Raw genomic sequence first — 114593 nt, forward strand, 5'->3', positions numbered from 1 at the left:
TCGGAGTCGCTCGCATGGACATCCTCAAGGAAGCTGGCTACGACAGCCCGCCCTCCTCATGGGAGGAGCTCATCGAGATCGCAGAAGCGACCACCGTGCGCTCATCCAACGGTTCGCTCGAGCGTGCAGGCTTCGACATGATGTCGTTGGATGCCCGCCAAGCCTTTGAGACGATTCTCTTCTCGGCCGGCGGCGAACTCTTCAATGACGACGCAACGGCACCCGCGTTCAATAGTGATGAAGGTGTTGCGGCTCTTGGCCTCATGGCTGACCTAGTGAACAAGTATGAGGTTGAAGACATTGGCTTCACCTCAACCGATGACATCGTGAACCCGCTCATCAACGGCCGGGCTGCAATGGGTATCGCCCACAACAACCTGTGGACCCAGGCGCAGGAAGCCGACCCGACTGTGCTCGACAACCTTGAGCCTTTCGTTATTCAGGGCGAAGCATCCGGCATGTTCTTCGGTGGAACCTTGGCGACCGTTGCCAACAACTCCAAGAACCCGCAGGCAGCTCGCGCACTTCTCGAGTTCCTGTCGAGCCCTGACGCAGCACTTGCAGCCAACGAACAGCGCGGAAACGTGCCGGCTCTGACCGAACTGCTCGACTCTGACTACGTGCAGTCGAACCGCTTCGTGCAGTTCGCCATGGAGAACTTGGATGTCGCCCAGCGCGAGGGCGGCCCGTCACAGTGGCTTGAGGTGCGTGGCGACTTCGCCCCCGCAGTTCAGGGCGCTCTGCTCGGACAGAAAACTCCCCAGGAAGCGCTTGACGATCTCGCTGCTCTCGTTCAGACAGCAATAGACCGCTAGTTCCTCCCCTGAGTGCCCGGGCGTCCAACCCGCCCGGGCACTACCTCCCCAGACTTCAACCACACGAGGGCGTGATGACCACTACAGAGCGACACCCCATTCGCGGCGCGGAAGCGGCAGCGAAGCAGGTTTCCCCATCCACCGCACCGAAGAAACGCAAGCGGATCAGTACCGCGGAGAAGAAGCGGCGCCGTGCTGGCTGGCTGATGATCACGCCATCCGTGATCCACGTGGGACTGTGGACGCTGATCCCCGTCATCGCGACCTTCTATCTTTCGTTCACTGACTACGGCATCTTCGAAGCGCCGAAGTGGATCTGGTTCGACAACTACGTCGAAATGTTCAACGACGCCGTCTTCATGCAGTCCATCGGCAATACCGTTTGGTACACGTTCTGGACAGTGCCCGTATCAATGGCTGTCGCAGTCGTCGTGGCAGTGCTGCTCAACCAGGGCTTCAAACTACAAAAGTTTTATCGCACCGCCTTCTTCCTGCCGCAGGTCACCGCTACCGTCGCCATCGCGATGGTGTGGCTGTGGATCTTCAACCCGCAGTACGGTCTGCTCAACGCCATGCTCGAAACGCTGGGCATTCCCGGTCAAGCCTGGCTCGTCGACCCGCAGTGGGCGCTCCCGGCAGTGATCTTGGTAGGCGCTTGGCAGGGCATCGGTATCAAGATGCTCATCTACATTGCGGCGCTGCAGAACATTGACGAATCGCTCTATGAGGCAGCATCGCTCGACGGCGCATCCTCCATTCGCAAGTTTTTCAGCATCACCGTTCCCATGCTCAAGCCGGCCACGTTCTTCGTCTTCATCATCTCGATCATCGGCGCCTTCCAAGTGTTCGACCAGATCTACGTGCTCACCGACGGAGGGCCTGCCAACGCCACGACGATGATGACCTACGAGGTATACCGCTCGGCGTTCCAAGAATTCCGCATGGGAATGGCATCCGCTCAGTCGGTCGTGCTCTTTGCCTTCCTTCTCTTTGTCACTCTCATTAGCCGTCGCGTCACCAAAGAAGAGGACTAGTGATGACTCTCCCTACTATCAAGGCCCTCGCGATCAGCGAGCAGGTCACGGTCGTGCCGCGCAAGCGGTGGTTCCACCACGCGAAGGGTCGGCAAGCGGCGCTCATCAATGTGGCGCTCATCCTTGGCTCGGTCACGATGCTCGTGCCGTTCCTGTGGATGGTGCTCACGAGCCTCAAATCGCCGGCCGAGCTGGCACAGTTTCCGCCCACGTTCTTTCCGCAAGAGTGGATGTTCAGCAACTACGCGGCGACTCTGGATGCTGCGCCGTTCGGCCTGTACTTTCGCAACAGCTTTGTGATCGCCACCACTCACACCCTCATCACTGTCGTGTTGGGTTCAATGGCGGGTTATGCGTTGGCCCGCATTTACTTCAAGGGTCGGGAGGCGATCTTCCTCGCTTTTATCGCGATGCTGATGATCCCCACCTACACGAAGATCGTTCCGCAGTTCTTGCTCGTGAAGTTCATGCCGCTGTTCGGGGGCAACGACATTCTCGGTCAGGGCGGTAGCGGTTGGCTGGACACGTGGTGGGCACTCATCATTCCTGGTGGGCTGAGCGCATCCGCCATCTTCCTCTTCCGTCAGTTCTATTTGTCACTGCCGAAGGACTTGGAAGAGGCAGCGCGTATTGATGGCCTGGGCGAGTTCCGCATCTTCGCCCAGATCTACACGCCGCTCATCAAGCCAGCGATCGCGACCGTCGGGCTGCTGACGTTCCAAGAGAGCTGGAACAACTTCTTGTGGCCTTTGCTCGTCACCACCAGCAGCGACCTTCGCGTGATTCAGGTCGGGCTCGCGGTGTTCCAGCAGCTCGACAACACGCAGTGGCAGTACCTGATGGCCGGAACCACGATGGCGACCGTACCGATGGTGGTGCTGTTCATCTTCGCCCAGAAGTACTTCATTCAGGGTTTCACCAACGCTGGCATCAAGTAGCCGCATTGCTCGGCCGCCGCTACCGAGAGCGGCCCAGCACGAACTTTCGATTGATCAACACCCAACCAATAGATAGGCACGGTACATAGACATGAGTATTGACCTCACCGGACGACGCGCACTCGTTACAGGAGCAGGAGCGGGAATCGGCGCGGCCATCGCCAAGGCACTGGCGGCAGCAGGAGCTGACGTCGTGGTGCACTACGCGAACAGTGAAGCGGGAGCCACCGCAGTCAAGGAAGAGATCGAAGCGGGCGGGCATCGTGCGCTCGCTGTGCAGGCTGACCTCACCGACTCGGCGCAGGCAACAAAGTTGGTGGATGCCGCAGTCGAGTTCCTTGGTGGCCTCGACATCCTCGTCAACAACGCCGGTCACTTGGTGGGTCGCGCCACAATCACCGAGACCACGGATGAGCGCTGGAACGAAGTCATGGATGTAAACATCGCGAGCACCTTCTTCACTACTCGCCAGGCCCTCCCGGCGCTCGCCGAGTCGGAGCACGGCCGCATCATCACGATGGCGTCGCTCGCCGCTGAAAACGGTGGCGGTGCTGGATCGGTCGTTTACGCGACCTCGAAGGCTGCCGTTGTCGGCTTCACTCGTGCCCTCGCTAAGGAGATCGCCGGCAAGAAGATCACGGTCAACGCTGTTGCTCCTGGCTTCATCGGCGAGACCGCCTTCCACGAGACCTTCACTCCGGGCGAAGCTCAGAAGAACATCGTCGCGGGCATCCCGCTTGGTCGCGCCGGCACCGCTGGCGACGTTGCTGACGTTGCTCTGTTCCTGGCATCCGACCTCTCGTCGTATGTCACGGGCCAAGTTGTCGACATCAACGGAGGACTCAACTTCCGATGAGTTCAGTTCCGCAGCAGCCGGGCGGGTGGTGGCATGACTATGTCTGCCCCACCCACGGCATCGAGTTGGGTGTCCGCGAGGGCAACGAGTTTCTGTGCAGCTACGGCTGTCGCCTCACGGGCGACAAGGTCGAAGCGGCGTGGCTCGCGCTTGAACATCAAGCCCTGGCTCGGGCCGCCCGGGTTGCTGCGCGACGGTTCGCGTTGCACGGAGACGCCGCCGATCGGGCACGGGCCGTCGAGCTCGTTCTCGACTATTCGGCACTGTATGTGCAGATCTCAGCGGGTGGCTGGAGCGACAAGAGCGAATCGTGGATGCTGCGCGGCAAGCTCTTTGCTCAGGCACTGTCTGAGGCGCAGTGGGCCGTCGGTTTCGCTGATGCCATCATCACGCTCGGACCAATCCCGGAACTTCAGGAGTCGACCGATCTCAGACTCACCCTCGATGGTCTCGGAGAGACGCTGGCCGAGTCGCGCCGCATCCTCGTGGAGGATCGCAACGATCAGCGCAGCAACTACACCGCATGGCTGGATGCCGCCGCTCGGCTCATCGCGCTAGCCCGCGAGTCGCTGGGTGGCGAGCCTGTTGTCGCACACTTCGAGACCGCGATCGTGGATCACCTGCAGCTCGCCGTGCGTTCTGACGGCTGGGAGTGGGAGGCATCCACCTACTATCACGTGTTCGTTTTGCGGGCCTATCTTCTGGGTTTGCGCGGGCTCGACCCGCAGCAGGTTGCGACTGAGGTTGCCGATACTTTGCGCCGCATGATCGACGTGTTGGTGTCGATCGCGGCCCCCGATGGATTTTTGCCCGCGCTGCACGACGGCCCCTACGACCGGGTCGCGATGCACCGCGAAGTGTTGGAGATCTGCACCCTGAGTGCCCAGCTCTTCAGCGACACCGGCCTCGCGACTGTGCAGTCGTGGGTCGTCGAAAGGCTTGGTGCTGACCACGACGGTCTCGAGTGGATGCTCGATGGCTGGTTCGTGGGAGCACCGCTTGACCGCGCACCGGTGGTGGTCGGTTCGCGAGCATTCGAGGATGCCGGGTATGTCGTGTTGCGTGATTCACGCAATCGCATGGTCGGCATCCTCGATGCTGGACCGCACGGCGGAGCCCATGGTCACTTCGACAAGCTCGCGCTCTATCTCTATGGGGATGGCCTGCGTTGGCAGCCAGCCCCGGCAGTTCCTCCGTACGGGCACGCACTGCGTCATTCCTATTACGCGCGCACGATCGCGCATCCGACGGTGCGCGTTGACGGCGCCGACCAGGTCGAATCGACCGCCGAAATCACCGCGTGGGATGCTGCAACTTCCCGCGTCACGGCCGTGACGACGACCGCGATCGAGGGCGTGCGCTTGAGCCGCACGGTGCAGCTCTCCGACGGATTGCTGGTGGATGTCGTGCACGTCACGTGCTATGACGGCGCACCGCACACGATTGCGCTTGGCCTTCGCCCTGCCGTCGATTTCAGCGTCAGAGTTGTCGGCAACTCGTGGAATTCGACTTGGGGTGCTGGTGCGAGAGCAGCTGGTTCGCCCGCGGGTGCGCACGCCAAAACTGGCGAGCAGGCTCAGCCGGCGCTGAGCGGTTGGCACTGGGCCTCCGGCGAAAGCACGCTCGACCTGCATGCGGGTCGCGGACCCTCCGACGATCCGAGCCGGCTCCAAGAAATCGGCGACTGGGTGACGACGGCTCCGGCCGCGACTTTCGTGAGCGTTTACAGCTTCGATCCCGACGCCACCATCGACTCCATTGAGACCCATATTTCCGATACCGCTGTGGTGATTGAGATCGCCGCCGCTGACCACGACACTTCCCGAATAGAGGTAGCACTGTGACCACCCCCATGCTGATTGGTAGCCGCGAAGCTGAGCTGCGGAGCGCGCTCGATGGCCCCTTGAGCGCGCAGTTCCGTCGCCTGCTCGAGGAGTGTGAGCGTGCGAAGTGGATGGAACTTCCGCAGGAACACCCGCTGGCATCCATCACTTATTTCGGGCCAGGCTCGGCGAACCTTGCGCTCGCCTACCGCCTGACCGGGCAAGAGGCCTACCTCGAAGAGTTGCGTCGTTGGCTGGCACCGCCGCTGTCGTTCCCGCACTGGGGCAAGGCGAACCTGCCCGACCATGACCTCGATGCTGGCTGGATTCTGCACGGGCTCTCGCTCGCGTACTCGTGGGCCGGTGACGCGCTGCGCCCCGAAGAGAAGCAGGCGCTCGAAGACAAACTGCTGTTGCAGGGGCAGCGCATGTATGAGTTCGCTGTGGAGAAAGAGGGCGGATGGTGGTCGTCGTCGTACTGGCAGAACCACAACTGGATTTGCTACGCCGGCCTCGCCACCGCCGGGTATGCGCTGCAAGAGAAGTACCCCGAAGCTAAGGCGTGGACCGAGCGCGCGAAAGACAACTTCGGCAAGGTTCTCGACTCACTTCCCGACGACGGTTCCAACAATGAGGGTGTCGTCTACTGGCGCTACGGAGTGCCGTGGATCGCCAGCTACCTTGACGTCCTCCGCGATCAGGAGGGCCTCGACTGGTTCAATCGCGGCACCTACTTGAAGGAGACCTTCTGGTACCGCCTCTACCAAGCGGCTCCCGACATGGAGCGGATCGTCGATCACGGTGACTGCCACGACCGCCGCAGCGGGCATCCGGTCGCTCTGTATTACAAGCTGGCTGCCGAATACCGCATTCCGCAGGCGCAGTGGTTGGCCAACAAGGTGTCGACCGAGTTCTATTGGCGCGAAGCCTACGAGAGTGGAGTGCGGCCCGGCGTTCGCCCCGAGGCGTACCAAGAGCTGCTGTGGTTCGACCCCAGCGTCGAGGCTGCTGGCCCCGAAACGCTTCCGCCGAGCAAGTACTTCGAAGACCTTGGCCTTGTTGTTGGTCGCACGTCGTGGGACGAGCAGGCGGCACTCGTGTCGTTCAAGGCGTCACCCGGCGGCGGCCACAAGGCGTGGAACCAGTCGCACCGTCAGCGCGAGCAGAACGGCTGGGTCACGCTGAACGCGGGACACCACCACCCCGACTCGGGCAGCTTCGTCTTCTTGGGCCACGGCTCGTACCTTGCGATCGACGAAGGGTATTCGTCGCGCAAGCTCACCGAGCACCACAACTCGATCCTTATCGACGGCAACGGTTTTGTGAATGAAGACCGCTACCACGTGTTCGAAGAGCTGGCCGAGGAGTTCACCGCCGAGATCCTCACGACCACGATCAAGGATGGTTGGACGCACGCCGTCAGCGAGTCATCCGCGATGTATGACCGGGACCTCGGTGTCACTCGGGTGCGCCGCCATCTCGTGCTGACGCCCGGCGGCAATCTCGTGATCGCCGACGACCTCGCCGCCGACGAACCCCGCACCTGGACCTGGCTGCTGCAAACCGACAACGCGCCGGTCGCCGTCAGCGACAAGCGGTGGCGAGCGGATGCCGGACACGGTGTGATGCCGATCGCTGCGCTCGACGACAACCCCACCAGCGAAATCGTCGAAACCTTCGTGCATGCCAACCCCACGTCATCCACGCCGAGTTTGGCGATCAGCAAGAAGCAGCACACGCTCAAGCGGCTGAGCGAGCCGACCATGAGCGCTCGGTTCGTGACCGTGCTGGAGTCGCGAAACTGGGATGACACCGCACCCGCGACCATCCGTTACGACGTCGCAGCGGGCGGGGTACGTGTGGAGATCGAGCGCGACGGAGTGACCGAAACCGTATCGTTGGGCTTTGATGGCGACGCTCCCACTCTGGGCGCAACTGCTGTCATTGGCGAAGGATTCCAAGGAAGCACGAACGCGCGACGATGAGCCAGCGACCGCAGCGACCGCAGGGCACGAGGCGGTCTCCCCGCTGGGAGACCACTCTGCTCGGTGCGCTCGCGTACCCGGGAAACATCTTCCTGGGGTCGCTTGCGGTGCTCATTTTGTCGCTCGGGATCATCACGGTGCTGCCGGCCGCGATTGCGCTCGCTCGCGCCTTCGCGGTCTGGAATGTCGCGAACGACGACAAAGTCTTCACGAACACCTTCCGGCAGTTTCGGGAAACGTGGCGGCGCACGCTGGGCCTCGGCGCCATCGCGACCGTCGTCTTCGCGATCTTGGTGGCCGATGGCATCTTCCTCGCGGCGCAACTGACGAGCACCGGCGATCCACTGGCGCTCATGTTCGCCGCCGCCGTGATGCCGATCGCTGCGGCCGTGGGCATGTTCGCCGTCGCGCTCACGGCAGCCGCGACGCTCTCCACCGAAGCGGATGCCCGCACCTGGGCACGGGAGGGATTCGTACTGATGCTGCAGCATCCGCGTCGCTCGCTGCTCGTGTTCTTCACGCTGACGGTCACCATCGTGGCCTCGGTGCTGGTGCCGAGCCTCGCGCCATTCGTGGCGATCGCGCTGCCGGTCTACGTGGGCGTGCGGGCCTGGGGCCCGAAGCCTCCCGTCAACGACGAACAGGATTAGGGGAGTGGCGAAACGCCCGCCGATCTCGTTTGCGCTGAAGGTTCTCTATGGCGACACCTTCACGATGGCCGTCGGCTTCTACATGCTCGTGCCGTTGCTGGCGTACCACTTTTTGCAAGATCTGACCCTAACGATTGCGGTCGTCGCAGCCCTCACCGCGCTGCGCACGGCAGCCCAAAACGGGATGATGCCGATCGCCGGGTGGGTTGCTGACCGCATCAACTTTCGCCGCGCCATCCTGATCGGGGTGCTGGTTCGGGCTTCGGGATTTGCGATGTTGGGCACGGTCGATTCGGTGCCGTTGCTCGTGGTGGCGTCGATTCTGACGGGGCTCGGCGGCGCGCTTTTTCACCCGGCGAGTTACTCGGCCTATGCGGCTCTCACGACGGGCGCCGACCGGGTGCGGGTGTATTCGACGCGCGAGGTCGTGAGCAACGTCGGCTTCATTGTTGGCCCGATCATCGGCGGTTTTCTCGCCGGCGCAGACTTTGCTTTTGTGAGTTTGTCGGCGGCCGGGATGTTCGTGATCGCGTTCATCATCAGCGCCTTCGGGTTGCCGCACCCGAGCGACGAAGAGCGGGCCCGCACGCCTCCGCGCTTGAGGGTGGCCTTCGCGGATGCCGCATTCCTGCGGTACTGCGCGCTCGTTGCGGGTACCGCGGTGCTCATCGCCCAGTTCTATCTCGTGATCCCGTTCCGGGCTGCCGAGTTCACCTCGGGGCCCTCCGACCTCGGCTTCATCTATTCGGGCGCCGCCGTGGTCATGGTGATCACGATGCTGCCGCTCACCGGTGCCGCTAACCGTTTCCTGCCCGACCGCATCACGCTCGCCGGCGCAACCGCATGCTTGGGCGTAGGCGTCGGGCTCATGGGGCTGTCGACGAATCTGGTCGGGATGCTCGTCGGCGTCGCCGTGTTCATCGTCGGTCAAATGTTGGTGCAGCCCGTGCTCAACGCCACCGTGTCGCGCTTCGCCCCCGACGGTTCCGTCGCGAGCTATTTCGGAGTGCAGGGTCTCGCGAACGCGATCGGTGGCGCGGTGGGTAGCGGCTCGGCCGGTGTGATTTACGCGCTCGCCGACTCCGGTGACCCCGGAGCCGAATGGGTGTGGCTGACATATCCCGCCTGGGCGATCCTCGTCGCCATCATGTTCGTCATCTTTGGGCCGCGGGCGGCGCGAATGCCGCTCTGACGCGAACCAGGCGGGGGCGCTTTAGCGGCGGCCGCGCTCCACGAGCTTGCGCTCGCGCATTGCGAGGAACAACGGGAAGGTGAACGCGAAGGCCGTGATGCCTGACAGCACAATGTAGAGCCAGGCCCGCTTCATCCCGAGCCTGCGTGCTTCGATGATGATCAAGATGCTGCCCGCAACAGCCACGACGAGAAGGTCGACGCCGAGTGAGTTCACGGCGGGGCCGCTGCCGAACCAATCGCCCAAGAAGTTGCTCATCTGCATGATGGCGAGGGCGTTGAAGACCCAGGTTCCGACGAGCCCCACGATGGACAGCACCGCAAAGGTGATTGCTGTTGCGTTCCAGTGGCGCAGCAGTGCGGGACGGTCGGCGGATGACGCGGTGGCTTCAGTCATGGAACCAGTGTGCACCCGCGCATCCGTCGTCGACAGTGGGCGTGCCGTTGACAGTGGGCGTGCCGTTGGCAGTGACTACATTCCGTCGCGGCCACACACTCGGCAGACGCTAAGCCCACGCCGCCAGTATGGTCGGATGACGAAGACACCTGCGGCTAACGATTCGACCGGGCACGGCACACGGAGCGGGCAGAGCGAGGAGATCGAGGTCGCATCGGTGCGAGACTCGAACACCCCTGATGAAGTCTCCCGTGCCAGCCGCATCGGCCGCCGAATTGGGCGCATCGCTCTCGGAGCCTCGCTCGTGTTTGCTGGCATCGGCCACCTCACGTTCGCGCGCGAAGACTTTCAGGCGCAAGTGCCGGATTGGCAACCGTTTGACCAAGACTTTGTGGTCGTGGCATCCGGTGTTGTCGAAATTGCGCTCGGCAGTGCGCTGATCTTTGCCAAGAAGTACCGCCCGCACGTGGGCTGGGTTGCCGCTGCGTTCTTCATCGCGATCTACCCCGGCAACATCTCCCAGCTCGTGAATCAGGTCGATTCGCTCGGTCTCGACACCGATCTCAAACGGTGGATTCGGATGCCGTTCCAACCCGTGCTCGTTCTCTGGGCCCTCTGGTCGACCGGAGCGTGGCGCGCGTGGCGTGCCGCCCGCCGCAACGACGGTCGAAACCTCGGTGCGTGATAGCTTCACTCCATGAGCGGAGTCGCCGAATGAGCAGAGTTGCGGCAGTCGCCCCGGTGGTGCCCGAATACAGTTACACGCAAGCCGAAATGACGGGCATGCTCGCGCCGCTGTTGGCCGAGAATTCCCGCCATCAGGCCGTAATCGAGCGGATGCATGGCGCTAGCGGCATCGACCGCCGCCACATGGCCCTTCCGCTCGAGCGGTACCCCGAGCTGGGCAGTTTTCGCGAGACGAACGATGAGTTCATCCGCGTCTCGACCGAGCTGCTGGAGCGTGCACTGACCACGGCGCTCGCGGATGCCGGCCTCGCCCCAAGCGATGTCGACTTCGTCTTCTTCACCTCCGTCACCGGCATCTCGGCGCCGTCGATCGACGCGCTGCTGATCCCGCGGCTGGGGCTACGCCCCGACGTGAAACGGGTTCCTTCGTTCGGCCTCGGCTGTTTGGCGGGGGCCGCGGGCTTGGCCCGCGTGCATGACTATTTGGTCGGGCATCCGGATGAGGTCGGCGTACTGCTGAGCGTCGAACTCTGCTCGCTCACTCTGCAACGCGACGATCACACCATGGCCAATTTCGTCGCCACCGGCCTTTTCGGCGACGGCGCCGCGGCGGTCGTGATGGTGGGGGAGAACCGCAGCGAGCCGGGCCCGCGCGTGATCGACACCCGCAGCACGTTCGTCGCGGACAGTCACGACGTGATCGGCTGGAACGTGGGTGGTACCGGTTTCGAGATCGTACTGAGCGCGGGCGTCGCCGACGTGATTCAGAACAACTTCCCGGGCGAGGTCAGCGGCTTTCTGCGCCGCAACGGTCTGACGATCGCCGACATCGATACTTGGATTGCGCATCCGGGCGGCCCGCGCGTGCTCGAAGCATTCGAGAGTGCGCTCGGGCTTGAGCGCAGCGACCTACAGAGCAGTTGGGATTGCCTCGCTCGCGTCGGCAACCTGTCCTCGGCGGCCGTGCTGCATGTGCTGGCAGATGCTCTGCACGCCGATCCGGCGCCAGCCCCCGGCAGTCACGCTCTTGCCTTCGCTCTCGGCCCGGGAGTGAGCGCCGAATTCGTCCTCTTGGAGTGGTGAGTATGACCGTCATTGCCTACATCGCCCTCATCGTAGGCACGAGCATGGAGCGCCTCTATGAGCTGCGCATCTCCAAGCGCAATGCCGCCGCAGCGTTTGAGCGCGGCGGTCGTGAGTATGGGCAGAAGCATTTTCCGTGGATGGTGGCCCTGCACACCGGGCTGCTGATCGCGTGCGTCGTCGAAGTGATCGTGGCCGATCGCCCCTTCCTGTTGTGGCTCGGAATCCCCATGCTCGTGATCACACTCTTGAGCCAGGCCGCGCGCTACTGGATCATCAACTCGCTCGGCGCCCAGTGGAACACCCGCGTGATCGTGGTGCCCGGAGCCGGCCGCGTGCAGAACCGAGGCCCGTACAAGCTGACGTGGTTGCCGCATCCCAACTATCTGGTTGTCGCGATCGAGGGGATCGCATTGCCGCTCGTGCACACCGCGTGGGTCACCGCGATTGTCTTCACCGTGCTGAATGCGGTGCTGTTGCTGGCGTTCCGCATCCCGACCGAAAACCGGGCCCTGCGCGAACTGACGCCATGAGTGCGGCGGGCGAGGATGCGGTTGCTGCCGGTGCGGCCGATGATGTTGTGGCAGAACCGAGCGCTTCGCCGGTCGTCGACGTCATCGTCGTTGGTGGCGGGCCTATCGGTCTCGCCGCTGCAATCAACGCGCGGATGCACGGCCTCACTGCCCTCGTGATCGAACCCCGCGCTGGCACGATCGACAAAGCCTGCGGCGAGGGAGTCATGCCGGGCGCCGTCACCGAACTCGCCGCCCTCGGGGTCTACCCACACGGGTGCAGGATCGCGGGCATCAGCTATCAGGACGGCACCCGCACAGCCGAACACCGCTTCGCTTCGGATGCCGCGCTCGGCGTTCGTCGCACCGAACTGCACCGGGCACTCACCGAACGTGCGGTTGAGCTCGGCGTCGAGTTCGAGCACGGCAAGGTTGAGGCGATCGAGCAAGAGGATGACGGTGAGTCGGGCGGCGCCAAAGCGAGCGCGGTATCCGCGCACCTCGCTGACGGTCGCACCATCGAGGGCCGGTGGATGCTTGGCTGCGATGGCCTGCACTCCACGGTGCGTGAGCTGGTTGGCCTGGCCGCGCGCCCTCGCCGCGTGAGGCGACGGGATTCTCGGCGGTTCGGCATCCGGCAGCACTTTGAGGTTGCTCCGTGGACTGATCTCGTGGAGGTGCATTGGGCGCGGACCGCTGAGCTGTATGTCACGCCGGTGAGCGATACCGAGGTGGGTGTTGCCGTGTTGGGCCCGCGGGGAACGTCGTTCGAGGAGGCCCTGGCGAGTGTGCCGGCGCTCGCCGAACGACTGCGCGGGGCTACGCCGGCGTCGAGCGTGCGGGGTGCTGGCCCGTTGTTGCAGAACACGACCGGGCAGCGCGCGGGCCGAGTGCTGCTCGTGGGCGACGCCGCTGGCTATGTCGATGCGATCACGGGGGAAGGCATCCGCTTAGGGCTGGCGGAAGCGCGCGCCGCCATCGAGTGCATCGTTGCCGGTGAACCCGAACGCTACGAACGCGAGTGGCGTCGAGTGACCCGCGACTTTCGGATGCTCACCACCGGGCTCGTGGCGGCCGCGAACTCACCGCTGCGCCGAGCCATCGTGCCGTTCGCCGCGCGATTGCCCGGCGTTTACGGCCGCGTTGTGGAGAGCCTCGCCCGCTAGCTAGGAAGAAGCAGCGGCAGCAACTCTTCTGCCTTCGACACCACAGCGAGCGATCCGTCGGATTCGCCAGGGTTGCCATAACCCCAGTCGACATAGATCGTGGGGATGTTGTGCTCGGCTGCGCCCTCGATGTCGTAGAAGCGGTCACCGATCATCACCGGGTTGCTCACGTCGGCACCGATCATCGTCAGGCGCGTAAGCGCTTCGGCCACGATGTCTTTCTTGGCGCTGCGAATCTCATCGATCGAGGCGCCAGCCATCACGCGGAAGTACTGCGTGAGGTTCGCGTGATCCAGAATCACGGATGCCGGAAACTCGGGCTTCGAGGTTGCCAGCGACAGCGGAATGCCGGTCGCGTGCAGCGTCTTCAGCACCTCGGGCATGCCGGGGAAGATGTCGCTCCCACTGGCGTTGTTGCCCTCCATGTAGTGGCGGCGGTAGATCGAGAGTGCCTGCGCTGCTTCAACGGGCGTGAACCCAGCGCGGTCACGGAACGAGTCAACGATCGGCGGGCCAACATACGCGCGCAGCTCGTCAGCGGAGGGCACGGGGTAGCCCATCTCCTCAAACATGTACGCGAGCGACGCCGTGATTCCGGGCGCCGAGTCAGCGATCGTGCCGTCAAGGTCAACGAGAATGCAAGTCCAGTTATTAGCCATTTGTTACCAGCCTAAGGCGTGCGCCTGAAGACTAGAACAATCGCATGTTGGGGTCGTCGAGGCCGCGCATCTCGTCGTAATCCAACAGCACACAGCGGATGCCGCGGTCCTTCGCGAGCGTGCGTGCCTGTGGCTTGATTTCCTGGGCCGCAAAAATGCCGGTCACCGGAGCCAGCAGCGGGTCGCGGTTCATCAGTTCGAGGTAGCGCGTCAGCTGCTCGACGCCGTCAATGTCGCCACGACGCTTGAGCTCCACGGCAACGCTCGCGCCCTTCTCATCGGTCGCGAGGATATCGACAGGCCCGATGGCAGTCATGTATTCGCGGCGTACGAGGCGGTAGCCGTCACCCAAAATATCGATGTGTTCGGCCAGGAGCTTCTGCAGGTGAGCCTCGACGCCATCCTTTTGCAGTCCGGGGTCGACGCCCAGTTCGTGGCTGGAGTCGTGCAGGATTTCGTGAATCGAGACGATGAGCATGTCGGCCGACTTGGTGTGGGCGACTTTCCAGATCTCGGTGACTCCGGCATCCGACTGCTCAGCTTCGGGCTCAAGGGTGGAAAGCACGCAGGGCGGGCTCATCCAGTTGAGCGGCTTGTACGAGAGCGCATCGGAGTGCACGAGCACACTGCCGTCGGCCTTCAGCAACAGCAGTCGCGTCGCGAGGGGCAGGTGGGCACTGAGACGTCCGGCGTAATCAACGGAGCATTTGGCTATGACAAGTCGCACCCGATGAGCCTAACGGTGTGCGGCAGGCGGTGCTATTTGCTGCCGCGTTATTTGCTGGGGCGCTTGCGCTTGCGCTTGAACTTGCCCAAGCCGCGACGATCGTTCTCCCGCTGGGCCTCTTCGATCTGCTCGGGAGTGATCACGAAGTGCATTTCTGTCGTCGCGATACTGACGGCCGCGGATGTTGGACCAGGCGACGAGAAGTCGATGTAGGTGTACGCGTGGCGGCCTGCCAACTCGCGGGCGTACGGCGAAAGCAGCCCGGAAATAATCGCGAGAACGACGATGAGTAGCAGCGCGTTCAGCACACCGACTTGGTCGCTCAGCACACCAATCATGGGCGGTCCGATGAGGGTTGAAGCATACGCAATCGTCGCGACGGCGGTGACTCTGGCGGTGGCGCGCTTGGGGTCGTCGGCGGCGGCCGAGATTCCCACGGGGAAACCGAGCGCAGCACCCGCGCCCCACAGTGCGGTGCCTACAACGGCGAGCCAGACAGCAGGCGAGAAGATGACGAGAAGCAGACCGGCAGCAGCCAGTCCGGCGGATGCCCGCAGCACGGGCACACGGCCAAAGCGGTCAAGGGCGCGAACTCCGAAAAAGCGGGTGGCGGTCATTGCTGTCACGAAGACACCGAAGATGAGGGTGCCGAAGGCGTTGGAAATTTCGTAGCCATCAACCATGGCGAGAGCGAGCCAGTCGATCGCCGAGCCTTCAGCGAAGGCCATGCCCAGCACGATGATCCCGATCAGGATGGTGCGGGGCTCAAGCCACACACTCTTGAGTTTCGGCGCCGTCAGCTCTCCGGCGGCGATCTTTATCTCGACGGTGTTCGGTGGGGGATCCGCCAGGCGCTCCGGAAGGATGAACGCGGAAACGACGAGTGCGGTGATCAGCACGATTATCGACACCACGATCAGGTGGGTGGCGAGAGGAACGTGCAGGGCTTCCGCCGCGGCTCCGAACCCAGCCCCGGCCATCGTTCCGAGACTGTAAAAACCGTGCAGGGTTGGCATGCTCGAGCGACCGAGCAGGCGTTCATTGGCGGTGCCCGACAGGTTGATGGCAACGTCGTACGTGCTGAAAGCTAAGCCGAACACGGCGAGCGAAATTACCGCGCCAAAGAAGCTTCCGACGAGCCCGATGATGATCGCGGTGGCCGCTAGGGACGCGACAAACAGCAGAACGCACGCCCGCACCACGATGCGAGCGCCGAACCGTTCGACGAGCTTGCCGGCAACGACGAGCCCCAAGAGCGACCCGATGGCGAGCCCAAACAGCAGCACGCCGATTTCGGAATGACTGGCATCAAAGGTGTCGCGAACGGTCGGGATGCGACCAACCCAACTGGCAAAGGAAAAGCCAGCGAGAGCGAAGAGTGTTGCAATCGCATTGCGCCACGAAAGCACTTGGTGGGTGGTGAGGCCGTGGGGAAGAGATGGTGGTGTGGCGGCCGAGTCAGAGGCTGTCATCAGTTAAGTGTAGGCCTATCCACTGGTCTTCGATTCGCAGCTAATCCTTGTAAAGAACGCTCTAGGCTGGGGTGCATGAGTGCCGAATCGTCATTGCCTTCCGGAATTGCCGTCAACGATCTTGATGAGAAGGTGCGCCCTCAAGACGATCTCTTTCGCCATGTGAATGGCGCCTGGATTGACCGCACCGAGATCCCCTCAGACAAGGCTCGCTACGGCTCCTTCATGGTCCTCGCGGAAGAAGCCGAAGAGGCTGTGCGCGACATCATCATCGAATCGCAGTCCGCTGAGCCTGGCACCGAAGCACGCAAGGTCGGCGACCTCTACGCCAGCTTCCTTGACGAGGCGCGTGCCGACGAACTCGGCGCCACCCCCATCGCACCGCAGCTCGCAGAAGCCGCCGTCGTCGACTCCATCCCCACTTTGCTGAGCACTCTCGGTCGCCTCGAACGTGGCGGCACGAGCGGGTTCTTCCAACTCTTCGTCGACAACGACCCCGGCAACCCCGAGCGCTACCTCGTCTTCCTCGAGCAGGGCGGCCTCGGCCTTCCCGACGAGTCGTACTACCGCGAAGAAAAGTTCGCCGAAATCCTCGCCAAGTACGAAACCTTTATTGAGCGGATGCTCACGCTCGCCGGTCTCGATGCTCCGGCTGAGCGCGCCGCCCGCATCGTCGCCCTCGAAACCGAGATCGCGTCGAAGCACTGGGATAACGTCGCCAACCGCGACAGCGAAAAGACCTACAACCCGATGACGTGGCAGTCTGCCAATGACCTCACGGGCGCGATCGACTTGAACGTGTGGCTCGACGCCATCGATGTTCCCGCCCACGCCTTCGACGAGGTTGTTGTGCGTCAACCCAGCTTCGCCGAAGGGCTTGAGGCGGTGCTGAGCGACGACCACCTGCAGGCGTGGCGTGACTGGTTGTCGTGGCAGGTTATTCGCACCAACGCCGCCTACCTGTCGAGTGATTTCGTTGAAGCCAACTTCGACTTCTACGGCCGCACGCTATCGGGCACGCCCCAACTTCGTGCCCGCTGGAAGCGGGGCGTCTCGCTGGTCGAAGGAGTGCTGGGCGAAGCCGTCGGCAAGATCTACGTTGAGCGCCACTTCCCGCCGACGGCCAAAGCGGCGATGGATGTACTCGTCGCTAACCTCGTTGAGGCTTACCGTCAGTCGATCACTGAGCTCGAATGGATGAGCCCAACGACGCGTGAGCGTGCTCTCGAGAAGCTTGACAAGTTCACCCCCAAGATTGGTTTCCCCGCCAAGTGGCGTGACTACTCCACGCTCGAGATCAGCGCGGATGATCTCGCGGGCAACGTGCGGGCAGCTAATGAGTTCGAGTTCCAGCGTGAGCTCGGCAAGATTGGCAAAGAGCTCGACCGCGACGAGTGGTTCATGACTCCCCAAACCATCAATGCGTATTACAACCCCGGCTTCAACGAGATCGTGTTCCCCGCCGCCATCCTGCAGTACCCGTTCTTTGACGAGGGAAGGGATGACGCCGCCAACTACGCGGCCATCGGTGCCGTCATCGGGCACGAGATTGGCCACGGTTTCGATGACCAAGGTTCCAAATACGATGGCGACGGTCGCCTCATTGATTGGTGGACTCCCGAAGATAAGGCGGCGTTCGAAGAGCGCACTAAATCGCTCATCGCCCAGTACGACGCTCTCGCTCCGGCGCAGGTTCCCGAGCATCACGTCAATGGTTCACTCACCATTGGTGAGAACATTGGCGACCTTGGTGGGCTCGCAATCGCATGGAAGGCCTACCAAATTTCTCTCGACGGAGCCGAGGCTCCCGTGATCGACGGCCTCACTGGCGCCCAGCGATTCTTCATGTCCTGGGCTCAAGCGTGGCAACAAAAGGGTCGTGACGAAGAGGTGATTCGCTTGCTAGCAATCGACCCTCATTCGCCCAACGAGTTCCGCTGCAACCAAATTGTTCGCAATCTTGACGCGTTCTATGAGACATTTAGTGTTACGAAATCCGATTCGTTGTGGCTGGACCCGAAAGATCGCGTCACTATTTGGTAGAGATCGAGCAAACCCGAGAACGCCGGAATCGCATTCGCACCCCCCGAGTTGCGAAGCATGCCGGAACTGGAGAAGTGCCCAACTTCACCAGTACCTTTGCCGCGCTTGGAAAACTGAAGCTTTCCGACCGCAGCGTGCGAGTGTCCGCCAGCGCTGTTGATATCAACACGGGCAAGACGATCCTCAGCATCGACGATCGGGTAGAGCTCCCCACCGCCAGCATCGGCAAAATTCTGCTGCTCATCGAAGTAGCGGCGCGATTCGATAGCCGAGACTTTGCGCCCTACGGCATCCTCGACAAAGTTCCCGGAGCCTCCGTTGGCGCCGCCGGGCTGTGGCAGCACTTGCAAGCACCATCGCTTCCGGTGGCGGACTTGGCTGCCCTCGTCGGTGCAACCAGCGACAACCTGGCGACCAATATTTTGCTTCGCCAGATCGGTTTGGATGCTGTGCGCGCCCGCACCGAATCCCTTGGCCTCACCAAGACAGCACTCCTCGATCTCGTGCGCGACACTCGCGGTCCCGACGATGCACCCCAGCTTTCCGTCGGATCCGCCATCGAACTCAGCTGGCTATTCGGTGCCCTCGCCCGTGGCGAAATTGTGAACTCGATCGCCAGCCAACGCGTGCTCGGTTGGCTCTCGCTCAACACCGATCTGTCGCTCGTGGCGAGTGCGTTCGGGCTTGATCCCCTGGCTCACCGGGGAGCAGACCACAACACGCTGCTGGTCAACAAGACCGGAATCGACCAGGGAGTGCGAGCGGAAGCGGGCGCCCTCAGAGGCAACAAGCGCGCAGTCGCGTATGCGGCATCCATCCAATTTGATGACGTCAACCTTCGTTCACGCCTGCGCGTGATTGAAGCGATGCGCACCTTCGGCCTCGACCTGCTGGAGTACGTGCACTAAGCAGCACTTCGTGGCTAGCGACTGAAGCGTGCTTTAAGCCGGGAGAAGATTCCCTCTTTCGAAGCTTCAGGCTCAGGCATCCGAATCACATCTGCGGTCGTATCGACGGTGTGAGTCAACAAACCCATTAGTTCAAAGGTGGAGACTAAGCGGCGCGCTTCGTCTTCGGGAACGTGTGCGAGTGACGCGAGCTCGGTGATCGTGAGGTAGGCGGCGCCCAGCATTGCCGTCATGCTCATCTGGTCAGTGGTGTGCGTGAGCGTGGTGAGGTTTGGCCAGCGACGCAGTTTGAAGCGAGCGCCTGAAAGGCTCAGGGGGTCGAACGACTCGGGCTGAGCCTGAGTGCCGATGAGCCAAATCAGAGGCTCCCAGTCGCGGCCAGCTTCATCGTGGTGAATCGCGAGCGGTCGAGCAACGGTCTCGACGTCGCCGTCGGTGGTCGTTTCAGAGAGTTTCTCAAGAGGTTGAGCCCACCAGTACACGCCCCCGCGGGGATCAATGACGAGAGTGGGAGCATCGGCAAAGCGAAGTTCCACGAGCGGTTCCGCGGCAGAGTGAACGGCTTCGGTGATGGCGCGGTTGAGCGCATTCCAGGTGGCTGCGGGCAGAACGATATCAACACTGCTAGCGGGGCCCGTGCGGCGCTTGCCGGCCGCGCGCGCACCGGAGGCGGCATCCGCTGGAGTGTTGTCGTCGTCGATCGGAGTGACGTTGAGGATCTGTGCCGTGGCGCGCTGGGGTCCCGCAGCATTTGCTTCCGTCGTTGAAGCGGCTGAGAACGGGACAGGAGCGGTGGCTGTAGTGGTGGTGGTGGTGCCGGCCATGGCGGGCATCGCCGAGTCCATGGAGGCGCTCGCGTTCGCATGATCGCGGGCGCTCTTGCGTGGGGCCGGGTGAATGATGAGCACGTCGGGGTCCGCGGCAGTGGCGGGAGCGCTGACGTTGAACTGTTCTTCATCGACCGTGACGTTGAGCGGTGTTGGCTCGCTGTCGAGGGCTGAGACGTGCTCGGTCCAGGCGGTGGCATCCCACCAGCGAAGCTGCAGAGCGCCAAGCGGGTCGCGGTACCACCCTGCGGGGATACTGGTGCCGTCGGTCATGATGTTTCTTTCTGAGCGGTGAAGCCTGCTGTGGCGGTCATCGGATGACCGCCACAGCGAGTGGATTTTTAGAGGCCGAGGCTGGAGTCGGCGGTCTTGACGTTGATACGTGCAAGCGCGAGGTTCGACTTCGCCTTGTCGAGCACGAAGTAGATGAAGACCTCGGGGTTCGATGACAGCGGGCGGATGATGTGGTACTGGCTTGAGAGCGTGATGAGGATGTCATCGATGGAGTCCTTGAGGCCGAGAGCCTTCATGGTCTTGAGCTTCGCGCGCACTACCTCGGTGTTACCGGCTGCTGCTGCGTCGAGGTCGATGCCGCTTCCAGCGCTTCCGAGCAGCATGCCCGAGCCGCTGTCGACAACAGCGGCGGCCATGGCGCCATCGGTCTCGAGAAGGGCTGCGAGGGTTTCAGTGATGTTTGACATTATGTTCTCCGTTTGAGGTGTCGGGTTGGTGATACGTCGATGTGATGCTGGTTAAGCAATGAGCTCGGCCATGCGTCGCGCGGCAATGCGTGCGATCGAGAGGCCTTTGCCCAAAGTTTCATGAGTGTCGAACAGTGCGGCGAGCACGATGGGGTGCCCTTGCACGCGCAGCTGGATGACATGGCCGAGTTCGGATGCGATGATCACGTACTCGTTGGTGCCGATTTTCAGTTCGTGGGCGACAGCATCGCTGAGTGCTTGCACTGAGCTGGACATGCTGGCGAAGCGTCCGCCATCCGCGTGGGTTCCATTGAGGTGAACGATCTCGAAGCCATCATCGGTGAGCAGCGAGGCAAAGGTGAGTGAGCTCGCGAGATCTTGCATTTCGGCAAGGGTGCGGTTGCCGGCTTCGATGTGGACGGGGTTCAGGTGCGATGCAATAGCGGCGACGGGCGCAGGGGTGAGGTTCATTAGATGTTCTCGGAGATCGGTGTCGGGGCAGGTGCAAGGAGTTCACGCATTTCGACGCTGGCGACGAGGGTGAGCAGCAGGGTGCGCATCTCTTCGGCATTGCGAGGGTCGACGGTGAATACGGGAATCAATTGGTCGGGAGACGCAGCGGTGAGCGCGGCCGAGTAGTCGGCAACGCTGGGTGTTTCGGAAACATCAGACTTGGTGACACCGATGACAACCGCGCCGCGGGCGTGAAGTTCACGGAAGTCGTTGAGGTATTCCAGAAGCAGCGCGACAGAGTCTGGCGCATCGTTATTGATGAGAAGAAGTAGACCACGTGCGCGGCCGGCCAAAATTGACCACATGAAATCGAAGCGCTTTTGCCCCGGAACTCCGTAGAGGCGAACCTTCGTGACATCGTCGATGGTGATCTCGCCGTAGTCAAGAGCCACCGTAGTGGTCTCTTTATCCGCTGTCTCGCGATCGGTGTTGGTAGCCTCGGTCGACACCACAGCGATTTCGCTCAGACTGCGAATAGCGGTCGTCTTGCCGGAGCCCATGGGGCCAGCAAACAAAACGACGTGCTCAGACATAGATCTCTTTCGGTTGGTTAGTACTTCGGAGCGAACGCCTCATTCGATGGGCGTGCGAATACCGCTAAACGATCAGGCGTCGTGTGCGGCGTTAATAGAATCGGTGCTGCCCAAAATCTTCACGAGTCCCCACTCGGGGGTCGCGAGAACGGAACCCGCAGAAAACTGCACCAGAACGTTCTGTCTGTCCCCATCACTGGGTGTAAGTTTTACCCGAAAAACGGGGTACCCAGCGGGCGGCAGGGTGGTGCGAGGTCTCTACTTGTGCGGGTGGACTGCCCATTCGCGGTCGAGAATCGCGTAAATACCGGTGTCTGCCCACGCGCCCTTGAACCACATATCTTCCACGTGATGTGCTTCATGCCGCATGCCAAGCGCGAGACACAAGCGAACGGAATCGTCGTTTCGGGGATCCAAATTGGCGAAAACCCGGTGCAGCTTCAGGGCGTCGAAAGCGAGATCGAGCAGAGCGGATGCTGCCTCCCGGGCATAGCCCTTGCCCTGGAAGTCGGGATGCAGAGCCCACCCGATCTCGGCATTCGAATCCTCAGCACTCTCGATCTTGAAATACAGGGTTCCGATCATCACGGAGCGGCGCTCGCGGTGGTGAGCTGTGGGCTCAGCGCCCGCCGCAACGGGAGGAACAGCATCCGGTAGTTCAATGGCCAGCTGCACGTAATCGTCAGTCTCCGCGAGCACTTCGTTCGCTGTCCACTCGGTGATCTTCTCGATTATCGTGGCGCGGTCGCGGGGCTCGTAAAGCATGTAGGTAGTGAGCTCGGGGTCTGACTGCTGCGCGTGCAGGTCGTCGATATCGTGCTCGCTGGGCGTGAGGCGGCGCAACACGAGGCGCTCGGTGTGCAGGGGAGCTGTTGACTCATACGGTTTCATGCGAGCCCCTCATCGTTGTGGGTGGTGCCGAAGGCCAGTATCGCGGCCCGACGCTAAGCCGTGTGCGGTCGCGCCTGAGCGTCGCTCGCCCGTGCCGTGCGCTCGACCGGGATGTTGTAGAGCGCCGAGAGGGCAGCATCAAACTCTGCGACGCGGCCGTCAGCCGCGAACTCGCGAGCGCGCACGGACGGGCCGTGGAGGAGGACTCCGCCGAGGTGGCGCAGGGCCGAAATGGTTTCGTCGCCGGCCCCGCGGGCGGTGGCGCGAGCAATTTCCGCCTCAAGGAGGGCGAAGTGGTGCTTGCGAAGAGCAACGATGGCTGGCTCCGCCTGGCTTTCGGCAGCGAATTCGTGGGCGGCCGTGCGAACCAGGTCGCGAGCATCCGCATGCGCGTTCAGTTCTTCGAGCGGTGCGTGCAGGCTGATGGTTTCGAGGTCGAGCAGGTCAACGCCGTCGAGCTGGCCAACCGCGGGGTCAACGTTGCGGGGGAGACCAAGGTCGAGCACGAGGCACTTGCTGGCGGCCGAGAAGCGCTCGGTGCCGAGCACGGCGCTGGCAGTACACGTGACGATGACGTCAACGTCGAAGTCTTCGCTGGGGGTGAGGCCGTGCTTGAGGGCGAAGGCGGCGTCGCGGCCCGAGGGGGAGAAGACGCGCAAGTCGAGTGCACCCTTGTCGCGCAGAGCGTTGACGGTCGTGACGGCGTAGCGGCCGGTGCCGACGACGAGAACACTCGCGGTTGACCAGTCGGCGACGCGGCTCGAGGCGAGTTCGAGCGCGAGGCGCACGAGGGACTTGCCAGCCCCGCCGATGGCCGTGTTGTTCTTGATGCCGCGACTCGTGTGAGTGGCGCGCTGAAAGAGGCGCTCGAGGTCGCGGGTAGTGGTGCCATCTTTGCGCGCCTGATCGAGAGCGCGGCTGACCTGCCCCGAGATTTCGGCTTCACCGATCACGACGGACTCAAGACCCGAGGTCACCGCAAAGAGGTGAGCTGCGGCATCCGCCCCCTCATGAACGGCGATGGAGGAATGAAGAGTGTCGACGCTAAGGCCGGTGCGTTCGCTCAGTGATTCGAGCAGCGAGCAGACCGTGATGGCCGTGGCGGCGGTGAGAGGTTCTTCGACATCGAGGTAGGCCTCGAAGCGATTGCAGGTGGCAACCAGAACGGCTCCGGCCACGAAATCATTGTGCGTAACAAGGTCGACGGTGGCCGCCGGGGCGACCTCAGACAGACTTTCGAGTACGTCTAAGCTCGCGTTGCGATGATTCGAGCTAAGACACAGGAGCACGACCTAATGTTAACCCGTGACTTTGAATTCTGACCACCCACTTCTCGACGGCCGCACAGCTAACTCGCCTATCATCCGGGCCTATCGCGGCGATCGCCCCGAAACCACTCCCGTCTGGTTTATGCGCCAGGCCGGCCGCTCTCTTCCCGAGTACCGCAAGCTGCGTGAGGGCAACGAAATGCTCGAGGCGTGCCTGACGCCCGACCTCGCGAGCGAGATCACGATGCAGCCGGTGCGTCGCCACAATGTCGACGCCGCCATCTTCTTTAGCGACATTGTTATCCCGGCCAAACTTGCCGGTGTTGAGGTCGAGATCGTTCCCGGCCGTGGCCCTGTCTTTGCCAACCCCATTCGTACGGCGGCGGATGTCGCCAAGCTGCACCCGATCGACCCTGCTGCGTTTGCGCCGATCCGTGAGGCTGTCGCGCAAACCGTTGCTCAGCTCGGAACCACCCCGCTCATCGGTTTCGCTGGAGCACCATTCACTCTTGCGTCGTACATGGTCGAGGGTGGCCCGAGCAAAGACCAGCAGCGTGCGCGCACGCTTATGTATTCCGACCCGCAGACCTGGGCAAACTTGCTCAACTGGTGCGCGGATGTCGCTGGCGAATTCTTGATCGCCCAGGTTGAGGCTGGCGCTTCTGCCGTGCAACTCTTCGACTCCTGGGTCGGCTCGCTCTCGGAGCAGCAGTACGTGCGCCGGGTGGCCCCGCACTCCAAGCGTGTTCTCTCGCACTTGCGTGGCTACGACGTGCCGAAGGTTCACTTTGGTGTCGGCAGCGGCGAAGTGTTGCAGGCCATGCACGGCATTGGCGCCGACGTGATGGGTGTTGACTGGCGCATCCCGCTCGATGAGGCCGACCGTCGCCTTGGTGGCGGAGTGCCGCTGCAGGGCAACATCGACCCCGCGCTGCTTGGCGCACCGTGGCATGTGCTCGAAGCGCACGTGCGCGATGTCATGAACCGCGGCCGCGTTGCCCCAGCTCACGTGGTGAACCTCGGCCACGGTGTTGGCCCCGACACTGACCCGGATGTGCTCACCAAAATTGTGGAGCTCGTTCACGAGGAAGGTTAGTGAGCGTGAGCACGACAGAATTCACCGTCGTCGGCGGCGGCATCGCAGGGCTTGTCACTGCGCGCCGCCTCGCGATGGCTGGCCGAACCGTGCGCCTCATTGAGGCAAGCGATCATCTGGGCGGCACCGTGGCATCCCACCTTGTTGGCGGTATCAATTTGGATGCCGGAGCCGAAAGCTTCGCCACCCGCGGCGATACTGTGGCCGACCTCGCTCGCGAGCTGGGCCTTGGCGACGACATCGTTTCGCCGGGCGACGAAGGTGCTTGGCTGCAGCCCGTGGATGGCGCGGCCCTCCCGTTGCCCAGCACCGGCATTTTGGGCATTCCGGCGACACCGCTCGACGCTCAGACGATTGCGGTTCTGGGTATGGGCGGCGCTCTGCGCGCCCAACTCGATTCGTTAATTCCGTGGTTCGGAAAGCGCACCGATGTTTCGCTCGGTGCTCTCGTTCGTCGCCGCATGGGCAAGGCCGTTGTCGAGAAACTGGTCGCCCCTGTCGTGCACGGCGTGTACTCGCTGCACCCCGACGATCTTCCGCTCGACCGCGTTGCAACGCTCAAGGAACGCCTCGCCCTGCACGGGTCGCTGGCGGCAGCGGTGCGTTCGATGCGTGGCGCGATGCCGGCCGGAACAGCGGTTCAGGGCATCCGGGGCGGAATCAATCGCCTCGTCACTGAGTTGGCCGCCGATCTGAAGACCTACGGGGTTGTTGTCGAGCTCGACCGGCGCATTGAGAGTGCCGACGAGCTTGCGGCACTCGACGGCACCGTCATTGTGGCAGCCCCCGGCATCCTTGCCCCGGTTCGTGGCCGCACCGTCACGCTCGCAACCCTCGTGCTTGATGCGCCCGCGTTGGATGCCGAACCCCGCGGTTCAGGAGTGCTCGTCGCCCCCGGCTGCACCGCCGTTTCCGCTCGCGCACTCACCCATGCGACGGCGAAATGGCAGTGGCTGAAAGAGCAGGCGGATGGCCGCCACGTCGTGCGCCTCTCGTACAACGAGGTGCCGGCCGGAGAGTTTGCCGACGTCGCTCGTCGCGATGCCGAAGTGCTGCTCGGGGTTTCGCTGCCGCCAGAGTCCGTTATCGATTTTGCTCGTCGCGAATGGGTTCGCCCGGCCGCGCTCGCCGCCGCTGAGCGCACGGATGGCGTAGTCGTTGTCGGCGAAACCGTCGGCGGAACCGGGTTGGCTGGCATCGTCACGCACGCCAATGCCACGGTCGATCGACTGCTGGCGCTCGCGGCCGAGGAACCTGCCGAGGAGCCCGCCGAGGAGCCTGCCACCGAAGCAGCCACCGAGGCCGATGACGCCACTCAAGAGGTAAGCTAGTTAGGTTCACCTAACTCACGGTATTTTCCCAGTGTGCCCAGAAGGCGCGGGAGAGAATGGAAGACATGACAGACGTCGACGAGTCCACTGAAGTTTTGGGTTACACACTCTGGGCGGTTCTCCGTCGTGATCCGCACCGTCCGGCACTCGCCGGCAACCTCGACAAGGCCGTGGCCGCTGTCGAGGCCCGGGGGGTCACCATCCGTGGTTTCTACGATGTCTCCGGCATGCGCGCCGACGCTGACATCATGATTTGGTTGCACGGCAACAACCCTGAAGACATCCAGTGGGCGTTGCGCGAACTGCGTCGCAGCAACCCGCTCGCCTCACTTCTGCCCACCTGGAACGCGATGGGCGTGCACCGCGACGCGGAGTTCTCCAAGAGCCACATGCCAGCGTTCATGCGCGGCAAGGAGCCCGAAGCGTGGCTCACCATTTATCCCTTCGTGCGCAGCTACGAGTGGTATCTGCTGCCCGACGCCGAGCGCAGCAAGATGTTGCGCGACCACGGCATGAAGGGCTCCGAAATGCCCCAGGTTCTCGCCAACACCGTCGCGAGCTTTGCGCTCGGAGACTACGAGTGGATGCTCGCGCTCGAAGCCCCCGAACTCGTTGACCTCGTAGACCTCATGCGTCACTTGCGCCAAACGGATGCCCGCCTGCACGTACGCGAAGAGGTTCCCTTCTACACGGGCCGTCGCATCACTCTCGACGAGATCTCTGAGGTGCTGGCATGACCCACGTTCTCGGTGCTACGGATGCCGCGGCATCCGGTCCCGAACACGTCGAGGAGCCCGTGGCCTACGACGCCATTCTCCTCGCGAGTTTTGGTGGGCCTGAGGGCCAAGACGATGTCATTCCGTTCCTGCGGAATGTCACGCGCGGACGAGGCATCCCCGAAGAGCGCCTCGAAGAGGTCGCGCATCATTACCGCGCGTTCGGTGGCATCAGCCCGATCAACGACCAGAACCGTGAGCTCAAGGCAGCGCTCGAAGCCGAGCTTGCTCGCCGCGGCATTGACCTGCCCGTGCTGTGGGGAAACCGCAACTGGAACCCCTATTTGAGCGATGCGCTCACCGAGGCCAACGAGCGAGGCTTTAGAAAGCTCATCGCCGTGGGCACGAGCGCGTACAGCTCCTACTCGAGCTGCCGCCAGTACCGCGAAGACTACGCAATTGCGCTCGAGCAGACCGGTCTCGAAGGCACGATCCAGATCGACAAGGTTCGCCAGTTTTTCGACCACCCCGGTTTTGTTCAGCCGTTCATCGATGGCGTTCGTGACGGTCTTGCTCAGATCGCCGCCAAGGGCATTGCGCCCGAGAAGACGCACGTGCTCTTCACGACCCACTCGATCCCGTCGACGGATGCCGCCAAGAGCGGCCCGGAGTCGCGCGGTTTCGGAGAGGGCGGCGCGTACGCGGCGCAGCACCTCGCGGTCTCCGAAGTTGTGATGGCGGCGCAGGCGGAAGACTTTTCCGCCACCACGCTGCCGGCGCACAGTCTCGTGTACCAGTCGCGCAGTGGCCCGCCCTCGATGCCGTGGCTCGAGCCCGACATCAACGATGCGATCGATGCGCTTGCCGCCGCTGGCATCGAAGCGGTTGTCATCGTTCCGGTCGGATTCATCTCCGACCACATGGAAGTGAAATGGGATCTCGACACCGAGGCGCTGGAAACTGCGGGAGGCCACAACATGGTTGCCGTTCGCGTTCCTACGCCCGGCGTACATCCGGCGTTCGTCACGGGTCTTGTTGACCTCGTGTTGGAGCGCCGCGACGGAGTGCCGGTGGCAGACCGCCCCGCACTAACAACAATCGGCCCCTGGTACGACGTCTGTCGTCCCGGATGCTGTGAAAACGTGCGGCTCGGCTTCAAGCCGGCAGCCGCGGGGGTAGCACCGTGACCGTAATTCGTATTGGCACCAGAGGCAGCACGCTCGCCATGGCGCAGACCACCACGGTGGCACGCCAGCTCGAAAGCAAGACCGGCGTCGAAACGGAAATCATTCCGATCTCCACTCAGGGTGACCGTTCAACAGAATCGCTCTCCACGATCGGCGGGCAGGGTGTGTTCGCGAACGCTCTGCGCGAAGCGCTGCTCGCGGGGGAGTGCGACGTTGTCGTGCACTCGCTCAAAGATCTTCCGACTGCTCCCGTGCCCGGTCTCACGATCGCGGCCATCCCCAAGCGTGCCGACGAGCGCGATGTGGTGTGTGCTCGCGATGAACTCACGCTCGCGACGCTTCCCGCCGGCTCCCGTGTTGGCACCGGTTCGCCGCGTCGCCAGGCTCAGCTGCGTTCGCTCTACCCCGACCTTGAGGTCGTAGACATTCGCGGCAACATCGATTCGCGCCTCGACAAAGTCACCAACGGTGAACTGGATGCCGTCATCCTCGCCGCTGCGGGCCTCGCCCGTGCCGGTCGCGCCGCCGCCATCACTGAGTACCTCGGTATTTCGGGTTGGCCTACGGCTCCCGGTCAAGGCGCGCTCGCCATTGAGGTTCGCGACGGCGATGAGAAGCTCGTCAAGGTGCTCGACCACAAACCCAGCCGCACTAAGACGGATGCCGAACGCTACGTTCTCGCCTTCCTCGACGCCGGATGCTCGGCTCCCCTCGGAGCGCACGCCGTGATCGACGACGGCCTCTTGTTCTTGGATGCGCGGGTCTACGCCCTCGATGGCTCCCGCTACCTCACCAGCTCGCACGCGCTGTACGTCAACGATGTAGACGACCCGGCGCGCGAGGCAGCACAGCGGGTCGCCGACGATCTTTTGGCCCAGGGCGCTGGGGAGCTTACCGGGGCACGAGCGTGATCATCCGCCCCCGCCGTTTGCGGTCGAGCCCGGCTATGCGTCGCCTCGTCGCCGAGAACCGCACCCACCCCAACCAGCTGATCCTGCCGATGTTTGTGCGCGAAGGGCTCACGGAGCCTGCCGCGATCAGTTCGATGCCGGGCGTGCAGCAGCATTCGCTCGACTCGATGCGCCGCGCGATTGCCGAAGCCGCCGGACTGGGCGTCGGTGGCGTGATGCTCTTCGGTGTTCCTGAGCATAAGGATGCCGAAGGCTCGGGGGCGATTGACCCGAACGGAATCCTCAACGTCGCCACGCGCGCGGCTGTAGCCGAGGCCGGCGACGCCCTCGTGGTGCAGACCGATCTCTGCCTCGACGAATTCACCGACCACGGTCACTGCGGTGTGCTGCGCGAGCGCACCAACCTCGCGACCGGCGCGACCGAGTTCATCGTCGACAACGACGCCTCGCTCGAGCGCTACCGCGAGATGGGCGTTGCTCAGGCCGAAGCTGGCTCGCAACTGCTTGGGCTCAGCGGCATGATGGACGGTCAAGTTGCCGCCGTGCGCGACGCGCTCGACACCGCTGGCCACACTGACACCCCCTTGCTCGGTTACGCCGCCAAGTACGCCTCGGCGTTCTACGGCCCGTTCCGCGAAGCAGTGCAGTCCTCGCTTCAGGGCGACCGCCGCGCGTACCAACAGAATCCGGCCAACCGCCGCGAGGGTATCCGCGAAGTCGAACTCGACATCGATGAGGGCGCCGACGTGGTGATGGTCAAGCCCGCCATGAGTTTCCTCGACGTGCTCGCCGACGCCAGCGCCGTCAGCAGCGTGCCGGTCTGGGCGTACCAAGTCTCCGGCGAGTACGCGATGATCGAAGCCGCCGCAGCGAACGGCTGGATCGACCGCCGCCGCGCTATCGAAGAATCAGTACTCAGCATCCAGAGGGCCGGCGCCGAAGCGGTGCTCACCTACTACGCAACAGAACTTGCAGAATGGCTACGCCGATGAGCGACACCACGTCCAACACCCCGTCCGCCCCCGCCACCAACCAACAGTCGTTCGACCGCGCCCGCGGCGTCCTGCCGGGCGGCGTCAACTCGCCCGTACGTGCCTTCGGTTCCGTCGGCGGAACACCCCGCTTCTACGTGAAGGCCTCCGGCTCGTACGTGACGGATGTTGAGGGCCGGTCGTACATCGACCTGGTCAACTCCTGGGGCCCCGCCATTCTCGGCCACGCTCATCCCGAAGTGATCGATGCCGTTCAGCAGGCAGCGTCGCGCGGCCTCGGCTTTGGAGCATCCACTCCGGCTGAGACCGAGCTCGCCGAACTCGTGCGCTCGCGCATAAGCGTCGGGGGAGTGAGCCCCATCGAGCGCTTGCGTCTCGTCTCGACCGGCACCGAAGCGACCATGACGGCCATCCGTTTGGCTCGCGGCGCTACTGGTCGTCGCCTGCTCGTGAAATTCGCCGGTCACTACCACGGTCACTCCGACGGGCTTCTGGCTGAAGCCGGTTCTGGTCTCGCCACGCTCTCGATGCCCGGCTCTGCCGGTGTCACCGCCGAGACCGCAGCCCAGACTCTCGTGATCGAGTACAACAACGTTGCCGCCCTCGAGCAGGTCTTCGCCGAGCACGGCCACGACATCGCCGGAATCATCTTCGAGGCCGCCGCTGCCAACATGGGTGTTCTGGCCCCGCAGCCCGGCTTCAACGAAACCATCGTGCGCATCGCCCACGAGCACGGTGCCCTTGCTATCAGCGACGAAGTTCTCACGGGCTTCCGTGTTGACCCCGCCGGCTACTGGGGCTTGGATGCTCGTGCCGCAGCGGCCGCGAACCCCGACGCCCCTGAGGCGCGCTGGGTTCCCGACCTCTTCACCTTTGGCAAAGTCATTGGCGGAGGGATGCCGTTGGCCGCTCTGGGCGGCTCGGCTCGCATCATGGAGTTGCTAGCTCCACTCGGTCCGGTCTACCAAGCAGGCACCCTGAGTGGAAACCCGGTCGCCGTCGCTGCGGGCCTCGCTACGCTTCGGCTCGCCGACGACGCCGTGTATTCGCGGCTCAACCAGGTTGCCGAAACGCTCTCCACCGAAACGTCTGCCGCACTCTCCGCCGAGGGCGTTGAGCACGTTGTGCAGCACGCAGGCAACCTTTTCTCGTTCGTTTTCTCCGGCACCGAACCCCTGAACTTCGCTGACGTGAAGGCTCAGCAGGGTTACCGCTACGCACCCTTCTTCCACTCGATGCTGGAGTCTGGAGTGTCACTGCCGCCGAGTGTGTTCGAGGCGTGGTTCGTCTCGGCAGCCCACGACGATGGCGTGGTGGCGAAGATCGTTGAGGCACTTCCCGCAGCCGCGAAGGCTGCTGCCGCGGCATCCGCCCCGCAATAGTCGACATTGCTCCTGACGGCTGCGACGTGAGCTTCGAAAGCGATGATGACTCGTCTGTAAACTCTGTGTGAGTTCTGGACGCAGCCCTATGCCAATCTGAGAATATGCTCCAGACTAGTTACCTGCGATAACAGAAAAAGCTGACCACCGTCTGCAGTTATCGCGAGTATGTTGGAAGAACCAACCGGCAACGAAATGGAGTTCACCATGAAGGGCAAAATCCTCCTAGTAGTAGGACTCGGCATCGGCTACGTGCTCGGAACCCGCGCTGGCCGCGAGAAGTACGAAAAGATCAAGGCGACAGCGGGCAAGCTGTGGAACGATCCTCGAATCACGCAGCAGCGACACAATGCTGAAGATTTTGTAAAAGACAAGGCTCCGGATGTTGCGGAATTCCTTGCAGACGGCGCCAAGAAGGTCGTCAAGCAGGTCGCGTCAAGCAAGAGCGACAAGACGGCGTCAGAAAAAGTGACGACCACCAGCAGCGCACCTAAAAAGAAGCCTGCCGCCAAGAAGTCTTCGTCATCGGCATCCACGACGAAGTCCACCAACTCGAAGTAGGGCTGCCATGTACGGTGAATCACCGAATACAGACTCGCAGCGCGACCCCAAGCGGTCACTCGCTGCACTAATCGCCGACGTCCCTCGCCTTCTCGGCGACCTCGTCCGCGGAGAGATCGAATCGCTCAAGAGCGAGATGGTCGACAAGCTCAAGCACGCGGGCGTTGGCATCGGGCTGTTTGTGGGCGCCGCGTTTATCGCGCTGTTCGCACTGATGGTTCTCATCGCCGCTGCCGTGCTTGGCTTTGCTGAAGTAGTGCCAGCTTGGGCCGCCGCGCTGATCGTGGCCGGCATCCTGCTGCTCATTGTGGCAATCCTTGTGTTGGCGGGCGTTGCGCTCGTCAAAAAGGGAACCCCACCGGCACCCACCGAAACGATTGAAAGTATTAAGAGCGACGTTCGTGCCATCAAAGGCACCCGAAAGCGGAGGTCATAATGTCTGAAGAGACCAACAACACGATCGAGCAGGCTCGCGCCGAACTCGAAAAAACGCTCGACGCCATCGAAGATAAGTTCAACATTGGCAAGCGTGTAGATGAAGTTGCAACCAACGTGCGCAGCTCCTATGAGAGCAACCCGTTGCCGTGGATTATTGGTGCAGCAGCGGCCGCAGTCTCGGTAGTGGCTGTCGTTGCATGGGCAATTCTCAGCGACGACGACTAGCTCGATTAGCGTCTGACTCCCCAACAGGGGGAGTATAGAGAGCATGGCAAGAAAAGCACTCGATGGTTTGCGCGTGCTCGTCCCGCGCGGAGGCAATTGGGGCGATAGCGTCGCAGCACTTTTGAGGGGTCACGCGGGCATTCCCGTGATTGCGCCCCTCATCAATTTCGCGCCCTCAGAGAATGTCGCCGCGCTCGCCAACGCCTTTCATGAACTCAATGATGGGCAGTTCGACTGGATCGCTGTGACCAGCGCGACCACCATTGATGTATTGATCGCAAGTGGCGTCAAGATCCCCGAAAACACCAAAATCGCTGCCGTCGGCGAAACCACCGCCAGCGCGCTGGCGCTCGCTGGACACCGGGTCGATTTCGTTCCCGAGTTTGATAACTCCGGTCGTGGGCTCGTTAAAGAGTGGCCCGACACGACTCCAGGCCTCCGGGTTTTGGCACCGCAATCGAACCTTGCTGATACGACTCTTGTTGATGGGCTCGGTGCGCTCGGTCACGAGGTATTGAGCGTTTCGGCGTACAGCACCGTCGGGGTGCCTGTGGCGGACAAGGTGCGGGAGGATGTTGCATCCGGTCGTATCTCAGCCGTGCTGATCAGTTCTGGCTCAGTCGCGCGACAAGTGGCCGAGCAGCTCGCGCCGCTGCCCGACGACACCATCGTGGCGTGCATTGGTCCGCGCACAGCATTCGACGCGCGTGCCGCTGGTCTCACCGTGCACGTGATCGCCGAAGACCGCTCGAGCGAATCTCTCGTCGAGACGCTCGTGGAGTACCTGCGCCGCTAGCGGGTGGTGAGGCCCGCCAGCGGGCGAAGGTGGACGATATCGTGGGTGGCGGTTGCCGCCCGATCGTGCCGTCTTAGCCGATGTTGAGGGCCAATACCAATAAGATGATTCCGAGCAGCGGCGGGGTTCCCTGAACGATCGCGGGACGCATCATTGTCTTGGGCTGCGACGTGACGAGCACGATCGCAGCGAGCACCATGCTGAGCGCTCCAAACATGGCGAGCGCAATGCCAGCTGGCCACATGTTGGTGGTGCCCATGAGCACGAGACCCGTTCCGGCGCCGAGAGCCAGGAAGACGTTGTAGAAGCCCTGGTTGTAGGCCCACGGCTTCACGACATCCACTTCGTGAGGCTTCACGCCGAAGATCTGCTGCACGCGAGGCGTGTGAAAGAGCACGCTCTCCATGAAGAAAATCATGAGGTGCACGAGGGCGGCGAGAAAGATAAAAGCTGATCCGAGGATGGCTAAAGCAGTGTTCATGCTCAAAAGTGTGGCACAGCCGGGTTGCTAGCCGTGCACGTCGATGACCGTTCGACCACGGATCCGCCCTGCAATGATGTCTTCTCCGGCCGCGATAGCGTTGCTGAGTCCGATCGTGGACGTCGTGCTCTCGAGCAGGCTGAGGTCGAGATCGCGCTCGAGGCGTTCCCACGCTTCAAGTCGGTGTGCTCGCGGAGTGAAGACCGAATTGATGCCGACGAGGCTCACGCCGCGCAAAATGAAGGGCATCACGCTCGTGTGCAGGTCGCTCGATTGGGCGTTGCCGCACGCGGTGACCGTTCCACCGTATTGGGTGGCGGCGATCGCCGAGGCCAGAGTCGTGCCGCCAACGGCGTCGATGGCGCCAGCCCAGCGCTGCTTCATGAGGGCTTTGGGTTCGGCGCTGAGCTCAGCGCGGTCAATGATGGTGGTGGCGCCTAGCGCGCGCAGGTAGTCGTGTTCGCTTTCGCGACCAGTGGATGCTGTCACGCTGTAGCCGAGCTTGTTGAGCAGGGCGATGGCCACAGACCCCACTCCGCCGGCAGCACCGGTGACGAGAACTTCGCCGGAGACTCCGCCGCGCTCGATCGCGAGGACCGAGAGCATCGCGGTGAAGCCTGCCGTGCCGATGGCGGCGGCCTGATGATTGCTGATGCCGGCGGGCACCGGAACAACCCAATCGCCCGGAACACGTGCCCGTTCCGCGTAACCACCATGATGGGTTTCACTGAGACCGCAGCCGTTCACCAACACACGCTGACCAGCACTAAAGCGGTCATCCGTCGACTCGGCGACGACGCCGACGAGGTCGATACCGGCGATCAGGCGCGGCGCGCGAACGATGCCAGGCCTACCCGTGAGGGCGATGCCATCTTTGTAGTTGAGGCTGGAGAACTCGACATCGATCGTGACGTCTCCGGGCATCAGGATGCTGTCATCCAGTTGCTCAGAGAGCTCGACGTGCGCCAGAGCTTTCGGGTCGGACTCGTTCTTGACTACTTCGATTCCACGCCACATACCGTCAGCCTAGAACCGCAGGCTGGGTTCTGAGTCAGAAATCAGGTTTAGCCGAAGAGAATCGCAGCTTCGTCGTAGCGGGACTGTGGCACCGTGTTGAGCTTGCCGAGGGCATCCTCGAACGCAACGTTGGTGATCTCGGTTCCTCGCAGTGACACCATGCGACCCCAGCGACCGTGGATGACCGCATCGACGGCGGCGAGGCCGTAGCGAGTGGCGAGCACGCGGTCGTAAGCGCTGGGCGTTCCACCGCGCTGGATGTGCCCCAGAGTGGTTGAGCGAGTTTCGAGGCCAGTGAGGGCTTCGATCTCGGGCGCAAGCTGGTCGCCGATGCCGCCGAGGCGGGGGCGACCGAAGGCGTCGAGTCCGCGCTCGGAGTGGGCGTCGTCCATGGTGTCGAGGGTGAAGCCTTCGGCAACAACAACGAGAGGGGCGCGGCCGCGGTCGCGAGCCGAAGTGACCCACTCCACGATCTGCGCCATCGAGGTCTTCTGTTCGGGGATAAGAATCGCGTGCGCGCCGGCAGCCATGCCCGAGTGGAGGGCGATCCAGCCAACGTGGCGGCCCATGACCTCGGCGACCATGCAGCGGCCGTGCGAGTCGCCGGTGGTGCGCAGGCGGTCCATGGCGTCGGTCGCGATCTGCGTGGCAGTGTCGAAGCCGAACGTGTAGTCGGTGGCGGAGAGGTCGTTGTCTACCGTCTTGGGGACTCCGACGATCTTGATGCCGGCATCCGTCAACCGCTTGGCAGCAGCAAGCGTGCCTTCGCCGCCGATGGCGATGAGGGAGTCGACCCCGAGGCGTTCCATGTTTTCGCGCACAGTGTCTGCGCCGTCGGTGCCTTCGAAGGGATTCGTGCGCGAGGTGCCCAGAATGGTGCCACCCTGCTTGGAGATGCCCTGAATGTCTTTGCGAGTGAGGGGCATGGCGTCGCCTTCAACGACTCCACGCCAACCGTCGCGGAAGCCGACGAACTCTTTGTCGTAGACCTGCGTGCCCTTGAGCACGATGCCGCGAATAACTGCGTTCAACCCGGGGCAGTCGCCACCGCTGGTCAGGATTCCGATCTTCATGAACCCATCATGGCGCATTTTTGTGCGCTAGCGAGCCACGATCTGGTTCGCAGCGCCGCATAACTTTAGTGGCTGATTGTTGCTTCGCCGATCGGATGCGCGGCACACGCCACGGAGTCTGCGTGCTCATCGCACACCACGAACTGCTCGCGGCAGGCCTTGTTGTGGCAATTCTCGACCCGTTTGGTTGCCGCACCGCATTGGTAACAGCGGCCGATCGCTTCGGTGTCTGCCGTGAAGTCGATGGCCATGCGCTTGTCGAAGACATAGAGCGAACCGTTCCACAAACCAGAGTCGCCGTACTTTTCGCCGTAGCGAACGATGCCGCCCTCGAGCTGGTAGACCTCGCCGAATCCGCGACTGCGCATAAGAGAGGAGAGCACTTCGCAGCGGATGCCGCCCGTGCAGTACGTGACGACCGGCTTGTTTTTGAGGTGGTCGTACTTGCCGCTGTCGAGTTCGGCGACGAAGTCACGAGTGGTGGCGACATCCGGAACGATCGCATCGGTGAATTTGCCGATCGCAGCCTCGATGGGATTGCGGCCGTCGAAGAAGGTGACCTCTTTGCGCGCAACGAGCTCGTGGAGCTCTTCGGGGCTGAGCTTCGTGCCGCCGCCAACGACGCCGTTCTCGTCGACCTGCAGTTCACCGGGAGCGCCGAAGCTCACGATCTCGTCGCGCACCTTCACGCTGAGCTTCGGGAAGTCATCGCCCTGGCCCTCGCTCCACTTGAAGTCGATGTTCTTGAACGCCGGATACTCCCGCGTCTTGCGTACGTAACGCTTAATGTCTTTGAGCTCGCCGCCGACGGTGCCATTCATGCCGTCTTTAGAGAGGATGATGCGACCGCCGAGCCCGAGGAACTCGCAGAGGTCGCGCTGCCACAGCCGCACAGCCTCCGGATCGGCCAGCGGCGTGAACACGTAGAAGAGAAGGATCTTAGGAACAGCCACAGGGCAAGTTTACGGCTGTTCGCTGGGGGCAGACTCTTCGGCTGCGGCTGCGGCTGCGGTGGCGGCGGCGACCTCGGACCGGAGGAAGAGCATCCACTCGGTGTAGATCTCGTCGGGGCGCAGGAAGACGCGGCCGATGGTGTGGGCGAGAGTGCGGCCCGAGTCGGGGAGCAACCGGTGCCAGAGCATGCCGCGCACAAGTGTCGAGGCCAGCAAGAAGCTGAGGGCATAGGCGACGAGGGTGTTCAACGCCTGCTGCAGCGGGTCGCCTTCAGGCTGCAGAAAGAGCACGCCCATCGCGCCGGCGAAGCTAAGCAGAATCGTGCCGATGCGGGGGAGGCGTTGCGCGGCGGGCACATGCACCCTGGCATAGACGGCCCCGATGAGGAGGCCGCCGACGATCGCGCCCAGAAAGAGAAGCATGAGCGAAGTTTAGCCAGCGGCCGGGTGCTGGTCTGCGCGCTCTCCGAGCATCGCCGCGTACTCCTTGCGCAGGTCGCGGGGGTTGGTGAATTGGCGCGCAACAAGCTGCCAGTAGCTGAAGCCGGATTCGGGGAAAACTCGTAGCCAGATGCGTGGGGCGTAGGCGACTTGGGTAATGATGAGGCCGCCGAGGAAGGCGTAGCCCATCATCCCGTGGCCTCCTGTTGTTGCGATGATGGCGATTACCGCGCCCATGCCCACCAGGAGAATGACGAGGTTGGGGAGGGGCTTATAGGTGGGAGTGCGTGCTTCGCACGACAGAACCCCCGTGATCATTCCGATCACCGCTGCAACAACCAACCACATCATGAGCCAAACTCTACGTCAGGGGTGGCGCGTAATCTAGGGCTCATTGGTTCTGGCTTCGTCGTTCGCTGGTCTGACAGCGCCGCGGCCGTCGTAGTCCCAAGTCGCCCGCAGTTCTTCGCGGTCGGCAAGCATCGCCGCGTACTGCTGCCGTATATAAAAGGAGCCGGTGAAGTCTCGCCACGCGAACTCCCGGTACGTGAGGCCCGCCTCGGGAAAGTAATCCATCCACAGCTTGGCCGAATACAAAGTGGATGCGCTCGCCATAGTGATCACAAAAGCCGCAACACCAGCGAAGTTGAGCCACGCCGGAGCGATAACGTCGTTGGGCGGAATGTTCGGCCACACAATCAGCCCCATTATGAGTACTGCTCCGCCGACGAAAGGCAACACTCGTAGCCGCGGCACCGTCGCGAGTGCCTGATAAATGCCAAGGCTTGCGCCACTGAGAGTCATAATCGCGAGCCAGATCATGAGTGAAACTCTACGTCAGGGGTGCCGCGTAATCTAGGGCTCATGACCGAAGCGCTCGCCGTCGACGAGCCCGTGCGCATGCGTTTTGCGCCCGGGCGGCCCGTCGATGTGCGCGCGACGTTAGCGCCGCTGAAGCGTGGCGCTGGTGACCCCACCATGCGAGTGGATGCCGCGGGCACCTGGCGCACGATGCTCACGCCGCACGGCCCCGCGACTCTGCGTCTCGTGCAGCACCAATCGCATGTGGATTGCACCGCGTGGGGCGCCGGAGCCGACTGGGCAATCGCCAGTGTTCCCGAGTTGCTGGGGGAGGGCGATGACTGGAGCGACTTCGATATATCGGCGCTTCCGTTCGCCGCTGAGGCTCAGCGTCAGAACCCTGGCTTGCGATTGCCGCGCACTCGACTCGTTTTCGAGGCGTTAGTGATGGCGATTCTCGAGCAGAAAGTCACGGGCATTGAAGCGAAACGGGGGTGGCGCATCCTCGTCACGAAGCACGGTTCGCCGGCGCCCGGGCCCGCCCCGGCCGGGATGCGCGTCGTGCCGACACCGCAGGGCTGGGCACGAATTCCGTCGTGGGAGTGGCACCGCGCGGGAGTCGGGCCACAGCGTTCGGCGACCGTGATGCGCGCGACGCAAGTAGCGGCATCCCTCGAGCGCACCGCCGATTGGGGGCGTGGCGGCCCTCGCATCGAAGCCGCCCTGCGATCAGTCGTGGGCGTTGGCGTGTGGACGGCCGCCGAAACTATGCAGCGCTCGCACGCCGATCCCGATAGCCCGAGTGTTGGCGATTACCACCTGGCCGCCGTTGTGGGTTGGGCCCTGATTGGCGCACCCGTCGACGATGAGCGGATGCTCGAACTGCTCGAGCCCTGGCGCGGCCACCGTCAACGTGTCGTGCGGCTCATCACGGCCTCCGGGTTTCGCAAGCCAGCCTTTGGGCCACGGATGACGATTCAGGATCATCGCTCGCATTAGCGCGGCTACGGAGTAATAGGGCTCCGGGCGCGGCTCAGCGCGAATGAAGCAGAGGAAGCGCGGTGGTATTCTTCTGCGAGGCAGTCGAGCGCCCACCGGGCATCAACTGCGTCAGTTCATTCGGCCGGGAGCCGGGATTCGGGGAGCGCATGGCCAACGAGCGCGCGTCGGTAGCCGTCAACGGCGCAGCCACTGCCACGAAGAGTCGCATCGACGCTCTCGACTGGGCGCGGGGTTGGATGCTCGTCGCCAGCTTGGGTGTCAACAGCGCCATCATTTCCATCCCGCTGCTTGATCACGCTCGCTGGGCGAGCGTAATGCCAATCGATTTCATTTTTCCGCTGTTCGTCACCCTTGCCGGTTGCGGAATGGCGTTCGCCTTTCATCGTCGGGTAGAGCCGTGGGGGGTGCTGCGCCGAGCGCTCGTGCTTGTCGTGCTTGGCCTCGCTTTCAACGCCGTTGTCGACCTAACAGCGTCACTGTCAGAACTGCGGTTCACGGGAGTGTTGCAGCTTTACGCTGTCGTGATCGTCGTGATGGCCTTGTTGCACCTCGTCACGCGCAGCTGGCGAGGCTGGGCACTGCTGACAATCGTGCTCGCTATCTCACACACGGTGATGCTCTCGAGCTTCGCGCGCTCGTGTGTCGCGACTCTGCTCACGCCTGAGTGCAACCCGTCCGGCCCGCTCGACTCGCTCCTCTTTGGAGCAACCCACATCTATAGGAACGGTCTCGCCGGGCATGACCCGGAGGGGATCATCGCGATCATGGGTGCTCTCGTTTCTACAGCAGCCGGGGCGACACTGGGGCATCTGATTCTGCGCTTCCGCAAGGACGAGGCGGCAAGTTCAACGCGACTTCCCATCACGACCGTGCCGATTGCTCTCGCCATCGCCGCACTGTTAGGGCTCGCAGCGGCGCTGTGGCTTGGCCCCGACCTGCTGGCCGGTGGGCCGGTGCCGCCAATGAAGCGGTTGTGGACAGCACCCTTCGCCCTGAGCATCGCAGCCATCGCTGCTCTGCTTCTCTGGTTGGGCCAGGTCGCCTTGCCGTCCAGCAAGTTTCGAACCGAACGGCAGCGCCGCTTCTGGACGCCGTGGGTAGCGCTGGGGCGCAATAGCCTGTTGGCATACTTTGGCTCGCACCTGCTGATGCTGTTGCTCAACCGATCGCTCCCCAACGGGACATCGATTACCGGCGCCTTCGCCAGCCTGTTTCCGTCGGCAGTTCTCGCGCAAATCGTGTGGACTGCGTTGTGGCTAACGTCGTGGGTTCTGCTTTGTATAGTGCTTCACCGCCGCGGTTGGTACGTGAAGCCATGAGCCGTCGTCGCACACTCACCTGGCTCCTCGCTCTCACCCTGATCGTGGGGGTGACGGCAAGTCTCGGTGTGGTCGCGCAGGCACGCACCACGATCGAACCCAGCGCGGTCATCTATGTCGGCCCGCATCCGGATGATGAGTTTCAGTACTGGTCGCTATTTGAGAACCGAGCGGACGTCTACAGCGTGGTTGTGTTGCTGACGCGGGGAGAGCAGACTGGATTCTGCGCCCCAGAGGCGTTTGAAGCCGGGTGGCAACCCGACTTGGAGCCCGCTCCGGAGCCCATTCCTGAGGGCAAGTACAGCGAGGCTTGCGCCGAGGCGCGAGTGAATTCATTTGTGCACTATTTCAGCGACATGGCGCAAGAAGATGAAACCGTGCCTGGTCGTTTTGCGGAGCCCGTGACTTCCGCCCCCCTGCCAGACCCCAATGGTGTTGTCTGCCGCATCGACGAGACTGACGAGTGCATCGTGTCGACCACTGTTGACGTCTACCGCGACCTCGATGACCGTGGGGCGCTGCTGGTATTCGACTTAGGCGACGGAGACCTCAGCGAGGGCGAGGTCAGTTGGGCGCTGAGCGCCACAGTCAACACGTTCGTGCCCGAGTTGGTTGGTGACGATGTAGGAATCGCAGGAATTGTCGGGTCGTATTCCACGCCGGAAGGCGGATACACCGGATGCTACGCCTACCCGCATCCTGATCACCTCGAGATCGATAACGTGCTGTGGTCGACCGATTTCGGCGCCGGTTTTCAGGCTGCCGCAACATGCGCAGCGGACCCTCGTCGCCAGTTGTTCAGCCGAGTGTCACACGCCGCGACCGATGCCGCGTTCGCAACCGAGCCCGTCGAAAACTCGGGCGAGGTCTATCGGACCGGCGCGCACTCAGCGAATTTCGGTTGGCTGCACAGAACCTACTATCCCGTCGCAACGTTCGGCGAAGGTGAGCTTTTCCGTCAAGATCAACAGTTCTGGGTTCGCTACTGGTGATGCGCTCGTGCCGATCAGGCGCGAGAGTGTGAACGGCAGGTCGCCCGAGTCGAGTGGGGGCATTGTCGCTGCCGCGGTGGAGAGTTCGAAAGACGCCGAAATGCGGCGTCCGCTACGCTGAGGTTCTTGGCATTTTGCGGCTCACGTCGTCGCGAATAAATGACCAACCCGGGAGAATCGACTGATGAAGCTGAGAATTCTTAGCGCGCTCGCTCTGAGCGGCGCCTTGATTTTCACGAGCATCACACCGGCTGCAGCGGTTGCTCCGGATGGCTGGTCGACTCCGACCGATATTTCAACCACAGCTTCGGATGCGTCTCACCCTCAGGTTGCCGTTGCCTCAGACAACACGCTTGTTGCTGTGTGGACGCGTTCCGATGGCAGCAATGTCATCGTTCAATCGAGCTCCTCGACCGACCGCGGTGTCACTTGGTCGGTTCCCCTCGATCTCTCGGCAGCTGGTCAGGATGCGGAAGATCCGCAGATCGCTGTTGCTCCGAACGACACTTTTACCGCGGTCTGGGATCGCTTCGATGGCAGCAACAGCATTGTGCAATCCAGCAGCTCTACTGACGGCGGTGTTACGTGGTCTGCTCCGATCGATGTTTCTGTCGCGGGCCAGCCTGCCCAGACGGCGCAGGTTAGCGCGGCGACAGACAATTCTCTGACCGCGGTCTGGCGCCGTAACAATGGCAGCCGCAACGTGATTCAGGCGAGTTCTTCTGCCGATGGCGGTGCGACGTGGTCGACTCCGGTGGATGTGTCGGATGACGCGCGCAACTCGACGACCCCACAGGTGACAATTGCTGCTGACAACACGCGCACCGCGGTCTGGCGCCGTAATAGTGGCAGCAATCAGATCATTCAGGCGAGCACGTCGACTGACAACGGGATTACGTGGTCGGTTCCCGCAGATCTCTCTGCTGCAGGCCAAGACTCCGACACTCCGCAGATCTCTGCTGCGCCGGATAATTCGCTGACCGCGCTGTGGGAGCGCAGTGATGGCAGCGACGGGATCGTTCAAGTGAGCACCTCAAACGATAGTGGCGCATCCTGGTCGGTGCCGGTGGATCTGTCCGCGGCTGGCGGCACTGCAGTCCAAGGGCAAATCACTGTCGCAGCGGATGGCTCACGAACAGCCGTGTGGCTGCGTGGCAACGGCAGCGAGCGAATTGCTCAAGTGAGTACTTCCACTGATGGAGGCGCTACGTGGTCTGCAGCGATCGACATTTCAGCGATCGGCGAAAATGCGCGTGAACCGCAGCTTGCCGCTACACCTGACAACACACTGGTTGCGGTGTGGCACCGCCAAGACAGCGGCGACCGGATTCTTCAGGCAAGTTTCTCGACCGACCAGGGCGTGACGTGGTCACCGGCTGCGGATATTTCTGCCGTGGGAAGCGACACCGCTGGACCAGAGATCGTTGCTGCGGCCGATGGCGCTTTCACGATCGTGTGGGCTCTCACTACTGGTGGCACTCAAGTCATTCAGTCGGCATTCGGTCTCGTCGCGCCAGAAATTACGTCGGCTGCCCCGCCGGCCCCAGCGCTTGAGACGGCGTACTCGTTCCAGCTGACGGCAACCGGTATCGCCACTCCGACGTTCGCCGTCAGTAGCGGCACACTCCCCACCGGGCTGACGTTGTCTGCTGACGGATTGCTCTCCGGCACACCCACCGCAGCCGGAGAATTCACCTTCACCGTCACGGCCAGCAACGGCACGCTACCGGATGCCACCGCCACCTACACGCTCACAACTCCCGCCCTCGATCCCGCCGGAGAAGAGCCGCTAGAACTCTTGCCCCCGACAGGGCAGTCGCTCCCGGTTCCGCTCATGATTGTTGGGGGAGTAGTGCTGCTGATCGGTGCGGGGCTCCTCGTCGTGTCTCGGATGCGCAACGCCAAGAAATAGGTGTGCGGGCTTGGGTCCCCTCAGGGGAGTGGCACCGCGCTGGAGCGCGATGGAGTGGGCACAGCTGCAGGCGCACTGATTCGCTCAGAACAACCTACTTTTAACTTTTGCTCAAATTCAGAGTTTCGGTGATAATTGCGACTAGGGCGAACGAATACGGGGTCAAGCGATGAAGTCACGGATTCTTGGGCTGGCGGCAACGCTGGGCGTATTGCTCCTTGCAGGGGCGTCAGCGGCCACCGCTGTGGTGCCGGATGGGTGGTCCCCCGCGTCAACGGTCGCAACGGGAAACAATGACTTTCTGTCGGGGCCTCGGCTCGCTGTAACTCCCGAGAACAACGTCGTTGCCATGTGGGTGAGAGGCTTCGGCCCCTCCGTGGTGGAGTCCAGTGTGTCCAACGATCGCGGGGTCACGTGGTCGCGTCCTCAAGCGCTGTCTGCTGCGGGAGCCGAAGTGTCCACCCCAGAACTCGCAGTCGCCCCCGATGGCACTGTGGTTAGTGTGTGGAGTATCGGCGCCACGGGCGACAGGATGGTGCAGTCGCGTCGTTCAACCGACGGCGGAGTCTCGTGGTCGGAACCCACCTCGCTTTCCTCTCCTGCGGACAACGTTTATGACTGGGACATCATTGCCGGGGCGGATAGTTCCTTCGTTGCCGTGTGGAGCATGGAGAGTGGCAGCGAAAATCGCGCTTACGTGAGCACATCCAACGACCAGGGGGAATCGTGGACAGAGCCAGTAGCTCTCTCTGGTGCTGGTGCTGGTGCTCGCAGCGGAGCGCCAGCAGTGGGCGAGGCCCCTGATGGCTCCCTCACAGCCGTATGGGCTCAAGGGTTTGATCCCAGCGTGGTGCAAGCGAGCACGTCGAGTGATCACGGATTAACGTGGAGCGAGCCGGTGAATCTTTCGGCGGCAGCGGGATCCGCGGCTGACGCGAGAGTGACGATGGCCTCCGACGGCTCGCAGGTAGTGACGTGGAGCCAGGCGGCTCTACTCGGGGCGGAGCTCATTCAGGCGAGTCGTTCGCACGACGGTGGGGCGACGTGGTCTGCGCCAATCAACTTGTCAACGGCAGGGGCACTGAAGCACGACGTTGTTGCGGCATCCGATGGATCCCTCGCTGTGGTGTGGACCTTCCAATTCGATTCGAACCGATTTGTCATTCAGGCGACCACCTCAGTCGATGCTGGAGCATCGTGGGCGACACCCCAAGCGATTTCTTGGGAGTCGGAGTTGGCAGACTGGCCGCGAGTTGTCGTTACGCCCGATGATTCTTTTAGCGCGCTGTGGGGGTCGTCGGAGGCTTTTACCGGCACACAAAGTGAAGAACAATTGAAGAGCGGAGTGCTTTCGAGCACTACTCTCGACCGCGGCGAATCGTGGTCGGATGTTGTGAGCGTTGTCGCGTCGGGTAGCGGCGCCGAAGACGCCCAGATCGCAGTTTCAGCAGACGGGGCGCTCACCAGCCTCTGGTTTGTACAAGACGGGGAGACCTCCAACATTCAGGCTTCCTTCGGTTTTGCGGCCCCACGAATCTCTTCGGACGAACCCCCCGCAGCGCAGGTGGGCGTGCCGTACTCGTTCACGTTCACCGCCGTTGCGGCGCCGACCGCAACATTCGAGGTCACCGACGGAGAGCTTCCCGAAGGCTTAGAACTCTCGACGGATGGAGTGCTGGCTGGCACTCCCGCGCTAGAAGGAAAGACATCCTTCACGATTTCTGCCATCAGCGAGGGCGGACCGAACGACGCAATTCGCTACGACTTCGTGACGGAGCCCGCCGCCAGCGAACCGGCGCCGGCGCCAGACGATGCGGGACTCGGCATCCTTCCCTGGATACTCGGGGCAGGGGCGGCCGTAATGGCGGCACTCGTGGGTGTCATCTTCTGGCTGCGAGCCCGCAAGCGCGCTGCAGGAGCGGCAGAAGATAAACACGAGGGTGTAGCCGAGGCTGAGTCTGGTTCGGGCTCTGAAACCGAAACCGAAGCCGAGCCGGAGGAACTAGACGATCCCCATTCCTGAGATTGCGCTCACGAGTAACTCGTCGAGCACCTCGGTCGTTGTCGTGTTTTCGCCGAGCTGGTTTGGTTTGACCGTGGAGTGGTAGTCGCTGGAGCCGGTCATCCGCAGTCCTAGATCGGCTGCGATCGCGGTGAGCTCGGCGCGCGCTTGATCGCTGTGCTCGCGGTGGTTTACTTCGAGGCCGAAGAGACCGGCATCCCGCAGCTCGGCGATCTCATCGTGGCTCAACCCGGTGCCTCGGCCGCCGTCACGCGGATGCGCGATCACCGTGACGCCGCCGGCCTTGCGCACGAGGTCTACAGCGGTGAGGGGGCTCATCCGTTCGAGCGGAACAAGGTACTTGCTGCCGTCGGCGAGGATTTCGGTGAAAGCATCGCGCGGTGTTGTGACCGCGCCGATTGATACGAGCTCCGCCGCAATGTGCGGTTTGCCGAGCATTGCGCCCTCGCCGGCTCGTTCTGTGATCGATTCGAATGACACCGGGAAAGCCGGTTTCAGCAGCTCGATAGTCGCGCGCACGCGATCCTCTCGCTGCTGCGGAGCCTTCGCGAGTTCAGCGTGCAGCTCGGGTGCGGCCGGGTCGAACAGGTAGGCGAGCATGTGCACGGTGCCGCCGCGAGCATCCGTCGTGGAAAGCTCTGCGCCGCGAAGCAACTGGATGCCGTGCTGCTGGGCGGCAACGGTCGCTTCTGCCCAACCCGCCGTGGTGTCGTGGTCGGTGAGGCCGATCACCGAGAGACCTGCCGCGGCTCCGAGTCGCATGAGCTCCGCGGGCGTATCGCGCCCATCGGAGACTGCGGAGTGAGTATGGAGGTCAATCGTCATGGGGTGAGCCCGTCTGTTGTGAGAGCTGTTCGATGCGTGAGCTGGGGATCCGACAGCGCGTTACGAAAGGCGCGATTGGGACGCGCGTGCGGCAGTGCTGCCGAGACTTCTGCCAGGGCCCGTTCGATCGGGATGTTGAGGTGCCGGGCCGCATAGAGCGCAGCGACGGTAGGCGTGCGGCTCTGCGCCTGCACGCAGTGGAGCAGCACGGTGTGGCCTTCGGCGCGGAGAGTGGCGACGGCATCCGCAGCATCCGCCAGTACGAAGCTGAGGTTGGGGTTCTCGTCGGGCTCGACTCGGTCGATCAGCCGGATCTCGAGGCGCTCGCGGATGCGCGCCGGCACCTGCTTCGAGCCGATGCGGCACAGCGACACCACGGCATCCACCTCGGGGGGAAGGTTGTCGAGTGCGCCGACAGCGCCAAGCCACACGCCGGGATCGTGCGGATGTTGCACGAGCGTCGAGATGTCGCCATACCCGGCGTAATCAACGCGTTCGTCTGCCGGCTTGCCCCGCAGCACTTCGGTGGAGAGGCGCACGAGGTCGAGGCGGCGCAACCCGGGCCAGCCGTGCACGATGCGTTGCCACGCGGCGGGGATCGCAGAGAGTCCGCACCGCGCGCCGGTGAGGCCACCCGCAATTGCGGCGACAGTGTCAGCGTCACGACCGCCGCGCACCGCGCGCTCGAGCGTATCGACGAGACCCTCGCCGTTCACGATCGCCGACCAGGCTGCCTGCAACGCTTCGACGACCCAGCCGTTCTTGGTGAAGTCACGCGGCTGCTTCGTTTCGGCGTCATCGATGCGGGCGGACCAGAGCGCAGCGCGGTCGGGGGAGAGGGCCGAGAGGCCGACCCGAACATCCGCTTCGCCGGTGAGAATAGTGTGACGGATGGCGAGGCACCAGAGCACGCAGGCGTCGCCGGCATCCTCGTCGAAGTGGGTGAGATCGCTGATCGCACGAGCGGCTTCTGCGAGCCCGGTCGGGTCGTTGAGGTAGGCGAGCGCGACCGGCGCAGTGCGCATGAGCGAGCCGTTGCCGCCGCTGCGGCCGCGCGCTTCGTGGATACGTTTGGCTGATGCGCGAGCTGCGGATGCCGTGGGCTCGATGCCGCGGAGCACCCCGCTGGTCTGCACGCCGACATCCGGCGCGGTTTTCGCCCAGTCGATCCACGCGGCGACGATTTCGTTGAGAACTGTTTCGTCGCGCAGGTCACGGCCGGATGCGGCGGCTCGCAGGATCGGGATGGCCATGGAGGTGTCATCCGTCCATTCGCCGGGAGCCCAGTTGAAGCCGTTGCCGCCCTTCATGAGCACCTCGCCCTCGAAGGGTGGGCCGAATTCGTAGCCGGCGCCGAGCGCGTCGCCGCAGGCCATCGCGAGCATGACGCCACTGGCGCGGTCGTTCTGTGCAGAGGTGAGTTTCATGAGTTCTCCGTTTCGTCCGTCGCGGGCCGCAGAAGCTGCCGCGCGTGAAAGTACTTGTTCGACAACCGCACCTGGGTGTCGTAGTCGAGTTTGCGAAAGCGCCAATCGGCGAGGTTGTCATTGATGTCCGCGAGCTTCACCGCGAGAGCAGCAGGGTTCTGGCGGATGCGGTCGTAGTAGTCAGCGTCAGCGACATCCGCCCGTCGGGTCATCAGCTCGACTGCTGTCACGATCTCAGGCAGCATCCCCGCCTTCAGAAGGTCGGCGGCGCTCACGTCGGTGTCTTCGAGCACATCGTGCAGCCACGCGGTGCAGTGCTCGACCGGCTCGTTCAGCCAATCGAAGCTCTCGGCAACCCGCGCCGGGTGATCGATGTAGTCGTAGCCGAGCTTGTCGAGCTGCCCGCGGTGGGCGATCGTCGCAATGCCGACTGCGATGCCGTGCTGCACCATCGCGTCGACCTCGGTCATGAGCATGTCGTCGTCTTCGCCGTCGTCCTCTTCTTCGCCTTCGTCAGTCTCTCCGTCTTGTGCGTCTTTCGCGACGTGGAGGTGTCGCGGGATGCTGTCGACGGCGCCGGGATGAAGCTGCTCGATGTCGCTGCGGGTGCTTTCGGCGAAGTGGGTATCGTCGTCATCCCGATAGTGCTCAAAAAGGTCGAGGTCGATCTCACCCCACGCATCCGTCTGCCACATGAAGTAGCGGCGCTCGCCGTTGAGGGTGATGCCGGTGAAGGTGCCGACGTGCAGAAAGCCGGTGTCGGTGAACCGGGTGTAGAAACGTTGCGGCTCGATGGTGGGGCGTTCTGGGGTGGTGTTCAGCTCGTTCATGCGTTCTCCAATAGCGGGTGCGCGTCGTCAAACGCAGTCAGGTGGATGATGCTCGGTGGTGCTGTGCGTGCGTTTGTGTGCACGATTCCGGATGTCCGCAGTCGGCCCTGTTGTGAACGTACCGCTCGGGCCATCCCGGCGTCGCCTCCGTCTTCGAGGGTCACGGCTTGCAGGTGGCGGGCGAAGACTCGGGCATCGTGGGCGCTGGTGCGACGGTGTGGTGCGAGCCTGGCGTCGAGGCCGGCTGCCTCGAGGATGCCCTGCCACCGGGTTTTCAGGCCGGTGCTGCTGCCGAAGATTTCTGCGCCAACCACGCGACCACCGATGCCGATGATCACGCCGCGCTGCCCTTCGAGCAGGTGGGCATCGATCGAGCCAGAGCGGTCGAGGTGATCGAGCATCGACGAACTGGCGGTAGTGCCGAGGGTGTTTTCGTAACGGCCGATGCGTCGCCACACCTCGCCCTGCTGGTCGACGCCGCGCACGTTTCCGTGGCGCACGCTGAGTGCGCTGCGACGACCGCTGGTTTCGTGGGTGCTCTGGGTCTCTGGGGTTCGTCCGCCCCACCGCCCGTGCTCGACGCAGAGCGCGGCGACGACTCGTGCCTCGAAGGGTTCGAGCAGAAGGCTAGCGGCGAGCATCCGATCTTGCCAACCGCCTTTCAGCAGGTCGCCTTCGAGGGCGACGACCGGGCGGGTGGTGCTGTTGTGCAACACGAGTTCGCCCACGACGGGGGAGCCTTCGCGTTCGGCGGTGCGGATGCTCGTGGCCTTCCAGTCAAGGCCGGTGACTCTGGGCGAGTCGACCCAGACGGGGAAGATGCTGAGGCTGCCGTGGTGGCTGCCGTGCCCCACGTGGAGTTGGGGGATTTGTCTGTTGGGGTGTCTGTTCGTGTGTCCGTTCATGGTGCCTCCGATAGTTAGCGCATTGTTGCGCAAATTCAGAGTATGACACCCCACCGACATTTAGCGCGGATCTGCGATAATTGCATGATGGAGACCTACCGCGACTCGCACGACCGAGCACTCACCGACTACCCGCGGCCCTCCGTCGCCGTCGACACCGCCGTGCTGACCGTCCCGCCGGGTGCTGCCCTCAGCGTGCTGCTCGTGCGCACCGGCGACGAATGGCGCCTCCCCGGAACCTTCCTGCACGAGCGAGAGAGGCTCGCGGATGCCGTGCTCCGGTCGCTGCAGACCAAGGCCGGGGTATCGGGTTTGTCGCCCCGCCAACTTCACGTCTTCGACGACCCCGCCCGCGACAACCGTGGCTGGGTGCTCTCGGTCGCGCACCTCGATGTGGTGCCGTGGTCTCGACTCACGATCGACGAGTCTCTCGCCAAGATCGTGCCCGTGACGGATGCTGGCGCGCTCCCTTATGGGCACAACGAGATCCTCGACCAGGCGGTGGCAAGCATCCGCTCAAGCTACGCGACGACACCCGATCCGGCCGGCCTGCTGGAGCACCCGTTCACCCTGCGCCAACTGCAGCAGCTGCACGAGACCATCGCGGGCGAGCCGCTGATGCGCGATAGCTTCCGTCGCGCGATGGAGCCGCAGCTCGCGGCGACGGGCGAGCTCGCCGCCGGCACCGTGGGGAAGCCGGCGCGGCTATTCGCTCGTGCTTAGGCCGTTCGCTGGCTGGAAGCGTGGCTGCTCTGTGCTGAATCATTGCTCGCAACTCACCGGTCGCATAGCCCCGGATGGAACGCTGAGCTCGGCCGCATCGGCTAATTTGGTTTGAAGATGAGTTCCCTCTCTCAGAATCCAGCCGGCCGCCTCGCGGTAGTTTTATCGAACCCGCCGACTACAAGCGGGTCGCGAACGCTTCAACGCGTTGAGCTCGCCAGACAAGTTTTGGGGTACGAATCTGTGGTCACGGCTAATCTTTTCTCGATCGCTACTTACCGTACGACGGGTATCTCGGAGGCGGGGGCTGACGCTGCGGGATGGTTAGGCGCGCGGCCTGAACTCGCCACGCTGCTCGCTTCAGCGGATGCTGTCGTCCTCGCGTACGGCTGTCGAGAACCCGCAGGCGCGGCGCGGCATCACTTCCGCGATCAACTTTCTTGGCTTCAAGGAGAAATGCGGCGACACAGCATTCCCACTTGGATGCTCGCCGACCGGCCACGTCACCCCTCACGGTGGCATCGCCACACGCATGCTGCTCACCCTGAGCTGCCATTCGCGGAAGCACTCAGCCTCGTCCTTCGCCCGGTCGACCGTGCGGTGGACTAGCGTCGCTCAATCTGTCTTGGCGGCGGGCTGAACCGTCGCGAGGCCTCCAACGTCCCGCCAAATCCAGGCAGAGCGGGCTTCTGGTGCTGCCGCATACGGCACGGTGAAGCTGAATACCGTAGCAACATCTTCCGCAGGAAGTTCGGGCGGTAGAGCAGCCAGCGGCTCCTTGCCCTTATTTCGCCCTGACGGCACCGCGTTACTGTCAACCGGATCGTAAGTGAAGAAGAGAGCGAGCACGCCACGAGTTCCGTCCCCTGCTAGAGCCTGCGCTTCTACGGTGCCTTCCGCCTCTGGGTGCCCTGCGATAGCTTTGAATGGCTCTTCTCTTCGCGTCAGTTTTCCTGAGAATGCAGGCCGGTCGGTGCGGCGGGTGATCGCACGCACTGGCAGTTCGAGTTCCGCCACTTTTCGGAAAGACGCGCCTCCGGTTTCTGGGATCATCACGACGAACTCTGTCAGTTTCTTTTCAGCGATGAGCAAACTCATGAACGCCAGGTGCTCTTCGATGCCGTGTCCGATAGGCATAACGAAATCCACGAGTGCGTCAACAACAAGTTGCGCATCAACAAGCCAACAGGTAGCCGGCCAGATCAGCTTTCCATCCGCGTCGTGGAAAGGAATCTGCTGGCCTGCGCCAGAGAGCAAATGCGTGACGGCAGCGATTCGAGCAGGATTCGGGTCAGTGTCTCGTCTCGGATACCACGTCCGCTCAATGGGTATCCCCCCTTCACCGATGTGCTTGAGGACTGCGTTGTGGCGTTTGTTAGGCGCAACCGGGCGAAGCCAAGGAAGCGCCTGAAAAATCAACGCAGGTATCTGTCGAGGAGTTATCTTCGGCTTACCATCGGCATTGACGCCTTCGAATCTCCGGAGTTGACGGCGAAGAAGGAGCTCGTCTTCCATGCTTCCCTCGAACGCTCGGTACAGGTCGAAAGTCTTGCCCTTCGCATCCACAACGTAGCGATCGATGTATAGCCTCACTAGGTCGCGATATCCCCGCCGATAGCCGAACCATCGCCCCATCTGCATGAGCGTGTCAGCGGCTTCTGACTTTCGGCGGAAATAAGAAATGGTGAGGTCTTCAACGGTGAAGCCTCGACTGAGTTTTGCGCCACCGACAAGAATGCGCCAAGTGTCTTTAGCCTGAAAATCAAGCTTTTCGTAGTCTGAGTCCTTGTCTCCGTTGACAACCACTACCGGCGAGCCCGTATCTTCCATTCGGCCGATCGCTTCGCCAATAAAGGGAACGAGGGCGGCAAAATGATCAGGCATCGGAAGGTCTTCGAAATCACGAGTATTGCGACTTCGCCAAACAGGGAGTATGTCGGTTTCCCACTTCCTCTTTAGGCGCTGTTTTCCTAGGGCCGTTTTGAACCCGGACCTCCCCCAAATTGCGTCGATGCGGGCTGCAAGAAGCGCATGATCTTTTTGGCTAACCGACTCATGGACCAGCATTGTGTGGTGGCGAAACTTGAAAGTTGAGTTTGCTTGTCGCCACAGCTTTATTCCGCCGGTCAGAACCCAAGCGTCAATCGCATCGGCGAGTTCATCATCTTCGTCCAGCTGAGCGTTCAGCCCCAAGTCGCGCACAAACGCAGCTTCGTTCGAAACTGCCGGGTCGGCCTTGTCGAGCGTGGGTTCAGCGTCTAGATCGTGCATTGCTGCGCCGCCCATATATTCTCTTGACGGCTCCAGCGAGAACATGAAGTCTTTCGGGAAAATGTCCTCCTCCACGTCCGGATTCACGAATACGTTAGCGGCGGGAGTCGCGGTGTAGCCAAGGTACTGAGCGCGAGGCATCACCTTTAGAAGCTTGACGATCTCCTTGTTGACCGCCGTGCGCTCGACTTCCTCGGCGCTTCCTTTACCCGGACGAATTGTGTTGATTGATGCAAGGTCGGACTCGTCATCCAGAATCAGCGCGGGGATTTCGTTGAGGTCGATATGCAGTGCTGCCAAATCAGCATTGAGTTTCCTGAGCACTGTGGAATTCTTTTTTACGACAGCTAGACGCACCGCGGTGTCGTGGAGGTTCTGCGAATCCCATAACGGTTTTTGTTTTGCGGCCTTTTCGATCTGAAAATCAAGAACCGTGCTGTTGATAACGCCGAGAAGTTTATAGTCGGTGAGCGATGTGGTGAGCCGCCGAATCGCGGGCACGCCGGGGGCGTTAACCGGGTTGACCCCGAGCTTGGAGAACTTACCAGCGGTCCACTCCTTGTCGCCGGATTTCACATAGTCAATTTGCTGAGCGAGAACGTCATCTTCTAGGGGAATTCCGCCGACAATGTTTTCCCAACCTACTAGCTCCTTGTCGAGCCTTCGCTGCGTCTGCGTGCGGAGGTTGTCGTAGGTTCCGGTCAGGACAATTATGAGTCTGTAGCCTGAATCGATAGCTTTCGCCATCACTCCAGTGAAGTTTGCAGTCTTACCACTCTGAACGTATCCGACGACTAGCCCCTTGCTTTGATACGGGGCCGCAGAAGTCGGATCAGCTAGTCGACCCACGATCCGGTTCGTCATTTCATCAATGCTGGCGATAGCGTGGCCGTCAAAGTTGTTCTCTTCCAGCACCTTCTTGTAATGCTTCCAGTAAAAGTCGTGCGACCCTTGCCGCGCGGTGTTGTACCAAGGCTCCCAATTTGCGTCGACGATCCCGGCACCGAAAGTCTCAATGGGAAACTCCGCGTCAATTTTGAGCCTGGCGGACTCGCTCAGGCCGAGGCGCTCGTGGATGCGCGCTCTACGCTCTGCTGATCCGGCGACTGTTCCCGCAGCCCACTTTGGGTCTTGATCTTGATCCCAGGTGTTTATTGCAATCCAGAATGGTGTTTGCGCGGGCTGGCCGACATCCGTGATTCCCGCGATGACGACATTCTCGCCCACTGTGATCTCTTCGTACTCAAGATTGCGGTTGACCTCGTCTAAGAGAGCGCGTGGCCCCATCGGGGCAACACCTTCAACGGCAGCTTTGACTGCCGCGGCGATTCTGTCGGCGGTCATTGGACTTCCTCCGCAAATTCTTGGACTGGATGAGACAGTGAGAAAAAGGGAAGCTGTGTAACGTCCACTTGATAGCGCACGCTAACTATTAGTTGTGGGCTAGGAACGTTTTCAACCACCGTGGATGGGGTGAGAGCAGGAAATAAATCGTCAACTTGGTAAGCGCGTGGGCGACTTCTATACAGCCATCGCGTGGGATAAAGATCCGCGTCTTCATCGTGCCACCCGGCTTTTGCAAGTTTCTCGTCGATTCCCCGATGCCAACGCTCGTCGGTGGCACGACGGATATCGGCGACGATATCTGTCAACGATCTTCCCTCGGCAGCTGAGCCACCACCAGTCAATTGAATTGACACAAGGCTGAGTGGTCGGCTCGGCGCTGCCTCTAATTGCGTCAGCGAATTGATCGTGTGTACTCGACCCTCGCTTCGAGTCGTTTTCACTTCGAGGTCGAAGTCTCGAAAGACGAAGTCGTGTTCTTCGTTCTCGATTCCCAACCAAGCTTCAAGCGTCTCCTCCGATGCCGTTGCGAGGCCGTGCTCGAGAACCAGCAGTTCTCCGAAGAGGCCAATTTGCTGTTCTTCCGATAGTTTCGTGCGCCGCGCAAGAATTTCTCTGAGAGCCCCAACGGCGACCGGAACTGCATCATGGAATTTCACTCCACTCCGAAGCAGCTCAGCGATCACGGCGAGCACCTGGTAGGAGGCGAAACGATCTTCAAGAGCGTGGACAGTCAGTTCATGCCAGTTCCCGCCGGCGGGATTCTTCACGAGCTCATAACCGATATGGCGCAGTGAGGTGACGTCGGGCGCGGCCGTCGTGACAGCTGTTGTCTGCAAAGTGAGCTGGTCGGTGCCGGGCGTAACAATTAGATAGGTCTCAGGTTCCGCTGCAATCCTCCGCCGCGCTCGCGCCAACGGGGCGTTGAAAAGTGCATCGATGTCGGCTGGGCTGAGCCGTGCACTTGGTTCATTGACGGTCATTCGAACTGTCCTTTCGTCTGCTGACGGTACCGGCGCTCCTCGGAGTGCGCGGCAGCTGTCAGAAGTTGCAGCCAGACTCGTTGGTCGGCCTGCTCCTTGGGGCCCGGTCGGGCCCCAGTGAAATGGGCGCCATAGATGAGGAGCAGCATTGTTTTGAGTAGGGGTGCGTCGTCATTATCATTCGGGCCTGAGCCGTTATTAAGTACGTCCCGGTAGCGCGTGTTAAGCCAGATCGTTCGCGAGCTGAAATCGAAGTGAAGCAGATCGTCACTTGTCATCGCGCGCCAGCGCACGTCGACTTCATCACCATCAATGAACTGGGCGGCATCGCCGGAGGATTCGACGATTCCCGCGATGGCGGCTTGAAGCCCGGCGGCAAAACCCCGATCTGGTTTCGCGAGGCGCGTGGGAACGAGAGCGTGGGTCTTGGATTCCTTGTATTCGTTGGATGCAACGCTCAAGAAGTCGGAGAAGGTTAGCCCATTGTTGCCAGTCGCGGCCAACAGCGCTTGGTTGAGGGTTGAGTCGAGCTCGACACCGCGTTTTTCCGGGTTCATGGTGACGTGCGACTCGAGCGCCTCATCGAGGTCCAGGCTGATGCGGGCAAATCGGTATTTGAGATCTGGGTGCACGAGTCCTTGCCAAGAGCCGTCTGAAAGTAGGCGGTTGTGGCGGTATACGAACACTCCTTGATGCTCGGCGCCTTTTCCTCCGAGAACGTACCCCGGCAGAGTCGCTTGGCCCGCTGGCCAAACATGGAAGCTAGCGAACCGCGACTTGCCATCGACCTTGTAAACGTATTGCTGAGGGAAGCTAAAGTTGCCGGTGACTTCATAGCCGAATGGATCAACGGCGACGACTTCGATAGGGAACCCGCCGTCGTTCAGGTCGAGATCCCACTCGTCCACCGTGATCTTTGTCCGGCGCGCCGAGATTAGGCGGTGGAATGTGATGCCGAGATGAGAGATAAGCAGGCGACTAGCCGTGCTGAACCAAACCTCCCTCTCGCTGGGCGCCGCATCTAGGAGGAAAGTGCGGGGATCCGCCCACTCGACTATCGTGCCTGAATCGAGAGGGAACCCTGCTTGCGCGCCCGCGAGGGCAGCAACTACGTCTTCGGTATCGATTGTGTAGACGGTCGTCGGGCTGGATCTGTTGATTTGACGGCCTGCCGGGACAGCCCCCGCTTCTCTGGAGTACACCCGCAACGTGTCCGCTTGGCTCATCGACGATGCTTTCATGCCAATACCGAAGTGCCCGAGGTCTCCCGTGCCGTAGTCACGCGTTTTTGCGTACTGCATCGCGGAGTCAATGGCAGTGGCGTCCATGCCGCCGCCATCATCGATCACGCGGAGGCCAATGACGACGCCATTTGAGCGCAAGAACCGGATGAGCACGTTCGCCGCTCCGGCGTCGATGCTGTTGTCTACGAGGTCAGCTACAGCGCTCTCAAATGAGTGGCTGCGTCCAACGGCGTGCACGATCGATTTGTCTGGCGCGACGGTGATGGAACCGCCAAGTTTGGGTGCAACGATGCCGCTCATTCGCTGGTGAACCCCTGCCCTTTGAAGCCGAGCGTCGCCCCATTTTCTTTCACCGTGCGCGCTAGATTAGTCTCAAACCCGCCGAGTTTGGATGCGTCGATCTCGATGCGAATCTCTAAGCTGTCTGGGGCTGCTTGCTGTAAGTGAACGAGCACTTCTTCCGCGATGGCCTTAACTTGGGCGGCTAAGTCGCCCGCTGGTCTTAAATCAACGCGCGCTGCATAGTTCACGTTCTGGATTGCTGGGAGACTTGGCGACACAAGCGAAGCAGCAGTCGTGGTTTCAGGTGCGCTCGTAGAATCGTCGATGGACTCGGGCTGCTGCTGAGCGCGCTCCCTCTCCCGCTGTGCGCGGGCTAGTGTCGGGGAGACGAGTAGGGTCTGGTCAGTAATCGCGGGAGCGTGGTCCTCGATCGGGAGTCGAAGGCCATCAAAGTCGCCCGTTGACTCGTCGTACCGTGTGGCCAACGCGAAACCATGCGCATCCCACGCCATGTCATCCATGACAGCCCCAACGGCGTCGGTCAGCACGGACTTGTCACGAAGCCGGGGGAGATAGGGGTAGCGAGAGTGGTACTCCCACAGCTCGCCGACGGTCACTCGCCCGCTATTCCACTTCGCACGGAGATGATTAGTGAGCGCTATGCCAATCGAAGTCGGAGAGTGTTGCACTTGCACGATGTCGTTCCGTCGCAGTCGTTCGGCGACATGACGAGCGATGGAGTCTGTTGCGCCGTCAACCTTAAGCTGGCTAATTGCCCATTGTTGATCCCCAGCGTCCTGCTGGGCGTGCAAGGCCCAAATCCACGTCTCACGGATGCGTTGCTTAACGATTCCGTTGAACTGGTCGATTTTCGACTTTGCCTCGTTGGTTTGACTTTCCGTGAGGTTCAGCGCCGAGCGAGAATCGTAGATTGAGCGCCAGGCAAGGTAGTGCCGCACAGATTGCTCTAGCTCTTTGAGCCGAGCACTGTCAGCAGTCAGCACCACGACCGAGTTAGCGTTAATGCGCCCTCCCGCGCCTCGCTTTGACGTTACCTCGCGCGCCCACAGCCGACCGGTCGTGTCTTTGCCCTTTTGTTCATGCGTGTAGCGGGGGTGGGCGATGACGAGGCGCACGCGATCTTTCTCATCAACATCGCTGGTGTCCTCCGGAGCGATAATTACTTCGGAGATCTCAGTCGTCGATTTCGGTTCTTGACGGAGCCGTGAGGTGATCTCTGCCCAGACATCAGCCGGCTGATAGGAATCGGCACGTTCGGCTACGGTGCGGTTCAGCGACGGCGTGCGGTCAAACCAGAACCGGTCCGAGTCAACGTATAGGTGAGTCGCACGTTCCGTGAGCTGGCTCAAAGCGGAACCGAAGTTGCCGATGGTGTCGCCGGGGAGTGCAACGCTGAGGAAGACCTGCTTGCGAGCTATACCCTTGTGTTCCGTCGTCAGGGTGGCAGCAGATCCCATGAAGATCGAGCGCGCGATCCTCCGCGTGAGGGCGCGCGCTCCGAATAATGGTTTCTCATTGTCGATGTAGACAGCGTTCGACAATTCACCGTCAATGTCCTTGGCGATGATGGGCTGCCACTCGTCAGGAAGGTAACCTGCGATTTCGTCGCGTACTGCGTCGCTGTCGAGTGGGATGGAACCGGGCATGATTAAAGGGGCTCGATCGCCGGCTACCCACAAGGAGTGAACGACTTGGCTCATCAGGCGCAAGACGCCGCGGGTGCGCTGAAAACGTTCGAGCATCGACCAGTCACCGTAGAGCCGATCGAAGAGAGCCGGATGAATGGGGTAAGCCGCGCGAATGCGGTCCTCATAGCCGTAGTCGAGGGACTCTCCCGGCAATTCACCCTTGTGGTCGGTGTAGAACTTAGTAAATCGACGCGCGACCTGCTCGATTGTTGTGAGGGCAGCAGCGTCGGGTTCGCGGAACAACCGACGTTTGACGATCTCGAAGGATTCTATCGGCTTGGCAGGTGCCCAGCGGTATGCATCTCGAGTCATCGTGTGGTCGAGCATGTCGAGCGCATCTCGCCCGCGCGGCCCTCCGATTTCGATGTCATGGGCGGAGACTGTGTCGTCATCTGTTCTAGCTTCGGAGGCCGGCAGTGAGACAAGAAGTACAGTGCCGGGGGTGCCTTTTACTGCCGCGTTGAGGGCTTGAGCAAAACTTCGTTGCTCCCCAAAGTCCCCGCCGGGAAGACCGTCTTTACTAACAAGCCCCCGAGCGTACGCGACCCATTCATCGATAAGGATCACCGCCGGGCCGTATGTTTGAAGCAGCGTGCGCAGGGCATGGCCTGGGTTGGTTCCATTGCGATCGGAGTCCGCGACGAGCGCGTAGCCTGCTGCCCCACCCAACTGCCACGCGAGTTCGCCCCAAATGGTGTGAATTTCGGTTCCGTCGCGCATCCAGGACTGTCCTGGCGAGAGTTCATTGCCGACGATCGCAACGCGACGAACTGGAGCGGTGAAAGTTTCCGCGGGAACAAGATCTTCTAACAGGTCTTGTACAGCCTGAGGAAAATTATTGAGGGGACGGCCGGAAAAAAGGTGCCACGCTGCGAGCATCGCGTGAGTTTTTCCTCCTCCAAAGGTCGTCTGAAGATTGATGATCGGCTCAGCGTTGGTATCTCCAGCGACACGCCGAGCGACGTGCTTGAGTAGCGTTTGGATGCCTTCGGTCAGATATGTTCGGCGGAAAAACTCAATTGGGTCGGCATAGTCTGCGCCAGCGTGGCCGTTGGCCACTTGGTAGAGGTCTGCGGCGAATTCCGCGCTTACGAAGTCGCCGGCAGCGACGTCAGGGTGGGGTTCGAGAACGTCCCGCCAGGCTGGAACATCGCCGGCGTCGAGCGTGGGCATCGCGGCGAGGCGTTTGCTGTCCTTCTTTGCTTCGGCTACTTGGCTCGACTTGACGATTTCACGTCGCTCAGCGTCGACAATATCTGCGGCGCGGGGATCATGGATTTCCCTGAGTAGCAGCACCATTGTGTCAAGCGCGCGCTCTGCTTCCTTGGGCTGCCACGGGCGATTGTGATTGGCTTTGTTGCGCACGTCAAGCAGTTCCGAAGACCAAGCTTTCGTCGCAGTCTTGCTGAGTTCGTCCCAGAAAGGGTTACGGCGGCCGGCGGGCCACGGTAGCGAAATGAGGTACAGCTGGGATTGCGGATCGTAGGGTTCGTAGACGTTGCCGGGGAACCGGGTCTCGACTATTTGGGTCCAGTCGTCGCCGGGGCCGAGCACGGACTCGATGAACGCGCGCAATGCTGGCGCGAAGACATCGTCGAGCGCACGGCGCACCCGATCCTTATTTGAGAACTCTGCCATTGGTCAATCCTCCAGTGAATCAAAATCAAGCATTGTTGGATCGGTGGTGACTGTCGTCGGCGCGTTTACTGAGGCTGCGACAATCTCGGGCCAAGCGGAAGCTAATTGGTTGAACTCAAGCGCGGGTTTGGTAAGGCCGCGTTTTTCGGAGAGTACGAAAAGTAGGTCCGCGAGAGCCTTGCCTTCAGTCATGTCAAAGCCGCGCTCGATAGCAGCCAGCAGAATACGCCCCGCGTCGTCCAAACCGGACTCTGTAACTGCTTTGGCGAGGTGAAGCACGACCTCCCACAAGGAAATATGGTCGTCCTTGCGGGGGTCATAGCCGGTGGCGAGATCGTCGAGGCCGTGCAGTCTGACCTTGCCCCCACCGTTGTTGACTACGCCGCCGCGGGCGAGCCCGTCGACAGTTGTCGCTTTCGCGGTGGCGAGGGTGTGCGCATCTCCGAATGGACCAGAATCAAAGCCGTACTGCTCATACCACGCCACACACCAGCGGGTGTCGGAGTCGAAGTCCCCCTCCTGCTCTCGCCGAACGGTGTCCAAAACTGTGTTGATCTGCACGAGCGCATCGTGCACCGTCATCGCCGAGCCATCTGACTGAACAATTTTGGCGTACTTCGAGAAGATCGCCATACCTGGGCCGATTGCCGCCTGCGCCATATCGACCGGGGCCACCGTGCCTTGATGAAGCTCGCGAAGGGACTCCGCCAGGGAGGACTTCAATTCGGCAAGGAACCCGCGTCGATCTGTGATGGGTGCGTCCTCCGGGCGGGGGCGCAGAGCAAGGACGATAGAAGACGCGAGCGCGTTTGTGCCAGACGCAACCATCCGGTTTCCCATCTCGGATCTGACTGGCCAAGTGGCAGTGATGGTCCAACCCGCGCGCACCATCGAGCTGAGAATGGTTTCCCAACCTGTTGAAGAGGTGCCGTCTACATTCGAGTCAACCTGCTTAAAAGCGTAGTACACGGTTATTGGGAAATCGGGACTCGCAGATGCTCGCGCTCGATCGAAAACTTCTTCGAATCCGTGCTCGAAGAAATCTTTCGCACCAGCTTTTCCACCATGGCGGTAGGGGTTCGCTACCAACTCCTCCGACTTCGGTACAAGCATCGTTCCTAACAGTGAGGGGTGAATTGGACGCAATGAGCGACGAAGCCACACGTAGAAGAAATCGCTGAGATCTGAATATCCGATATTGTCGTAGTACGGCGGGTCTGTTGAAACCAGAAGGCCTTCGTAACTCCGGCTAGCTGCATCCGCCTGGGTAACGTTGGCGACTGGGGGGCGTGCAGGGACCCTTTCGAGCGCCTTCACCAGATTCCCGAGACTAACCCCGAATGAGCCAGCGGCTTTACCGAACGGGGGTGCTTCGCCGAAGTCCCAGATCATCGGAATCGCTTGTCTGCCAAAGAGATTCCGGATCTGCTCCTTCGTATTCTCCCAGCGCGTGAGCGAATTGGCGATGTCCGTCAGTCGGCTCACACCCATGCCCAGATAGGTGGCAACCGCATCAGCATAGGCAGCGCCTTCGGTGCCTCCTTGTTCGAGACGGGCGCCCCCGGACATCCCGGATGCGAGTGCATCTTGGAATACCTCCTCCCGAGCCTCTCCTACGAGGTCGCTGAAGGTTGTCAACGCAGTCAATTGTCGGTTCGTGAATAGGTCCACCCAATCGAGCATCCCGTACGCTTGAACTCGAAAAGACAGAGCTTTTTCGGGTAGTTTCCCATCGGGGAGCGTTCCTGGCCGACCCAGATTGGCGGCATCGACTTGCGCGATCGTCGGTTCGATAAAGACACGAGTACGTTGACTTTCGGCGACCGTTGCAAGGAGTTGGTTGCCGAATCCAACCACGCGGCTCTGTTCGCGGATATAAGCAAGTGGTACTGCTGCGCCGCATGAAACACAGATCGCTCCGGCGCGACCTACTGTCCCGTCGCCCGTCTTGATCGGCGCACTCGCTAGACCGTGTCCAATCGTGTACACAACTTGCTTACCTGCGACGCTCGGCAACAGATAAGCTTCTTTTCCCTTCTTAGTGCTCAACCACCATGACCTAACAAGCGGCATCTCTATTGCGCAAGCCGGGTTGGGGCAGGTGATGGTGCGCGCCCATATCCATGCGACCACGGTCGCCTTGGAGCCATCGGAAAGTATTGCTTTCGGATATAGATGCCCAATCCGTTGTTCAGCTTTATCGCTAATCCACGCCCCATAGCGACGCACGTCCTCAGCTAGACCGCCAGCTCTTGTCCACTCGTTACGTTGCCCCGCTGCATCCGGAAAAACTGGGGGGCGGTCGGCAAATTTTGGCGGAATCTCGATCAATGCCTTGTCGATCAGTACGGCTACCGGATTCAAGTCGCTCGCATGTGCTTCCAAGCCCAGGCGCTGTGCCTCTAAGGGGATAGTGCCACCGCCGGCGAAGGGGTCGAGAATCGCGGGCGGTTTGCCGTTCGTGCTCTTGAGGATCTCGGCTCGCACCTCGTCGAATAGCGCTTCGTCCCCGAGGTTGTTCCAATCCACCATTCGTTCGATCAGCCTGAAGAGTCGTTGGCGTTCCGTCTGAATCGCCCGCTCGGCGTAGGCGGCGACGTCCTCCTCGCCCTTACGAGCTGCTTCTTCGCGGTACTCGAGCTCCCTGTTGCTCGGGTCATCCACGAGTTGCGCGAAGAGCACGGCTCTGGCCGTCGCGAGCGGTCGCCGAGCCCACCACAAGTGGAGGGTTGAAGGATGGCCGTGACGAATCGATTTCTCACGCGCTGACTGCTTGTTGATCTCCTCGAGGGGGAGTGCTACTTCGATCAGTTTGCGCTTCATTAAGCCAGAGTTTCCTTCGTATAGATAACGTGCCTGCATCGAACCTGGGACTCAGTCCCGGCTCCGGCCATCAACGCCATTCTGGCACTATGCGCCGTCAATAACTTAGAGGCTCTCGCGCGCAGAGCGGATCGCCTGAGACCAAGAGCCGAAGACGTTACGAAGCGAAGCGGCGGCGGGACGTTGATGGCCGGCGGCGGCTTGGCCTCTTCGCCATTCCGCGTAGTGATCCACAGAAGTGCTCATCCCCGCACCGTCGGCCCACTCGACGAAATCGAGGGAAGCGTTGTGGTAATCCTCCGCCGAGTATTTGACAAGTCCTTTAGACCGCCCGTGTTTCGACTTTCGAAGGCCCACACGTTCGAGCGTCTCATTCCACCCACCGAACCTGGCCATCGCCGTCTGACGGGTCGGAGGCCAGAAATGAGTACCTCGCGAAGAGTTGACTTCCCATTCCTCGAGCGTTGCCCTTCGGAGTGTTTCGTACCGAGCGCCCGTCAGTGTGACCTTGGGATTCTCTCCCGCGAATCCTCGCGCCGCGGCAATGACGCCGAGAACTCGTGAACGACTAATCTCGTCTACACCCTGCTCGGCGAGAGCGGCAGCGACATCGTGGATCGTTGCCGCATCTAGCGTAGCCACCGCGAGTGCAGTGTCAGGCGGAATCTGGTAGTCGACGCCAAAGATGAACCACACTGCGGCGACCAGCGAATGGTCCGTAATAAAGTCTTCGCTCCAGTCCTGCCGGAAGACGATCCGCGACGCCCGCAGCACAGAACTCGCCAACACCTCGTCGATACTTGGCTCGATGGTTTTCAGTCGCGCAACGACGCTCCGGAGAGACTCTCCTTTAGAGGCGAGTTCGCGCGCGATCGGCAGATACTCGGCCGTGAAAGCATCGCGCTGAAGCTGGTGAGCCGTTTCTCGGGCCTCAGCAGCTGCCTGGTGCGATTGCTTGGAAGATGGGCCGCCGGCCTTCTTGATTATCTGGCGGACACGCTCGCGCGTCACCCCGTATGACGCGCCGATACTCTCGAGGGTTTCCCCGGCCGCCCGCCGTGCGATGATGTCGCGCTCGCGAGCAACAGTGGCTTCTGTTCGCTGGCTCATCGAAGGCCCAAAGCGGTGGCACGGCACACTTCTTCAAAGATCCTCATACTGTTGCTACCGCATTCTCGAGGAAGCCAATGGCGGACCTGGCCGCTTTGATCAGACAACTTGAAGAGAACCGTACGCTTGATGGTTGAGTCATTTTTCCGCCTTGACCGGCGCACTCCCTACGGTGGAAACGCGGTTACAACACGGTATCGCGACGGTGACAGGGTTGAGGCGGCGAGGATGCCCCCAATGTCAGGGGCATCCCTGTAAGAAATAATCATGTTCAAGAGTTGCGATCATTCAGTACCTGGTTCGTCGCGCGGCCACCTTTTCAACGGGCGGGTGCCCCCCCCGACGAGGCAACGGTTACGAGCACGGCACTAAAGAAGCGCAGGGGAGACATCGTTCGAATCGGAACCATCGGTCGTGGACGTTTTTGTGGGTCGTCTTGGCTGGTCTCGCCGATAGTGTGGCAGTGTGCGCACCAATGCCCGATCGGTGATGCAGGCGGAATGCAGAATGTCGTCACTGATTGCGTGGCTTGATGCGTTGAGCGAAGACCAACGCCGTATGCGCGAGATCGTCAACCTCTTCAGCGACCGTGACAGCCGGGACGAGCTCGGGATCGGGCAGATCCGCGATGTGCTCAGCCACACACTCTTCCCCGGAACCTCCACCCTGCTTACGCGAGCCCGCTACATGCTCCTCATTCCGCGGGCACTCACCGCAGCCGCGAAGCCGGGGAGATTGCACGTTGGGCGGATAAGAACAAACGCAACCTCGTCGCCACCCTCAAAGGAGGTGCCCCGGGCCGGTAAATTTGGGCAATTTTACGGTTGCATCAACTATCCGAAGTGTCGAAACACCATGAAAGAAGCAGAGGCTGCTGGCCACAATGCTGCTCCTGTTTAGGACTCCCGTTATCTGGGCCCAGCGGTGCCGTATTCTTGCGGCTAGTCTCGCTACTCGCGCTGACGGCCGTTCTCTCGCGCTCCACGAGCAAGCGCTTCTTTTGCCAGAATCATCAGATCGTCGCGGACTTCAATGAGCGACGGGACCCGCCGCCGAGCACGTCATGGGGCAGATCAACTATCTACTCAGATCTCGCGAGCTGCGGCGCCGAGAGCATCGCCGCAGGCCATCGCGAGCATCACGCCGGTGGCGCGGTCAGTTTGTGCACTAGAAAGTTTCGTAAGTTCTCCGTGGCTGTTCTTCGCGAAAACGGCAACCCTGCGCCTGCCGCTTTTACTCCGCATCTACACCGCTGGTCGGAATGAACTTCTTTAAGTAGTCGCGGAGTGCGGGATCGCAGACATAGACGTACGTGCCGCGAATTCCACGAGTGAGGAGTACCGCGTAAACATTGCTGATTAGCTGGAGCAGATCGGCATCGGTATAGACCTTGTCGAGCGTTGGATTGTTCTCTTTGCCTTTCTTATCGAAGTAGGAGTCGCGGTCGATGAACAGAGAATCAGTTGCAGGGTTGTACCTCAGGTCATTCCCGATGATGACGCCGGCATAGTTGAGGTCGTATCCCTGAACGGTATGAATCGAGCCGACTTCGTCAACTGAGTTTGGGGAGGCGATCCAATCCACCGCCTTGCTGTTCCAGCGAAGCTGACATCCGTCGATTTCGATGTCATAGGCGGCGGGCTGCTTCTTGGACTTCCACTCCCACGCGTAGCCGGCGGTAAGCCTAGACAAGCCGAACTCGACATCCTTCCTGCGAATTTCATCGTGCATTCGCTCGACACTGTCGAACAGGCGAAAGTCGTAGCCCGCAAACTTTTCAGGAATCAGAGGAGCAGTTTTCGCTTCGATCGATGCGGCCCCGACTAGGTGGCGCACGTAGCCAACGTAATCCGACTCGGCCCGCACCCGCATCTGCGATGCGAGCCTGTAGTGATTACTGGCAGCCTTCGCGTCCTGAACTAAAGCGCGAGTCACCGACAGCGGGAGATCGGCGGGGCGAACACTCTGAGCTTCGTCGATGAGCAGGATCTGATGGCGGCTCTTGGCGCGCAGCCAATCTAACTGCGTCTTAGTTTTGTCGTCAGTTCCAAAGAGAGCTTCGGTGATTTCTTTGAACTTGGTGTTCTGGGGCCCAGAGGCTTGATTAGCCCGCTGGTTCAGGCGGTGGGCTTCGTCGACGATCAAAATGTCGAAGTCCTCGGCGGATTCTCCTACTTCGAACGGAGTCATCACCATGCTCCGAGTCAATCCGGGTGTCTTCGCGAAGACGTTCTGGATGGACTTCCGCAGCGACTGTTGCGGTACGACTATTCCGAGCCGCAGCCCTTCGAGGATCTGAGGGTAGCCGGATGCGAAGAACTCGGAGAACATCGAATCTTGGTCGATGTCGTTGTGCGGTTCGGAGTGCGCGATGTCAACGAGTAGCTTCATGAGGTAGATCGCGATTACCGTCTTCCCCGTGCCGGGGTCGCCTTGGATCACAATCGTGCTTAGTTTGCTCTTCTCGAGGTTCTCGAATAAACCCTCGACGATATCTTCAACGGCGATTGCTTGATCAGGGCTGAGAGACTTAAAGGGCGACAGCTTGAAGAGATCGCTGTTCTCGATCTCCGGGATTGTGCGCGTGAACACTCCATCGGACCGTAGTTCCTCGAAGACTTCCCGGAACGACGTCTGATAACGCTCACGGTCGTAATAGTCGGAATCGGTTATGCCGTCGTTCCGGTTCAGCACACGATATGTTCCGTCCCCGGCAAGCAGACGGATGAGGTAGGACTCTAGATCTAGACAGGCTGACTTATTGAATGTGCTGTCGATCACCACACGCACAGTTTTGAGGTGACTCTTGCTGCTCGAGTCGAGGTGCTGCAGCATTCTTCCGGCTGCATTGCGCGACTCGCCCACATAAACGTCGCTGAGACGCGACCGTTTACCTGCTGCTGTTTTTTCTGCGTCGTCCAGAACATAGACCACCGGCCAGTTGGTATTTCGCGCACTTAGCTGCGCCCAGACCCCGATGTCTTGCTTCTTGAACGCGACCCGCTCAATCTCAAAGTCGGTCATATTTTGTGCTCGTACCTTGGACTTTCTCGACAGGGTATTTTTCCCGTGAAACGGCAAGTTTGTCTCGAATAATTTGATCGGGGGTCAAGCCCATACGATCAGCAAGCATGAAGCAGTAGGTCAGGACGTCGGCGAGTTCTTCTTGAACTCGCGCTGGGTCCGCCTGTGAGTTCCACTGAAAACACTCGAGCAGCTCGCCCGCTTCGATTGAGACGCTTTTGGCCAGATTCTCGGGTGAGTGAAATTGTCCCCAATCGCGCTCCGCCACGAAGGCCCTGATCTCGTCTCGGAGAGAAGGTTCATCCATATCGCCAACCTAGCAGCGTTCCCCGCTCGCATGGCCGGGGCGTCGTCTTAGACGAACGAACCGCCCTCAACCAACGAGATGAACCGACTCAACGTCGCGACCCCTTCTGCGGACTGCGGCAGCGAGTCGAGCAGTGCTGGCGAGTACACGAGATACGCGGCCCACTGGGCGCGCGAGATGGAGACGTTGAGGCGGTTGCGGGAGAGGAGGAAGTCGAGGCCCCGGGGCACATCGTCGGCGCTGGAGGCAGCGAGGCTGACGATCGAGATCACAGCTTCTCGGCCCTGGAACTTGTCTACCGTGCCGACGACGACTCGGGTATAGCCGGCAGCATCGAGACGGCCACGGATCAGTTCCACCTGCGCGTTGTATGGCGTCACCACAATGATGCCGTCCTCAGCGAGCGGCTTCGCCTTGCCGCCGGCTTCGGAAGTCCACAGTGCTCCGAGATGCTCTCGCACCAGCTCAACCACGCGGTCAGCTTCTTCGGCAGAGAACGTGGAGTTGTCGACGTGAGTGGTCGGAACCGAGTGCAGGCCGGGGGCGAAGCCCTCGAGCATCCGCCCCTCGGTTGATGCGTGCGACCGCAGTAGTCCGTCGTAGGAGAGCAGCGAGACGGGGCGCGTGACGGCCTCATCCATGCGGCGGCTCTCTTCGAGGAAGTAGCCGAAGTCATCCGGCAGCACCGCCAGCTCGCCGATCACGTGACCAAGCGCCGAACCATCTACCGGCGCCGGGTGGATGCCCTGGCTCACCTGCGGGAGCTGCTGCGGGTCGCCGAGCAGCAGAATGCGTTTCGCGCTCGCAGCGACGCCGATCGTGTTCGCGAGAGAGAACTGCCCGGCCTCATCGATGACCAGCAGATCGAGCTGGTTGGCCTGCATCCGCTTGCGATTGGTCATGTCCCAGGCCGTGCCGCCGATCACGTAGCCCTCCGAGTCGTGCTCGCGCGCAAAGCCCGCGTGGCCATTCGCCGGCAACTCACTGAACGGGCCATCGGCGTAATAGCCAACGCCGAACTCTCCCGGCACCGCCTTCGCGACAAGGTCCCGGTCGAGGCTCGCGTCAAGCACGACAGCATCGAGAACGTTCTCGACCACCTTGTGCGACTGCGCCGTGATGCCGACCTTCCAGTGATGCTTCTCGACCAGCTCTTGAATGACATGAGCAGCGAGATATGTCTTGCCGGTGCCGGGTGGGCCCTGCACCGCGAGGTAGCCACTCTCGCGCGACAGCAGGGAGGCGATGACAGCGCGCACGCCATCATCCGCGCTCGTCATGGGTTCAAGCGCACTGACCTCGGCGGGAGCCTTGCGCAGCAGCAGGTCAGACATTGCGTCGTCCGGCCATTCGGGAGCGGCCGCCACGACGGTCTCACCCCACGCTTCGATCGCGGCAACGATGCTGTCGGCGCGGGGTGGCGGGCCTGGCGTGAGGTGCGTGGGGATTTCATCCCACGCCGGAATGTCGTCGGGCCGCGATTCGATGACGAAAATGCCGCCCTCATCCTCGGCGGGGTCAGCGAAACGAACCCCGCGGGCGAGGCGCGCGCCGGCGCGATGGCCCGGCGGAAGATACGGCAGCGGGTCGCCGTAGATGAGAAAAACGTCGCCGCCCGGGCGCGGGGCACTGCTGCCCGGCGCCCACTGACCGCGCAGGTAGAGGTGCCGACGCTCGGTGCGCTGGCGCCCCTCCTTGTGCCAATCGCGATCGAGCTGGGCGCCATCGACGACGAAAATCCCACGAGTGTCTTCCCACAACTCCGACGGTTGCTCGAGGCGGTCGTAGTGCTCCCACCAAAAACTCTTGACCTCGCGCCGGTGGTAATCGATCGCTGCTGCGGCCATGCGATACGCACTAGCGGTCGGATGATCGTCCGCTCGTTCAGCGTCATCGCCGAGAGCTTGCAACGCAACATCGAGCGCGCTGGGTTCGAAGACCTTGCCCTCGAATTCTTCCTCGACCGGCTCCACCGTCACGCCTTGGACTTCGGGCCGCGCCCGCAGCCAATCGCGCAGCTTGAGCGTCGAAACGCAGTCGTACTCGTTGTAGCGGGCAATATCCTCACGGATCTCGTTCGCCCGCTGCAGGTCGCCATTCGCGGCCGCGACACTGGAGTCGACATACTCACCGATGGAGTCGGCAGCGTTGGTCACGCCGGCGCGTTCGGCCTCGCCCATGTAGAGCGGCTCAAGTTTCTTGATCGAATACGACGGCGTTCCGATGCGCAGCGCACCCCGCACGATCGGGTACAGGTCGACGAGCACGCCATCACGCAGCAACTGGTCGACGACATCCTCACCTTCACCGTGCCGGGCGGCGATGCTCAGCAGGTGCGTCTTTTCGTAGCTGGCGTAGTGATAAATGTGGAGGCCCGGATGCTGCTGCCGCCGCTTCGTGACGAAGTCCAGGAACGCCCGCAGCGCGATCCGTTCCTCGGCATGGGAGTGCGCCCACAGACAGTCGAACTCGCCCGCGGCATCGACCCAGCCGAAGAGGTAGTCAAGGCCCCAGCGTGGCACCCCGCCGATTCCCGGCTCGGAATACATCGGGTCGCCCTCGAAGTCGAAGAAGAGGTCGCCGGCGTTGGGCGCGGGCAGGTTCGCGATCGGCCGCGGGTCAACGACAACGACGGGTGGGATGGCGTGGGTGTCGGCCGGATCGACCGTGTGCTGCAGCTTGGCCTGCAGGTGAAGTTTGGCAAAGCTGGCTTTCGGGATGGCCAGTTCTTCGGGACGCTCCGACGTTTCAGCCAGATCGGTGAGGGTACGGATGCCCGCCGCCAGAAACTTCGTGCGCTGCCCGGCGCGCAGCCCTGCCACCGTAAACAGGTCGTCGGCGTTCTTGGCGGGTTCCGTGCAGAACTTGCAGCGGCCATCCCGCGCATACCGCTCATCGTGCCAATCGACCGGCTTACCTTCGGCGCGATGTTCGGCGATGATCGCGTGCATACGGGCCCGACGGCGGCGAAAGACGGGGGCGATGTCGGCCACCGCAGCGAGCTCGGAGGCATCATTGCCGAGGATGAGCTCGACGGTGCCGTCTGCCGGAACGCCGAGCTTCTGAAGTTGCTCGTGATACGCCGCCAGTTGCAGCAGCGCGGTGACCCGCACGTGGCGCGAGAGCTTCGAGTCAACCACCCGATAGCTGCCGTCGGGCTGCTTGACCAGAAAGTCGGCGTAGCCGATGAAGGGTGACTCGGGGTCGTCCTCGTCAAAGAACACCCCCTGAAAAATGACGGGGGCACCGGCGAGCAGAGCGTCACGGGTGCGCGCGGCGTAGTCACGCAAAACAGCGGCATCCCGCCCCGGAGGTTTATCGAACTCGACCATCGCATCACCGAACTCGGCGCGATAGCGATCCCGCAGCCGGGCCTCATGAACGTTTCCCAGCTCTGCCGCCCGCTCCAGCATCGCATCGTCAGCGGGCAGCGGATCAGTAGAAAACCCCAACCGCTTGTCGAGCACGCGCAGAAACCCGAACTCGCAGTTCGACGCTTGGGTCAGATCGCTGGCGCTCGTCACGAGAGCGGTGTCGGTGAGTAGGTACATGTCTCGATCAGAATATGGCCGGGGAGCGACATCGTCGTTGACCCGTGCCGCTACCGCGCACATCGGTCACGCAGGAACGCAGATCGAGCGTGCAGATCGACCAGTCACTTCGACTAGTCACTTCGACGAACATTTCACGCGCCCGACCCCACCGAAACGCCAGACCACGCCCTAGGCTTGAACTATGACGGGAATCACCACCCCACGGTCGAAGCACTTTTCTGCGCTCGCCCCGGAGCGTGAGCCCCAACTGGCGTTCCCTCCGCGCGGTAGCTCGATGATCGGCCCCGTCGACGCCCCCGGTCTGCATGTGATGAGCTACAACATCCGGCGGCGCCTGCCGAAGCTTTTGCCGCGCAATCCTGACCAGTGGCGGCACCGTCAGCCGTTAATGCGACGCCTTCTCCTTGCCGAACAACCGGCGCTGGTCGGCGTGCAAGAGGCCCTCTTCACTCAGGCGCGGTTTGTGCGCCAGTCGTTGGGGGAGCACTACCGTTCGCTCGGTCATGGTCGCGAGAGGAACACGGGTGGCGAAGGCTGCCCCATTTTTTACGACTCCACTCGTCTGGAGGTGGTCGAGTGGCGGCAGTCGGCGCTCTCCGATACTCCGAATGTTCCGGGATCGGTCTCGTGGGGCAATCGCACGCCTCGCGTTGTGGTGGAAGCGATCTTCCGCGACCTCGCCACCGGCATCCACTTTCAGGCTGTGAACACGCACCTCGACCACCGGTCTCGCACGTCTCGCCTTCACTCCGCCGACGCGTTGAGAAACATCGTGCAGGCGACACCGCACCCCAGCATCCTGACCGGCGATTTCAACACGGATGCTGACACTCACCCTTATAGCCAGCTCACCGGTAATGGACTGGTCGTAGACACGTGGAACACCGCCGAGGAGCGTCTCACCCAGGTGTGGGGCACGTTCCCCAACTACGGCCCGCCGAAGCACAATCGCAAGCGGATTGACTGGGTTCTTGCAACGCCCGATGTGACTGTGATGGAGGCAGGCATCAACGTCACGCGGTATGCGGGCGGCTGGCCGTCGGATCACACGCCCGTGCAGGCTGTTGTGCGTTTTGCCGGGGCAAAATAGCTCCACTCGCTAGAGCATCCCTACAAACGATTCACGGAGTCGATCACGATTCACCTAATCTGGGCGAGTGAATCTGATCTTCCGCACCATCTTGCACCGCATCCTCAGCACGCGACGATCGGCCCTCGGCATCACCGATGTGGGCAGCATGACGATGAAGGTTCTGCCGACCGATGTTGACCTGCTGCGCCACATGAATAATGGCCGCTACTTCTCCATCATGGATATCGGTCGCATGGATCTGTTGATCCGCGCCGGAGGTTGGCAGAAGCTTAGGGCCAAAGGGTTTTACCCGGTGATGGCCAACGAGACGATCAGCTTTCGCAAGTCGCTCGATCTGTGGAAGAAGTTCCAGCTCGAATCACGCGTTGTCGGCTACGACGACAAGGCTGTCTTTGTCGAGCAACGTTTTGTGGTCGACGGCCAGATTTACGCCCAGGCGATGACCCGCGCCCGCTTCCTGCGGAGCTCTGGCGGCACCGTGAGCGTTGCCGAACTTCTCGAAACCATTGGCTGGGATGACGAACAACCCGTCATGCCCGACTGGGTCCAAGAATGGGCTGATCATGTTGCGCTGCCCGTCAGTCGCGCCGATGCGCCCAGCACCTGGGAGTAAGCGCCTCCAGTTTTCACCGACAACCCCCGCATCTCGCCCGTACTCCGGCGACACCGCGGGGGTTGTCGGGCGTTAAGCGGCATCCGATCGCAGCAAGCGTTTGCAGTGATTTGTATGACTTTCAGCTGTGTGAGAGCGCTCTCTTGACAATCGAGAGAGCGCTCTCATAAGATCAGTCTGCAATCGTGAGAGCGCTCTCATTCCTGATGGGGGTCTCTTTCGGACACCAATAACCCTCATTCACAAGGAAGTGACCGTGAAATCTCAACGACGCACCAAGATGGTTGCAGCCGTCGCCGGCGCAGCATCTCTCGCTCTTCTCGCCACCGGTTGTTCAGCAACTGACGGTGGAGACAGCGATGGCCCCATCACCCTCACCGTGACCACCTTCGGCACGATGGGACTCGACGGACTGTACGCAGCGTACGAAGCCGAGAACCCCAACATCACCATCAAGGCAACCAACATCGACACCGGTGGAAACGCGTTGACCGACTGGAAGACCAAGCAGGCAGCAGGCGCCGGTCTCGCCGACGTTCAGGCCGTTGAAGAAGGATGGCTCGGCCAGGTCATGCAAGTCTCCGACACGTTCGTTGACCTCAGCGAATACGGCGCAGACGACATCAAGGACCGCTGGGTCGACTGGAAGCTCGCTCAGGGCACCGACGCCGACGGCCGCATCATCGGTTACGGAACCGACATCGGCCCCGAGGGCCTCTGCTACAACGGCGCCCTTCTCGAAGAAGCCGGCATGCCGTCTGACCGCGACGCCGTAGCCGAACTCTTCGGTGGCGACAGTGCAACCTGGGAAGACTTCTTCCAGGTCGGCAAGGACTACAACGCCGCAACCGGCGCAGCCTTCTACGACCACTCCGGCTTCGTCTGGAACGCCATGGTCAACCAGCTTGACGAGGGCTACTACACCGCAGACGGTGAGATCGACATCGAAGGCAACGCCGACCTCAAGTCGCAGTGGGACCTCCTCGCCGACGGTGCAGCATCCGGCCTCTCGGCTGAGCAGAGCGCGTGGGACTGGGGCGGGGGAAAGGCCTTCACTGATGGCTCTTTCGCTACGTTCATGTGCCCCGGCTGGATGCTCGGTGTTGTCAAGGGACAGGTTGAAGCAGCAGGCGGAGACGCCAGCACTGGCTGGGACTTCGCAGACGTCTTCCCCGGTGGAGCAGCAAACTGGGGCGGCGCATTCTTGACCGTTCCGACCCAGTCGGAGCACCCGGAAGAGGCAGCAAAGCTCGCCGCTTACCTCACCTCGGCTGAGTCCGAAGTTGCTGCCTTCCAGGCTGCAGGAACCTTCCCCAGCGTGATCGAAGCTCAGACGGATGACGGAGTAACCGGCACCAGCGAGCTCAGCACCTTCTTCAACGATGCTCCCATCGGCACGATCCTCGGATCGCGTGCAGAAGGCGTGACCTCGCAGTTCAAGGGCCCGAACGACTCAGTTATCCAGGAGCAGGTCTTCGGCCCCGCTACCAAGGAACTCGACTCGGGTGTTGACGGTGACACCGCGTGGAACAACGCGCTTGAGGTTCTGAAGAACCTCGACCTCAACTAGTCCACAGCAGCAATCGAGGCCCCCGGTCATCCCCTGGCCGGGGGCCTCACTTCTTGAAAGCGATATCTCATGACGACGATGACGAGCCCGCCCCGACCTGATGAAGGGGAGGCGAAGAAGCGCTCCGAGCGCAACGCGACACAGCTCACCCGGCGGCAGCGTCTGAGTCGCCTCGACGTGAAAGCGTCCCCCTACCTCTACATCGCCCCCTTCTTTGTGCTCTTCGCACTCATCGGGCTCTTCCCTCTCGTCTACACGTTCGTGGTCTCGCTCAACGACTGGGACATCCTGAGCGGTGCCGGTGAATGGATCGGCTTCGACAACTATGTCGCCGAGCTCAACGACCCCTACTTCTGGAACTCGCTCTTCAACACCATGAGCATCTTCCTGCTCAGTGCGATTCCGCAGCTTGTCGCCGCCGTCTTCATTGCGGCCCTTCTCGACCAAAACCTGCGCGCCAAGACGTTCTGGCGCATGAGCATCCTGATCCCGTACATCGTGACCCCGGTCGCAGTCGCCATCATCTTCTCGAGTGCGTTCGGCGAAAAGTATGGGCTCATCAACAACATCCTCACCTCGTTCAACATTGAGCCCGTGATGTGGAAGAGCGAAGTCTTCGCAAGCCACTTCGCGATTGCAACGATGGTCAACTGGCGCTGGACCGGCTACAACGCGCTCATCCTGCTCGCCGCGATGCAGGCAGTTCCCCGCGACATCTACGAATCGGCATCCCTGGACGGAGCGGGCGCCGTGCGTCGCTTCTTCTCGATGACGCTGCCGAGCATCCGGCCAACCATGATCTTCGTGATCATCACCGCCACGATCGGTGGCCTGCAGATCTTCACCGAACCGAAGCTCTTCAACCCCACCAGCGCGAACCTCGGCGGCGCTCATCGCGAGTACCAAACCACCGTGCTGTACCTGTGGGATATGGCCTTCAACCGCGGTGACTTCGGCAAGGCCTCGGCCATCGCGTGGCTGCTCTTCATCATCATCGTCGGCATTGGACTGCTGAACTTCATGATCTCGCGCAAGATTGCCTCCACCGAAGTGAAGGTCATCTCCAAGCGTCGAGCGAAGAAACTTGCGCGCTACCGTGCCACCACCGCGGCCAACCCCACCGGCGTGCCAGCGGCATCCGTCGTAGACGAGGAGAAGAGCTCATGAGCACCACGAGCCCCACACGAACCCCCGATCGCGCCGCCGACAAGAAGGCCCTAGCCGACGAGAAGCGCCGTGGTCGCGGCCGCGCCCGTGGACTCGCCGAACGCCCCGGCTTCTTGATCTATGGCCTGCTGATGGCCCTGTTCCTCGGCGGTTCGTACCCGCTGTGGTGGTCGTACGTTGTTGGCTCAAGTGACAACACGGCCATCACCGCCACCTGGCCGCCGCTGCTGCCCGGCGGTCGCTTCTGGATCAACGTTGGCGAAGTGCTCTCCACCGTTCCGTTCTGGCAGTCGCTGCTGAACAGCATCATCGTCTCGACGATCATCACGACCTCGGTAATCTTCTTCTCGACTCTGGCCGGCTATGCGTTCGCGAAGCTGCGCTTCAAGGGCCGCGAAGGGCTCATGATCTTCGTGATCGCGACGCTCGCGGTGCCAACCCAACTCGGCATCATCCCGCAGTTCATGCTCATGAAAGAACTCGGCTGGACGGGCACCCTCGGCGCCGTTGTCGTGCCAACGCTCGTGACAGCATTCGGGGTGTTCTTCATGCGCCAGTATTTAGTGGATGTCATTCCTGACGAACTCATCGAAGCGGCCCGTGTCGATGGGGCCAATATGTTCCGCACCTTCTGGAACGTCGGAATCCCCGCGGCCCGCCCCGCGATGGCGATCCTCGGACTCTTCACTTTCATGACCGCGTGGACCGATTACTTGTGGCCGCTGTTGGTTGCACCACAAAATCCGACCCTGCAGGTTGCGCTGAGCCAACTGCAGAGCGCAAAATACGTGGACTACTCGGTCGTGCTTTCGGGAGCGGTGCTCGCCACCTTGCCGCTGCTCATCATCTTCATTCTCGCCGGACGGCAACTCGTCTCGGGCATCATGGCAGGAGCAGTAAAAGGCTAATGAACACTCTCACCACCACCTGGCCGAAAGGCTTCCTCTGGGGATCCGCCACCGCGGCTGCCCAGATCGAGGGAGCAGCTCACGAAGGCGGCAAAGAGGATTCCATTTGGGATCACTATGCCCGCCAGCCGCTCGCCGTCGCCAACGGAGACACCCCCGAAATTGCGGTCGACCACTACTACCGCATGAACGATGACGTGCAGTTGATGAAGAAGCTGGGGCTCGATTCCTACCGCTTCTCCACCAGCTGGGCCCGTGTTGTTCCCGGCGACCGCGAGCCCAACGCCGAGGGCCTCGACTTCTACAGTCGTCTTGTTGACTCGCTGCTGGAGGCCGGCATCTTGCCGTGGCTCACGCTCTACCACTGGGACCTGCCGCAGGCGCTTCAGGAGAAGGGCGGATGGGCCAACCGCGAAACCGCGTACCGTTTCGCTGACTATGCCGAAGCTGTCTACACCGCGCTCGGCGATCGCGTCAGCCACTGGACTACCTTCAACGAGCCGCTCTGCTCCTCGCTGATTGGCTACATCGCGGGGGAGCACGCTCCCGGTCTCACTGACCCGAATCAGGGCCTTGCCGCGTTGCACCACCAGCACTTGGCTCACGGTTTGGCCGCGGAGCGACTGCGTTCGCTTGCTGCCGCGAAGGGCCGCGAGATCGAGCTCGGCATCACGCTGAACCTCACCAACGCCGTGCCCAACGATCCGAACGATCCCGTTGACCTCGACGCGGCTCGTCGCATCGACGGCATCTGGAACCGCATGTTCTTAGAGCCGCTCGTGCTTGGCGCCTACCCGGCTGACGTGCTCGAAGACATGCGCGACTACAACTTCGAGCAGTATGTGCAGGAGGGCGACCTTGAGATCATCTCCGCCCCCATCGATTTCTTGGGAGTGAATCACTACCACGACGACAACGTGAGCGGGCATCCCGCTCCCGCCGATGCAGCACCCGGACTTCGGCCCACCACAAAGCCCGGTCGCTCCATGTTTGTCGGCAGCGAGTTCGTGACGATGCCCCCTCGCGACCTTCCGCGCACGGCCATGGACTGGGAGGTCAACCCGAGCGGTTTGCAGCACCTCCTTGTGCGCTTGGGCAAGGAGTACCCCACATTGCCGCCGCTGTATGTCACCGAAAACGGTGCCTCCTACGACGACACTCGTGAGGGCGACACGATCGACGACCCGCAGCGTGCCAGCTACGTTGCGCAACACATCCAGGCTGTGGCGGATGCCATTGCCGACGGTGCTGATGTGCGCGGCTACTTCGTGTGGTCGCTCCTCGACAACTTCGAATGGGCGTGGGGCTACAACAAACGTTTCGGCATTGTTTACGTCGATTACGACACCCAGGAGCGCATCCCGAAACGCAGCGCCACGGAATACGCAGCCCACATCGCTGCCACGAAGAAGGCCTCCTGATCGTTAGGGTTAGGCAGGACCTTCTAGGAGAGAGCGAGCTCGTGGCGGAGAAACTGCGCAGCGGGGCCATGCCAACACTCGAAATGGTGGCGGCACAGGCAGGTGTTTCGCGCGCCACCGTGTCTCGAGTGGTGAACGGTTCCCCTAAGGTGAGCCCGGATGTTGCCACTGTCGTTCAGGCCGCCATCGACGAGCTCAACTACGTGCCCAATCGCGCTGCCCGTTCGCTCGTGAGTCGCAAGACGCAGGCCATCGCGATGGTGGTTCCGGAATCGGCAGCCAAGGTCTTCGATGATCCCTTCTTCGCGGCGGTCGTGCAGGGCGTTGCGCTCTATCTCGAAGACACTGATTACACGCTCAACATGATCATCGAGTCAGGGGCTGCATCACACAAGACGCGGCGCTACCTCCTCGGCGGCAACGTCGATGGCGCTCTCGTGGTCTCGCACCACACGGGCGACCACTCCTACTCTGAGCTCAGCCGCACCCTGCCCGTCGTGTTCGGTGGGCGCCCGCTCAGCGACGTTGGCGGCGACAACTACTACGTGGATGTCGACAACTTCGCTGGTGCCTGCACTGCCGTTGAGCATTTGATTGCTTCCGGTCGCACCAAGCTAGCTACGATCGCCGGCCCGCAAGATATGCCCCCGGGCGTAGACCGCCTTTCTGCCTTCCACTCCACTCTTGGCAAGCACGGCCTCACGAGCGATCTGGTGGAAGTCGGCGACTTCTCGCCGCCCTCCGGAGCAGAAGCAATGCGACGCCTGCTGGCCCGAGGTGAGCCCATCGACGGCATCTTCGCGGCCAACGACCAGATGGCCATCGGCGCCTATTCGGCCATCCGCGAAGCCGGGCTCTCCGTGCCCGACGATATCGCCGTGGTCGGTTTCGACGACGACAACTATGGGAGCACCGCGACTCCACCACTGACGACAGTGCGTCAACCCTCCGTCGAGATGGGCCGACGCATGGCCGAAATGATAGTCGGCCTGATTGAAAACCGACCGGTCGACACCGTGACGACCCTCGACACTGAGCTCGTCATCCGCGATTCTGCGTAGCTAGGTTTCGCCGCTGCATCCGCCACAGCGACTGCAGCAGCCTCAGCCGCGACTCCGGCAGCCGTCGAGGCTACTCCGGCGCGAGCGCGAGAACAACTCGCTCGAGCACTTCTCGGCACGCCACAATCGATGGGCGGCTGACGCTCGAGTCGCGCACCGACGTAAAGACGGTGCGTCGGGGAAGGCCGGGCATCGGCCGCAAAGCGACGGTCGGCGTGCGTGTTCCCCAGACCAGACCGGGCAAGATCGCGGTGGCGTGGCCTGATTCAACGAGTCGGATGTGGGCCTGAAGGTCGGCGGTTTCGTAGCGCACGTCGGGCTCTATCCCTGCGCGGCGGCACTGCTGTTCTGCCCAGTGGCGGGATGCGGTGCCTCGGGGTTCCATCACCCAGGCACTCTGGGTGGTGTCGGCGAGACTCATGATTCCGCTCTCGTGAGGAACAGCGAGCGAGAGTTCGTCGGCATAGAGGGGGAGCATGTCGAGATCGGGATGCCGGGGCGCGGCATGGCCGGGATACTGTTCGGCGATCACGAGGTCGAATTCTCGCGTCCAGGTTTCGAAGAGGGCGCTCTCGGGCTCGCGCTGGGTCATCTCGATGCGCAGTTGGGGGTGTTCTTCGGCAATGATGCTGAGCGCTTGCGGAATGATGCCGAGCGCTGCCGATTGGAATACGGCGAGACGTACCTTTCCGCGCACTTCGGTGAGAGAGGAGTGGATCTCCGCTTCCATGAGTTCGAGGCGTTCGAGGAGGGCGACGGTGTGCTCTACGAGGAGCTCGGCTTCGGGGGTGAGCTGCACGCGGCGACCCGCTTTAACGAGCAGGGGAACCCGCGCTTCTTCTTCGAGAAGAGCGAGCTGTTGGGAGACTGCAGACGGCGTGTAACTGAGGGCGTTTGCCACTGCGGCGATGGTGCCGCGAAGCTTGAGTTCTCGCAAAAGTCGCAGCCGTCTAACATCGAGCATTTCTCCGCCAATCGTTAACTAATTCTAACTGAAACCATGCGATTTCCGTCGCTTTTGCTAAAGGCACTCCCGGGCGCACACTGAGAGTTCCAGCCACAACCCCGTTCGGAGGCCTATTCTCGTGAGCATGTCAACTTCTACCGACAACCTCGATGCTTCACACCAGCAGATTGCCGACCAAACGGTGGCCACCGTTCGTCGCTGGCTGGCTGAAAGTGAAGAGTTTCCCACCGACGCGAGTGCCACGCGCCTTGCCGGTGTGCTGAAAGACCCGAACGGACTCGAGTTCACTCTTGGCTTCATTGACACCGTTGTGCGTCCCGAAGATTTGCGTGTCGCCGGCCGCAACCTCGAGCGCCTCACGCACATCATCCCGGCCTTCCTGCCGTGGTACCTCCGCTTCGCGATCATGGTCGGCGGCGGCTTCGCGCCTCTGCTCCCGTGGATCATCGTTCCGATCGCTCGTCGCGTTCTCCGCGGCATGGTTGGCCACCTCATCATCGATGCCACTCCCGCCAAGCTCGACAAGGCTCTCGTGCACTTGCGTCGTGAAGGTGTCAACCTCAACCTCAACCTGCTCGGCGAAGCCGTTCTTGGTGACGACGAGGCAGACAAGCGCCTCGCCGGAACGCGCGCGCTTCTGAACCGGGATGACGTTGACTACGTCTCCATCAAGGTGTCGTCGGTCGTGTCGCAGCTTTCCATGTGGGCTTTCGATGAGACTGTCGACCGTGTTGTCGACCGCCTCACCCCGCTCTACCTGCTCGCACTGCGCTCGCCGCAGAAGAAGTTCATCAACCTCGACATGGAAGAGTTCAAAGACCTCGAACTCACCATCGCGGTCTTCGAGAAGCTTCTTGACCAGCCAGAACTACTCGAACTTGAAGCCGGCATCGTGCTTCAGGCGTACCTGCCGGATGCCCTCACCGCGCTGCAGGAACTGACCCGCTGGTCGATGGCTCGTCGCGCTCGCGGTGGCGCCGGTATCAAGGTGCGCGTTGTTAAGGGCGCCAACCTCGCGATGGAACACGTTGACGCTGTCACCCACGACTGGCCAATGGCTACCTGGGGAACCAAGCAAGACACCGACACTCACTACAAGCGTGTGCTCGATTGGGCATTCACCCCTGAGCACGTGGATGCCGTGCGCATCGGTGTTGCTGGCCACAACCTCTTCGACATCGCATTCGCCTGGCACCTCGCTCAAGAGCGAGGCGTAACACACGGCATTGAGTTCGAAATGCTCCTCGGAATGGCTACCGGCCAGGCCGAAGCGGTCCGAAAGGATGTCGGCAGCCTGCTGCTGTACACGCCCGTTGTTCAGCCGACCGAGTTCGACTCGGCCATCAGCTACCTCGTACGTCGCCTCGAAGAGAACGCCAGCACCGAGAACTTCATGTCGGGGTTGTTCGAACTCTCCAGCAACGAACACATCTTCGTGCGCGAGCAAGACCGATTCTTGGCTTCGCTCGCGAACCTCGACGTGCCGGCTCAGACCACCAACCGCGTTCAGAACCGCTCCACACCTGCTGCGATCATCGGCGACCGCCCCTTCGATAACGTTGCCGACACTGATCCCGCCATTGGCGATAACCGCACGTGGGGTCGGGCGATCTTGGCGCGCAGTGGAGAGTCGCAGCTCGGTATCGACACCGTCACGGCTGGGGCAGTCAGCACCGCCGAACAGATGAAGAGCATCCTCGAGTCGACAACGGCTGCAGGACGCCGCTGGGGTGCGATGCCCGCCGCTGAGCGCGCCGCAATCTTGCACCGTGCCGGTGACGCCATCGAGAACTCCCGTGCCCACCTCATCGAGGTCATGGCCAACGAAGCAGGCAAGACCATTGCTGAGGGCGACGTTGAAGTCAGTGAAGCGATCGACTTCGCGCACTACTACGCAGAGCGCTCGCTCGATCTGGAAAAGATCGAAGACGCCACCTTTATTCCGTCGGGGCTTATCGTCGTTACTCCGCCGTGGAACTTCCCGGTCGCCATTCCGGCAGGGAGCGTCCTTTCGGCTCTCGCCTCCGGCAGCGGTGTCATCATCAAGCCGGCGAAGCTCTCGCAGCGCAGCGCCGCAGTGATGGTCGAAGCTCTCTGGGAAGCCGGAGTGCCGCGCGACGTGCTCACCTTCGTTGATTTGAAGGATCGTGAACTCGGTCGCGTCATGATTGCCGACCCTGCTGTTGACCGCGTCATCCTGACCGGTGCGTGGGAGACCGCAGCAATGTTCCGTTCCTGGCGCAATGACTTGCCGATTCTCGCGGAGACCAGTGGCAAGAACGCGATCATCGTGACGCCGAGCGCAGACCTCGACCTCGCCGTCGCCGACGTCACCAAGAGCGCCTTCGGACACGCAGGGCAAAAGTGCTCGGCGGCCTCTCTCGTGATCTTGGTCGGTTCGGTCGGCAGGAGCGAACGCTTCGAGCGTCAGCTTGTTGACTCGGTACGCACCCTGCGCGTTGGCCTCCCTCAGGACCCGCTCACCATGATGGGCCCGATCGTTGAGCCTGCTCAGGGCAAGTTGCTCAACGCCCTCACCACTCTCGCTCCCGGCGAGAGCTGGCTCGTGAAGCCACGTCAGCTTGATGACGAAAGCAAGCAGTGGACTCCCGGAGTTCGCACCGGTGTCGCGTCGGGCAGCGAATTCCACATGACCGAATACTTCGGCCCCGTTCTCGGCGTGATGCGTGCCAAGAACCTCACCGAAGCGATCGAGATGCAGAACGCCGTGGACTACGGACTGACTGCGGGCATCCACTCGCTCGATCCCACCGAGGTTGCTCGCTGGCTCGATGAGGTTCAGGCCGGAAACGCCTACGTCAACCGTGGAATCACCGGCGCCATCGTTCGCCGCCAGCCCTTTGGCGGTTGGAAGCGTTCAGCCGTCGGCTGCCACGCCAAGGCTGGCGGACCCAACTACCTGATGACCCTCGGGCAGTGGAAGGCTGTAGAGCAGCCCGCCGCTCGCGACATTCAGGTCCGCGGTCTCAGCGACCAGGTCTCTTCGGTTATCAAGAAGGCACAGTCGGGCATGGAGTTCGACGAGTTCGACCGTGTTCGTCGTGCCGCCGAAAGCGACCAGCGCGCGTGGGAGACAGAGTTCGGTGTTAGCCGCGACGTGTCAGGACTCGGCGTCGAACGCAACGTCTTCCGCTATCGCCCGGTGCCCGTGACCATTCGCCTGTCAGACGGTCAACCGCTCGGCCACCTGGTGCGCATGATCGCCGGTGCCGCTCGTATCGGCGCGACCATTCACATCAGCTCGGCTATTCCATTGCCGTCGCTGCTCACCGAATCATTCGAGTCAGGAAATGCCGGAGTCTCGGTTGCTCAGGTTCGTGTTGAGTCGGATGCTCGCTGGAACGAGCGTGCGGCTAAGGGCGAGTTGAAGACGAGCCGGGTGCGCCTCATCGGTGGTTCCTCTGTCGATCTCGCAGAAGCCGTTGGCGGAAACCCTGACGTCGCTGTGTGGTCGGGAGAAGTCACGACATCCGGTCGCGTTGAACTGCTGATCTTCGTGCAAGAGCAGTCACTGTCGATCACAGCACACCGCTTCGGAAACCCCGATCTGGCCATGGCCGCACTCGAGGTCTAAAGAACTCACAGGGTGTGCGGGGATTCGCTACAGCGAGTCCTCGCACACTGCCCTGAGCGTCGTTTAGCCTAAGAGGATGATCCCCTCGATTCCTCTCAACGACGGCCACAGCATCCCCCAGCTTGGTCTTGGCACGTGGCCGCTCAGCGATGCTGAAGTTGCTGTCGTGGTTCCGACCGCCATCGAGCTCGGGTATCGCCACATCGACACGGCGGTGAGATACGGCAACGAAGCGGGCGTGGGCGAGGGCATCCGTCGCAGCGGCATTGACCGCGACGAACTATTCGTTACGACCAAGCTCGATGGCGACTTTCAGGGCGACGACCTCGCGATTGAGGGTCTTCGCGGCAGCCTCGAGCGCCTCGACCTCGACTACGTTGACCTGCTGCTGATCCACTGGCCGCTGCCCGAGCGCGGCGAATTTCTCTCGACGTGGCGCACGTTTGAGAAGCTGAAGGCCGACGGCTTCGTTCGCTCGATCGGGGTCTCCAACTTCAAGCCTGCGCACCTTGAAGTGCTGGCGGATGCGGGCGCTACCGTTCCGGCCGTGAACCAGGTTGACCTCTCGCCGACCAACGCTCGCCTCGACGACCGCGCTTATCACGACTCCCGCGGAATCGTCACGGAAGCGTGGAGCCCCATCAAGGGCGTGCTCGACCAGCCAGTGTTGCTCGAGATCGCGGCCAAGCACGAGCGCTCAGCGGCTCAGATTGCGCTGCGCTGGCACCTACAAAACGGTCTCGTCGCTATTCCGAAGTCGGCCAACCCCGAGAGACTGGCCGACAACATTGCGATCTTCGATTTCGAGCTCGACTCCCGCGACCTTGAAGCGATCGCGGCAATCGACGTGCCCGGCTCTGGCGTTGACTCTGACGAGATCGGGCACTAGCTCGCGCTAGCTCGCGCTAGTTAGCGGCAACGAGCGCTTCGGCACGCACAGTGTCGAGCTGGCCATCGATCATGTTCATCACGGCGTGCATCCGCGGCAAGTGAACGAGGTCGTGGGTCACCAGCAGCGTTGACGTGTTGCGTTCGTCTGTAAGGCGCAGGATGAGTTCGATAATGCTCGCACCGCGCTCCTGGTCGAGTGCACTCGTGGGTTCGTCAACGAGCAGCACCTTCGGGTCGTTCATAAGCGCCCGCGCGATGTTGATGCGCTGACGCTGACCGCCCGAAAGCTGGTGCGGACGCTTGTGCATCTGATCGCCAAGACCGACCGAAGCGAGTAATTCGGCGGCGTGTGTGCGCACGGCGGCACGACGGCCGCGGCTGTGCGGCGAACCCAATTCGTTCATGACCGCGAGCTGTTCGAGCGCGGTCAGCGACGGCAACAGATTGGCCTGCTGAAAGACGATACCGATTGCGTCGCGGCGCAACGCTGTTGCCTCGGTGGCGGACAGTTGGGCGGCATCCACCTCATCGATGAGGACCTGGCCGGAGTCGGGGTGGATGAGGGTCGCGGCAACCGCAAGCAGGCTCGACTTGCCAGACCCGCTCGGCCCGGTGATGCCGGTGACCGTGCCGGGGCGGGCACTGAGCGTGACGTGGTCGACCGCAGTGACGCGACCGTCGCCGTCGGGGAAGGTGAGCGTGACGTTGTTGAGCTGAATCATCGGGTGCTCCCAAGGGCGGTGAGGGGGTCGGCGGTGGTGACGGAACGAAGCGCGAAAGCGGCGCCGGCAAGGCCGAGCGCAATCATGATGAAGCCCGGCAACAGGGTGGTGAGGGGGCTCAGGATGAACGGCAAAGCGTCGCCCAGGAGGGCCCCGAGAATGGCGGTAATTCCGATGCCAATGCCGACACCAATCAACAGCACGATGAGGGCTTGACCCAGCGCATCGCGAACGAGTGAAGGAGTGGAGGCTCCGAGCGCCTTGAGCACGGCGATGTCAGCCTTGCGCTGCATCGTCCACACGGTGAAGAAGGCACCGATCACGAGGGCAGAGATTCCGAACAGCATGGCGACCATGAGCAGCAGCGAACCGATTTCTGAGCGGAACGAGCTGACGGCAGTGAGAGACAACACCACCGAATTGCTGAGGGTGTCTGCTTCACTATTGATGGCATCCCAGTCCGCGTCGCCGGTGACCGCAATGGCGGTCGCATACGCGTCGGGGCTGCCGGTCGTGGCCGAGTAGCCCTGCCAGTCTTCGAGAGTCATCTGCACGACGGGGGTGTGGTTGTACCACCAGTTTCCGCTGACCTTCTCGACTGTGTAATCGGTGCCGGCGATGGTGATGGTGTCACCGGTGGTGACATCAAGGCCGGTGGCGGCATCCTCTGAGAGACCGACCTTGCCGTCGGCGCTCGGGGCCGTCTCATCGAAGTCGGCGACAACGCCGAAGATGGCGATGGCGGTGCTGGACTCGGGCGATTCTGCCTTCGTCTGCGAGACGCCGATCGGGTTGGCCGATTCGACACCGTCAGCAGCAGCCCATATGTTTGCCTGCTTCTCGGTGACATCAGAGTCAGAGAAGCTCGCCTCATCGGCGCCCTTGCTGCTCGGGGTTGCGAACACGAGCTGGTCGGCGGGGAGTGAGAGCACTCCCGAAATGTTCTGGGCAGCGAGCCCACCGGTGAGGCCGCTCAAGAACCCCACGAGCAAAGTGATGAGGGCGACAACGGTGCCAATGAGCACGAATCGTCCGCGGGCGAAGCGCAGATCGCGCCAGGCAACAAACATGGGGAGTCCTTTCGGCGTCGACGAATGCGACAGTAACTAGCCTCCTCGTCTGGGCGCGGTAGGGCATCGGCCGGGAGAGTACCTTTCGTGGCGCTTAGTACGGAGGGCACAATCATCCTTTCGATGGATAGAAGCACTCGTTCACGGCAGTAGGGTCGAATTATGAGCCACACTGCGTTGACCCCCGTTTTTGTGGGGTTGCGCACCAGTTTGCACATCCTCTTTGTCGCTTTGACTGTGCTCGTGGTGGTGCGTGCTCTTGTCGATGGCAACCCGAACATGGGGGCGGTGATCGCGCTCGCGGCGCTGTTGCTCATCACTTACGGTTTCGGCGGTTATCTGGCGCGGCACGCGATGAGTTCGGGGGCGAGCGCGCAGTCGGTCTCGGCCTACCTGTGGGCGCTTGTCTTGTCGGCAGAATGGCTCGTGCTGGTGTGGTTGAGTCCGGATGCCGCCTATCTGGTGTTCCCCCTGTTCTTTCTCTATCTGCACTTGTTGCCTCGCGGCTGGCGCACCCTCGCGGTGTTGGGTTCGACGTTGCTGGCCATCGCGGCGCTTGGTCTTCACAGCGAATGGACCGTGGGTGGCGTTGTGGGGCCACTCGTCGGAGCGGGAGTTGCGATCGTGATTGGTCTTGGCTACAAATCACTCGCGGCTGAGGCTGCAGACCGCGAACTGTTGGTGAAGCAACTCCTCGAGACGCGCGATCAGCTGGCGCAGACCGAACGCGAATCCGGGGTGCTGGCGGAGCGAGCGAGACTCGCCCGCGAGATTCATGACACCGTCGCACAGGGGCTGTCGAGCATCCAGATGCTGCTGCATGCTGCTGAACGTGCTGACCCGGATGCTGTGGGCCTCGAACACGTGCGCCTTGCCCGTGAGACAGCGGCCGCCAATCTCGCCGACACTCGTAACTTCATTCGCGAGCTTGCCCCGGCGGCACTCGTGGAGCAGGGGATGGGCGCGGCTTTGCGTCGTCTCGCTGAAACCCAGTGGCAGACCCCCGAGCGTGAGATCCGGGTGCGGGTGGCGGATGCTCTTGACCTTCCGATGCCCGTGCAGACCGCGCTATTGCGCATCGCTCAGGGGGCGATGGCGAACGTCGTGCAGCACTCGGAGGCAACGCAGGCCACGATCTCCATCGAGCGCAATGATTCGGATGTGCGGCTCATGATTGCGGACAACGGCCGCGGCTTTGACCCCGAACGCGCGGAGGCAGCGTCGGCTCGTGGCTTCACAGATTCTTTCGGACTCACGGCAACCCGCGAACGTGTCGAACAGCTGGGTGGCACGTTGACGGTGGAGTCGAGCCCCGGCGCTGGCACCACGGTGACGGTTGATCTGCTGCTGAGCCCATCGGCGGGGGAGACGGCATGATCCGGGTGGCGATTGCCGATGATCATCCGGTCGTCCGCGCCGGTTTGCGTGCCTTGCTCGAACACGAAACCGACCTCACTGTTGTGGGGGAGGCGGCCACTCCCGATGAGGCTTTTGCGCTCGTGCAATCGGCGAGCCCGAGTGTGATTTTGATGGATTTGCAGTTCGGCGAGCTGGAGTCAGGCGCGGATGTCACGCGCCGCATCCGCGCGCTCGATGCTGCCCCGTATGTGCTGGTTCTCACCAACTACGACACCGATGGCGACATCCTGGGGGCCGTAGAAGCCGGTGCCAGTGGGTACCTGCTCAAGGACGCTCCACCGCATGAGTTGATTGCGGCCGTTCGTGCTGCGGCTGCGGGCGAGAGCGCTTTGGCTCCCGTAATCGCTGGCCGATTGCTCGACCGGATGCGGGCTCCGCAAGTGAGTCTGAGCAAGCGCGAGATCGAGGTGCTGGAGCGCGTTGCCGCCGGGATGTCGAACGCGGCGATCGCGGGAGAAATCTTTGTCTCGCAAACGACGGTGAAGTCGCACCTGGTGCACATTTTTTCGAAGCTGAATGTGTCGTCGCGTACCGCTGCAGTGTCGAAGGCACGCGAACTGGGAGTGCTGCGGTAGTTCAGGCTGCTGCGTCAGTTCGGCGGGCTGCGCCAGCTCGACGTGCTGCGGTAGGTCTGGCCGACTAGCCCTTGAGGGCGATAGCGACGAAACGCTGTGCTTCGTCGGTGCTGATTCCGAGCTCGGCTGCGCGGTTGGCGTAGGCCCTGGCCTCAAGTTGGAGAAGCGCTGCGGCATCGCCGGGCTGGGCTTTTACGACGGTGCCGTTGCGGCCGCGCGAGTGCAGAAAACCGTCGGCCTCGAGTTCGCGGTAGGCCCGCGCCACCGTGTTGGGCGCGATGCCCAGGTCGGTGGCCAGCTGACGCACGGTCGCTAGCTTGGTGCCGGCCAGAAGCTCGCCGCTCGTGATCTGGGCGATCGCCTGAGCTTTGATCTGCTCAAACGGAGGAATGGATGCTGCGGTGTCGATCTCAAAAGTGACAGGACTTTCGGTCGGTGTGCGACGCCACGATTCAGCCATGGTTGATTCTCTCACACGGGGTTTGGCGGCATCCGAAGCTCTTCACAGCATTGCCTGAGTCTCTTGTGCGCGCCCCTAGAGACGATGCGGCAATGGTCGTAGAGTTCACACCATAGGCAGTGGCAACTCCGTGAAAAAACGTGGGAGGCACGATATGGGCAAGCAGCATGTGATGTGGTTCGAGGACCTTGGCATTGGAGATGTTCCGATTGTCGGGGGGAAGAATGCATCGCTGGGCGAAATGGTTCGCACTCTCGAAAGCGAGGGGGTGAGGGTGCCGCCAGGGTTCGCGACTACTGCCGATGCCTATCGATCATTCGTTGATGCGAACGGGATTGCAACAGCCGCACGGGCGCAGCTTGATCGCTTTCATGCCGGGAGTGCGAGCTTGCGCGAAACGGGGGAAGCGCTGCGCGAGTTGTTCCTCAGCAGCGAGTTTCCTGAGGGCATTGCGGAAGAGATCCGCGCTTCCTATCGCCAGCTTGCCGCCCGTTCGGGCGAGACAAACCCCGCGGTTGCAGTGCGCAGCAGCGCCACGGCCGAAGACCTTCCCGATGCCAGTTTCGCCGGTCAGCAAGAGACCTTCCTGAATGTGCGGGGTGAGCGAGAGCTTCTGGATGCCTGCCGGCGCTGCTATGCCTCGTTGTTTACCGACCGCGCGATCAGCTATCGAGAGGTCAAGGAATTTGATCATCTGGATGCGGCGCTGTCGATTGGCGTGCAGCGTATGGTGCGGTCGGATGTTGGCGGCTCCGGGGTGATGTTCTCTATCGACACGGAGAGCGGTTTTCCCCGTGTCGCGGTAATTAGCGCCGCGTGGGGACTCGGCGAAACTGTTGTTCAGGGAACGGTAAACCCCGACAAGTACCTCGTGTTCAAACCCCTGTTGGAGATGCCGGGGTGTTCGCCGATTGTCGAAAAAACTCTGGGCGCCAAGTCGCGCAAGATGATTTACAGCAAGGGCGGCAGCGCGCGCACGCGCATGGTCGATACCTCGGAGCGGGAACAGCAGTCGTTCGTGCTTGTTGATGCCGAAATTCTGCAGTTAGCGCGCTGGGCAGTGGTCGTCGAGGCGCACTATGGCCGCCCGATGGATATGGAATGGGCCAAGGATGGCGTGACGGGCGAGTTGTTCATTGTGCAAGCGCGCCCCGAGACCGTGCAGGCGCGCAAGACAGGTACGCGATTCACCACCCACCATCTCACTCAGGATGGCCCGCTTCTGATCTCCGGCGCCGCCATCGGCGATGCAATTGCCACCGGTTCGGCGTGTGTGATTCGGGACCCCGCCGATATCGAGAACTTTCGTGACGGGGCCATTCTGGTCACCGAAATGACCGACCCGGACTGGGTGCCGATCATGACCCGGGCCTCGGGAATCGTCACTGATCATGGTGGCCCGACAAGCCATGCGGCGATCGTCAGCCGTGAACTCGGTATCCCCGCTGTCGTAGGAACCGGCACCGCTACCGAGGTGCTGAAAGAGGGCCAAGAAATCACCCTGTCCTGTGCGGAAGGCGACCAAGGCCACATCTACGAGGGCACCCTCACCTTTGAGACCGAGGAGCTTGACCCCGCGACGCTGTCGGAAACACGCACAGCAGTGATGGTGAATATCGCGAGCCCAGCAGCAGCCTTCCAATGGTGGCGGTTGCCCGCAGCCGGGGTTGGTCTAGCCCGGATGGAATTCATCATCAATAATCTGATCACGATTCATCCGATGGCCCTGGTGCATCCCGAACTGGTCACTGACGAGGGTGAGCGTCAACAGATCGAGGAGCTCACGCGCGGTTTTGACGACCCCACGGAGTTCTTTGTGGAGACCCTGGCGCTAGGGATTGCCAAACTTGCTACGCCGTATCATCCGCTGCCCGTGATCGTGAGGCTCAGCGACTTCAAAACGAATGAGTACGCGCACCTCATTGGCGGCAGTGTTTTCGAACACTCTGAAGAGAACCCGATGCTCGGCTTCCGGGGAGCGTCGCGCTATTACAGCCCGCGCTATCGCGAAGGCTTCGACCTTGAATGTCGCGCGCTCAAGCGCGTGCGCGAGCAGATCGGATTCGCCAACATCATCATCATGGTGCCGTTCTGTCGCACTGTGGCCGAGGCCGATCGTGTTCTGGACGTGATGGCAGAGAACGGCTTGGTGCGAGGCGAAAATGGGCTTCAGATTTACATGATGTGCGAGATTCCCGCCAACGTGATTTTGGCTGAAAAGTTCGCCACCCGGTTCGATGGTTTCTCGATCGGTTCCAACGACTTGACGCAATTAGTGCTTGGTGTTGATCGAGACTCAGAGGAGTTGGCAGCGCTTTTTGACGAGCGGGATGACGCGGTCACGTCCATGATCAGCCAAGCCATCCAGAAAGCGCACGCCGCCGGAATCAAAATCGGAATTTGCGGGCAGGGCCCCAGCAATTACCCCGACTTTGCGGCGTTCCTCGTCAACGAGGGAATCGACTCCATTTCGCTCAACCCCGACAGCTTCATGAAGACGGTTCCCCATATTGCTGACGCTGAGGCTGCCGTCGAGGCGCGCGACCGCTAAGTTGTGGACGCTCGAAAAATGCTGCTGATCGATTCTTCGAGCGTTGCGGTGAACTCGTCGTCGCTCTGCTGAATGGTGAGCCCCTCCGTGAGCGCACGCGAAAAGCTCGCGACTACGCCGTGCTGACGGGATAGTCGAGCGTTGGCTTCTGCACGGCTGTAGCCGCCTGAGAGCGCGAGCACTCGCAGCACATTCGGGTGGGCCACGAGGTCTGCGTAAAAGTCATCGACTTCGGGAAGCGTCAGCTTGAGCATGACGTACTGGTCTGCGCCGAGGGAGTCGAGCTGTTCGAGAATCGCGGCCTTGAGCATCCGCTCGGCTTCATGCTTGCTTGGCGAATGGATGTCGATCTCAGGCTCAATGATGGGCACAAGACCGGCCGCCAGAATCTGACGGCTGATCTCGAATTGTTGGTCAACGATTGCCTGCACGCCTGCCGCGTTACCAAGCAGGATCAGTGATCGCATTTTGGTGCCGAAGATGCCGTTATCGAGAGCGCGGGCCAGCACCGCGTCGAGTCCGGGCAGCGGGTTCATCAACTGGGCTCCGTCGACCTCGCGCTGGAGGCCTTTGTCTACCTTGAGAAAGGGAACGATGTTCTTGACGTCCCACAGGTAGTCGGCGCTCGGGCGACCCTCGATCTGGCGGTCCATCGTCTGCTCGAAGAGGATGGCACCCAGGATGCGGTCACCGCTGAAGCTGGCGTTGGTGACGATACGTGTGCGCATCGCATGGACGAGATCGAACATCTCCTCGTCGTCAGAGTAGGAGTCATCCTGAATGCCATAGAGCTTTAGAGCTTTAGAGCTTTGGGTGTGCTGCCACCGCTCTGGTCGAGCGCCGCAATGAAGCCGTCAGCGTCCTTGATCTTGGTGAACTGCAATTCATTCATGGTTATGCTCCTCTTCGTTTCGCCTAGTAGCGTGTGGCCTCCGGAAGCACTAGTTCGAGAGCTTCTACTTCCTTAAGGGCACACATCTCGGTCGCCGGCGTCGCTGCCGTTGCGCTGCCCGCAGCGACAGCAGAACGGAATGCACGTTCAGGATCTTGCCCCTGTGACAGTCGCCACACAAACGCTCCCAGAAATGCATCACCAGCACCGACAGCACTCTGCACCCGCACCGTGGGCACTGGCAGCCGGATGACGCCGGAGGCGGAGGCGAGCACGGCGCCGGCCTCGCCAAGAGTCAAAGCAACGAGTTGGGCGGAGCCGCGAGCGACAAGCTCGGCGGCGGCATCCACTTGACTCTGTTCGGTGGTGAGCTCTCGGCCCACGAGTTCACTCAGTTCGCGGAGGCTCGGTTTCACAAGGTAGACACCTTCGGCGAGGGCATCGGTGAGCGCTTCGCCAGACGTGTCGATGATCGAGCGTGCACCCTTCTGGTGCGCCAATCGTGCCACTTGAGCGTAGAAATCTGTCGGCACTCCGGGCGGCAGACTGCCGCTGGCCACAACATAGCCACCGGGAATGATCGCTGCTTCTAGCGTTGCAAGGCAGCGTTGCCACTCGGCTTCGCGAAACTCTGGGCCCTGCAGCACGAACCGAAACTGTTGGCCCGAATCGTTTTCGTCAACGGTGAAGCTCTCCCGAGTCGTGCCAGCGATGGGCACCGCGAGGCTGGGAACGCCTTCTGTCTCGAGCAACTGTTGATAGGTGGCTCCCGTGAGGCCACCAGCCGCGTAGATGGCAAGGGCGTCCCCGCCGAGTTTGTGGATGGTGCGCGCCACATTCACGCCGCCTCCGCCAGGGTCGATGCGGCTGGGGCCACAGCGCATCTTGTGATCCTTAATCACCCGTGGAGTCGACGTGCTGATGTCGAGCGCGGGGTTGACCGTCAGGGTCACGATGGGCCGCCCTGTCGTGGACAGCGGGGGAGTAACGGATGCCATAATCCCCACTTTATGGCGTTGTTACCGCCCCATCGAACGGTTTAGCTCTCGGTGGAAGGGATATCCATTCCGAGCTCGTTCAGAGGCGAGTTGTCGACGGGCTCCGGCAGGTGTTCAGCAGGGCAGTCGAGAAGCGTCTCCGGCGTCGAGTGGTCGATGTAATGTTCTGACATTGGCCGCCCACACACGGGACACACGGCATCCGCAACCTTCGAGACCACGGCGTCGTAGGGCCCCACATCGGGTATGCCCAGAACGGGAAACAGTTTGTGGTTCAGCCAATCGATGAATCTGACGTAGCCGTCCAGACCAGATTCTTCGCCCTCGTCTTTAGTGTGCTCTTGTTCGCTCATAACCTCAGCGTAGCCACGGGTGTCGGCAAGCGTAAGGGGTAGGAAGGGTCCAGTATTGCCGGGCATCCGCACAGGATCGCACTCCTCTGCAGGGGCAGCAGCAGCCCGCTCGCCGGGCGTTGGGTGGTGCCGGTGCCTCCGGGTGCCTATGCTGTGGAACAGTTGCCCGCTTTAGGTCAGCGATAAGGCTGGGGCTCCATGGAGATCGCACTTTTCATCACACAATTTCTCGTAGTGCTCGGCTGCATCGTCATGGGTACACGATCGAGCGGGGTCGGGCTCGGCCTTTGGGGCGGAGCAGGCGTTGCTATTCTTGTTTTTGGTTTCCGTCTAGCTCCTGGCTCGCCGCCCGTCGACGCCCTCCTCATCGTTCTCGCCATCGTGCTCGCATCCTCAGTGATGCAGGTTGCCGGTGGAATCGATTGGATGGTGTCAATCGCCGCCACTCTCATCAAGAAAAATCCGAAACAGATCACTCTTGTTGCCCCGCTTGTCTCTTTCGTATTTGCGGCCGGCGCCGGCACCTCGAACATCCTCTACCCGCTGCTGCCAATCATCCAAGACCTCTCCTACCGCAACGGCATCCGTCCTTCTCGACCGCTTTCGCTCTCCGTTGTAGCGACAGGAATCGCACTCGCTTGCAGCCCGGTCTCGGCAGCCATGGCAGCGATGATTACGCTCACCGACGTATCGCCCTTCAACTATGAGCTCATCGACATCGTCAAGGTCACCTTCCCGGCTGCGGTGGTCGGCATTGTCGCTACGAGCTTCTTCGTGCAGCGCCTCGGCAAGGACATTGCTGATGACCCCGAGATCCAGGCAAAGATCGCCGCCGGAACGATTCCTGCACCGGACGGGGTGCAGTCTGGTGGCGCAAAAAAGACGAAGCGTGGCACCCAGCTGGCACCCACCCCGGTTCAGACCACTGTGACGACATCCGGAAGAAATGCCGCGATTATTTTCCTTCTCGGCGTCGTGGCGATTGTCGTGTTTGGTCTTTTCAAGGCCATTCGGCCGTTGGATGCGGCTGGCGACCCCGTTGGGATGACGCCAATCATCGAGATCGTCATGTTTGTCACCGGCACGGTAATCCTGCTAGTTTCGCGTCCCACGATCGCCGCTGTACCCAAGACGACTGTTTTCCGGGCCGGGATGGTCTCCGCCATTGCTCTGTTCGGATTGGCCTGGCTCACGGATACTTTCCTTGGCGCCCATTCCGAGGACATCGCCTCGACTGTTGGTAACGCCGTACAGGCGGCACCGTGGATCTTCGCGCTTGGCGTCTTCGTGGTCTGCGTTCTCACCACGAGTCAGTCGACCGCGACTAGGACGATCGTGCCGATTGGTCTGGTTTCCGGGATCCCGCTCGGGCTACTCTCTGGCATGTGGGCGGGCGCCTTCGCTGGAATCTACTTGCTTCCTACTAACGGATCTCAGATCGCCGCGGCCAACTTCGATACGACGGGGAGCACCAAGCTGGGCACCAAGCTTTATGATCACTCCTTCTTTGTGCCTTCGCTGCTGCTGGCAGGCACGACGATCGCTGCCGGAGCGCTGTTCGGCGTGCTCTGGGGATAATGGAGGCCGACGGCGGCGGGCTACCCGGCGCGGAAGGAATCCCACGCGGCCTTGCACGCCCGGGCAACCCGGTCGACGTGTTCCGGGTCGGGGGCAACCCAGCCCGTCCCCGGCTGCGACAAGATCGCCGTGTTCTTCGCGCCGAGCAGGTATTCGCGCAAAAACTCCGCCTGCACGGCGCTGAGCGAAAGGCCGGCTGTCTCCGCATCCTCCCTAACGCGCTCGAAGTGTGCCGCGGCGTCGATGATTTCTTGACCGCCGAGATAGGGGATGTTGAGCCCGACATCGCTGGGTGAGTGTGCGCCAAAGGCTGTGCGGTGCGCATCTGCCAGCCGCCGAAGAGTGACCGGCGTCATCGTCACGGGCTCGTCGCCGCGAGGGTCGCCTTCGTTATCACCTCGGTTGGAGAGCGCCACTATCTGCGGCAACCGGTCCTTGGGCGCACGCTCGACGCACACGGCACCATCCCTAGCGGCGGTGTGGTTCATCGTGTCGTGAAAGGACAGCGCCGTAAAGCGATGGGGTTGAGCGGAGGTGCGCGCTTGCTCAAGTTTGATCGCTATGAAACGAGCCCGGAGCTCGTCGCGGGTGCGTTCGTAGACGCCAAGTCCGCGTTCGGCGACAGCCGCAAAGGTGTCAGTGAGGTGGCGTAGCTGCGCCTCATCCTGCGGAACGAGAAGCAGCGGATAGAACGCGAAGGTCACGGGGCGCACGGCATCCACACCGCTGAGATCGACGGGTTGATACGGTCCGGCTGCTCGCACCCGCTCCAGTGCGGCGGCGAGGCTGCCGGCGAGATCGCTCGGCTTGGCGCGATTGGGGTCGCGGATCATGCGCGGATGCGGGTTCTCCACATAGACGATGCGAGGATCGATTTCTGCCCAGCGGCGCACAACGGCGCTCGTCGAGACGTCACTGAAGTCAAACTGGAGCCTGCGAGTGAACTCAGGTGCAAGGAATTCGGAAAGTTCCTCCGGGATCGCCGCGCCCGAGTGGGGGCAGCTCACCAGCAGATCAGCGTCGCTCAAAGCCTCATTGAGCGTTCGGTTCTCAGGGTCTGCGTAAAACGTAATATCTGCTGCGGTGAAGTGTGTTCCCGCCGGGATTAACGTGGGGGAGGCGCCGTCGCTCATGTTCCCATCATGGCGAACTAGCTGAGCAAGCCCTAATGGGCAGAGCTGCTGAATCTGGTGGAGCAGAAATCCTTCGACGAATGAGCTAGTTCGATCGGGGTCGCGAAGCTTCGGGTGTGAGTCGAAACACTGGATGTTGTGAGGCTTCATCGACGAATTTTGTTACCGGGTCTTCCGACGTCGCATCGAAGAAAGGGGCCGTGATCGGAACATTACGCACGTATTGCTGCAGAACCGGCCCGGCGGCATGGGCAGCCAAGCGTTCCGCATAAAGAACCTCGCTCCGTCGACCCCGCCGCAGCTTCACTGCGTTGTCGGCGCGGACGTTGTGAACCCAACTGACGTTCCCATACGGCGCCACGAGCCATCGATTCCCCGCAGCCTCAATGATGGTGACCGGTGTTGTTCTCAGCTCACCGCTCTTGCGCCCGGTCGTAGAGAGAAGATAGTTCGAGCTCGGACCGAGACCTGTTTTGATCATCGCAGTCATGAATAGATTGGCCGCGCGTCGCACGAATCCGAGTCGGTATGTCTTGGCCATGTGGCCATGATGCCGCAACCGCGGAGGCTAGTACAGCACAGTAGCCTGCCTTGCTAGACACTATGAGTGCTATTCGCGTTGGTTCAGGTCGCCTGCTACTTTGCGGAACTGGCCGTCATTGCTCTGATCCTTGGCTTTGCCCGGTGACCTGCCCGGCCAAGGGAGAAGCGTCGAGAGACTTGGTCATTGTGAAGTTGTTCAGTTCAACGCCGTTCAGCACGGGATGCTGTTCGGCCTCCACTTGGAAGCCCCGCTTCTCGAAGAACGGCCGGGCGGTAACGCTCACGTTGGCGGAAAGTGACGGGCTCGCTCGCTCGCGGGCGATGACCTCGATGAAGTCGAGTAGCGCAGCGGCGACGCCCTGGCGCGAGTGCTGGGGAGAAACGAACATCATGTCGATGTAGCCATCCGAGCTCACATCCGAGAAGCCCGCTATCTCACCGTCGACCAGGGCGACGAAACTGTTGCGGGCGCTCATCGACTGATCCCAGACAGGTATCTCGCGCTCGTCTGCTCGTGCCCACGCCGCAATCTGCTGCGGCGAGTAGTCAGCGGATGCCGTGATGGTGACCGCAGAAAGGAACACTGCCAGCGTCGGCGCCGCATCCGCTGGCCGATACGGGCGCACGTCGATGGGAGTCGAACGCGTGCGTGGGTTCATCTCCTCATTATGCAAGGCAAACGCCCGCCTCCTTCAGCCGAGGTAGCGGTGTGGCTGAAGGAAACGGGCGAACTTCTGCTCCGTCGAAACGTCTAGGCGTCGCGACGCTTGATGAGCGCGGATGCGACGATGAGCAGTACAACAACCCAGGCGAGCAGCACGAGGAAGCCCTGGGTCGGATCGAGGGTGAGTACTTCGTCGGCGATCCCTCCGAGGGGCGGGCCGCCCGCGGCGGAGTCGCTGCCGATGGCATACATTTGGCTGCCAGCGGATGACGGCAGTAGCGCCGAAAGGTTGTAGAGCCACGCCACTTGCGCCACGCTCGCGAGGATGGAGAGCACGGTAGGCACCACCAGGAGTAGTCCCAACACAGTCGCAATGCCACCAGCGCTGTTACGTAGAATCGCACCGAAACCGAAAGCCAGAAGCGCAATGAGGGTCAGGTAACCGGCGCCGCCTACGAGAGCACGCATCACGTCGCCATCCAGAAGCTGCCCTTCAACGCCCTTGCTCGCAAGTATCGGCGCGGTGACCAGTGCTGTGAGGGCGATTGAGAGGAGACCGACCACGAACGTGGCTACGGCCAGCACTAGCGCTTTCGCAAAGAGGGCCGGCAATCTTTTGGGCACCGCCGCGAACGTTGAACGGATCATGCCCGTCGTGTATTCACCGCTAATGATGAGCACACCAAGCACGGCGGCGACAAGCTGCGTGAAGTTCACGCCAAGCGTTGCCACCATCACCGTGAATGATTTCTGCGTTTCGACGTCAAAGGCAGGGCCTGTCGAGGTGTCGATGGTGGCTGTCATGAGGAGGCCAAATCCGACCGTGAGCAGCACGATGATCGCAAACGACCACCGGGTCGAGCGAAGCGTGCGCAGCTTGATCCATTCGGAGCGCACAACGCGCAGGAAGCTCAAGTGTGTAGAGCGTTGACCTGCCGCAGCGGGGGAAGCCTCAAGGGTGGTGTTGGTCATCGGGAAACCTCCGAGTGGTATTCAACGTCGTCTTGCGTGAGTTCTAGGTAGGCATCCTCAAGCGAGGCGGCGAGCGGAGTGAGCTCGTGAAGCACGATGCCCGCTTGTGCTGCGACCTCACCAATCTGGGCGGATGCCAACCCGGCAATGTTCAGAACGTCACCTTCGAGGCTGGTGACGGTCACGTCGCTGCTAGCGAGGCGGTTGGCGAGATCAGCGGCCTGCGGTGTGCGAACCCGCACTGCGGTTCCGGTTGCTAGTGCCAAAATCTCGCCGACGGGGGCATCCGCAATGATGCGACCGCGCCCGAGCACGATGAGATGGTCGGCCGTCTGTGCCATCTCGCTCATGAGGTGAGAGGAGAGGAAGATTGTGCGGCCCTCTGAGGCGAGTTGTCTCGTGAGCTTGCGCACCCACATGACGCCTTCGGGGTCGAGGCCGTTGACTGGCTCATCGAGGATCAGGGTTTGGGGATCACCGAGGAGGGCGGCGGCGATCCCGAGGCGCTGGCCCATGCCGAGCGAGAATCCGCCGACACGTTTCTTCGCAACAGACTCAAGGCCGGTCATTGCGATGACTTCGTGCACGCGTGCTTTGCCGATGCCGTGGGTGGCGGCCATGGCGAGAAGGTGGTTGTAGGCGGTGCGCCCGGTGTGGATTGCTTTCGCGTCGAGCAATGCACCCACTTCGTGCATGGGGTTGTGGTGTTGGGCGTACTTTTTGCCGTTCACGGTAACCGAGCCAGAATCGGGGCGGTCGAGGCCGATGATGGTGCGCATGGTGGTGGACTTGCCGGCACCATTCGGGCCGAGGAAGCCGGTGACGAGACCGGGACGGATGGTCGCGGTGATGTTATCGACGGCGGTTTTGGCGCCATACCTCTTGGTCAATCCTTGAATTTCAATCATGTCTTAAGTGTACGAGCGCACTCGCGTTGCGGGGTCCGTCGTAAGGATGATTTCCCCGCCACAAAGTAGCCCTCAAGCCTGAGATCACTAATTTCATTCCCGAGTAAAGCTTCATTCTGCGGGCTTCGAGATTTAGGCTGGCGTCATGCCTTTGGATGCTCGCACGCTTCTGTCGGGACCGCGCGGCCGTCGTCTTTGTGTTGCTGTGGCTCAGCACGACCCGGAGGGGGCAATCCCGGCAGCGGCATCGCTCGGATACCTTCTTGTCTATGCGGCCCATCATCTGGAGAAGGCACGAGGGCAAGGGGGAGCTATCTTCGGCTGGGGCATTCCCGATCCGCTTCCCGAGCCAAGCGTCGAGGACATTGCCGAAGCCCTCGACAGCATCCCGCTGACCCCGATCGGTATCGCCGAGGCTCTTGAAGCCTGCGCCGCTTCTGTGGATAGCGCACGCTATTGGCAAGAACCCGATGGCAGAGACGAACTTTTAGCGGATTCCCGCCTCGAGCGTTCGCTGATGCGCGTCGCGGAGCACATCGTGACGTCGCCGATGATCGAGTGGTGGAGTGACCCCGTGGCGCCGCAGCAGTGGGCGGTCAATTTTCGAGATCGCCTGGCAGATCCCACCGCTGATGATTCGGGTGGCTGGTGGTCGCGGCCACCGTTCGGGCTTACCGCGACAACGCGGGCGCTGCCCGATCTAGGCCCGGTCGGGCTCTGGCTGGTCGAAGATCGCTCCGACGAAAAACCGGCGGACATACACTCGGTGGCCTACGAAGGCACTCCGCGTGTGTTCGAAATTGTTGCTGCAGAGTCGTGGGCCGAACTTTGCCGGCGGTACCCGCTCGAGATCACCGCTACCCGGCGCCACGACTGGTACCGCACCACAGGCCGTAGCGGCAAATGGATGATGCCTGACTGGTCGAGGGTCGCCCACGATTTCGACGCGGTGCACCTTACTCTCGCGGCTTATCTCTCTGCCGCCGGAGTCGTTATCCCGCTCGACGACGGCTTCGCGAGTGTCATTGCCGGGTGGAACCCCGACGAAACCTACTGGTTCACCGATGTCGTGACGCATGCGGGTTCTGATGCGACGTGGATGCGAGACGAGCAGACAGGACGGTGGTGGCAGCTCGGTTAACCGCGCTCTGCACAAGCAAAGGGAGTGTGACCCGCACTGGTGCGGACCACACTCCCTCTACTGGTTGTACGGTGTTAGCTGCAGACCTTCAGGCTTGCCACTGACGAGGTGAGCACTCCCGTGCCACCGAGCAGTACTACCTTCGGGTTGTCGAGATTGGTGATCGCAGTCAGGACTGACTGCGGCACGCAATTTGATGGGGTGATGAAGAGCGGAGCGTCTTGTGATCCTGCGAGAGCGGCACCGGCGAGAGCATCCGCAAACCCGGAGCCTGTAGCGAGATAGACGGTGCTCGCTGAAGAGAACTCGTTGGCATTGATCGCAACCGCGGTCGCGTAGCGGTCGGAACCACTGTTGCGCTTGACGGTCGAGAAGTTCGTCTTCAGGTTGGTCAGGATGGCGCTAGAGACAACGCCACTGCCGCCGGCGATCTTCACCGAGGTCACTCCCAGAGACTTCAAGAGCGCTACGGTTGCCGAATCAACTTTGCTTGCGTTGCCAGGAATCAGCACGACTGGACCGCCAAGGTTGGCGGCAGCAGGGGTTGCTGTGAGCGCATCCGGGAAGTCGCTACCGTTGGCAACATAAGCGGTGGTCACGGCTGAGGCCGGGAACGTTGCTTGTGCCAACAGTCGCGATGTTGCGTAACGGTCAGCGCCGCCAATGCGACTCACCGACGGGTTGAACGACAGCGACTGAAGGCTCGCCTTCACACTGTTCGAGACGGCGCCGCTTCCTCCGACAATGATGATCTTGCTCGGCTTCAATCGCAGCAGTTCAGCTTTAGCCGCGGCAGACAGTGACTTGGAGTCAGTCAGCAGCAGCGGGGCATCCTTGTAGGCAGCAGCAGAACTCGCGCTGAGAGCGTCCGCGAAACCAGCGCCCGTCGCAATGTAGACAACGGAAGCGCTGTCCCACTCCTGAGCAATCTCAGCGGCAGTCGCATAGCGGTCGGCACCGGAGAGGCGCGAAACAACGATGCGGTCGTTGACTACTGAGCTCGTTGTCGGCGAAGTCTCGGATGCGCTGGTGTAGCCCGCGAGGGAGCCAGTGACAGTGACCGTAATCTTCTTGCCGAGCTCCGCTGCCGCAACGTTGTATGTTGAGCCGGTTGCTCCCGAAATTGCGGTGCCGTTCGCTTTCCACTGGTACGTGAACGTCACGCCGGTGGATGGCATCCACACAGTAGCTTTCGGCTGCGCCGTAAGAGTCTCCCCAACCTTCGCGGTTCCAGAGATTGCGGGGGCAGCCGCAATTACTTTGAGGCTGAAGCTGTACTCGGTGGTGCCCCACGTCAGGCTCGAGACTTGTGCAGCATGATCGGCCTGAATGCCGAAAGCAGTGCCCAGCGCGTTGCCTTGAGCGTTCAGAGCATCGAGGATGTCGCCGAGCGCATACTCCGTGTTGGCCACAATTGCGGTGCCGATGTTTTTGCTCGACTTCCACGGGTCACTGAGGTTGAACGTGTGTTCTCCGGCGTCCAGGCTTGCGGAACGGATGGTTCCCCAACCGATAGCTCCGTCGTGCGTGAAAGCAACCTGGTAGGTGACGAGGCCACTATCCACGGTCACCGCAGCGTGGCGGGTGAGTTGCGCGTAGAGGTCACTGCCGTCAACCGGAGTCTCTAGACCTTTGAGAATCTGAGAGTGCGACGGGCTGCCGAACGAAAGCACATCAGCCGCAACGGAGAAGGACTTCGTCGCATTGGCATAGCCCTCATGCCAGGTGGTGTAGTTCGCTGGGGTTTCATTGAGTGCAATTTCGTCGTACGCGACCACAACGTGATCAGTAGTCGCCTCCGCAGAGGTGGGCACGAAGCTGTAGTTCGTGTCGTTGAACACCAAGTCTTGAACGACAGCCGAGCTATCTGCCTGCACACCGAAGCCCAGCAGGGTGATGTCCCCTTGGGTGCCAAGGAAGGCGACAAGGTCCGCGATGGTGAAGGCGTTCTCCGGGGTGAACGTCGAGCCGTTAGCCAGCTTGAGCGGTCGAGATGTAACCCACTTGTCGGTTACATCAAAGTGATGTTCGTTGTTAGACACCAACGAAGTTGATCGAAGCGTCGTGAAGTTCGCGGCGGTGCCATACGTAATCGGAATCTGGAAGGTCACCCTGCCCTCAAGAACATTGATGCTTGCACTCGTGATCAGTGCTTCGAGCTCCGTGGCGGTAACAGGGCCGGGGGTTCCCAGCATCACCTGCGACGGGGTGCCGTCACCCAGGTGCAGTCCATCAGCCTCAGTCGAGTAGGCCCGCACAGTGTTGCTGTTGTAGCCCTCATGCCAGGTCTCGTAGTTGTAGCTGGCGGAGGCGGGATCGGAATCCTCGAACGGTGCAATCTCGGAGTCGTCAACGGCGACGGTGGTGGAGGCCGAATACGCGTTATCGACGCTGAAGCCGTAGCTCACACAACCTACTTCGATGGACTCGATAACGGCATCACCCAGAACGCCTGAGCCGAGGCTGTAGCCGATCTGCAGTACGCGAGCATCCGGGAATTCCACGAGCCACTCATCGAGTGTGCCGTGGTAGGCGCTCCCGTGACCGCCCGAAGTGTCGGGGGCGTTGTCTTTAACGAAAGCTGCCGCGCTGTTCGGCACCCAGAAATCGCTGCCGTAAAACGATGGTTCGCCGACCAAGATTCCATCAGCAGTGCCATCGTTGTCGAAGTCCGTGATGAGTTGGAGGCTAGGAACGCCACCAGAGTTCGACACAAAGTTGACCACCGGCACTCCGGCATCCTTTAGCGCAAGATCGACTGACTTGTACGCGGCTGCTTTGTCAGCGGAGGTCGCGCCTTCGGTCCACACGTGAAGTCCCGCGGCTGTGAAGTCATTGTGACCCTTAGCGCGAGTGTCGGTGAAGGTCCACCCCTGAGAAGTCTGGTTAGTAGCGATAGGACCGTTAGTCACTGCGGCGCATGCCTCGGTGGTGGGCCCGGGTGCTGCGGTGGCGGGAAGCGCACCAGTTACAGAGACTCCGATCGCTAGCAGCGCGGTGGATGCAACAGCGAGGAGCTTCTTCGCGCTCGCTCTCGTGGGGGCTGGCCGATTTTGGGCAGGCGGACGTTTATGGGTCAACAACATGAAACTCTCCAGATTCGGGTTCGGAGGGTGAAAGGGTAAATCAGGTCGTGCAGGTAAGCCGGGTAAGGCTGGTAAATCGGGTAATACGAATCGACGCACAGAGATCAGCCATGCACGGTACGCCGAAACACTATCGCCGGGGTTCTCTGGGCAACAGAGGAACACAAAGTGGTATCGAGGGAAACTCCGGAAAACCAGGGGCATTTTCAAAGTGGTATTTTCTCAGGAGATTCATACTCGAGCGAAAGTGGTCTACGGGCTGCCGCCAAACGGTGTGAGCTGAAGCACCAAGGGGGTCGATGCTGGCCCCAGTTCGGGCGATTTCTCAGCGAGACCGAAAGGCAGACGACTTTTAGTGGTGGACAAACTGGTCTACCTGGTCATGCTCGCCCGTTAAGCGAGGGGTAGACAAAGCGGTCGGATGAGGAGTAGAAGCCGCGCCCGACATCTGTCGCGGCGGGGCAGGGTCACATAAAATGAGCGCATGTCTGATTTCACGGGTCGCCAATTGATCACCGTCAAAGTTCCCGGCACCAACATGGAGGTCGCGACGGCTGCGCTCCGCGAGAAGCTGGCAGAGTTTCCCAACGCTCGAGTGACGGCGCTCACGCAGCGGTCGACGAGCGTGTGGGACGGTATCTTTTCGCAAAACATCCAGCTTCTCGCCGCGATCGAATACACCGAATAGCGCGGTTGCCTCTAATGGTTGTAGCGCGCGTTGGGTTAGCTCATCCGCACGTGCGCAGACAGCTCGGCCTCGATAGTGGCCTTCGCAACTGAATAGCGGCTGCGCACAGTCGAGGCATTGAGCCCGAGCACGGCAGCGGCATCCGCGATGGTGAGGCCGTCCCAGTGGATGAGTTTCAATAGTTCGGATTGCGCGGTCGGCAAGGTTTCAAGAGCAGCGCGAACCTCGCGTTGAGAATCATCCACACTCTCGGCGACGGCGATTGTGTCAGCACGCACGAGTTCGGTGCGCAGGGTCTCGACAAGTTTGCTGCGCCGGCGCAGTGTGCGGCGATGGTTGAGCAGCGTATTGCGCGCAACTCCATACAGCCACCGCTTTGCTTCCTCGTCGGGGGCGGGCATTGTGCGTCGTCGGCGCCACGCGACAAGAGCTGTCTCGGAGAAGAGGTCTGCGGCATCCTCGACGTTGTCTACGCGGTAGGTGAAGTAGGCGAGGAGTGCAGACTGGTGCCGCCGGATCGCATCCCGAGCCCGAGTATCTACAGCGTGCACTCGTCGATTCCTCTCCCCGAGATACCCAGCAACGGGGTGCCGCGCGACTCGAACTCAGCGATCACGGCCGCCATAACCTGAGTCTTGATAGACCTCGCGAGGATCTCTGCGGTCTGCTGGGCGGTAACAGTTTCATGGTCCATGAAGGCGGGATCGGGGCGCACGCTTGACCAGTCTTCTGTCTGAAGAAAGAGTTTTGCGTCGTCATAGATCTCTTGGTCGAAGCCGGGTTGATCCTCGACGGGCTGGAGGGTGTACCCGCCGCTGCACGCAAACTCTTGCCCGTGAGTGGTGATGACGACGTTCCAGGAGAGGTCATAGCCCTCGCCAGTTTCGAACAGGGAGGGCGGAAGGATCGGGAATAAGAGCCCCGCGGCGGCCGCAGCTGCGGTACCGGTCCCGACGAGAAGCGCTGAGATTCCGGCAATGAAAGCGGGGCGTCGATACCGTGGTGAGCGCGTGGACGACTCCACAACGTCGCTCAACGCCGCAGTGATGGCAGGCGTGGCCAGCTCGCGCCGAGGGGCGCTCGCGTCGAGCAATTCGGTTGTTCTGTCCATCACATTCTCCGATTCGTAGGGTTGCTCCTACTCAGTACATGTCCGGTGCGTGGCTGACTGTCCAACCCGCTCGCCGCCATTGTGCGCAGACGCCAGATTTGCTCGACAATTTCTCGACTTCATGATTACTCTAAGAGTGATCACCGAGGGCCACCAAAGGAGTTTCATGCCGCGCATCGAGGAGTCTGAAACAACGGATGCCGTGAGCCTGGTGCCGGCGCGACAGATTGTGGCGCGCATCCGTCGACTGATTCTTACCGCGGGAATCGCCGCAGCGGTTTATGCGATCTTTACCACCGGCAGTAGGGGCTACTGCCCGACCCCCGAAGGCGCGGTGGACCCGAGCTGCATCTCGCTGACGTTGCAACCAAGTGGCTTGATTTTCCTGGCGATCTTCGCGATCGTTATTGTGAACCTCAACTTTGTGCTCCGGCGGGCACACACGGTTGAGTCCGCGCTGCGCTACCTTGATCGTGCCGCCGCGATCATCGCGATTCTCGTCGTCGCTTCGGTGCTCATCAGCCAAATCTGGTTCTGGATGATCCCGATCACCGACTGGGACGGCACGGGCACCTTCTTCTACCCGTTCCCCTTTGGCGCTGTCGATCTCGTCACCACACCTCTCAACACGCAGTAGCGCGAATGACGCGTCGCGTGCGAAAACGAGTGCGATTCTTGGGGTGGCACTGAGCTGGTGATCGGGACTGGGAGTATTGACCCTATGACCACCAGCACCACCGCATCCGCAGCACAACTCAGAGTTGCTGTTGTCGCGACGTTCATCGTCTTCGGCGTCAACGGTCTGGTGTTTGCCAGCTGGGCGGCGCGCATTCCCGCTGTCACTGACATTCTCGGTCTCACGCCTGGACAGATGGGTAGCTTACTGCTCTGCCTTGCCGTCGGATCCCTTGTCGCGCTGCCGACCGCCGGCTGGGTCACGGGCAAGCTAGGCACGGCGCATTCGGTGCGGCTCGCGGGGCTTGTTTCTGCACTCGCCGGGATCGGCATCGCCGGTTCCCTCTCGGCGGCAACGACGATAGGCACCGCAATTTCGTTGTTCGTCTTTGGCATCGGTATTGGGCTCTGGGATGTCGCCATCAACATTGAGGGCGCCGACGTCGAGCACAAACTGGGCCGCACGGTCATGCCTCAACTCCATGCGGCCTTCAGCGGAGGTGCGTTCGTCGGCGCCATCATCGGCGCGGGGCTCGCGAACATTGGTGTGGGGCTTCCGGCTCACCTCCTCGTGATCGCTGGCGTTGTGGTTGCGGCAACGCAGTGGCTTCCGAAGTACTTTCTGCCGCGCATCCCGGAGCCGCAGCAGCCCGCGGGCGAGGCTGCACCGCCCAAGGTGCGGAGTGCGTGGCGCGACCGGCGCACTCTGTTGATCGGTGTCGTCGTGCTCGGCGCGACTCTGACCGAAGGCGCCGGCAATGACTGGATCGCGAAAGCCGCCGTCGATGGGCTCGGCGTTACCAACGCCAACGGCGCATTCATGTTTGCCACCTTCGTTCTCGCGATGACCGCAATGCGATTCTTCGGTGGCAGAGCGATCGATGCGTTTGGTCGAGTTCCCGTTCTGCGCGGAAGCATGGCCGCCGCCGCGATCGGGCTCACCGTGTTCGTCTTCGCGCCCACCCTGTGGCTCGCGCTGATCGGCGTGGCCCTGTGGGGGATTGGTGCAGCGCTCGCATTCCCGATGGGGATGTCGGCAGCAGCCGACGACCCGAAGCGCGCTGCGGCCCGAGTCTCCGTGGTTGCCACCATCGGCTACGTCGCATTTCTGTCGGGGCCGCCACTGCTGGGGTTCCTTGGCGATGCTGTCGGCATCCGGTTTGCGCTGCTCGCTATCGGAGTGCCGATTGTGGTCGCGCTCGTACTCGCGGGCGCTGCGAAGCCGCTGCCGAAGAAGTAGTTCGGCGTCCGCAGAGACGCGGCGCGAACGGCGGGAGCGGCGGCTTAAACCTTCTCGTCGACGATGCCCACGAAGCGACTACCGATGCCGTCGATCTCCGAGCGAAACACGCCCTCAGCGGGAGCGGGCAGTTCATCTGCGTCATGCCAATCGCACGTCAAATACGTGAACGCTGGCCACCACTTCTTGGGGCGGGCCGCCTCCGTGAAGCCGCAGACCGTGCACGTGAGCTGCATCCAGACGGGGCGTTTGCCGGTGCGGTTGGCGAGCGACTGAACCAGCCACGCTGGCGGGTTGGCTTGCAGCTCGTCGAACTCGGCATCCGACATGCGATTCGGGAGGTCATGCCGTCTCGCCATTTCCAAAGGAATGTCGAGGCGGAGTGCAACTTCCCGTCGTGTGATCATGCTCCTACGGTACGCGACGCAGCCGTGCTCGGCGGCGCACGCGAGCTAGCTGATGTAGATCTTGCGCAGCGTTTCGGTGATCGTCCAGGTGGTCTGCATGCCCTCGGTGAGCCGCACAACATCGCCGGGGCCCACAACGACGGTGCGATCATCCGCAGCGAAGTGGATGCTGGCGCGCCCGCTAATGACCACAAAGACCTCATCGACCTCGGTGTCTGTTGCGGTGCCCACGGTCATTTCCCAGATGCCGATCTCGCTGTCGCCGAGGGTGTCGAGCACGGCGTAGCCCGCGGTGGGAGTGCCCTCCACCACCTCGTCTGCCTCAAGGGCTTCGTGGGCGACGGGGACGGCGCTCGCCGCGAGGGGCGTGCCGGGGCTGAGGAGTGTTGCGGGTTCGGTCATGGGCTCAGCCTATGAGACTGGGCTGCAGATCGCGCAGGGTGCGGCGGTGGGTCATGCGTGTCACTCCGATGGCAGAGAGGATGAGCGCGCCACCGAGCCAGGCGCCGAGCACGAGAGCGTCGGTGCCGACTCGGGCGATGTCGCCGCCGTACATGAATTGGCGCATGGCATCCACGACGTAGCCCATCGGTAGAACGTGGTGCAGGGCAGCCAGCGGTGCGGGCAGGGTTTGCCATGGGAAGGTGCCGCCGGCGGTCACGAGTTGCAGCACCATGAGCACGAGCCCCAAGAATTGGCCGACGGAGCCGAACCAAATGTTGAGGGCCAGAATGATGGCCGCGTAGGTGAAGCTTGCCGCGATCATCACGCCGAGGGTGCCGAGGGGATGCGTGAAGTTGAAGCCGAGAGCGATGGCGAGAATGCCGAACAGCGCCACCATTTGCAGCGCGCCAAGCACGGCGGGCGTGAGCCAGCCGGCCAGAGTCACACGAATTGGTGATCGCAGGGCGGTGACGGCGCGCTTGGAGACGGGCTTCACAATGAGGAAGAGGGCGTAGATGCCGATCCAGCCAGCCAGAGCCGTGAAGAACGGGGCAAGGCCAGCACCATAGTTGCCAGCGGTCGTCACAGCGCTGGTCTCGACCGCGACCGGGTCAGCAATCGTTTCGGCCTGAAGAGCGCGCAGTGCTTCGCTCGAATCGGGCAGTTCCTCGACGCCGCTCGCAAGGCCGTCGCGCAGTTCGGCGGTGCCGTCGGCGAGAGTGCCGAGGCCATCTTTAAGGGTGCTCACTCCATCACTGAGTGTTGATGCTCCGGATGTTGCGGAGCCGGTCGCTGTGGCGATCTGCTGCGCCCCCGAGGCGAGCTCAGCTGCACTACTCGCGAGCGTGTGTGCGCCGGCGGCAAGTTCATCGACCTGCGACACCGCGGACTGCACGGTGCCGTTGCCCTCAGCGATGCGATCACTGAGCGGGTCGAGTGCCGTGAGCACGTCGTCAATCTCGGTCGCGTCGAGCCCCTGCTCGGTGAGGGCGGTCACGAGGTCGGCGCGAGCGGTGGGCAGGGCATCTGCGATGTCTTGGGCGGCCGTGCCCGCGCGATCGGCATACCCGGCAAGCTCGGTGTTGCCGGCGGCGACCTGCGCTGCTCCGGCGGAGAGCTGGTCGGCTCCGCTCGCGAGAGTGTCGGTGGCGGTGCTGAGCTCGGTCAGTCCCGAAGTCAGAGTGCTCGCGCCATCCGATAGCTCACCAGCACCAGAGACGGCATCCTGTGATCCGTCGAGAAGTTGGGAGGCGCCATCGGCGGCATCCGATAGCTCCGAGCGGATGTCAGAGATCGCCGTCAGCAGAGTGCCGGCCGCTTCTTCTCCCACGAGTTCCGCTACCGACCGCCGGATCTGTTCGACGGCCTGTTTGCCGATGGTGGACGCCAAGTAGTTGTTGGCATCGTTGGTTTCGAGGTCGATCTCAGCCTGATGCGGATCAGTGTCCGCGATGGAGGTGAGGGCATCCGAGAAATCGTGCGGGATGGTCACCGTGAAGTCGACATCGCCGTCGGCCAGCGCGGTCTCAGCGTCGGCGGCGGAAAGCACATGCCATTCGAAGTCATTGCCCTCGAGCAGATCGTCGGCGACTTGCTGGCCGTAGTTCACAGCCTCGTCGTCGCCGTCTGCGGGCACGCCATCGTCGTTGACGACCAACCCGACCGGCACTTCGGCAAAGCTGCCGTAGGGGTCCTGGTTGGCCCACAGGTACACGCCGCCATAGAGCACAGGCACGAGCATGAGCGCGAGCAAAGCGAGCATCGCCATGCGTGACGAAGTGAGTCGCCGCAGTTCAGCGGCGATCATTGCGGGAACCTTCATACGTTGTCTACTCCTACGCCGCCGCCACTTTGGGCCCAGGCAGCGCTACGTTCGTCAAAAGCTCCTAGGCTGTTGCGCAGGGATGCTTCGGCAGATTCGGCACGCTCGATCACATCGGCGTGGGTAATGGCCCATTCGGAGGCGCGACCAGCGACCGCGAGAACGGCGAGGCCGCGATCAGCAAATTCGCCGAAGAGGGTCCACCATTCGAGGGGCTGGCCGCCGTGGCGGTCGGGTGCGGTCACGACGAGCGCTTCGACGTGAGGGCGCAGAACGGCTAGCTCGCACAGAACGCGCAGTCTCGTGATCGGCTCAATGTCGGCTATCGCGGTCGAGGCAAGCGAACGAAAGCCTGCCGCGTCGAGCCAGCGCCGGGCCGAGATCGGGTCGGCGCGACGGCCAGCGAACATCAGCTCTTCGGCGACGACACCGACGAGCGGCACTCCGGCATCCGGATCAGAAACTCCGGGGGCATCGACGAGAGCGACGCTGCGGCGGAGCGCACGGGCATCCGCTCGGCCATCGATTGTGACGGTGCCCGAGTCTGGCCGCATGCGACCAGAGGCAATAAGGCCAAGCACGGTCGGGCGCTGTTCGGTTTCGGCTACCGCTAGCGTCACTGTGCCGCTTTCAAAGGTAATGGATGTCGCGGGCAAGTCTTCGGCGTCGTGACCCTTCGTCACCCCGCTCAATTCGACGCGCATCAGCGTTTGGCCCCGGCAGTCGCAGTGTCGGCGGTTGCGGGAGTGGCGTCAGCAGTCGCGGGAGCGGTGCCGTTAGTTGCAACATCGCCAGCCGCCGGAGCGCCGAGAATATCGGGATGCGCCTCGAGCAGCGCGACCGTCTCGCGCCACGAGAGCCCAGCCATGCTGAGCGTGGTGCGCACGGCGAGGGAACGAGCTTCGGGCAGTGTCGCATCGACGCGAGTGATCGCGGCGCGCGCAGCCTCTTCGACGAGGCGAGCGAGGGTGGTGACATCCACATCGGTGCGGAGCGTGCCGTCGTTCTGGCCGCGCTGGAGGATGGCGGCAACAGCATGCCGTAGCGGTGCGAGCGCTTTTCCGGTGGCTTCAAGGTGAGCGTCATCGAGGGCGATGGAGGCGGCAACCTGCACGTGGGCGGCCTGTTGCCACAGCAGTGACGTGAGGCGGGCAAGCGCGACTTGAGCATCGGTGTCGGTGACGTCGCTGGCGATGCGGTTGAAACGTTCGGCGCCTGCATCGATGATTTCGGCGAGAAGCGCGTTGCGGTCGGCGAAGTGGCCGTACAGGGCGCGACGAGAGAGCCCGGCACTGCGGGCGATGGTGTTGATCGACGCCTGGGGGTCGTGGGCAATAGCGGCGGTGGCGGCACTGAGAATGCCGGCGCGGTTATCGACTGCGTCCTGTCGCGGGCGACGGGGAGCGGAAGTGGTCATGCAGCCACTGTAATAACTTGCACAGTGATGTGCAAGTTATTACAGGTGACTGACAGGTGTGTTCGCGCCGCGCGGGTTGTTGCGCGACCGGAGCCGCAAAAGCGCCGGTCGCGCGACCCTCGCTAAGAGTCGAAACCGAGCCCCAGCGCATCCAATGTTTTGAGAATCAGGTTGCGGCGACCCTGGTTGTGGTCGGCACGATTGAGCGACCAGCGCGTGGCCTGAATGCCCACGGAAGCAATCGGCTCGGGCGGGAACGGGAGCGGCATCTTCTTCACCATCTCCAGCTCGGTGCGCTCGGTCGTGAGACCGTCGAGCTTGTCGAGCATCACCTGCGCGGCAAAGCGAGTCGCGCCAACGCCAAGCCCAGTGAAGCCAGCCGAGTACGCCACGCGACCGTTACGAGCCAGACCGAAGAACGCACTGAACTGAGTCGACGCATCAATCGCGCCCGCCCAGCGGTGGCTGAACTTGAGGCCCTCCAGCTGCGGGAACGTCGTAAAGAAGTGACTCGCGAGGCGCTCGAAGCTCTCCGGACGGTTCTCGTACTCATCGCGAACCTTGCGGCCGTAATGGTAAACCGCGTCGTAGCCGCCGAACAGAATGCGGTTGTCGGCGCTGAGGCGGTAGTAGTGGAACTGGTTCGCCATGTCAGCAAGACCCTGACGGTTCGACCAGCCGATTGACGCCAGCTGCTCGGGGGTCAAGGGCTCCGTCATGAGCACATAGTCATACACGGGAACCGTCTGCAGGCGCGCACGCTTCAGCAACGAAGGGAAGGCGTTAGTCGCGAGCGCAACCTTGGCGGCGTGAACGCGACCATGCTTGCTGTGCACGACTGCGGCATCCGTCGGGCCACCGGATGTCGCGACTTCACGAACAGGCGAGTTCTCAAAGATCTCAACTCCGAGTTCGATCGCGACCCGCGCCAACTCATGAACGAGCTTGGCGGGGTGAATGATCGCGTTGATCCGCTTGTTCCAAACGCCAGCGAGATACGTCGGCGAGTTCACTTCGGCACGGATCGCAGCCTCATCGAGGAAGACAGTGTCATCGTCGGTGATCGTTTCTTTGAGCCAGTCGATCTCGTGTTCTTCGATGGCGAGGTCAAGTGAACCGGTGCGCTCGAAGTCGACATCGAGTTTGAGGGTCTTCACGGTCTCCTCGATCTCATCGAGGTTCTGCAGGCCGAGGCGTTCGAGCTGGTTGTACTCTTTCGGCCAGCGGCTCAGACCGTTCTCTTCGCCGTGGGTGAGGCTCGCTTCGCAGAAACCACCGTTGCGGCCCGAAGCGGCCCAGCCGAGTTCGCGGGCTTCGAGCAGCACAACGCGAGCATCAGGGTTGCGCTGCTTCGCTAGCACAGCCGTCCAGAGGCCGAGATATCCTCCGCCCACAATGGCGAGGTCGGCGGTGACGTCGGACTTCAACGCGCTGAAGGTAGGCGCGCCGGAGACATCATCGATCCAGAACGGCTTGTGAATCGAACCCTCAAGGGAGTGGCTGATTACGGATGCCGCTGGCACATTTCTTTCGAACACTATCTTGCCCATGGGGCACTTTCCTCTCTCGCCTGGTGGCGAGTTTTATGGTTGGGCGGGCGCGCGGTACACGCGCTCGCCTTCGACGAACGTCTGCTCGGTGCGGGTGCGGCCGATGTCGGCGGCTGCTTCCGCGAAGGGGTCGCGATCGAGAACGACCAGATCGGCGAGCTTGCCGACCTCAATCGTTCCCGTCTCATCCAAGTGATTAGTGAACGCGCTGCCTGCGGTATACGCGGTCATGGCGGTCAGCAGGTCAATGCTTTGCTCGGGCAAGAAGGCGTCATACTCGCCCTCTTCGTGGCCGGGAGCCGCCTTGCGGTTGACGGCAACGTGGATGGCCGCCATGGGGTCGGGGCTCGATACTGACCAGTCGCTGCCGGACGCCAAGTGCGTTCCGGCGCGGTGCAGGTCGGCCCACGGGTATTGCCACGAGCTGCGCGGGTTGCCTAAGAATGGCAGCGTCAGGTCGACCATCTGAGGCTCGAGCGCGGCCCAGTACGACTGCAGGTTGGCGGTCACGCCGAGTTCAGCGAAGCGGTGCACGTCATCCGGATGCACCACCTGCAGGTGCGCGATGTGGTGACGGTTGTCGTTGGGGCCGTTGATCGCTCGCGCAGCCTCAACTGCGTCGAGGCACTCGCGAACGGCGCGGTCACCGATGGCGTGGAAGTGCACTTGGAAGCCAAGAGCGTCGAGTTCAGTAACGTTCGAGATCAGCTGCGCGGCATCCACGAAGGAAATGCCGGAGTTGTCGGTGTGGTGGCCACAGCCGTCGAGGTAGGGCTCAAGCATGGCGGCGGTGAAGTTCTCGGCAACGCCGTCTTGCATGATCTTCACACTCGTGGCGGCGAAGCGCCCAGTGGCGTTCTTCTCCCGGCGCATCACGAGCTCGGGAATCTGTTCGGGGCCACGCGTGCGATCCCACCAGAGGGCCCCGACTACGCGAGCGGTGAGGTCTCCCGACTCGGCCGCAGCCATGTAGGCGGGAGTGGCATCGCCGGCATCCCCGTAGCCGCCCAAGATGGCATCTTGCCACGCGGTCACCCCGAGCGAGTGCAAATATTCTTGCCCGATCAGCAGCGCGCGAGCGTAATCTTCGGGCGACGTTTCGGGCAGCAGCGCGTTCACGAGCGACATTGCGCCCTCGTGCAGCGTGCCCGTGGGGTGGCCGTCGGCGTCGCGCTCGATGCGGCCATCGGCAGGGTCGGGTGTCTCGGCGGTGATGCCGGCAAGCTCCAGCGCGCGCGAGTTCACCCAGGCACCGTGGCCGTCGCGGTTCGGAATGAACGCGGGCCGGTCAGCAACAGCGAGATCGAGATCGGATGCCGTTGGCGTGCCCCCGGGGAAGGCCGACATGTTCCAGCCACCGCCCAGAATCCACTCGAGCTCAGGGTTCGCCGCTGCATAGTTCTTCAGCCGCGCTACATACTCATCGCGCGTCGAGTCCCCGGAGAGATCACAGCGGATGAGGTCGAGCCCGCCCCACACGGCGTGCACGTGAGCATCCTGAAATCCGGGGATCAGCAGTTTGCCGTCAAGGTCAACAACCTCGGTAGCGGGACCGATAAACGGCTGGATGTCGGCGTCGACGCTGCTGACAGCGATGATGCGGCCGTCGCGCACGGCCACGCTTCCGCGGCAGGGCTCATCGCCGGTCGCCGTGAAGACGGGGCCACCGGTGAAAACGAGGTCAGCAAACGTCATGGTCGTGCACCTTCTGGTTCGTTCGAACTGCTGCGGTCAGGAGCGGGGGAGCGACCTAGCCGCCACCAACGGTCTTTGCGATATCAGTGGCAGAATCGCCAGCGCGACGCAAGACGTAGGCCACGAGGCCGAGGGCCAGAAGCGTCAGCAGCAGCATGATCGTTGAGACGGCGGCAATTTCAGGCCGCAATCCGGTGCGCACGGCACTCAACACGTAGACAGGCCACGGAGTGGAACCCGAGACCTGAACGAAAGCCGAAACGATCGTGTTGTCGAGGCTGAGGGTGAACGAGAGAAGGCCACCAGCGAGAACGGCGGGCATCACCAGCGGGAGAGTGATCTGCGTGAAGCGCTTGAACGGGGGAGCGTAAAGGTCGGCAGCGGCCTCCTCCAAGCTCTCATCGATACCAACCAGGCGCGAGCGCACAATGTACGCCACGACGGCGGTCGCGAACAGAGAATGACCAACGACGAGGCGCACGATTCCGTTGTCGAACATGCTGAGGCCGACATCCTGACCGAGGAAGACCATCCACGGCAAGAGTGAAACGGCATCCACAATTTCGGGGGTGACGGTAACAAGCACGAGCAAGATCAGGAACGCGGGTGCCCACTTGCCGGCCCGGCGAGCGAGTGCCACACCAGCCATGGTGCCGAGAGCGGTCGCGATGAGTGCCGCAATGAAGCCGGTCTGGATCGACACCAGCACGGCATCCGTGATGGCTGGTTTAGTGACGATGGCGGCGAAGGAGCCGAAACCGAACTCATCCCACGCCACCAGAAGGCGACCCTCGTTGAACGAGTAGATGATGATGACGGCGATGGGCGCAAAGAGGAAAACGAAAACGATCACGGCCCACACCTTG

At 61.9% G+C, this 114593-nt stretch carries 102 protein-coding genes and 1 pseudogene (2 of these 103 cut by a window edge); 50 read left to right on the forward strand and 53 right to left on the reverse strand.

Going from position 1 to position 114593, the window contains the following annotated elements; all coding sequences use genetic code 11:
* The 8 genes from I6E52_RS08805 to I6E52_RS08840 form a co-directional block, all read left to right on the forward strand.
* Window positions 1-815: the 3' portion of an ABC transporter substrate-binding protein gene (locus I6E52_RS08805; protein ID WP_197156408.1), read on the forward strand. It extends 484 nt beyond the left edge of the window; 815 of the gene's 1299 nt are visible here — the last part of the coding sequence; its start codon lies off the left edge, out of view; its stop codon occupies window positions 813-815.
* Window positions 816-889: 74 nt separating this feature from the next.
* Window positions 890-1849 (forward strand): carbohydrate ABC transporter permease, encoded by a 960-nt coding sequence (locus I6E52_RS08810; protein WP_197156410.1) that lies wholly within the window; start codon window positions 890-892, stop codon window positions 1847-1849.
* A gap of 2 nt (window positions 1850-1851) precedes the next feature.
* On the forward strand, window positions 1852-2787 hold the full coding sequence (locus tag I6E52_RS08815) for a carbohydrate ABC transporter permease (RefSeq protein WP_231601803.1): 936 nt from the start codon (window positions 1852-1854) through the stop codon (window positions 2785-2787).
* A gap of 91 nt (window positions 2788-2878) precedes the next feature.
* The gene (locus tag I6E52_RS08820; protein WP_197106917.1) at window positions 2879-3643 is read left to right on the forward strand and encodes an SDR family NAD(P)-dependent oxidoreductase; all 765 of its coding nucleotides are present in this window, start codon (window positions 2879-2881) and stop codon (window positions 3641-3643) included.
* Window positions 3640-5487 (forward strand): heparinase II/III family protein, encoded by a 1848-nt coding sequence (locus I6E52_RS08825; protein ID WP_197156414.1) that lies wholly within the window; start codon window positions 3640-3642, stop codon window positions 5485-5487. The genes I6E52_RS08820 and I6E52_RS08825 overlap by 4 nt, the downstream gene beginning before the upstream one ends.
* On the forward strand, window positions 5484-7451 hold the full coding sequence (locus I6E52_RS08830; protein ID WP_307842459.1) for a DUF4962 domain-containing protein: 1968 nt from the start codon (window positions 5484-5486) through the stop codon (window positions 7449-7451). Before I6E52_RS08825 ends, I6E52_RS08830 begins: the two co-directional genes overlap by 4 nt.
* Window positions 7448-8101, forward strand: coding sequence for a DUF624 domain-containing protein (locus I6E52_RS08835; protein ID WP_197156416.1), 654 nt, complete (start codon window positions 7448-7450; stop codon window positions 8099-8101). Before I6E52_RS08830 ends, I6E52_RS08835 begins: the two co-directional genes overlap by 4 nt.
* 4 nt (window positions 8102-8105) lie before the next feature.
* Window positions 8106-9293 (forward strand): MFS transporter, encoded by a 1188-nt coding sequence (locus tag I6E52_RS08840; RefSeq protein ID WP_197156419.1) that lies wholly within the window; start codon window positions 8106-8108, stop codon window positions 9291-9293.
* A 21-nt stretch (window positions 9294-9314) separates the two neighbouring features.
* Here the strand turns inward: I6E52_RS08840 and I6E52_RS08845 are convergent, their stop codons facing one another.
* Window positions 9315-9689: a DUF2834 domain-containing protein gene (locus I6E52_RS08845; RefSeq protein WP_197156421.1), complete on the reverse strand. Its 375-nt coding sequence runs from the start codon at window positions 9687-9689 to the stop codon at window positions 9315-9317.
* A gap of 136 nt (window positions 9690-9825) precedes the next feature.
* On the opposite strand from I6E52_RS08845, the gene I6E52_RS08850 reads away from it, so the two are divergent.
* The 4 genes from I6E52_RS08850 to I6E52_RS08865 are packed head-to-tail and all read left to right on the forward strand — an operon-like array spanning window position 9826 to window position 13137.
* Window positions 9826-10374 carry a DoxX family membrane protein gene (locus tag I6E52_RS08850; protein ID WP_197156423.1) on the forward strand — a complete coding sequence of 183 codons (549 nt, stop codon included), beginning with the start codon at window positions 9826-9828 and terminating at the stop codon, window positions 10372-10374.
* A 29-nt stretch (window positions 10375-10403) separates the two neighbouring features.
* A complete protein-coding gene (locus I6E52_RS08855; RefSeq protein ID WP_197156425.1) occupies window positions 10404-11459 on the forward strand; it encodes a type III polyketide synthase in 1056 nt (351 codons plus the stop codon).
* Between the two features lie 2 nt (window positions 11460-11461).
* Entirely contained in the window at window positions 11462-11992 is a 531-nt protein-coding gene (locus tag I6E52_RS08860) for an isoprenylcysteine carboxyl methyltransferase family protein (RefSeq protein WP_197109147.1), read from the forward strand.
* Window positions 11989-13137 (forward strand): NAD(P)/FAD-dependent oxidoreductase, encoded by a 1149-nt coding sequence (locus I6E52_RS08865; protein WP_231601804.1) that lies wholly within the window; start codon window positions 11989-11991, stop codon window positions 13135-13137. Before I6E52_RS08860 ends, I6E52_RS08865 begins: the two co-directional genes overlap by 4 nt.
* Here the strand turns inward: I6E52_RS08865 and I6E52_RS08870 are convergent.
* From I6E52_RS08870 to I6E52_RS08880, 3 genes are read right to left on the reverse strand one after another with little or no spacing between them, the layout of a single operon-like run.
* Entirely contained in the window at window positions 13134-13796 is a 663-nt protein-coding gene (locus I6E52_RS08870; RefSeq protein WP_197156427.1) for an HAD hydrolase-like protein, read from the reverse strand. The two genes, I6E52_RS08865 and I6E52_RS08870, sit on opposite strands and share 4 nt — an antisense overlap.
* Before the next feature lie 31 nt (window positions 13797-13827).
* On the reverse strand, window positions 13828-14523 hold the full coding sequence (nucS, locus tag I6E52_RS08875; RefSeq protein WP_197156429.1) for an endonuclease NucS: 696 nt from the start codon (window positions 14521-14523) through the stop codon (window positions 13828-13830).
* A 47-nt stretch (window positions 14524-14570) separates the two neighbouring features.
* A complete protein-coding gene (locus I6E52_RS08880; RefSeq protein WP_197156431.1) occupies window positions 14571-15995 on the reverse strand; it encodes an MFS transporter in 1425 nt (474 codons plus the stop codon).
* A gap of 75 nt (window positions 15996-16070) precedes the next feature.
* Here I6E52_RS08880 and I6E52_RS08885 point away from each other — a divergent pair, with 75 nt between their 5' ends.
* Both I6E52_RS08885 and I6E52_RS08890 read left to right on the forward strand, forming a co-directional pair.
* Complete coding sequence (locus I6E52_RS08885; RefSeq protein WP_197156433.1) at window positions 16071-18038, forward strand: M13 family metallopeptidase; 1968 nt, start codon at window positions 16071-16073, stop codon at window positions 18036-18038.
* Window positions 18032-18946, forward strand: coding sequence for a serine hydrolase (locus tag I6E52_RS08890; RefSeq protein ID WP_197156435.1), 915 nt, complete (start codon window positions 18032-18034; stop codon window positions 18944-18946). Before I6E52_RS08885 ends, I6E52_RS08890 begins: the two co-directional genes overlap by 7 nt.
* Before the next feature lie 14 nt (window positions 18947-18960).
* On the opposite strand, the gene I6E52_RS08895 is transcribed toward I6E52_RS08890, so the two are convergent.
* The 6 genes from I6E52_RS08895 to I6E52_RS08920 all read right to left on the reverse strand — a co-directional run bounded on the left by I6E52_RS08895 (window position 18961) and on the right by I6E52_RS08920 (window position 23700).
* A complete protein-coding gene (locus tag I6E52_RS08895) occupies window positions 18961-20046 on the reverse strand; it encodes a DUF2510 domain-containing protein (protein ID WP_197156437.1) in 1086 nt (361 codons plus the stop codon).
* Window positions 20047-20114: 68 nt separating this feature from the next.
* Complete coding sequence (locus I6E52_RS08900; RefSeq protein WP_197156439.1) at window positions 20115-20474, reverse strand: hypothetical protein; 360 nt, start codon at window positions 20472-20474, stop codon at window positions 20115-20117.
* A 51-nt stretch (window positions 20475-20525) separates the two neighbouring features.
* Window positions 20526-20945 (reverse strand): roadblock/LC7 domain-containing protein, encoded by a 420-nt coding sequence (locus I6E52_RS08905; RefSeq protein ID WP_197122185.1) that lies wholly within the window; start codon window positions 20943-20945, stop codon window positions 20526-20528.
* Complete coding sequence (locus tag I6E52_RS08910; RefSeq protein WP_197122182.1) at window positions 20945-21520, reverse strand: ATP/GTP-binding protein; 576 nt, start codon at window positions 21518-21520, stop codon at window positions 20945-20947. Before I6E52_RS08910 ends, I6E52_RS08905 begins: the two co-directional genes overlap by 1 nt.
* A gap of 258 nt (window positions 21521-21778) precedes the next feature.
* Window positions 21779-22411 (reverse strand): GNAT family N-acetyltransferase, encoded by a 633-nt coding sequence (locus tag I6E52_RS08915; RefSeq protein ID WP_197156441.1) that lies wholly within the window; start codon window positions 22409-22411, stop codon window positions 21779-21781.
* Window positions 22412-22464: 53 nt separating this feature from the next.
* Complete coding sequence (locus I6E52_RS08920; protein WP_197156443.1) at window positions 22465-23700, reverse strand: glutamyl-tRNA reductase; 1236 nt, start codon at window positions 23698-23700, stop codon at window positions 22465-22467.
* Window positions 23701-23716: 16 nt separating this feature from the next.
* On the opposite strand from I6E52_RS08920, the gene hemE reads away from it, so the two are divergent.
* From hemE to I6E52_RS08975, 11 genes are all read left to right on the forward strand, one after another.
* Window positions 23717-24775 (forward strand): uroporphyrinogen decarboxylase, encoded by a 1059-nt coding sequence (hemE, locus tag I6E52_RS08925; protein ID WP_197122175.1) that lies wholly within the window; start codon window positions 23717-23719, stop codon window positions 24773-24775.
* Window positions 24776-24780: 5 nt separating this feature from the next.
* Window positions 24781-26106, forward strand: a complete 1326-nt coding sequence (locus I6E52_RS08930; RefSeq protein WP_307842462.1) for an FAD-dependent oxidoreductase — start codon at window positions 24781-24783, stop codon at window positions 26104-26106.
* A gap of 56 nt (window positions 26107-26162) precedes the next feature.
* Window positions 26163-26843 (forward strand): hydrogen peroxide-dependent heme synthase, encoded by a 681-nt coding sequence (hemQ, locus tag I6E52_RS08935; RefSeq protein ID WP_197156445.1) that lies wholly within the window; start codon window positions 26163-26165, stop codon window positions 26841-26843.
* Entirely contained in the window at window positions 26840-28009 is a 1170-nt protein-coding gene (locus I6E52_RS08940; RefSeq protein WP_197156447.1) for a ferrochelatase, read from the forward strand. The genes hemQ and I6E52_RS08940 overlap by 4 nt, the downstream gene beginning before the upstream one ends.
* On the forward strand, window positions 28006-28920 hold the full coding sequence (gene hemC, locus I6E52_RS08945; RefSeq protein ID WP_197156449.1) for a hydroxymethylbilane synthase: 915 nt from the start codon (window positions 28006-28008) through the stop codon (window positions 28918-28920). Before I6E52_RS08940 ends, hemC begins: the two co-directional genes overlap by 4 nt.
* Before the next feature lie 35 nt (window positions 28921-28955).
* Complete coding sequence (hemB, locus tag I6E52_RS08950) at window positions 28956-29912, forward strand: porphobilinogen synthase (RefSeq protein ID WP_231602047.1); 957 nt, start codon at window positions 28956-28958, stop codon at window positions 29910-29912.
* Window positions 29909-31294 (forward strand): glutamate-1-semialdehyde 2,1-aminomutase, encoded by a 1386-nt coding sequence (locus I6E52_RS08955; RefSeq protein WP_197156453.1) that lies wholly within the window; start codon window positions 29909-29911, stop codon window positions 31292-31294. Before hemB ends, I6E52_RS08955 begins: the two co-directional genes overlap by 4 nt.
* A gap of 207 nt (window positions 31295-31501) precedes the next feature.
* Window positions 31502-31855 (forward strand): YtxH domain-containing protein, encoded by a 354-nt coding sequence (locus I6E52_RS08960; protein WP_231601805.1) that lies wholly within the window; start codon window positions 31502-31504, stop codon window positions 31853-31855.
* 7 nt (window positions 31856-31862) lie between these two features.
* On the forward strand, window positions 31863-32291 hold the full coding sequence (locus tag I6E52_RS08965; RefSeq protein WP_197156457.1) for a phage holin family protein: 429 nt from the start codon (window positions 31863-31865) through the stop codon (window positions 32289-32291).
* Window positions 32291-32518, forward strand: coding sequence for a DUF3618 domain-containing protein (locus I6E52_RS08970; RefSeq protein WP_197156459.1), 228 nt, complete (start codon window positions 32291-32293; stop codon window positions 32516-32518). Before I6E52_RS08965 ends, I6E52_RS08970 begins: the two co-directional genes overlap by 1 nt.
* A gap of 43 nt (window positions 32519-32561) precedes the next feature.
* Window positions 32562-33314, forward strand: coding sequence for a uroporphyrinogen-III synthase (locus tag I6E52_RS08975; RefSeq protein ID WP_197156461.1), 753 nt, complete (start codon window positions 32562-32564; stop codon window positions 33312-33314).
* A 73-nt stretch (window positions 33315-33387) separates the two neighbouring features.
* Here the strand turns inward: I6E52_RS08975 and I6E52_RS08980 are convergent, their stop codons facing one another.
* The 7 genes from I6E52_RS08980 to I6E52_RS09010 form a co-directional block, all read right to left on the reverse strand.
* Window positions 33388-33795, reverse strand: coding sequence for a DUF1304 domain-containing protein (locus I6E52_RS08980; RefSeq protein WP_197156463.1), 408 nt, complete (start codon window positions 33793-33795; stop codon window positions 33388-33390).
* Between the two features lie 27 nt (window positions 33796-33822).
* Complete coding sequence (locus I6E52_RS08985; RefSeq protein WP_197156465.1) at window positions 33823-34812, reverse strand: MDR family oxidoreductase; 990 nt, start codon at window positions 34810-34812, stop codon at window positions 33823-33825.
* 47 nt (window positions 34813-34859) lie between these two features.
* Entirely contained in the window at window positions 34860-35885 is a 1026-nt protein-coding gene (locus I6E52_RS08990; protein WP_197156466.1) for a 6-phosphofructokinase, read from the reverse strand.
* Window positions 35886-35950: 65 nt separating this feature from the next.
* Window positions 35951-36838 (reverse strand): rhodanese-related sulfurtransferase, encoded by an 888-nt coding sequence (locus I6E52_RS08995; RefSeq protein ID WP_197156468.1) that lies wholly within the window; start codon window positions 36836-36838, stop codon window positions 35951-35953.
* Between the two features lie 9 nt (window positions 36839-36847).
* Window positions 36848-37261 carry a hypothetical protein gene (locus I6E52_RS09000; protein ID WP_197156470.1) on the reverse strand — a complete coding sequence of 138 codons (414 nt, stop codon included), beginning with the start codon at window positions 37259-37261 and terminating at the stop codon, window positions 36848-36850.
* Between the two features lie 9 nt (window positions 37262-37270).
* On the reverse strand, window positions 37271-37630 hold the full coding sequence (locus tag I6E52_RS09005; protein ID WP_197156472.1) for a hypothetical protein: 360 nt from the start codon (window positions 37628-37630) through the stop codon (window positions 37271-37273).
* A gap of 33 nt (window positions 37631-37663) precedes the next feature.
* Complete coding sequence (locus I6E52_RS09010; protein WP_197156474.1) at window positions 37664-38101, reverse strand: hypothetical protein; 438 nt, start codon at window positions 38099-38101, stop codon at window positions 37664-37666.
* Window positions 38102-38143: 42 nt separating this feature from the next.
* On the opposite strand from I6E52_RS09010, the gene I6E52_RS09015 reads away from it, so the two are divergent.
* The 5 genes from I6E52_RS09015 to I6E52_RS09035 all read left to right on the forward strand — a co-directional run bounded on the left by I6E52_RS09015 (window position 38144) and on the right by I6E52_RS09035 (window position 45328).
* On the forward strand, window positions 38144-39079 hold the full coding sequence (locus I6E52_RS09015) for a DNA-3-methyladenine glycosylase (protein ID WP_197156476.1): 936 nt from the start codon (window positions 38144-38146) through the stop codon (window positions 39077-39079).
* Between the two features lie 149 nt (window positions 39080-39228).
* Window positions 39229-40401, forward strand: coding sequence for a heparan-alpha-glucosaminide N-acetyltransferase domain-containing protein (locus tag I6E52_RS09020; RefSeq protein WP_197156479.1), 1173 nt, complete (start codon window positions 39229-39231; stop codon window positions 40399-40401).
* Window positions 40398-41393, forward strand: a complete 996-nt coding sequence (locus I6E52_RS09025; RefSeq protein ID WP_197156481.1) for a hypothetical protein — start codon at window positions 40398-40400, stop codon at window positions 41391-41393. The genes I6E52_RS09020 and I6E52_RS09025 overlap by 4 nt, the downstream gene beginning before the upstream one ends.
* Before the next feature lie 184 nt (window positions 41394-41577).
* Window positions 41578-43305, forward strand: a complete 1728-nt coding sequence (locus tag I6E52_RS09030) for an exo-alpha-sialidase (protein ID WP_197156483.1) — start codon at window positions 41578-41580, stop codon at window positions 43303-43305.
* Between the two features lie 169 nt (window positions 43306-43474).
* A complete protein-coding gene (locus I6E52_RS09035; protein WP_197156485.1) occupies window positions 43475-45328 on the forward strand; it encodes a sialidase family protein in 1854 nt (617 codons plus the stop codon).
* Here the strand turns inward: I6E52_RS09035 and I6E52_RS09040 are convergent.
* The 4 genes from I6E52_RS09040 to I6E52_RS09055 are packed head-to-tail and all read right to left on the reverse strand — an operon-like array spanning window position 45308 to window position 49315.
* Window positions 45308-46153 carry a PHP domain-containing protein gene (locus I6E52_RS09040; protein WP_197156487.1) on the reverse strand — a complete coding sequence of 282 codons (846 nt, stop codon included), beginning with the start codon at window positions 46151-46153 and terminating at the stop codon, window positions 45308-45310. The two genes, I6E52_RS09035 and I6E52_RS09040, sit on opposite strands and share 21 nt — an antisense overlap.
* A complete protein-coding gene (locus I6E52_RS09045) occupies window positions 46150-47580 on the reverse strand; it encodes an ADP-ribosylglycohydrolase family protein (protein ID WP_197156489.1) in 1431 nt (476 codons plus the stop codon). Before I6E52_RS09045 ends, I6E52_RS09040 begins: the two co-directional genes overlap by 4 nt.
* On the reverse strand, window positions 47577-48410 hold the full coding sequence (locus tag I6E52_RS09050) for a hypothetical protein (RefSeq protein WP_197156492.1): 834 nt from the start codon (window positions 48408-48410) through the stop codon (window positions 47577-47579). Before I6E52_RS09050 ends, I6E52_RS09045 begins: the two co-directional genes overlap by 4 nt.
* Window positions 48407-49315, reverse strand: a complete 909-nt coding sequence (locus I6E52_RS09055) for an ARPP-1 family domain-containing protein (protein ID WP_197156494.1) — start codon at window positions 49313-49315, stop codon at window positions 48407-48409. The genes I6E52_RS09050 and I6E52_RS09055 overlap by 4 nt, the downstream gene beginning before the upstream one ends.
* Before the next feature lie 87 nt (window positions 49316-49402).
* Here I6E52_RS09055 and I6E52_RS09060 point away from each other — a divergent pair, with 87 nt between their 5' ends.
* A complete protein-coding gene (locus I6E52_RS09060; protein WP_197156496.1) occupies window positions 49403-50038 on the forward strand; it encodes an NUDIX hydrolase in 636 nt (211 codons plus the stop codon).
* 117 nt (window positions 50039-50155) lie between these two features.
* Window positions 50156-50647 (forward strand): DUF1643 domain-containing protein, encoded by a 492-nt coding sequence (locus I6E52_RS14625; protein WP_197156499.1) that lies wholly within the window; start codon window positions 50156-50158, stop codon window positions 50645-50647.
* A 6-nt stretch (window positions 50648-50653) separates the two neighbouring features.
* Here I6E52_RS14625 and I6E52_RS09070 read toward each other — a convergent pair whose 3' ends face one another.
* The 6 genes from I6E52_RS09070 to I6E52_RS09095 form a co-directional block, all read right to left on the reverse strand.
* On the reverse strand, window positions 50654-53653 hold the full coding sequence (locus I6E52_RS09070; RefSeq protein ID WP_197156501.1) for a Z1 domain-containing protein: 3000 nt from the start codon (window positions 53651-53653) through the stop codon (window positions 50654-50656).
* Entirely contained in the window at window positions 53650-54636 is a 987-nt protein-coding gene (locus I6E52_RS09075; protein WP_197156503.1) for a PD-(D/E)XK motif protein, read from the reverse strand. Before I6E52_RS09075 ends, I6E52_RS09070 begins: the two co-directional genes overlap by 4 nt.
* A complete protein-coding gene (locus tag I6E52_RS09080; protein ID WP_197156505.1) occupies window positions 54633-56180 on the reverse strand; it encodes an ATP-binding protein in 1548 nt (515 codons plus the stop codon). Before I6E52_RS09080 ends, I6E52_RS09075 begins: the two co-directional genes overlap by 4 nt.
* Window positions 56177-59509: a DUF499 domain-containing protein gene (locus I6E52_RS09085; protein WP_197156507.1), complete on the reverse strand. Its 3333-nt coding sequence runs from the start codon at window positions 59507-59509 to the stop codon at window positions 56177-56179. Before I6E52_RS09085 ends, I6E52_RS09080 begins: the two co-directional genes overlap by 4 nt.
* 3 nt (window positions 59510-59512) lie before the next feature.
* Complete coding sequence (locus I6E52_RS09090) at window positions 59513-62332, reverse strand: DUF1156 domain-containing protein (protein WP_231601806.1); 2820 nt, start codon at window positions 62330-62332, stop codon at window positions 59513-59515.
* A 105-nt stretch (window positions 62333-62437) separates the two neighbouring features.
* On the reverse strand, window positions 62438-63442 hold the full coding sequence (locus I6E52_RS09095) for a sigma factor-like helix-turn-helix DNA-binding protein (protein WP_197156511.1): 1005 nt from the start codon (window positions 63440-63442) through the stop codon (window positions 62438-62440).
* Window positions 63443-64000: 558 nt separating this feature from the next.
* Here I6E52_RS09095 and I6E52_RS14630 point away from each other — a divergent pair.
* Complete coding sequence (locus tag I6E52_RS14630; protein ID WP_374059104.1) at window positions 64001-64342, forward strand: DUF6361 family protein; 342 nt, start codon at window positions 64001-64003, stop codon at window positions 64340-64342.
* A 333-nt stretch (window positions 64343-64675) separates the two neighbouring features.
* On the opposite strand, the gene I6E52_RS09105 is transcribed toward I6E52_RS14630, so the two are convergent.
* From I6E52_RS09105 to I6E52_RS09115, 3 genes are read right to left on the reverse strand one after another with little or no spacing between them, the layout of a single operon-like run.
* Entirely contained in the window at window positions 64676-66523 is a 1848-nt protein-coding gene (locus I6E52_RS09105) for a DNA/RNA helicase domain-containing protein (RefSeq protein ID WP_307842467.1), read from the reverse strand.
* Entirely contained in the window at window positions 66453-66773 is a 321-nt protein-coding gene (locus tag I6E52_RS09110) for a nucleotide pyrophosphohydrolase (protein WP_197156515.1), read from the reverse strand. The genes I6E52_RS09105 and I6E52_RS09110 overlap by 71 nt, the downstream gene beginning before the upstream one ends.
* Before the next feature lie 47 nt (window positions 66774-66820).
* Window positions 66821-70324, reverse strand: coding sequence for a bifunctional RecB family nuclease/DEAD/DEAH box helicase (locus tag I6E52_RS09115; RefSeq protein ID WP_197156517.1), 3504 nt, complete (start codon window positions 70322-70324; stop codon window positions 66821-66823).
* Window positions 70325-70508: 184 nt separating this feature from the next.
* On the opposite strand from I6E52_RS09115, the gene I6E52_RS09120 reads away from it, so the two are divergent.
* The 7 genes from I6E52_RS09120 (at window position 70509) to I6E52_RS09150 (ending at window position 78160) form a co-directional block, all read left to right on the forward strand.
* Window positions 70509-71417: an endonuclease/exonuclease/phosphatase family protein gene (locus I6E52_RS09120; protein WP_197106960.1), complete on the forward strand. Its 909-nt coding sequence runs from the start codon at window positions 70509-70511 to the stop codon at window positions 71415-71417.
* Between the two features lie 67 nt (window positions 71418-71484).
* Window positions 71485-72033 carry a thioesterase family protein gene (locus tag I6E52_RS09125; RefSeq protein WP_197106961.1) on the forward strand — a complete coding sequence of 183 codons (549 nt, stop codon included), beginning with the start codon at window positions 71485-71487 and terminating at the stop codon, window positions 72031-72033.
* Between the two features lie 256 nt (window positions 72034-72289).
* Window positions 72290-73603 carry an extracellular solute-binding protein gene (locus tag I6E52_RS09130; RefSeq protein WP_197156519.1) on the forward strand — a complete coding sequence of 438 codons (1314 nt, stop codon included), beginning with the start codon at window positions 72290-72292 and terminating at the stop codon, window positions 73601-73603.
* A 69-nt stretch (window positions 73604-73672) separates the two neighbouring features.
* Window positions 73673-74770 (forward strand): carbohydrate ABC transporter permease, encoded by a 1098-nt coding sequence (locus I6E52_RS09135; protein WP_197156521.1) that lies wholly within the window; start codon window positions 73673-73675, stop codon window positions 74768-74770.
* Window positions 74767-75678 (forward strand): carbohydrate ABC transporter permease, encoded by a 912-nt coding sequence (locus I6E52_RS09140; protein ID WP_197156523.1) that lies wholly within the window; start codon window positions 74767-74769, stop codon window positions 75676-75678. Before I6E52_RS09135 ends, I6E52_RS09140 begins: the two co-directional genes overlap by 4 nt.
* A complete protein-coding gene (locus I6E52_RS09145; RefSeq protein WP_197106965.1) occupies window positions 75678-77099 on the forward strand; it encodes a GH1 family beta-glucosidase in 1422 nt (473 codons plus the stop codon). Before I6E52_RS09140 ends, I6E52_RS09145 begins: the two co-directional genes overlap by 1 nt.
* 68 nt (window positions 77100-77167) lie before the next feature.
* Window positions 77168-78160, forward strand: a complete 993-nt coding sequence (locus I6E52_RS09150) for a LacI family DNA-binding transcriptional regulator (RefSeq protein ID WP_197156525.1) — start codon at window positions 77168-77170, stop codon at window positions 78158-78160.
* Between the two features lie 70 nt (window positions 78161-78230).
* Here I6E52_RS09150 and I6E52_RS09155 read toward each other — a convergent pair whose 3' ends face one another.
* Window positions 78231-79124 carry a LysR family transcriptional regulator gene (locus tag I6E52_RS09155; RefSeq protein ID WP_197156527.1) on the reverse strand — a complete coding sequence of 298 codons (894 nt, stop codon included), beginning with the start codon at window positions 79122-79124 and terminating at the stop codon, window positions 78231-78233.
* A 127-nt stretch (window positions 79125-79251) separates the two neighbouring features.
* Between I6E52_RS09155 and I6E52_RS09160 the strand changes: the two genes are divergently transcribed.
* Window positions 79252-82722 carry a bifunctional proline dehydrogenase/L-glutamate gamma-semialdehyde dehydrogenase gene (locus tag I6E52_RS09160; RefSeq protein WP_197156529.1) on the forward strand — a complete coding sequence of 1157 codons (3471 nt, stop codon included), beginning with the start codon at window positions 79252-79254 and terminating at the stop codon, window positions 82720-82722.
* Window positions 82723-82798: 76 nt separating this feature from the next.
* A complete protein-coding gene (locus I6E52_RS09165) occupies window positions 82799-83611 on the forward strand; it encodes an aldo/keto reductase (protein ID WP_197156531.1) in 813 nt (270 codons plus the stop codon).
* Window positions 83612-83627: 16 nt separating this feature from the next.
* On the opposite strand, the gene I6E52_RS09170 is transcribed toward I6E52_RS09165, so the two are convergent.
* Together I6E52_RS09170 and I6E52_RS09175 are read right to left on the reverse strand one after the other, a co-directional pair.
* On the reverse strand, window positions 83628-84335 hold the full coding sequence (locus I6E52_RS09170; RefSeq protein ID WP_197156533.1) for an ABC transporter ATP-binding protein: 708 nt from the start codon (window positions 84333-84335) through the stop codon (window positions 83628-83630).
* A complete protein-coding gene (locus I6E52_RS09175) occupies window positions 84332-85405 on the reverse strand; it encodes an FtsX-like permease family protein (RefSeq protein ID WP_197156535.1) in 1074 nt (357 codons plus the stop codon). Before I6E52_RS09175 ends, I6E52_RS09170 begins: the two co-directional genes overlap by 4 nt.
* A 162-nt stretch (window positions 85406-85567) precedes the next feature.
* Between I6E52_RS09175 and I6E52_RS09180 the strand changes: the two genes are divergently transcribed.
* Both I6E52_RS09180 and I6E52_RS09185 read left to right on the forward strand, forming a co-directional pair.
* Window positions 85568-86782 carry a sensor histidine kinase gene (locus I6E52_RS09180; RefSeq protein WP_197156537.1) on the forward strand — a complete coding sequence of 405 codons (1215 nt, stop codon included), beginning with the start codon at window positions 85568-85570 and terminating at the stop codon, window positions 86780-86782.
* Complete coding sequence (locus I6E52_RS09185; RefSeq protein ID WP_197156539.1) at window positions 86779-87399, forward strand: response regulator transcription factor; 621 nt, start codon at window positions 86779-86781, stop codon at window positions 87397-87399. Before I6E52_RS09180 ends, I6E52_RS09185 begins: the two co-directional genes overlap by 4 nt.
* A gap of 64 nt (window positions 87400-87463) precedes the next feature.
* Here the strand turns inward: I6E52_RS09185 and I6E52_RS09190 are convergent, their stop codons facing one another.
* A complete protein-coding gene (locus I6E52_RS09190; RefSeq protein ID WP_197137604.1) occupies window positions 87464-87859 on the reverse strand; it encodes a GntR family transcriptional regulator in 396 nt (131 codons plus the stop codon).
* A 154-nt stretch (window positions 87860-88013) separates the two neighbouring features.
* Here I6E52_RS09190 and ppsA point away from each other — a divergent pair, with 154 nt between their 5' ends.
* On the forward strand, window positions 88014-90410 hold the full coding sequence (gene ppsA, locus I6E52_RS09195) for a phosphoenolpyruvate synthase (RefSeq protein WP_197156541.1): 2397 nt from the start codon (window positions 88014-88016) through the stop codon (window positions 90408-90410).
* Here ppsA and I6E52_RS09200 read toward each other — a convergent pair.
* From I6E52_RS09200 to I6E52_RS09210, 3 genes and pseudogenes are all read right to left on the reverse strand, one after another.
* Window positions 90407-91302, reverse strand: a pseudogene (locus I6E52_RS09200) (fructose bisphosphate aldolase). The gene ppsA and the pseudogene I6E52_RS09200 overlap by 4 nt on opposite strands.
* Window positions 91303-91325: 23 nt before the next feature.
* Entirely contained in the window at window positions 91326-92300 is a 975-nt protein-coding gene (locus I6E52_RS09205) for a 1-phosphofructokinase family hexose kinase (protein ID WP_197156543.1), read from the reverse strand.
* Between the two features lie 41 nt (window positions 92301-92341).
* Complete coding sequence (locus I6E52_RS09210) at window positions 92342-92653, reverse strand: hypothetical protein (RefSeq protein ID WP_231601807.1); 312 nt, start codon at window positions 92651-92653, stop codon at window positions 92342-92344.
* Between the two features lie 198 nt (window positions 92654-92851).
* Between I6E52_RS09210 and I6E52_RS09215 the strand changes: the two genes are divergently transcribed.
* Window positions 92852-94231, forward strand: coding sequence for an anaerobic C4-dicarboxylate transporter (locus I6E52_RS09215; protein ID WP_197156546.1), 1380 nt, complete (start codon window positions 92852-92854; stop codon window positions 94229-94231).
* A 20-nt stretch (window positions 94232-94251) separates the two neighbouring features.
* Here the strand turns inward: I6E52_RS09215 and I6E52_RS09220 are convergent, their stop codons facing one another.
* The 5 genes from I6E52_RS09220 to I6E52_RS09240 form a co-directional block, all read right to left on the reverse strand.
* Window positions 94252-95364, reverse strand: a complete 1113-nt coding sequence (locus I6E52_RS09220; RefSeq protein ID WP_197156547.1) for an N-formylglutamate amidohydrolase — start codon at window positions 95362-95364, stop codon at window positions 94252-94254.
* Between the two features lie 85 nt (window positions 95365-95449).
* On the reverse strand, window positions 95450-95905 hold the full coding sequence (locus I6E52_RS09225; protein ID WP_197156551.1) for a nitroreductase family deazaflavin-dependent oxidoreductase: 456 nt from the start codon (window positions 95903-95905) through the stop codon (window positions 95450-95452).
* A gap of 115 nt (window positions 95906-96020) precedes the next feature.
* The gene (locus I6E52_RS09230; protein WP_197156553.1) at window positions 96021-96566 is read right to left on the reverse strand and encodes a GNAT family N-acetyltransferase; all 546 of its coding nucleotides are present in this window, start codon (window positions 96564-96566) and stop codon (window positions 96021-96023) included.
* 92 nt (window positions 96567-96658) lie between these two features.
* Window positions 96659-97543, reverse strand: a complete 885-nt coding sequence (locus tag I6E52_RS09235) for an ABC transporter permease (protein ID WP_197156555.1) — start codon at window positions 97541-97543, stop codon at window positions 96659-96661.
* On the reverse strand, window positions 97540-98451 hold the full coding sequence (locus I6E52_RS09240) for an ABC transporter ATP-binding protein (RefSeq protein WP_197156564.1): 912 nt from the start codon (window positions 98449-98451) through the stop codon (window positions 97540-97542). The genes I6E52_RS09235 and I6E52_RS09240 overlap by 4 nt, the downstream gene beginning before the upstream one ends.
* 145 nt (window positions 98452-98596) lie before the next feature.
* Here I6E52_RS09240 and I6E52_RS09245 point away from each other — a divergent pair, with 145 nt between their 5' ends.
* Window positions 98597-99592 (forward strand): hypothetical protein, encoded by a 996-nt coding sequence (locus I6E52_RS09245; protein WP_197156566.1) that lies wholly within the window; start codon window positions 98597-98599, stop codon window positions 99590-99592.
* A gap of 74 nt (window positions 99593-99666) precedes the next feature.
* Here the strand turns inward: I6E52_RS09245 and I6E52_RS09250 are convergent, their stop codons facing one another.
* Entirely contained in the window at window positions 99667-102678 is a 3012-nt protein-coding gene (locus tag I6E52_RS09250; protein WP_197156576.1) for a cell wall-binding repeat-containing protein, read from the reverse strand.
* 484 nt (window positions 102679-103162) lie between these two features.
* Between I6E52_RS09250 and I6E52_RS09255 the strand changes: the two genes are divergently transcribed.
* Window positions 103163-103366, forward strand: a complete 204-nt coding sequence (locus tag I6E52_RS09255; protein WP_197156578.1) for a hypothetical protein — start codon at window positions 103163-103165, stop codon at window positions 103364-103366.
* Between the two features lie 35 nt (window positions 103367-103401).
* Here the strand turns inward: I6E52_RS09255 and I6E52_RS09260 are convergent, their stop codons facing one another.
* Both I6E52_RS09260 and I6E52_RS09265 read right to left on the reverse strand, forming a co-directional pair.
* On the reverse strand, window positions 103402-103917 hold the full coding sequence (locus I6E52_RS09260) for an RNA polymerase sigma factor (RefSeq protein WP_197156580.1): 516 nt from the start codon (window positions 103915-103917) through the stop codon (window positions 103402-103404).
* Window positions 103905-104477 (reverse strand): hypothetical protein, encoded by a 573-nt coding sequence (locus tag I6E52_RS09265; RefSeq protein ID WP_197156582.1) that lies wholly within the window; start codon window positions 104475-104477, stop codon window positions 103905-103907. The genes I6E52_RS09260 and I6E52_RS09265 overlap by 13 nt, the downstream gene beginning before the upstream one ends.
* A gap of 166 nt (window positions 104478-104643) precedes the next feature.
* Here I6E52_RS09265 and I6E52_RS09270 point away from each other — a divergent pair, with 166 nt between their 5' ends.
* Together I6E52_RS09270 and I6E52_RS09275 are read left to right on the forward strand one after the other, a co-directional pair.
* Window positions 104644-105114, forward strand: coding sequence for a hypothetical protein (locus I6E52_RS09270; RefSeq protein WP_197156584.1), 471 nt, complete (start codon window positions 104644-104646; stop codon window positions 105112-105114).
* Window positions 105115-105198: 84 nt separating this feature from the next.
* Complete coding sequence (locus I6E52_RS09275) at window positions 105199-106392, forward strand: MFS transporter (protein ID WP_197156586.1); 1194 nt, start codon at window positions 105199-105201, stop codon at window positions 106390-106392.
* Window positions 106393-106436: 44 nt separating this feature from the next.
* Here the strand turns inward: I6E52_RS09275 and I6E52_RS09280 are convergent, their stop codons facing one another.
* The 8 genes from I6E52_RS09280 to I6E52_RS09315 form a co-directional block, all read right to left on the reverse strand.
* Complete coding sequence (locus I6E52_RS09280) at window positions 106437-106799, reverse strand: hypothetical protein (RefSeq protein WP_197156589.1); 363 nt, start codon at window positions 106797-106799, stop codon at window positions 106437-106439.
* Between the two features lie 45 nt (window positions 106800-106844).
* Window positions 106845-107201 (reverse strand): cupin domain-containing protein, encoded by a 357-nt coding sequence (locus I6E52_RS09285; protein WP_197156591.1) that lies wholly within the window; start codon window positions 107199-107201, stop codon window positions 106845-106847.
* Window positions 107202-107205: 4 nt separating this feature from the next.
* Entirely contained in the window at window positions 107206-109065 is a 1860-nt protein-coding gene (locus tag I6E52_RS09290; RefSeq protein ID WP_197156593.1) for a YhgE/Pip domain-containing protein, read from the reverse strand.
* Entirely contained in the window at window positions 109062-109769 is a 708-nt protein-coding gene (locus tag I6E52_RS09295; RefSeq protein ID WP_197156595.1) for a hypothetical protein, read from the reverse strand. Before I6E52_RS09295 ends, I6E52_RS09290 begins: the two co-directional genes overlap by 4 nt.
* On the reverse strand, window positions 109769-110482 hold the full coding sequence (locus tag I6E52_RS09300) for a TetR/AcrR family transcriptional regulator (protein ID WP_197156597.1): 714 nt from the start codon (window positions 110480-110482) through the stop codon (window positions 109769-109771). The genes I6E52_RS09295 and I6E52_RS09300 overlap by 1 nt, the downstream gene beginning before the upstream one ends.
* Window positions 110483-110604: 122 nt before the next feature.
* Complete coding sequence (locus I6E52_RS09305; protein WP_197156599.1) at window positions 110605-112032, reverse strand: FAD-binding oxidoreductase; 1428 nt, start codon at window positions 112030-112032, stop codon at window positions 110605-110607.
* A 33-nt stretch (window positions 112033-112065) separates the two neighbouring features.
* Window positions 112066-113727 (reverse strand): amidohydrolase, encoded by a 1662-nt coding sequence (locus tag I6E52_RS09310; RefSeq protein ID WP_197156601.1) that lies wholly within the window; start codon window positions 113725-113727, stop codon window positions 112066-112068.
* 55 nt (window positions 113728-113782) lie between these two features.
* Window positions 113783-114593 carry the 3' portion of an ABC transporter permease gene (locus tag I6E52_RS09315; protein ID WP_197121987.1) on the reverse strand. The gene runs 32 nt beyond the window's last position, so only the last 811 of its 843 coding nucleotides appear in the window; its start codon lies beyond the right edge, outside the window; its stop codon occupies window positions 113783-113785.

This window comes from Salinibacterium sp. NG253, from assembly GCF_015864945.1.
Classification (GTDB): domain Bacteria; phylum Actinomycetota; class Actinomycetes; order Actinomycetales; family Microbacteriaceae; genus Rhodoglobus.

Coding starts and splice junctions, on each gene's coding strand:
- I6E52_RS09145 (WP_197106965.1), top strand. CDS start 75,678: ATGAACACTCTCACCACCACCTGGCCGAAAGGCTTCCTCTGGGGATCC.
- I6E52_RS08915 (WP_197156441.1), bottom strand. CDS start 22,411: ATGAAACCGTATGAGTCAACAGCTCCCCTGCACACCGAGCGCCTCGTG.
- I6E52_RS09060 (WP_197156496.1), top strand. CDS start 49,403: ATGGAGACCTACCGCGACTCGCACGACCGAGCACTCACCGACTACCCG.
- I6E52_RS09190 (WP_197137604.1), bottom strand. CDS start 87,859: ATGGCTGAATCGTGGCGTCGCACACCGACCGAAAGTCCTGTCACTTTT.
- I6E52_RS09215 (WP_197156546.1), top strand. CDS start 92,852: ATGGAGATCGCACTTTTCATCACACAATTTCTCGTAGTGCTCGGCTGC.
- I6E52_RS08900 (WP_197156439.1), bottom strand. CDS start 20,474: ATGTCAAACATCACTGAAACCCTCGCAGCCCTTCTCGAGACCGATGGC.
- I6E52_RS08885 (WP_197156433.1), top strand. CDS start 16,071: ATGAGTGCCGAATCGTCATTGCCTTCCGGAATTGCCGTCAACGATCTT.
- I6E52_RS08970 (WP_197156459.1), top strand. CDS start 32,291: ATGTCTGAAGAGACCAACAACACGATCGAGCAGGCTCGCGCCGAACTC.
- I6E52_RS09285 (WP_197156591.1), bottom strand. CDS start 107,201: ATGACCGAACCCGCAACACTCCTCAGCCCCGGCACGCCCCTCGCGGCG.
- I6E52_RS09300 (WP_197156597.1), bottom strand. CDS start 110,482: ATGACCACTTCCGCTCCCCGTCGCCCGCGACAGGACGCAGTCGATAAC.
- I6E52_RS09275 (WP_197156586.1), top strand. CDS start 105,199: ATGACCACCAGCACCACCGCATCCGCAGCACAACTCAGAGTTGCTGTT.
- I6E52_RS09225 (WP_197156551.1), bottom strand. CDS start 95,905: ATGGCCAAGACATACCGACTCGGATTCGTGCGACGCGCGGCCAATCTA.
- I6E52_RS08845 (WP_197156421.1), bottom strand. CDS start 9,689: ATGACTGAAGCCACCGCGTCATCCGCCGACCGTCCCGCACTGCTGCGC.
- I6E52_RS09210 (WP_231601807.1), bottom strand. CDS start 92,653: ATGAGCGAACAAGAGCACACTAAAGACGAGGGCGAAGAATCTGGTCTG.
- I6E52_RS08810 (WP_197156410.1), top strand. CDS start 890: ATGACCACTACAGAGCGACACCCCATTCGCGGCGCGGAAGCGGCAGCG.
- I6E52_RS09045 (WP_197156489.1), bottom strand. CDS start 47,580: ATGAAACTCACCTCTGCACAGAACGACCGCGCCAGTGGCGTCATGCTC.
- I6E52_RS08895 (WP_197156437.1), bottom strand. CDS start 20,046: ATGACCGACGGCACCAGTATCCCCGCAGGGTGGTACCGCGACCCGCTT.
- I6E52_RS09155 (WP_197156527.1), bottom strand. CDS start 79,124: ATGCTCGATGTTAGACGGCTGCGACTTTTGCGAGAACTCAAGCTTCGC.
- I6E52_RS09180 (WP_197156537.1), top strand. CDS start 85,568: ATGAGCCACACTGCGTTGACCCCCGTTTTTGTGGGGTTGCGCACCAGT.
- I6E52_RS14625 (WP_197156499.1), top strand. CDS start 50,156: ATGAGTTCCCTCTCTCAGAATCCAGCCGGCCGCCTCGCGGTAGTTTTA.
- I6E52_RS09055 (WP_197156494.1), bottom strand. CDS start 49,315: ATGAACGGACACACGAACAGACACCCCAACAGACAAATCCCCCAACTC.
- I6E52_RS08820 (WP_197106917.1), top strand. CDS start 2,879: ATGAGTATTGACCTCACCGGACGACGCGCACTCGTTACAGGAGCAGGA.
- I6E52_RS09305 (WP_197156599.1), bottom strand. CDS start 112,032: ATGGGCAAGATAGTGTTCGAAAGAAATGTGCCAGCGGCATCCGTAATC.
- I6E52_RS09115 (WP_197156517.1), bottom strand. CDS start 70,324: ATGTACCTACTCACCGACACCGCTCTCGTGACGAGCGCCAGCGATCTG.
- I6E52_RS09090 (WP_231601806.1), bottom strand. CDS start 62,332: ATGAAGCGCAAACTGATCGAAGTAGCACTCCCCCTCGAGGAGATCAAC.
- I6E52_RS08835 (WP_197156416.1), top strand. CDS start 7,448: ATGAGCCAGCGACCGCAGCGACCGCAGGGCACGAGGCGGTCTCCCCGC.
- I6E52_RS08850 (WP_197156423.1), top strand. CDS start 9,826: ATGACGAAGACACCTGCGGCTAACGATTCGACCGGGCACGGCACACGG.
- hemQ (WP_197156445.1), top strand. CDS start 26,163: ATGGAAGACATGACAGACGTCGACGAGTCCACTGAAGTTTTGGGTTAC.
- I6E52_RS08990 (WP_197156466.1), bottom strand. CDS start 35,885: ATGAAGATCGGAATCCTGACCAGCGGTGGCGACTGCCCCGGGTTGAAC.
- I6E52_RS09020 (WP_197156479.1), top strand. CDS start 39,229: ATGGCCAACGAGCGCGCGTCGGTAGCCGTCAACGGCGCAGCCACTGCC.
- I6E52_RS09050 (WP_197156492.1), bottom strand. CDS start 48,410: ATGAACGAGCTGAACACCACCCCAGAACGCCCCACCATCGAGCCGCAA.
- I6E52_RS09040 (WP_197156487.1), bottom strand. CDS start 46,153: ATGACGATTGACCTCCATACTCACTCCGCAGTCTCCGATGGGCGCGAT.
- I6E52_RS08910 (WP_197122182.1), bottom strand. CDS start 21,520: ATGTCTGAGCACGTCGTTTTGTTTGCTGGCCCCATGGGCTCCGGCAAG.
- I6E52_RS09075 (WP_197156503.1), bottom strand. CDS start 54,636: ATGACCGTCAATGAACCAAGTGCACGGCTCAGCCCAGCCGACATCGAT.
- I6E52_RS09235 (WP_197156555.1), bottom strand. CDS start 97,543: ATGACCAACACCACCCTTGAGGCTTCCCCCGCTGCGGCAGGTCAACGC.
- I6E52_RS09120 (WP_197106960.1), top strand. CDS start 70,509: ATGACGGGAATCACCACCCCACGGTCGAAGCACTTTTCTGCGCTCGCC.
- I6E52_RS09140 (WP_197156523.1), top strand. CDS start 74,767: ATGAGCACCACGAGCCCCACACGAACCCCCGATCGCGCCGCCGACAAG.
- ppsA (WP_197156541.1), top strand. CDS start 88,014: ATGGGCAAGCAGCATGTGATGTGGTTCGAGGACCTTGGCATTGGAGAT.
- I6E52_RS09080 (WP_197156505.1), bottom strand. CDS start 56,180: ATGAGCGGCATCGTTGCACCCAAACTTGGCGGTTCCATCACCGTCGCG.
- I6E52_RS08860 (WP_197109147.1), top strand. CDS start 11,462: ATGACCGTCATTGCCTACATCGCCCTCATCGTAGGCACGAGCATGGAG.
- I6E52_RS09150 (WP_197156525.1), top strand. CDS start 77,168: ATGCCAACACTCGAAATGGTGGCGGCACAGGCAGGTGTTTCGCGCGCC.
- I6E52_RS08870 (WP_197156427.1), bottom strand. CDS start 13,796: ATGGCTAATAACTGGACTTGCATTCTCGTTGACCTTGACGGCACGATC.
- hemB (WP_231602047.1), top strand. CDS start 28,956: ATGCGTCGCCTCGTCGCCGAGAACCGCACCCACCCCAACCAGCTGATC.
- I6E52_RS09280 (WP_197156589.1), bottom strand. CDS start 106,799: ATGATCACACGACGGGAAGTTGCACTCCGCCTCGACATTCCTTTGGAA.
- I6E52_RS08880 (WP_197156431.1), bottom strand. CDS start 15,995: ATGACAGCCTCTGACTCGGCCGCCACACCACCATCTCTTCCCCACGGC.
- I6E52_RS09035 (WP_197156485.1), top strand. CDS start 43,475: ATGAAGTCACGGATTCTTGGGCTGGCGGCAACGCTGGGCGTATTGCTC.
- I6E52_RS08975 (WP_197156461.1), top strand. CDS start 32,562: ATGGCAAGAAAAGCACTCGATGGTTTGCGCGTGCTCGTCCCGCGCGGA.
- I6E52_RS09205 (WP_197156543.1), bottom strand. CDS start 92,300: ATGGCATCCGTTACTCCCCCGCTGTCCACGACAGGGCGGCCCATCGTG.
- I6E52_RS09250 (WP_197156576.1), bottom strand. CDS start 102,678: ATGTTGTTGACCCATAAACGTCCGCCTGCCCAAAATCGGCCAGCCCCC.
- I6E52_RS09255 (WP_197156578.1), top strand. CDS start 103,163: ATGTCTGATTTCACGGGTCGCCAATTGATCACCGTCAAAGTTCCCGGC.
- I6E52_RS09030 (WP_197156483.1), top strand. CDS start 41,578: ATGAAGCTGAGAATTCTTAGCGCGCTCGCTCTGAGCGGCGCCTTGATT.
- I6E52_RS08955 (WP_197156453.1), top strand. CDS start 29,909: ATGAGCGACACCACGTCCAACACCCCGTCCGCCCCCGCCACCAACCAA.
- I6E52_RS08905 (WP_197122185.1), bottom strand. CDS start 20,945: ATGAACCTCACCCCTGCGCCCGTCGCCGCTATTGCATCGCACCTGAAC.
- I6E52_RS09230 (WP_197156553.1), bottom strand. CDS start 96,566: ATGAACCCACGCACGCGTTCGACTCCCATCGACGTGCGCCCGTATCGG.
- I6E52_RS09175 (WP_197156535.1), bottom strand. CDS start 85,405: ATGTTTGTTGCCTGGCGCGATCTGCGCTTCGCCCGCGGACGATTCGTG.
- I6E52_RS09085 (WP_197156507.1), bottom strand. CDS start 59,509: ATGGCAGAGTTCTCAAATAAGGATCGGGTGCGCCGTGCGCTCGACGAT.
- I6E52_RS08965 (WP_197156457.1), top strand. CDS start 31,863: ATGTACGGTGAATCACCGAATACAGACTCGCAGCGCGACCCCAAGCGG.
- I6E52_RS08865 (WP_231601804.1), top strand. CDS start 11,989: ATGAGTGCGGCGGGCGAGGATGCGGTTGCTGCCGGTGCGGCCGATGAT.
- I6E52_RS09310 (WP_197156601.1), bottom strand. CDS start 113,727: ATGACGTTTGCTGACCTCGTTTTCACCGGTGGCCCCGTCTTCACGGCG.
- I6E52_RS09110 (WP_197156515.1), bottom strand. CDS start 66,773: ATGGATGAACCTTCTCTCCGAGACGAGATCAGGGCCTTCGTGGCGGAG.
- I6E52_RS09095 (WP_197156511.1), bottom strand. CDS start 63,442: ATGAGCCAGCGAACAGAAGCCACTGTTGCTCGCGAGCGCGACATCATC.
- I6E52_RS09170 (WP_197156533.1), bottom strand. CDS start 84,335: ATGATTCAGCTCAACAACGTCACGCTCACCTTCCCCGACGGCGACGGT.
- I6E52_RS09005 (WP_197156472.1), bottom strand. CDS start 37,630: ATGATGTGGTTGGTTGTTGCAGCGGTGATCGGAATGATCACGGGGGTT.
- I6E52_RS09165 (WP_197156531.1), top strand. CDS start 82,799: ATGATCCCCTCGATTCCTCTCAACGACGGCCACAGCATCCCCCAGCTT.
- I6E52_RS09295 (WP_197156595.1), bottom strand. CDS start 109,769: ATGCGCGTCGAATTGAGCGGGGTGACGAAGGGTCACGACGCCGAAGAC.
- I6E52_RS09160 (WP_197156529.1), top strand. CDS start 79,252: ATGTCAACTTCTACCGACAACCTCGATGCTTCACACCAGCAGATTGCC.
- I6E52_RS09270 (WP_197156584.1), top strand. CDS start 104,644: ATGCCGCGCATCGAGGAGTCTGAAACAACGGATGCCGTGAGCCTGGTG.
- I6E52_RS09015 (WP_197156476.1), top strand. CDS start 38,144: ATGACCGAAGCGCTCGCCGTCGACGAGCCCGTGCGCATGCGTTTTGCG.
- I6E52_RS09135 (WP_197156521.1), top strand. CDS start 73,673: ATGACGACGATGACGAGCCCGCCCCGACCTGATGAAGGGGAGGCGAAG.
- I6E52_RS14630 (WP_374059104.1), top strand. CDS start 64,001: ATGCGCGAGATCGTCAACCTCTTCAGCGACCGTGACAGCCGGGACGAG.
- I6E52_RS08985 (WP_197156465.1), bottom strand. CDS start 34,812: ATGTGGCGTGGAATCGAAGTAGTCAAGAACGAGTCCGACCCGAAAGCT.
- I6E52_RS09245 (WP_197156566.1), top strand. CDS start 98,597: ATGCCTTTGGATGCTCGCACGCTTCTGTCGGGACCGCGCGGCCGTCGT.
- I6E52_RS08940 (WP_197156447.1), top strand. CDS start 26,840: ATGACCCACGTTCTCGGTGCTACGGATGCCGCGGCATCCGGTCCCGAA.
- I6E52_RS09185 (WP_197156539.1), top strand. CDS start 86,779: ATGATCCGGGTGGCGATTGCCGATGATCATCCGGTCGTCCGCGCCGGT.
- I6E52_RS08855 (WP_197156425.1), top strand. CDS start 10,404: ATGAGCAGAGTTGCGGCAGTCGCCCCGGTGGTGCCCGAATACAGTTAC.
- I6E52_RS08815 (WP_231601803.1), top strand. CDS start 1,852: ATGACTCTCCCTACTATCAAGGCCCTCGCGATCAGCGAGCAGGTCACG.
- I6E52_RS09265 (WP_197156582.1), bottom strand. CDS start 104,477: ATGGACAGAACAACCGAATTGCTCGACGCGAGCGCCCCTCGGCGCGAG.
- I6E52_RS09240 (WP_197156564.1), bottom strand. CDS start 98,451: ATGATTGAAATTCAAGGATTGACCAAGAGGTATGGCGCCAAAACCGCC.
- I6E52_RS09220 (WP_197156547.1), bottom strand. CDS start 95,364: ATGAGCGACGGCGCCTCCCCCACGTTAATCCCGGCGGGAACACACTTC.
- I6E52_RS09070 (WP_197156501.1), bottom strand. CDS start 53,653: ATGACCGCCGACAGAATCGCCGCGGCAGTCAAAGCTGCCGTTGAAGGT.
- I6E52_RS08960 (WP_231601805.1), top strand. CDS start 31,502: ATGAAGGGCAAAATCCTCCTAGTAGTAGGACTCGGCATCGGCTACGTG.
- I6E52_RS09000 (WP_197156470.1), bottom strand. CDS start 37,261: ATGCTTCTCTTTCTGGGCGCGATCGTCGGCGGCCTCCTCATCGGGGCC.
- I6E52_RS08980 (WP_197156463.1), bottom strand. CDS start 33,795: ATGAACACTGCTTTAGCCATCCTCGGATCAGCTTTTATCTTTCTCGCC.
- I6E52_RS08825 (WP_197156414.1), top strand. CDS start 3,640: ATGAGTTCAGTTCCGCAGCAGCCGGGCGGGTGGTGGCATGACTATGTC.
- I6E52_RS09290 (WP_197156593.1), bottom strand. CDS start 109,065: ATGAAGGTTCCCGCAATGATCGCCGCTGAACTGCGGCGACTCACTTCG.
- I6E52_RS09010 (WP_197156474.1), bottom strand. CDS start 38,101: ATGATCTGGCTCGCGATTATGACTCTCAGTGGCGCAAGCCTTGGCATT.
- I6E52_RS09025 (WP_197156481.1), top strand. CDS start 40,398: ATGAGCCGTCGTCGCACACTCACCTGGCTCCTCGCTCTCACCCTGATC.